The sequence below is a fragment of the Cupriavidus pauculus genome (assembly GCF_002858765.1).
GTDB lineage: Bacteria > Pseudomonadota > Gammaproteobacteria > Burkholderiales > Burkholderiaceae > Cupriavidus > Cupriavidus pauculus_B.
On sequence record NZ_PJRP01000002.1, the window covers coordinates 290269 to 403034 of the forward strand.

Annotated in this window: 106 protein-coding genes and 1 tRNA gene (2 of these 107 only partly in view); 58 read left to right on the plus strand and 49 right to left on the minus strand. The window is 65.2% G+C overall.

Features of this window, described 5'->3' with window-relative positions:
• The 7 genes from zapD to ispB all read right to left on the minus strand — a co-directional run.
• Window positions 1–91: the beginning of a cell division protein ZapD gene (gene zapD, locus CYJ10_RS06160; RefSeq protein ID WP_101680632.1), read on the minus strand. 668 nt of this gene lie to the left of the window's left edge; only the first 91 of its 759 coding nucleotides appear in the window; its start codon is at window positions 89–91; its stop codon lies off the left edge, out of view.
• 259 nt (window positions 92–350) lie between these two features.
• Window positions 351–974 (minus strand): dephospho-CoA kinase, encoded by a 624-nt coding sequence (coaE, locus tag CYJ10_RS06165; RefSeq protein ID WP_101680633.1) that lies wholly within the window; start codon window positions 972–974, stop codon window positions 351–353.
• Window positions 975–1059: 85 nt separating this feature from the next.
• Window positions 1060–1953, minus strand: coding sequence for a prepilin peptidase (locus tag CYJ10_RS06170; RefSeq protein ID WP_101680634.1), 894 nt, complete (start codon window positions 1951–1953; stop codon window positions 1060–1062).
• A 15-nt stretch (window positions 1954–1968) separates the two neighbouring features.
• Window positions 1969–3234: a type II secretion system F family protein gene (locus CYJ10_RS06175; protein WP_101680635.1), complete on the minus strand. Its 1266-nt coding sequence runs from the start codon at window positions 3232–3234 to the stop codon at window positions 1969–1971.
• A 131-nt stretch (window positions 3235–3365) separates the two neighbouring features.
• Window positions 3366–5090, minus strand: a complete 1725-nt coding sequence (gene pilB / locus CYJ10_RS06180) for a type IV-A pilus assembly ATPase PilB (protein WP_101680636.1) — start codon at window positions 5088–5090, stop codon at window positions 3366–3368.
• Between the two features lie 329 nt (window positions 5091–5419).
• Window positions 5420–5496, minus strand: a tRNA-Pro gene (locus CYJ10_RS06185).
• A gap of 106 nt (window positions 5497–5602) precedes the next feature.
• Window positions 5603–6532 carry an octaprenyl diphosphate synthase gene (gene ispB / locus CYJ10_RS06190; RefSeq protein ID WP_101680637.1) on the minus strand — a complete coding sequence of 310 codons (930 nt, stop codon included), beginning with the start codon at window positions 6530–6532 and terminating at the stop codon, window positions 5603–5605.
• A 506-nt stretch (window positions 6533–7038) separates the two neighbouring features.
• Here ispB and rplU point away from each other — a divergent pair.
• From rplU to proB, 4 genes are all read left to right on the plus strand, one after another.
• The gene (gene rplU, locus CYJ10_RS06195; RefSeq protein WP_008647259.1) at window positions 7039–7350 is read left to right on the plus strand and encodes a 50S ribosomal protein L21; all 312 of its coding nucleotides are present in this window, start codon (window positions 7039–7041) and stop codon (window positions 7348–7350) included.
• Between the two features lie 51 nt (window positions 7351–7401).
• Entirely contained in the window at window positions 7402–7662 is a 261-nt protein-coding gene (gene rpmA, locus CYJ10_RS06200) for a 50S ribosomal protein L27 (RefSeq protein WP_019449572.1), read from the plus strand.
• Between the two features lie 205 nt (window positions 7663–7867).
• On the plus strand, window positions 7868–8983 hold the full coding sequence (gene obgE, locus CYJ10_RS06205) for a GTPase ObgE (RefSeq protein WP_101680638.1): 1116 nt from the start codon (window positions 7868–7870) through the stop codon (window positions 8981–8983).
• Between the two features lie 50 nt (window positions 8984–9033).
• Window positions 9034–10152, plus strand: coding sequence for a glutamate 5-kinase (gene proB, locus CYJ10_RS06210; RefSeq protein ID WP_101680639.1), 1119 nt, complete (start codon window positions 9034–9036; stop codon window positions 10150–10152).
• Between the two features lie 99 nt (window positions 10153–10251).
• Here proB and CYJ10_RS06215 read toward each other — a convergent pair whose 3' ends face one another.
• Together CYJ10_RS06215 and CYJ10_RS06220 are read right to left on the minus strand one after the other, a co-directional pair.
• Window positions 10252–10830: a CNP1-like family protein gene (locus CYJ10_RS06215; protein ID WP_101680640.1), complete on the minus strand. Its 579-nt coding sequence runs from the start codon at window positions 10828–10830 to the stop codon at window positions 10252–10254.
• Entirely contained in the window at window positions 10827–11528 is a 702-nt protein-coding gene (locus CYJ10_RS06220; RefSeq protein WP_257993109.1) for an RNA pyrophosphohydrolase, read from the minus strand. The genes CYJ10_RS06215 and CYJ10_RS06220 overlap by 4 nt, the downstream gene beginning before the upstream one ends.
• A 196-nt stretch (window positions 11529–11724) precedes the next feature.
• Between CYJ10_RS06220 and CYJ10_RS06225 the strand changes: the two genes are divergently transcribed.
• The 6 genes from CYJ10_RS06225 (at window position 11725) to CYJ10_RS06250 (ending at window position 17530) form a co-directional block, all read left to right on the plus strand.
• A complete protein-coding gene (locus CYJ10_RS06225) occupies window positions 11725–13446 on the plus strand; it encodes a proline--tRNA ligase (protein WP_101680641.1) in 1722 nt (573 codons plus the stop codon).
• 15 nt (window positions 13447–13461) lie between these two features.
• Window positions 13462–14223 carry a transglycosylase SLT domain-containing protein gene (locus tag CYJ10_RS06230; protein WP_101680642.1) on the plus strand — a complete coding sequence of 254 codons (762 nt, stop codon included), beginning with the start codon at window positions 13462–13464 and terminating at the stop codon, window positions 14221–14223.
• On the plus strand, window positions 14220–15158 hold the full coding sequence (locus CYJ10_RS06235; RefSeq protein ID WP_101680643.1) for a 2OG-Fe(II) oxygenase: 939 nt from the start codon (window positions 14220–14222) through the stop codon (window positions 15156–15158). The genes CYJ10_RS06230 and CYJ10_RS06235 overlap by 4 nt, the downstream gene beginning before the upstream one ends.
• Window positions 15122–15970, plus strand: a complete 849-nt coding sequence (locus CYJ10_RS06240; protein ID WP_101680644.1) for a helix-turn-helix transcriptional regulator — start codon at window positions 15122–15124, stop codon at window positions 15968–15970. The genes CYJ10_RS06235 and CYJ10_RS06240 overlap by 37 nt, the downstream gene beginning before the upstream one ends.
• A 147-nt stretch (window positions 15971–16117) precedes the next feature.
• A complete protein-coding gene (locus CYJ10_RS06245; RefSeq protein ID WP_101680645.1) occupies window positions 16118–16780 on the plus strand; it encodes a LysE family translocator in 663 nt (220 codons plus the stop codon).
• Window positions 16781–16891: 111 nt separating this feature from the next.
• Window positions 16892–17530, plus strand: a complete 639-nt coding sequence (locus CYJ10_RS06250; protein WP_101680646.1) for a LysE family translocator — start codon at window positions 16892–16894, stop codon at window positions 17528–17530.
• 43 nt (window positions 17531–17573) lie between these two features.
• On the opposite strand, the gene CYJ10_RS06255 is transcribed toward CYJ10_RS06250, so the two are convergent.
• Both CYJ10_RS06255 and ffh read right to left on the minus strand, forming a co-directional pair.
• Complete coding sequence (locus CYJ10_RS06255; RefSeq protein WP_092601305.1) at window positions 17574–18116, minus strand: hypoxanthine-guanine phosphoribosyltransferase; 543 nt, start codon at window positions 18114–18116, stop codon at window positions 17574–17576.
• A 46-nt stretch (window positions 18117–18162) separates the two neighbouring features.
• Window positions 18163–19554 carry a signal recognition particle protein gene (gene ffh, locus CYJ10_RS06260; RefSeq protein ID WP_101680647.1) on the minus strand — a complete coding sequence of 464 codons (1392 nt, stop codon included), beginning with the start codon at window positions 19552–19554 and terminating at the stop codon, window positions 18163–18165.
• A 118-nt stretch (window positions 19555–19672) separates the two neighbouring features.
• Between ffh and CYJ10_RS06265 the strand changes: the two genes are divergently transcribed.
• From CYJ10_RS06265 to CYJ10_RS06295, 7 genes are all read left to right on the plus strand, one after another.
• Window positions 19673–20617, plus strand: a complete 945-nt coding sequence (locus tag CYJ10_RS06265) for a cytochrome C assembly family protein (protein ID WP_101680648.1) — start codon at window positions 19673–19675, stop codon at window positions 20615–20617.
• A 51-nt stretch (window positions 20618–20668) separates the two neighbouring features.
• Window positions 20669–20935 (plus strand): PP0621 family protein, encoded by a 267-nt coding sequence (locus CYJ10_RS06270; protein ID WP_101680649.1) that lies wholly within the window; start codon window positions 20669–20671, stop codon window positions 20933–20935.
• Complete coding sequence (locus tag CYJ10_RS06275) at window positions 20932–22953, plus strand: sensor histidine kinase (RefSeq protein WP_101680650.1); 2022 nt, start codon at window positions 20932–20934, stop codon at window positions 22951–22953. The genes CYJ10_RS06270 and CYJ10_RS06275 overlap by 4 nt, the downstream gene beginning before the upstream one ends.
• 39 nt (window positions 22954–22992) lie before the next feature.
• Window positions 22993–24669, plus strand: coding sequence for a sigma-54-dependent transcriptional regulator (locus CYJ10_RS06280; RefSeq protein WP_101680651.1), 1677 nt, complete (start codon window positions 22993–22995; stop codon window positions 24667–24669).
• Window positions 24662–25270, plus strand: coding sequence for a 1,6-anhydro-N-acetylmuramyl-L-alanine amidase AmpD (gene ampD / locus CYJ10_RS06285; protein ID WP_101680652.1), 609 nt, complete (start codon window positions 24662–24664; stop codon window positions 25268–25270). The genes CYJ10_RS06280 and ampD overlap by 8 nt, the downstream gene beginning before the upstream one ends.
• A gap of 685 nt (window positions 25271–25955) precedes the next feature.
• Window positions 25956–28904, plus strand: coding sequence for a ribonucleoside-diphosphate reductase subunit alpha (locus CYJ10_RS06290; RefSeq protein WP_101680653.1), 2949 nt, complete (start codon window positions 25956–25958; stop codon window positions 28902–28904).
• 133 nt (window positions 28905–29037) lie between these two features.
• Complete coding sequence (locus CYJ10_RS06295) at window positions 29038–30228, plus strand: ribonucleotide-diphosphate reductase subunit beta (RefSeq protein WP_101680654.1); 1191 nt, start codon at window positions 29038–29040, stop codon at window positions 30226–30228.
• A gap of 168 nt (window positions 30229–30396) precedes the next feature.
• Here CYJ10_RS06295 and CYJ10_RS06300 read toward each other — a convergent pair whose 3' ends face one another.
• Window positions 30397–31383 carry a tripartite tricarboxylate transporter substrate binding protein gene (locus CYJ10_RS06300; protein WP_374703231.1) on the minus strand — a complete coding sequence of 329 codons (987 nt, stop codon included), beginning with the start codon at window positions 31381–31383 and terminating at the stop codon, window positions 30397–30399.
• A gap of 169 nt (window positions 31384–31552) precedes the next feature.
• On the opposite strand from CYJ10_RS06300, the gene CYJ10_RS06305 reads away from it, so the two are divergent.
• Complete coding sequence (locus CYJ10_RS06305; protein ID WP_257993116.1) at window positions 31553–32326, plus strand: zinc-binding alcohol dehydrogenase family protein; 774 nt, start codon at window positions 31553–31555, stop codon at window positions 32324–32326.
• A gap of 245 nt (window positions 32327–32571) precedes the next feature.
• Here CYJ10_RS06305 and CYJ10_RS06310 read toward each other — a convergent pair whose 3' ends face one another.
• Both CYJ10_RS06310 and CYJ10_RS06315 read right to left on the minus strand, forming a co-directional pair.
• Window positions 32572–33507, minus strand: a complete 936-nt coding sequence (locus CYJ10_RS06310) for a recombination-associated protein RdgC (RefSeq protein ID WP_101680655.1) — start codon at window positions 33505–33507, stop codon at window positions 32572–32574.
• Between the two features lie 208 nt (window positions 33508–33715).
• Window positions 33716–34315, minus strand: a complete 600-nt coding sequence (locus CYJ10_RS06315; protein WP_101680656.1) for a BPSL1445 family SYLF domain-containing lipoprotein — start codon at window positions 34313–34315, stop codon at window positions 33716–33718.
• A 212-nt stretch (window positions 34316–34527) separates the two neighbouring features.
• Here CYJ10_RS06315 and CYJ10_RS06320 point away from each other — a divergent pair, with 212 nt between their 5' ends.
• Window positions 34528–35022 carry a hypothetical protein gene (locus CYJ10_RS06320; protein WP_257993119.1) on the plus strand — a complete coding sequence of 165 codons (495 nt, stop codon included), beginning with the start codon at window positions 34528–34530 and terminating at the stop codon, window positions 35020–35022.
• Between the two features lie 49 nt (window positions 35023–35071).
• On the opposite strand, the gene CYJ10_RS06325 is transcribed toward CYJ10_RS06320, so the two are convergent.
• Window positions 35072–35905, minus strand: a complete 834-nt coding sequence (locus CYJ10_RS06325) for an aldo/keto reductase (RefSeq protein WP_101680657.1) — start codon at window positions 35903–35905, stop codon at window positions 35072–35074.
• Between the two features lie 128 nt (window positions 35906–36033).
• Window positions 36034–36432, minus strand: coding sequence for a tautomerase family protein (locus CYJ10_RS06330; protein WP_101680658.1), 399 nt, complete (start codon window positions 36430–36432; stop codon window positions 36034–36036).
• A 153-nt stretch (window positions 36433–36585) separates the two neighbouring features.
• Between CYJ10_RS06330 and CYJ10_RS06335 the strand changes: the two genes are divergently transcribed.
• On the plus strand, window positions 36586–37476 hold the full coding sequence (locus CYJ10_RS06335; RefSeq protein ID WP_101680659.1) for a LysR family transcriptional regulator: 891 nt from the start codon (window positions 36586–36588) through the stop codon (window positions 37474–37476).
• Window positions 37477–37510: 34 nt separating this feature from the next.
• On the opposite strand, the gene CYJ10_RS06340 is transcribed toward CYJ10_RS06335, so the two are convergent.
• The 5 genes from CYJ10_RS06340 to CYJ10_RS34040 form a co-directional block, all read right to left on the minus strand.
• A complete protein-coding gene (locus CYJ10_RS06340) occupies window positions 37511–38197 on the minus strand; it encodes a Fe2+-dependent dioxygenase (protein ID WP_101680660.1) in 687 nt (228 codons plus the stop codon).
• Window positions 38198–38283: 86 nt separating this feature from the next.
• Window positions 38284–40569, minus strand: coding sequence for a TonB-dependent receptor (locus tag CYJ10_RS06345; RefSeq protein WP_101680661.1), 2286 nt, complete (start codon window positions 40567–40569; stop codon window positions 38284–38286).
• Window positions 40570–40960: 391 nt separating this feature from the next.
• The gene (locus CYJ10_RS06350) at window positions 40961–41932 is read right to left on the minus strand and encodes a Bug family tripartite tricarboxylate transporter substrate binding protein (protein ID WP_101680662.1); all 972 of its coding nucleotides are present in this window, start codon (window positions 41930–41932) and stop codon (window positions 40961–40963) included.
• A 190-nt stretch (window positions 41933–42122) separates the two neighbouring features.
• Complete coding sequence (locus CYJ10_RS06355) at window positions 42123–42596, minus strand: DUF2147 domain-containing protein (RefSeq protein ID WP_101680663.1); 474 nt, start codon at window positions 42594–42596, stop codon at window positions 42123–42125.
• A 1038-nt stretch (window positions 42597–43634) separates the two neighbouring features.
• Window positions 43635–43790: a hypothetical protein gene (locus CYJ10_RS34040; protein ID WP_180862851.1), complete on the minus strand. Its 156-nt coding sequence runs from the start codon at window positions 43788–43790 to the stop codon at window positions 43635–43637.
• A 732-nt stretch (window positions 43791–44522) separates the two neighbouring features.
• Here CYJ10_RS34040 and CYJ10_RS06365 point away from each other — a divergent pair.
• The gene (locus CYJ10_RS06365) at window positions 44523–45212 is read left to right on the plus strand and encodes a histone H1-like DNA-binding protein (protein ID WP_101680664.1); all 690 of its coding nucleotides are present in this window, start codon (window positions 44523–44525) and stop codon (window positions 45210–45212) included.
• A gap of 228 nt (window positions 45213–45440) precedes the next feature.
• Here CYJ10_RS06365 and CYJ10_RS06370 read toward each other — a convergent pair whose 3' ends face one another.
• The 10 genes from CYJ10_RS06370 to CYJ10_RS06415 all read right to left on the minus strand — a co-directional run bounded on the left by CYJ10_RS06370 (window position 45441) and on the right by CYJ10_RS06415 (window position 54551).
• On the minus strand, window positions 45441–45908 hold the full coding sequence (locus CYJ10_RS06370) for an outer membrane lipoprotein (RefSeq protein WP_101680665.1): 468 nt from the start codon (window positions 45906–45908) through the stop codon (window positions 45441–45443).
• Window positions 45909–45973: 65 nt separating this feature from the next.
• Entirely contained in the window at window positions 45974–46921 is a 948-nt protein-coding gene (locus CYJ10_RS06375) for a carbohydrate kinase family protein (RefSeq protein ID WP_101680666.1), read from the minus strand.
• Window positions 46922–47024: 103 nt separating this feature from the next.
• A complete protein-coding gene (tpx, locus tag CYJ10_RS06380; RefSeq protein ID WP_101680667.1) occupies window positions 47025–47525 on the minus strand; it encodes a thiol peroxidase in 501 nt (166 codons plus the stop codon).
• 76 nt (window positions 47526–47601) lie between these two features.
• A complete protein-coding gene (locus CYJ10_RS06385) occupies window positions 47602–49464 on the minus strand; it encodes a DUF3426 domain-containing protein (protein ID WP_101680668.1) in 1863 nt (620 codons plus the stop codon).
• A gap of 9 nt (window positions 49465–49473) precedes the next feature.
• Window positions 49474–50385 (minus strand): 50S ribosomal protein L11 methyltransferase, encoded by a 912-nt coding sequence (gene prmA / locus CYJ10_RS06390; RefSeq protein ID WP_101680669.1) that lies wholly within the window; start codon window positions 50383–50385, stop codon window positions 49474–49476.
• Between the two features lie 42 nt (window positions 50386–50427).
• The gene (gene accC, locus CYJ10_RS06395; RefSeq protein ID WP_101680670.1) at window positions 50428–51795 is read right to left on the minus strand and encodes an acetyl-CoA carboxylase biotin carboxylase subunit; all 1368 of its coding nucleotides are present in this window, start codon (window positions 51793–51795) and stop codon (window positions 50428–50430) included.
• Between the two features lie 115 nt (window positions 51796–51910).
• On the minus strand, window positions 51911–52384 hold the full coding sequence (gene accB / locus CYJ10_RS06400; protein WP_101680671.1) for an acetyl-CoA carboxylase biotin carboxyl carrier protein: 474 nt from the start codon (window positions 52382–52384) through the stop codon (window positions 51911–51913).
• 141 nt (window positions 52385–52525) lie between these two features.
• Complete coding sequence (aroQ, locus tag CYJ10_RS06405; RefSeq protein ID WP_101680672.1) at window positions 52526–53005, minus strand: type II 3-dehydroquinate dehydratase; 480 nt, start codon at window positions 53003–53005, stop codon at window positions 52526–52528.
• A gap of 240 nt (window positions 53006–53245) precedes the next feature.
• A complete protein-coding gene (locus tag CYJ10_RS06410; protein ID WP_101680673.1) occupies window positions 53246–53800 on the minus strand; it encodes a TlpA family protein disulfide reductase in 555 nt (184 codons plus the stop codon).
• A gap of 67 nt (window positions 53801–53867) precedes the next feature.
• Window positions 53868–54551, minus strand: coding sequence for a UDP-N-acetylmuramate--alanine ligase (locus CYJ10_RS06415; RefSeq protein WP_101681052.1), 684 nt, complete (start codon window positions 54549–54551; stop codon window positions 53868–53870).
• A gap of 149 nt (window positions 54552–54700) precedes the next feature.
• Between CYJ10_RS06415 and mpl the strand changes: the two genes are divergently transcribed.
• The 8 genes from mpl to mtgA all read left to right on the plus strand — a co-directional run bounded on the left by mpl (window position 54701) and on the right by mtgA (window position 63081).
• Window positions 54701–56080: a UDP-N-acetylmuramate:L-alanyl-gamma-D-glutamyl-meso-diaminopimelate ligase gene (gene mpl / locus CYJ10_RS06420; protein ID WP_101680674.1), complete on the plus strand. Its 1380-nt coding sequence runs from the start codon at window positions 54701–54703 to the stop codon at window positions 56078–56080.
• Window positions 56081–56097: 17 nt separating this feature from the next.
• Window positions 56098–56697, plus strand: coding sequence for a YqiA/YcfP family alpha/beta fold hydrolase (locus CYJ10_RS06425; RefSeq protein WP_101680675.1), 600 nt, complete (start codon window positions 56098–56100; stop codon window positions 56695–56697).
• The gene (locus CYJ10_RS06430; protein WP_101680676.1) at window positions 56694–57344 is read left to right on the plus strand and encodes a chorismate--pyruvate lyase family protein; all 651 of its coding nucleotides are present in this window, start codon (window positions 56694–56696) and stop codon (window positions 57342–57344) included. The genes CYJ10_RS06425 and CYJ10_RS06430 overlap by 4 nt, the downstream gene beginning before the upstream one ends.
• Window positions 57341–58081, plus strand: a complete 741-nt coding sequence (gene fabG / locus CYJ10_RS06435) for a 3-oxoacyl-ACP reductase FabG (protein WP_101680677.1) — start codon at window positions 57341–57343, stop codon at window positions 58079–58081. Before CYJ10_RS06430 ends, fabG begins: the two co-directional genes overlap by 4 nt.
• A 165-nt stretch (window positions 58082–58246) precedes the next feature.
• Window positions 58247–60364: a ribonuclease catalytic domain-containing protein gene (locus tag CYJ10_RS06440; RefSeq protein WP_101680678.1), complete on the plus strand. Its 2118-nt coding sequence runs from the start codon at window positions 58247–58249 to the stop codon at window positions 60362–60364.
• Between the two features lie 120 nt (window positions 60365–60484).
• The gene (locus tag CYJ10_RS06445; RefSeq protein WP_101680679.1) at window positions 60485–61420 is read left to right on the plus strand and encodes an energy transducer TonB family protein; all 936 of its coding nucleotides are present in this window, start codon (window positions 60485–60487) and stop codon (window positions 61418–61420) included.
• Window positions 61420–62298, plus strand: a complete 879-nt coding sequence (gene aroE / locus CYJ10_RS06450; protein WP_101680680.1) for a shikimate dehydrogenase — start codon at window positions 61420–61422, stop codon at window positions 62296–62298. The genes CYJ10_RS06445 and aroE overlap by 1 nt, the downstream gene beginning before the upstream one ends.
• Before the next feature lie 81 nt (window positions 62299–62379).
• Window positions 62380–63081 (plus strand): monofunctional biosynthetic peptidoglycan transglycosylase, encoded by a 702-nt coding sequence (mtgA, locus tag CYJ10_RS06455; protein ID WP_101681053.1) that lies wholly within the window; start codon window positions 62380–62382, stop codon window positions 63079–63081.
• Window positions 63082–63108: 27 nt separating this feature from the next.
• Here the strand turns inward: mtgA and corA are convergent, their stop codons facing one another.
• Window positions 63109–64071 carry a magnesium/cobalt transporter CorA gene (corA, locus tag CYJ10_RS06460; protein WP_066732294.1) on the minus strand — a complete coding sequence of 321 codons (963 nt, stop codon included), beginning with the start codon at window positions 64069–64071 and terminating at the stop codon, window positions 63109–63111.
• Window positions 64072–64542: 471 nt separating this feature from the next.
• On the minus strand, window positions 64543–65427 hold the full coding sequence (locus CYJ10_RS06465) for a DMT family transporter (RefSeq protein WP_101680681.1): 885 nt from the start codon (window positions 65425–65427) through the stop codon (window positions 64543–64545).
• A gap of 223 nt (window positions 65428–65650) precedes the next feature.
• Here CYJ10_RS06465 and pyrF point away from each other — a divergent pair, with 223 nt between their 5' ends.
• A complete protein-coding gene (gene pyrF / locus CYJ10_RS06470) occupies window positions 65651–66469 on the plus strand; it encodes an orotidine-5'-phosphate decarboxylase (RefSeq protein ID WP_101680682.1) in 819 nt (272 codons plus the stop codon).
• Window positions 66470–66632: 163 nt separating this feature from the next.
• On the opposite strand, the gene CYJ10_RS06475 is transcribed toward pyrF, so the two are convergent.
• The 3 genes from CYJ10_RS06475 to thiL form a co-directional block, all read right to left on the minus strand.
• Window positions 66633–67130: a CinA family protein gene (locus CYJ10_RS06475; RefSeq protein ID WP_101680683.1), complete on the minus strand. Its 498-nt coding sequence runs from the start codon at window positions 67128–67130 to the stop codon at window positions 66633–66635.
• Between the two features lie 51 nt (window positions 67131–67181).
• The gene (locus CYJ10_RS06480; protein WP_101680684.1) at window positions 67182–67763 is read right to left on the minus strand and encodes a phosphatidylglycerophosphatase A family protein; all 582 of its coding nucleotides are present in this window, start codon (window positions 67761–67763) and stop codon (window positions 67182–67184) included.
• Between the two features lie 102 nt (window positions 67764–67865).
• Window positions 67866–68846, minus strand: coding sequence for a thiamine-phosphate kinase (gene thiL, locus CYJ10_RS06485; RefSeq protein WP_101680685.1), 981 nt, complete (start codon window positions 68844–68846; stop codon window positions 67866–67868).
• Between the two features lie 235 nt (window positions 68847–69081).
• Between thiL and CYJ10_RS06490 the strand changes: the two genes are divergently transcribed.
• The 3 genes from CYJ10_RS06490 (at window position 69082) to CYJ10_RS06500 (ending at window position 72788) form a co-directional block, all read left to right on the plus strand.
• Window positions 69082–71406, plus strand: a complete 2325-nt coding sequence (locus CYJ10_RS06490; RefSeq protein WP_101680686.1) for an NADP-dependent malic enzyme — start codon at window positions 69082–69084, stop codon at window positions 71404–71406.
• Window positions 71407–71835: 429 nt separating this feature from the next.
• Window positions 71836–72183, plus strand: a complete 348-nt coding sequence (locus CYJ10_RS06495) for a ribonuclease domain-containing protein (protein WP_101680687.1) — start codon at window positions 71836–71838, stop codon at window positions 72181–72183.
• The gene (locus CYJ10_RS06500; RefSeq protein WP_101680688.1) at window positions 72180–72788 is read left to right on the plus strand and encodes a barstar family protein; all 609 of its coding nucleotides are present in this window, start codon (window positions 72180–72182) and stop codon (window positions 72786–72788) included. Before CYJ10_RS06495 ends, CYJ10_RS06500 begins: the two co-directional genes overlap by 4 nt.
• Window positions 72789–72891: 103 nt before the next feature.
• Here CYJ10_RS06500 and CYJ10_RS06505 read toward each other — a convergent pair whose 3' ends face one another.
• From CYJ10_RS06505 to CYJ10_RS06520, 4 genes are read right to left on the minus strand one after another with little or no spacing between them, the layout of a single operon-like run.
• Entirely contained in the window at window positions 72892–73509 is a 618-nt protein-coding gene (locus tag CYJ10_RS06505; RefSeq protein WP_101680689.1) for a YidB family protein, read from the minus strand.
• A gap of 15 nt (window positions 73510–73524) precedes the next feature.
• Window positions 73525–74268 (minus strand): 16S rRNA (uracil(1498)-N(3))-methyltransferase, encoded by a 744-nt coding sequence (locus tag CYJ10_RS06510; protein WP_101680690.1) that lies wholly within the window; start codon window positions 74266–74268, stop codon window positions 73525–73527.
• Window positions 74268–74702 (minus strand): VOC family protein, encoded by a 435-nt coding sequence (locus CYJ10_RS06515; protein WP_101680691.1) that lies wholly within the window; start codon window positions 74700–74702, stop codon window positions 74268–74270. Before CYJ10_RS06515 ends, CYJ10_RS06510 begins: the two co-directional genes overlap by 1 nt.
• Window positions 74703–74762: 60 nt before the next feature.
• On the minus strand, window positions 74763–75668 hold the full coding sequence (locus CYJ10_RS06520) for a spermine/spermidine synthase domain-containing protein (RefSeq protein ID WP_257993136.1): 906 nt from the start codon (window positions 75666–75668) through the stop codon (window positions 74763–74765).
• 16 nt (window positions 75669–75684) lie between these two features.
• Between CYJ10_RS06520 and tkt the strand changes: the two genes are divergently transcribed.
• Window positions 75685–77772, plus strand: a complete 2088-nt coding sequence (gene tkt, locus CYJ10_RS06525; RefSeq protein ID WP_374703232.1) for a transketolase — start codon at window positions 75685–75687, stop codon at window positions 77770–77772.
• 85 nt (window positions 77773–77857) lie between these two features.
• A complete protein-coding gene (gene gap / locus CYJ10_RS06530) occupies window positions 77858–78856 on the plus strand; it encodes a type I glyceraldehyde-3-phosphate dehydrogenase (protein ID WP_101680694.1) in 999 nt (332 codons plus the stop codon).
• 65 nt (window positions 78857–78921) lie between these two features.
• Here the strand turns inward: gap and CYJ10_RS06535 are convergent, their stop codons facing one another.
• A complete protein-coding gene (locus tag CYJ10_RS06535) occupies window positions 78922–79518 on the minus strand; it encodes a flavin reductase family protein (protein WP_101680695.1) in 597 nt (198 codons plus the stop codon).
• Between the two features lie 292 nt (window positions 79519–79810).
• On the opposite strand from CYJ10_RS06535, the gene CYJ10_RS06540 reads away from it, so the two are divergent.
• Window positions 79811–80815, plus strand: a complete 1005-nt coding sequence (locus tag CYJ10_RS06540) for a LysR family transcriptional regulator (RefSeq protein WP_101680696.1) — start codon at window positions 79811–79813, stop codon at window positions 80813–80815.
• Window positions 80816–80912: 97 nt separating this feature from the next.
• On the opposite strand, the gene fur is transcribed toward CYJ10_RS06540, so the two are convergent.
• On the minus strand, window positions 80913–81344 hold the full coding sequence (gene fur, locus CYJ10_RS06545; protein WP_066732268.1) for a ferric iron uptake transcriptional regulator: 432 nt from the start codon (window positions 81342–81344) through the stop codon (window positions 80913–80915).
• Between the two features lie 199 nt (window positions 81345–81543).
• On the opposite strand from fur, the gene CYJ10_RS06550 reads away from it, so the two are divergent.
• The 9 genes from CYJ10_RS06550 (at window position 81544) to CYJ10_RS06590 (ending at window position 91320) form a co-directional block, all read left to right on the plus strand.
• Complete coding sequence (locus CYJ10_RS06550) at window positions 81544–82158, plus strand: outer membrane protein assembly factor BamE (RefSeq protein ID WP_101680697.1); 615 nt, start codon at window positions 81544–81546, stop codon at window positions 82156–82158.
• Window positions 82159–82261: 103 nt separating this feature from the next.
• Entirely contained in the window at window positions 82262–83059 is a 798-nt protein-coding gene (dapB, locus tag CYJ10_RS06555) for a 4-hydroxy-tetrahydrodipicolinate reductase (protein WP_101680698.1), read from the plus strand.
• A gap of 174 nt (window positions 83060–83233) precedes the next feature.
• On the plus strand, window positions 83234–85855 hold the full coding sequence (gene leuS / locus CYJ10_RS06560; protein ID WP_101681054.1) for a leucine--tRNA ligase: 2622 nt from the start codon (window positions 83234–83236) through the stop codon (window positions 85853–85855).
• A 26-nt stretch (window positions 85856–85881) separates the two neighbouring features.
• A complete protein-coding gene (locus CYJ10_RS06565) occupies window positions 85882–86397 on the plus strand; it encodes an LPS-assembly lipoprotein LptE (RefSeq protein WP_101680699.1) in 516 nt (171 codons plus the stop codon).
• Between the two features lie 40 nt (window positions 86398–86437).
• Window positions 86438–87508 (plus strand): DNA polymerase III subunit delta, encoded by a 1071-nt coding sequence (holA, locus tag CYJ10_RS06570; RefSeq protein ID WP_101680700.1) that lies wholly within the window; start codon window positions 86438–86440, stop codon window positions 87506–87508.
• A 106-nt stretch (window positions 87509–87614) separates the two neighbouring features.
• A complete protein-coding gene (locus CYJ10_RS06575; RefSeq protein WP_101680701.1) occupies window positions 87615–88895 on the plus strand; it encodes a glutamate-5-semialdehyde dehydrogenase in 1281 nt (426 codons plus the stop codon).
• 18 nt (window positions 88896–88913) lie between these two features.
• Window positions 88914–89336: a CopD family protein gene (locus tag CYJ10_RS06580; RefSeq protein ID WP_101680702.1), complete on the plus strand. Its 423-nt coding sequence runs from the start codon at window positions 88914–88916 to the stop codon at window positions 89334–89336.
• Between the two features lie 35 nt (window positions 89337–89371).
• Window positions 89372–89977: a 2-hydroxychromene-2-carboxylate isomerase gene (locus tag CYJ10_RS06585; protein ID WP_101680703.1), complete on the plus strand. Its 606-nt coding sequence runs from the start codon at window positions 89372–89374 to the stop codon at window positions 89975–89977.
• Between the two features lie 68 nt (window positions 89978–90045).
• Window positions 90046–91320 carry a THUMP domain-containing class I SAM-dependent RNA methyltransferase gene (locus CYJ10_RS06590; RefSeq protein WP_101680704.1) on the plus strand — a complete coding sequence of 425 codons (1275 nt, stop codon included), beginning with the start codon at window positions 90046–90048 and terminating at the stop codon, window positions 91318–91320.
• Window positions 91321–91382: 62 nt separating this feature from the next.
• On the opposite strand, the gene CYJ10_RS06595 is transcribed toward CYJ10_RS06590, so the two are convergent.
• The 4 genes from CYJ10_RS06595 to CYJ10_RS06610 all read right to left on the minus strand — a co-directional run bounded on the left by CYJ10_RS06595 (window position 91383) and on the right by CYJ10_RS06610 (window position 95724).
• Window positions 91383–92432: a response regulator gene (locus CYJ10_RS06595; protein WP_101680705.1), complete on the minus strand. Its 1050-nt coding sequence runs from the start codon at window positions 92430–92432 to the stop codon at window positions 91383–91385.
• A gap of 221 nt (window positions 92433–92653) precedes the next feature.
• The gene (locus CYJ10_RS06600) at window positions 92654–94129 is read right to left on the minus strand and encodes an NAD(P)(+) transhydrogenase (Re/Si-specific) subunit beta (protein WP_101680706.1); all 1476 of its coding nucleotides are present in this window, start codon (window positions 94127–94129) and stop codon (window positions 92654–92656) included.
• Entirely contained in the window at window positions 94126–94458 is a 333-nt protein-coding gene (locus CYJ10_RS06605; RefSeq protein ID WP_101680707.1) for an NAD(P) transhydrogenase subunit alpha, read from the minus strand. The genes CYJ10_RS06600 and CYJ10_RS06605 overlap by 4 nt, the downstream gene beginning before the upstream one ends.
• A gap of 141 nt (window positions 94459–94599) precedes the next feature.
• A complete protein-coding gene (locus tag CYJ10_RS06610) occupies window positions 94600–95724 on the minus strand; it encodes a Re/Si-specific NAD(P)(+) transhydrogenase subunit alpha (RefSeq protein ID WP_101680708.1) in 1125 nt (374 codons plus the stop codon).
• A 342-nt stretch (window positions 95725–96066) separates the two neighbouring features.
• On the opposite strand from CYJ10_RS06610, the gene CYJ10_RS06615 reads away from it, so the two are divergent.
• From CYJ10_RS06615 to mnmA, 5 genes are all read left to right on the plus strand, one after another.
• Entirely contained in the window at window positions 96067–96861 is a 795-nt protein-coding gene (locus tag CYJ10_RS06615; protein WP_101680709.1) for a TorF family putative porin, read from the plus strand.
• Window positions 96862–97004: 143 nt separating this feature from the next.
• Window positions 97005–97325 carry a hypothetical protein gene (locus CYJ10_RS06620; RefSeq protein ID WP_101680710.1) on the plus strand — a complete coding sequence of 107 codons (321 nt, stop codon included), beginning with the start codon at window positions 97005–97007 and terminating at the stop codon, window positions 97323–97325.
• Entirely contained in the window at window positions 97312–98220 is a 909-nt protein-coding gene (dapA, locus tag CYJ10_RS06625) for a 4-hydroxy-tetrahydrodipicolinate synthase (RefSeq protein ID WP_101680711.1), read from the plus strand. The genes CYJ10_RS06620 and dapA overlap by 14 nt, the downstream gene beginning before the upstream one ends.
• Window positions 98221–98288: 68 nt before the next feature.
• Window positions 98289–98846 (plus strand): NUDIX hydrolase, encoded by a 558-nt coding sequence (locus CYJ10_RS06630; protein ID WP_374703233.1) that lies wholly within the window; start codon window positions 98289–98291, stop codon window positions 98844–98846.
• Entirely contained in the window at window positions 98843–99922 is a 1080-nt protein-coding gene (gene mnmA, locus CYJ10_RS06635; protein WP_101680713.1) for a tRNA 2-thiouridine(34) synthase MnmA, read from the plus strand. The genes CYJ10_RS06630 and mnmA overlap by 4 nt, the downstream gene beginning before the upstream one ends.
• Before the next feature lie 75 nt (window positions 99923–99997).
• On the opposite strand, the gene CYJ10_RS06640 is transcribed toward mnmA, so the two are convergent.
• A complete protein-coding gene (locus CYJ10_RS06640) occupies window positions 99998–100612 on the minus strand; it encodes a glutathione S-transferase C-terminal domain-containing protein (RefSeq protein WP_101680714.1) in 615 nt (204 codons plus the stop codon).
• 381 nt (window positions 100613–100993) lie between these two features.
• On the opposite strand from CYJ10_RS06640, the gene purB reads away from it, so the two are divergent.
• From purB to CYJ10_RS06680, 8 genes are all read left to right on the plus strand, one after another.
• The gene (gene purB / locus CYJ10_RS06645; protein ID WP_101680715.1) at window positions 100994–102370 is read left to right on the plus strand and encodes an adenylosuccinate lyase; all 1377 of its coding nucleotides are present in this window, start codon (window positions 100994–100996) and stop codon (window positions 102368–102370) included.
• A gap of 381 nt (window positions 102371–102751) precedes the next feature.
• The gene (locus CYJ10_RS06650) at window positions 102752–103315 is read left to right on the plus strand and encodes a cytochrome b (protein WP_101680716.1); all 564 of its coding nucleotides are present in this window, start codon (window positions 102752–102754) and stop codon (window positions 103313–103315) included.
• A gap of 70 nt (window positions 103316–103385) precedes the next feature.
• Window positions 103386–103961 carry a YceI family protein gene (locus CYJ10_RS06655; protein ID WP_101680717.1) on the plus strand — a complete coding sequence of 192 codons (576 nt, stop codon included), beginning with the start codon at window positions 103386–103388 and terminating at the stop codon, window positions 103959–103961.
• Window positions 103962–104040: 79 nt separating this feature from the next.
• A complete protein-coding gene (locus tag CYJ10_RS06660; protein ID WP_101680718.1) occupies window positions 104041–104631 on the plus strand; it encodes a YceI family protein in 591 nt (196 codons plus the stop codon).
• Window positions 104632–105022: 391 nt separating this feature from the next.
• Window positions 105023–106414: a class I SAM-dependent methyltransferase gene (locus CYJ10_RS06665; protein WP_101680719.1), complete on the plus strand. Its 1392-nt coding sequence runs from the start codon at window positions 105023–105025 to the stop codon at window positions 106412–106414.
• A gap of 40 nt (window positions 106415–106454) precedes the next feature.
• Window positions 106455–107786: a sensor histidine kinase gene (locus CYJ10_RS06670; RefSeq protein WP_101680720.1), complete on the plus strand. Its 1332-nt coding sequence runs from the start codon at window positions 106455–106457 to the stop codon at window positions 107784–107786.
• A 7-nt stretch (window positions 107787–107793) separates the two neighbouring features.
• Window positions 107794–108927 carry a hybrid sensor histidine kinase/response regulator gene (locus CYJ10_RS06675; protein WP_101680721.1) on the plus strand — a complete coding sequence of 378 codons (1134 nt, stop codon included), beginning with the start codon at window positions 107794–107796 and terminating at the stop codon, window positions 108925–108927.
• Entirely contained in the window at window positions 108924–109916 is a 993-nt protein-coding gene (locus CYJ10_RS06680; protein WP_101680722.1) for a response regulator, read from the plus strand. The genes CYJ10_RS06675 and CYJ10_RS06680 overlap by 4 nt, the downstream gene beginning before the upstream one ends.
• Before the next feature lie 99 nt (window positions 109917–110015).
• Here the strand turns inward: CYJ10_RS06680 and secF are convergent, their stop codons facing one another.
• Together secF and secD are read right to left on the minus strand one after the other, a co-directional pair.
• Window positions 110016–110987 carry a protein translocase subunit SecF gene (gene secF / locus CYJ10_RS06685; RefSeq protein WP_101680723.1) on the minus strand — a complete coding sequence of 324 codons (972 nt, stop codon included), beginning with the start codon at window positions 110985–110987 and terminating at the stop codon, window positions 110016–110018.
• Window positions 110988–111011: 24 nt separating this feature from the next.
• Window positions 111012–112766, minus strand: the 3' portion of a protein-coding gene (gene secD / locus CYJ10_RS06690) for a protein translocase subunit SecD (RefSeq protein WP_101680724.1). It continues 108 nt past the right edge of the window; 1755 of the gene's 1863 nt are visible here — the last part of the coding sequence; the start codon falls outside the window, past its right edge; the stop codon is at window positions 111012–111014.

Genomic DNA, 112766 nt, shown 5'->3' on the forward strand with positions numbered 1-112766 from the left:
GCCCGAGGAAATAATCCAGCCGATCGAACAGGTCTTCCAGGCGCAGGAGCGTCCTGATGCGTTCGTTGAAAGGATATTCGTACAGGATCAAGTCGGTATCCGTGCTGCGCGCCGAATGGCGGTTCGTAGGCGAGGGCGCCCGGCGGTGCTGCCGCCAGTTTCTCCGCGCACGTTGGTAGCCCAGTCGTGGCACAGAGGCCGGGAGCCGTCACTCAGCGCATTTTCCCCGGCATGTTTCAGCGCATTCTATGCGAGTCGGAGCCCAAGGACAAATCGAAAGTTCCCCGGGCTGCCCAGATCGAACGGACCCGGTGCCGCGTGACACCCGACCGGGTGACCCTTGGGTCGTCTTACGCGCCAGCCTGGCTGGCCGATAGTCCGCGATACAGCGCATCGAGCCGCGCCACCTGTGGTGCGAGTGCTTCGGGCGGGCCATCGTTATCGATCACGTCGTCGGCCACGGCCAGGCGTGCGGCGCGGGTGGCCTGCTTGTGCATGATGGCCAGCACCTGGTCGCGCGTGAACCCGTTCCGGCCAATGACGCGCGCCACCTGGGTCTCTTCCTGGCAGTCGACCACCAGCACGCGCCCCACGCGCGCGCGCCACGTGCCCGATTCCACGAGCAGCGGGACTACATAGATCAGGTAGGGATGTTGGCCGGCAGATCGGATGGCTGCCGCGCGGGCTTCGGTCAACTGGCGGATCAGCGGATGCGTGATGCCTTCCAACCGGGTCTTGGCCGAAGGGTCGGAAAACACCAGCGCGCGCATGGCGTCGCGGTCCATCGCGCCATCGGACCGCAGGCAGCGCGGGCCGAAGGCTTCCACCAGCGGGGCGATGGCTGCGCCGCCAGGCGCGGTAATCTCGTGGGCAAGCAGATCGGTATCGATCAACGCGGCACCGCGCTCGGCAAACATGTCCGCAACGCGGGTCTTGCCGGAGCCGATACCGCCCGTAAGGCCGATTTCCAGCATGGGAGCAGGCAGGGGAGTCATTGGCGATGGTGCCCACAATACCAGCTTTGGCCGCCCCGATTGCGATGGCGGCGGGCCGGCGATCCTAGTGGCCCGCGATCAGCCCCAGCGGCAGCACGTCCGGGCCCAGGAACAGTACGATCAGTCCCGCCCCGGCAATGTATGGGCCGTACGGAAACGCCGTGTTGCGGCCCTTGCGCTGAACCACCAGCATCAAGCCGCCGATGATGGCGCCGACAATCGACGACATCAGAATCAGTGCCGGCAGTGCCTGCCAGCCAAACCATGCGCCCAGGGCGCCCATGAGCTTGAAGTCGCCATGGCCCATGCCGGGCTGGCCGCGCACCAGCGAGAACACCAGATTGACGGTCCACAGCACCAGGTATCCGGTGGCGGCGCCGATCACGGCGTCGGCCAGCGGCGCGAACCATCCCTGCAGGTTCAGCAGCAGACCCAGCCATAGCAGGGGCAGTGTGATCTGGTCCGGCAGCAGCTGGGTATCGGCATCGATCAGGAACAGCGCCACCAGGGCCCAGATCATGACGATGGCCGCCAAGGCCTGGACCGTCGGCCCGAAGTGCCACATCGCCAGCGCGGTCAATGCCCCGCTCACCGCCTCCACCAGCGGATAGCGCACGCTGATCGTCGTCTTGCACGACGAGCATTTGCCGCGCAGGAACAGGTAGCTGACGATCGGCACGTTTTCCCAGGCGGCGATCTGGTGCCCGCAGTGCGGGCAGGCCGAGCGCGGCACCATGAGGTTGTAACGCTCGGGGTGCGGCAGGGGCTCGTCGCGAAGCTCGGCAATGTAGTTGGCCTCTTCGTGATCCATCATCTTCGGCAGGCGATGGATCACGACATTGAGAAAGCTGCCCACCAGCAGGCCCAGCAGGCCGGCCACGACGATGACGAAAGGCACCGGCAGCGCCGCCAGCGAATCGAGCGTGGCGGCGCCGGCCGGTCCGAAAACTGCTTGCATGCGAGATACCTGTTGTTAGACCACCTGGCCAAGCTTGAAGATCGGCAGGTACATGGCAACCACCATGCCACCGATCATCACACCGAGGATCACGATGATCAGCGGTTCGATCAGGCTCGAAATGGCGGCCACGGCGTCGTCCACCTCACGCTCGTAGAATTCCGCCACCTTCAGCAGCATGTTGTCCAGTGCGCCGGATTCCTCGCCGATCTGGGTCATCTGCAGCACCATGTTGTCAAACAGGTGCGTGCCCTGCATGGCATTGGTGAGGCTGGTACCCATGCGCACGGCCTGTTCGATTTCACGCGTGGCATCGTAATACAGCCAGTTGCCGGCCGCGCCCGCGACGGACTCCATCGATTCCACCAGCGGCGTGCCGGCCGCGAACATCGTGGCCAGCGTGCGGGTCCAGCGTGCGACCACGGCCTTGCGGAACAGGCTGCCGAAGATCGGCAGCTTCAGCAGCACCTTGTCATGCCAGCGTTGGACTTTTTCCGATTTCTTGCGGGCGCGGATGTAGCCGATGATCGACAGGACCGGGCCGCCGACAATCAGGTACCAGTACTCGACGAAGAAATCGGACATGCCGATCACCATCTGAGTGGGAGCAGGCAGCGCCGCGCCGAAGCTCGAAAACACCCCCTTGAAGGCCGGGATCACGAACAGCATCAGCACCACGGTCACGGCAAAGGCCACGGTCAGCACGGCGATCGGGTAGATCATCGCCGACTTGATCTGGCTCTTCAGCGCGATGCTCTTTTCCATGTACAGCGACAGGCGCTCGAGCAGGGCGTCGAGAATACCGCCCTGTTCACCGGCATCGATCAGGTTGCAGTACAGCGTGTCGAAGTACTTCGGATGGCGCCGGAAGGCCTGCGCCATGCTGCTGCCCGCCTCGATGTCGAAGCGGATGTCGCTCAGCAGCTGGGTGAAGTTCGGGTTGGCATGGCCGCGCGCGATGATGTCGATCGATTGCAGCAGCGGGATGCCGGCCTTGAGCATGGTCGACAGTTGGCGGGTGAAGTACGCGATGTCCTTTTCGGTGATCTTCTTGCCGCGCGCCGCCTTGCGCTTCTTCATCTTGACGACGGTCAGGCCCTGCTTGCGCAGGGTAGTGGTGACCTCCGCCTGGCTTTCGGCCCGCTGCTCGCCCTTGAAGGTCTTGCCCTTGCGGTCCTTGGCCTCCCACTCGAAGATGTATTGCGTGGGCGCCTTCCGCCCTGTCCTGGCCCGTGACGGCGCTGCCGTCCGGGCGCCCGCCGCTGGTGCGCGCGTCGCCATGATTTGACCCCCGAAATATTGCTATTGTTTTTTGGCACCCGCAACCCGATGCGGATGCCGGTTTGCGCGGCCGCTTCCGTCTGCTCGACTGTCCCCGGCCGCGCGCCTGGTCAGTACCGCTTTATCTGTTGCTAGCTGTTCGTGGTCGCCAGCACTTCTTCCAGCGACGTGATACCTTGTTTCACCTTCTGCAGGCCGGCTTCGCGCAACGATAGCACGCCCTCTTTACGGGCCTGCTCGGCGATCTGCAGGGCCGTGCCGTGCGAAAGGATGATCTGCTGCATGGCCTCTGAAATGGGCATGACCTGGTAGATGCCGCAGCGCCCCTTGTAGCCACTGCCGTTGCAGCGCTCGCAGCCAACCGGGTGGTATGGCTTCCAGCTGCCGTCGGCATCGGCCTTCGTGAAGCCAGCATCGAGCAGCACGTCCGGTGCCAGGTCGCCTTCGCGCTTGCACGAGCAGAGTCGGCGGGCCAGGCGTTGCGCGGTGATCATCAGCACCGACGACGCAATGTTGAACGGGGCCACGCCCATGTTCATCAGGCGGGTCAGCGTGGTAGGCGCATCGTTGGTGTGCAGCGTGGACAGCACCAGGTGGCCGGTCTGTGCGGCCTTGATCGAAATATCGGCGGTTTCCAGATCGCGGATTTCGCCGACCATGATGATGTCCGGATCCTGCCGTAGGAACGACTTGAGCGCGGCCGCGAAAGTCAGGCCGGCCTTGTCGTTGACGTTCACCTGGTTGATGCCGGGCAGCTGGATTTCCGCCGGGTCTTCGGCCGTGGAGATATTGATGTCGCCCTGGTTCAGCATGTTAAGGAACGTGTAGAGCGACACGGTCTTGCCGCTGCCGGTCGGGCCGGTGACCAGCACCATCCCGTACGGCCGCTTGATGACTTCGAGCAGCAGTGCCTTCTGCTGGGGCTCGTAGCCAAGCTGGTCGATATCGAGCTTGTCGGTGGACGAATCCAGAATCCGCATCACGATCTTCTCGCCGAACAGCGTCGGCAGGGTCGAGACCCGGAAGTCGATCGCCTTTTCGATGGATTCCTTGCTGTCCTTTTCCTTGGGCACGGAAATCAGCAGCTTCATCCGGCCGTCCTGCGGCACGCGCTTCTCGGAGATGTCCAGCCGCGACAGCACCTTGATGCGGGTGGCAATCTTGTCGCGGATGTCCAGCGGCGGGCGAGCAACCTCCTGCAGCACGCCGTCCACGCGGAAGCGGATGCGGTAGAAGAACTCGAACGGCTCGAAATGCAAGTCGGACGCGCCGCGGTTGAAGGCTTCGTTCAGCAGCTTCTGCAGGAAGCGCACCACCGGGGCATCGTCGATCTCGTTGCCCGGCCCCTTGCGCGCGCCGGCTGCGGCCGCGCTCGGATCGTATTCGATCATCTTCTGCGCGGTCGGCGTGACCGGCGAGATGTTCTTGAGCGTGCCCAGCGCTTCGCCCGCGGCACGCACATGCCTCATCAGCTTGTCGTGTTCGACGACGACTGTTTCCACCGGCAGGTTCATCTTCTGCCGGATAGCGTCCACGCCAGCCTGGTTGGTCGGGTCGGACGTCGCCACGATCAGCCGGTTCTCGCGCCGGCCCAGCGGCAGCAGCCGATGGGCGTGGAAGTCGCGGTTGCCGGCCAGCGCCGGCGGCACGCGGGCCAGATTGTATTGCGACAGGTCGAGCAGCGGCAGCTGGTACTTGTCGGCAGCAAAGATCGCCACGTCGTGGGCGGACATCGTGCCGGTGCCAATGATCTCGTCGATCAGCTGCGTTTTCTTTTCCCGCGCCGATTGCTCCAGCTGGGCGAGCAGCGCGGGTGCGATCCGCCGGCTCTGGGCAAGCGCTAGACCTAGTGTCATGGCGAAATTCGATACAAGGTGCGCAGTCTGCCGAAGGCTTGTCGGAAAACGGCGGGCGGCGCGGTTGACAGCGGCGGGACAGCACAGGGCGCGGGTCCCAGGATCGGGGCAGTTTGCCGCCGGGGTCACTTTTTGTAAAGCTGGCTCGCGTGCGCGTTGGCGTTTGCGCGACACGGCTGCAACCCTACTTGCGCGGGGGGCGGAAACGGGAGTCGCCCGGAGCGGCGGGGCAGTGGGAGAAGGGAAGGGGCAGAAGCAAAAAAGCCGCACATTGCTGTGCGGCTTTTTGCTGAAACCTGTGATGTCCGGCAATGCCGTGCATCGAAATCTGGTCGGGGTGAGAGGATTCGAACCTCCGGCCTCTACGTCCCGAACGTAGCGCTCTACCAGGCTAAGCTACACCCCGATTTCTGTTGCTGGCTGGCAGTGTGTCGTCAGCAGCAAAGAACAAAATTCTAGCGGCGTTTCCTGAAGTTGGCAAGCACCATCTCAAGAAAAAGTGCCGGTTGCCGTCAGCTCTGCCGCTGCAACGAGAACGCGCACAGCTCGATCAGCGTAGTTTTGAGCGGCGAGTCCGGGAATTGCATGGCGGCGCGCTCGGCGGCTTCGGCCTCATGGCGGGCGGCTGCGAACGTTACTTCAAGCGCGCCGCTGGCGTGGATGGCCGAGAAAACGGCGTCGAAGTGCTCGGTGCCGCCTTGCACGATGGCGTCACGGGCCAGTTCCCGCTGTTCGGTCGTGCCGTGCTCCAGCAGGTGCAGCAGGGGCAGGGTGGGCTTGCCTTCACGCAGGTCGTCGCCGGCGTTTTTGCCCATCTGCTCGGCGCTGGCCGTGTAGTCGAGCATGTCGTCGATCAGCTGGAACGCCGTGCCGATGCGGCGACCGTATTCGGCGGCAGCTTCTTCCATGGTCGCATCGGCGCCGGCCAGTACCGCGCCGAGTTGCGCCGAAGCCTCGAACAGCTTGGCCGTCTTGTACCGGATCACCTGCAGGTAGCGCTCCACGGTGACGTCGGGATCGTGCATGTTCAGCAGTTGCAGCACCTCGCCCTCGGCGATCACATTGGTGGCGTTGGAGAGAATCTCCATGATGCGCATGCTGCCGGCATCCACCATCATCTGAAAGGCGCGCGAGTAGAGGAAATCGCCAACCAGGACGCTGGCGGCATTGCCGAACACGGCGTTGGCGGTCTGGCGGCCGCGGCGCAGTTCGGATTCGTCCACGACGTCGTCGTGCAGCAGCGTGGCCGTGTGGATGAACTCCACCACCGCGGCCAGGTCATGATGACGATGGCCCTCGTAGCCGAATGCGCGCGCCGACAGCAGCAGGATGACCGGGCGCAGGCGCTTGCCGCCCGCGCTGATGATGTACTCGCCAATCTGCTCGACCAGAGGCACTTCGGACGACAGACGGCGGCGGATGACGGCGTCAACGGCGCGCATGTCGGCAGCGACCGGGGCAAGCAAGGCAGTGGCGGAAGACTGGGACAAGATGAGATCACCGTTTCGCAAAACGGGTGGATTATATGCGATGCAGGTGTGACTATGGCCGTCGGTGGCGTGCGATGGAAGGGAATGTCAGGCGGGGTTGCGCGCAGGCGTCCGACGTGGTTCGGCCCCACCTATAATGCCGCCATGGACAAGCCCCATGCATCCCGTCGGCATGTCCGCCGCACCGCCTGGTGGGTGGCCTTTGCTGCCCTGGCCGGGTTTCTGCTGGCCGACCTGACCTGATTCTCGCGCAAAGCGGGAAGTGCGCCGCCCGCCTCAGCAGGTGGCCGATATCCTATCCTCTTGTTTTCTTTGCGCTTTTCCGTAAACCGGTTTATAATTTGCGGTTCCTTCGGTCGCGTTTCTCGCGCGTACCGTCTGCGGCGCATGAAACGGCGCCGGCTCCGGGCCTCCCGGGGCAGCATTCATCGTTTCAATCAACATCGAGAGGTTCGACAATGTACGCGGTCGTAAAAACCGGCGGCAAGCAATACAAGGTTGCTGCTGGCGAAAAACTTAAAGTAGAACAGATACCGGCTGACATTGGCGCAGAAATCACGCTGGACCAGGTGCTCGCAGTGGGCGCTGGCGACCAAATCAAGTTTGGTACGCCGCTGGTAAGCGGGGCTTCCGTCAAGGCTACCGTTATCGCCCAAGGTCGTCACGACAAGGTGAAGATCTTCAAGATGCGCCGTCGCAAGCACTACCAGAAGCGCCAGGGCCATCGTCAGAATTACACCGAACTGCGCATCGAAGCCATCGTTGCCTGAGCCTTGGCTCGGACACTGGTTTCATCGCAATAGGTCAACAGGAGTTAAGACATGGCACAGAAAAAAGGCGGCGGCTCTACGCGGAACGGACGTGATTCGGAATCGAAGCGTCTGGGCGTGAAGGTGTACGGTGGCCAGGCTATCAACGCCGGCGGCATCATCGTTCGTCAACGCGGCACGCGCGTGCACGCTGGCGAGAACGTGGGTATCGGCAAGGACCACACCCTGTTCGCGCTGGTCGACGGTCACGTGCAGTTCGCCGTCAAGGGCGCTGCCAAGAAGCAGCAAGTCAGCGTCGTTCCGGCGGCCTGATAACAGCCTTTGCAGCACGAAAGGCCCCGCAGCACATGCGGGGCTTTTTTTATTTTCGGCGCGCCGGCAAAACGTTTCTGGCGTCGTTGCGCGGCCTTGCCGTAACATTTGTACTATCTGCGGCCACGCACCCTGGCCAGAACCGCTTGGCTTCGTTGTCTTGGCGTTTCGCGGGTGCAAGCCAGATCCTCATCGGAAGACCAACATGAAGTTCATTGACGAAGCCCGTATCGAAGCGATTGCCGGCAACGGCGGCAACGGGAGCGCTTCGTTCCGGCGCGAGAAATTTGTGCCCTTCGGTGGCCCCGATGGCGGTGACGGCGGCCGCGGCGGCAGCGTGTTTGCGCAGGCCGACCGCAATATCAATACGCTGATCGATTTCCGCTACGCCAAGAAGCACGTGGCCCGGAACGGCGAAAACGGCCGCGGCGCCGACTGCTATGGCGCCGCCGGCGAAGACGTAACGCTGCGGATGCCGGTGGGGACGCTGATCACCGACATGGATTCCGGCGAAGTCATTGCCGATCTGACCGAACACGGACAGCGCGTCTGCCTGGCCGAAGGCGGCATGGGCGGCTGGGGCAACCTGCACTTCAAGTCGAGTACCAACCGCGCGCCGCGCCAGCAGGTGGACGGCAAGCCGGGCGAGCGCCGCATGCTCAAGCTGGAACTGAAGGTGCTGGCCGACGTGGGCCTGCTGGGCATGCCCAATGCGGGCAAGTCCACGTTCATCTCGCATGTGTCGAACGCGCGCCCGAAGGTGGCCGACTATCCGTTCACCACGCTGCATCCGAACCTGGGCGTGGTCCGCGTGGATCATGAGCAGTCGTTCGTGGTGGCCGATATCCCGGGCCTGATCGAAGGCGCCGCCGAAGGTGCCGGCCTGGGCCACCAGTTCCTGCGCCACCTGCAACGCACCGGGCTGCTGCTGCATATCGTCGATATCGCGCCGTTCGACGAAAACGTCGACCCCGTTGCCGAGGCCAAGGCCATCGTCAACGAACTGAAGAAGTACGACCAGACGCTGTACGAGAAGCCGCGCTGGCTGGTGCTGAACAAGCTCGACGTGGTGCCCGACGAAGAACGCGCCACGCGGATGAAGGACTTCATCAAGCGCTACAAGTGGAAGGGCCCGGTGTTCCATATCTCGGCGCTGACCGGCGAAGGCTGCCGCGAGCTGATCTATGCGATCAAGGACCACCTGGCCGCGCTCAAGGCCGAAGAGGCCGCCGCGCTGGCCGAGCCCGACATCCGGCTGGATGACCGCCTGCACAACGTCGACCGGGGCGACCAGGCCGACCAGGGCGACAACCAGGCGTAAGCTGGCGTACCCCAACATAACAACCACGGCTCGGAGACAGGAAACTCGTCATGCAATCGGTCATCGCCCCGGCAAAGCGTATTGTCGTCAAAGTGGGTTCGAGCCTGGTTACCAACGACGGCAAGGGGCTGGACCACGACGCCATTGCGCGCTGGGCGGCCCAGATCGCCAAGCTGCGCGGTACGGGCAAGGAAGTGGTGCTGGTGAGTTCCGGGGCCATTGCCGAAGGCATGCAGCGCCTGGGCTGGACGCGCCGGCCGAAGGAAATCCACGAGCTGCAGGCCGCCGCCGCCGTGGGCCAGATGGGGCTGGCGCAGGTCTACGAGAGCCAGTTTGGCCGCTATGGCATCCGCACGGCGCAGGTGCTGCTGACGCATGCCGACCTGGCCGATCGCGAGCGCTATCTCAATGCACGCTCCACGCTGCTGACGCTGTTGAGCCTGGGCGTGGTGCCGATCATCAATGAAAACGACACCGTGGTCACCGACGAAATCAAGTTCGGCGACAACGACACGCTTGGCGCGCTGGTCACGAACCTGATCGAAGGCGATGCGCTGGTGATCCTGACCGACCAGCGTGGCCTGTACACGGCCGATCCACGCAAGGACCCGAACGCCGAATTCGTCCACGAGGCGCTGGCCGGCACGCCGGAGCTGGAAGCCATGGCGGGCGGTGCGGGTTCGTCCATAGGGCGAGGCGGCATGCTGACCAAGATCCTGGCGGCAAAACGGGCTGCCAAGTCGGGCGCCCATACCACCATCGCCTCGGGCCGCGAGCAGGACGTGCTGGGCCGCCTGGCCGCCGGCGAAGCCATTGGCACGCAGCTGCTGGCGCCCACGGGGCGGCTGACCGCGCGCAAGCAATGGATGGCCGACCACCTGCAGTTGCGCGGCCGTGTGCTGATCGATGCCGGCGCCGTCGAGAAGCTGACGGCCGGTGGCAAGTCGCTGCTGCCTATCGGCGTGACGGAGGTGCAGGGTGAGTTCGCGCGTGGCGAAGTGGTGGCCTGCGTCGACAATGCCGGCCGTGAGGTGGCACGCGGGATTACCAACTATTCAAGCGCCGAAGCCAGGCTGATCGCGCGCAAGCCGTCATCGGAAATCGAGACGGTACTGGGCCATCTGAACGAACCCGAACTGATCCATCGCGATAACCTCGTGCTGGTCTGACGCGGCCCGCCGCGTCCGGCTCCGGCCAGATCTGGCCGACCCATGAAAAAAGGCGAGTCCCACCGGGTACTCGCCTTTTTTTGTGCCGGGAAGGGCCGGTCAGCGGCTGGGCGCGTAGGCCTTCAGGTCGCGGACAAGCTGCTCCGGCTTGCCGGCCACGGTACGGCCTTCACAGAAATAGTCCGTTGCCAGCGTGGCCGCATAGGAATTGCGGGCGCGGGTCTGCATGCGGATCCACAGGTCGCGGTCCTCGCCCAGATTCGGAACCCACGCCGTGGCGCCCTTGGGCAGCGTGGCGTAGATGCGGCGCTCGAAGGCGTCGCAGCGCAGGCCTTCGTAGCTGACATTGCGGCCGCCGCCGGCGCTGGTGATGACCACCGTATAGCGCACCACGCGGTCCGGACCCACCGAAATCGACTTCGGATCGACCATGAAGCGGAAGTCCGACGAATCGGTGACCGTGAAGGGGATCAGATCCGCGTCCTGGGGCAGGGCCGGCAGCGCGGCCTGCACTTCCTTGAACGGGCGATCCTCGAACGGATTGACGAAGCCGCTGTCGGTCGCTTTCTGTTCTTCCTCGGGCATGCCCTTGCCAGTGGTCTTGCAACCGGCAAGCGCCAGGCAGGCCGCTGCCAGCAACAGGCCGGAGCGAAGGCCCCGGCCGCTGAAACTAGTCATCCATGACTCCGTTTGTTGGTCGCCGGCTGATCCGGCGAAAGCGTGGTTTCGGGCACGATGTCCGCCGCATCCATCGTAGCCGTGTCACCGGCGGCGTGGGCAGCGTGGGCCGTTGCCGCCTGCAGGCCCGCTGGCGCGGCGTCCGGCTGCGGTGGCGGGGGCACACCTTCGCCGTGCCGGCCGTGCCCCATATGGTGATGTCCATACGGGCTCAGCGGCACGCGTCCGCGGTTCAGGAAGCGCGACAACTCGGTCAGCGCCAACTGGTAGACATCGCGTTTGAACTCGATCACGGCGTCCAGCGGTACCCAGTACTCGCTCCAGCGCCAGGCATCGAACTCGGGATGGTCGCTCGCGCGCAGGTGGATGTCGCAATCGCGACACACCATGCGCAGCAGGAACCAGATTTGCTTTTGGCCCTTGTAGTGGCCGCGGATCTCGCGGCGAATGAACTTGTCCGGCACCTCATAACGCAGCCAGTCGCGCGTGCGACCGACGATCCTGACGTGCTCCGGAAGCAGGCCGACTTCTTCTTGCAGCTCGCGGAACATGGCCTGTTCCGGCGTCTCGCCGTACTTGATGCCACCTTGCGGAAACTGCCAGGAGTGTTCGCCGATTCGCTTGCCCCAGAAAACCTCGTTACGTGCGTTGATGAGGATGATGCCGACGTTCGGGCGAAAGCCTTCACGATCGAGCATGACTGCACCTCGAATCCTTTAGAATTACGTCGATTATAAGGGATGCGCGCGCATCGGCCCGACCCTGGGAATGCTGGTTTTCCCGAGCAGATGGGCAGTTTCAGGCGCGTCCCCCCGTGAACCGAAAGTCCTTTGCTGCCGTCCGGCGGTGCGGTCAATATGACCCGCCACGACCAGCCTTACGAGAATCCAACGGATGAAAGCCTCGCATTTCTTCATTTCTACCCTCAAGGAAGCCCCCGCCGACGCGGAAATCGTGTCGCACAAACTGATGATGCGGGCCGGCATGATCAAGAAGCTGGGCGCCGGCATCTACAGCTACATGCCGGTGGGTCTGCGCGTGATCCGCAAGGTGGAGAACATCGTTCGCGAGGAAATGAACCGCGCCGGTGCCGTCGAACTGCTGATGCCGGTGGTCCAGCCGGCCGAGCTGTGGCAGGAAACCGGCCGCTGGGACAAGATGGGCCCCGAGCTGCTGCGCCTGAAAGACCGCCACGAGCGCGATTTCGCCCTGCAGCCGACGTCGGAAGAGGTGGTCACCGACATCGCCCGGAGCGAAATCCGCAGCTACAAGCAGTTGCCGGTGAATTTCTATCAGATCCAGACCAAGTTCCGCGACGAGCGCCGTCCCCGCTTCGGCATCATGCGCGGCCGCGAATTCACGATGAAGGACGCCTATTCGTTCGACCGTGACGTCGAGGGCCTGAAGGTCTCGTACCAGAGCATGTACGACGCCTACCAGCGCATTTTCACGCGCTTCGGCCTGGAATTCCGCGCCGTGGCAGCCGATAACGGCGCCATCGGCGGCTCCGGCTCGCACGAATTCCACGTGATCGCCGACACCGGCGAAGACGCCATCGTCTACTGCCCCACATCGGAATACGCCGCCAACATGGAGGCCGCCGAGGCGCTGCCGCTGTCGGCCCAGCGCGCCGCGCCGGCCGAGGCCCTGACCAAGACGTCGACGCCGGGCAAGGCCAAATGCGAGCACGTAGCCGAATTCCTGGGCATGCCGCTGGACCGCACGGTGAAGTCGATCGTGCTGGCCACCGATGGCGACGCCGGCCCGCAGATCTGGCTGCTGCTGATCCGTGGCGACCACGAACTGAACGAGGTCAAGGCATCGAAGGTGTCGGGTCTGGCCGAATTCCGATTTGCCACCGAGACCGAGATTGTCGACGCCTTCGGCTCGCCTCCGGGCTACCTGGGCCCGATCGGCACGAAGAAGCCGGTCAAGGTGGTGGCTGACCGTACCGTGGCCAACATGAGCGATTTCTGCTGTGGCGCCAACGAGCGTGACTTCCACTACACCGGCGTGAACTGGGGCCGCGACCTGCCCGAGCCTGTCGTGGCGGACCTGCGCAACGTGGTGGCCGGCGATGCGTCGCCGGACGGCAAGGGCACGCTGGAAATCTGCCGCGGCATCGAGGTGGGCCACGTTTTCATGCTGGGCACCCGCTATTCGGAGTCGATGAATGCCGTGTTCCTGGACGAAAACGGCAAGAACCAGCCGATGCAGATGGGCTGCTATGGCATTGGCGTCACCCGGATCCTGGGTGCGGCCATCGAGCAGAACTACGACGAGCGCGGCATCATCTGGCCGGCGTCCATCGCCCCGTTCGCGGTGGTGGTGTGCCCGGTTGGCTACGACCGCAACGAAGCCGTCAAGGCCGAGGCGGACCGCATCCATGCCGAACTGCTGGCTGCAGGCGTGGACGTCATCCTGGACGACCGTGGCGAGCGCCCGGGCGTGATGTTTGCCGACTGGGAACTGATCGGCGTGCCGCACCGCGTGGTGGTGGGCGACCGTGGCCTCAAGGAAGGCAAGGTCGAATACCAGGGCCGCCGCGATGCACAGGCCACCCCGGTTGCCGTGGCCGATGTGGTGGCGCACGTGCGCCACCTGCTGGCCAGCTAAGCGACGGTCGAAGTCATGCGCGCCGCTGGCCTGCCGATGTCCCGCCGCTGGGCTGCCGCCCTGGCCGGCGGCGTGTTTTGTGCCGTATTGTCCACGGCCGCCCTCGCTGGCGCGCAGAAGGAAGAGGCGCTGGCCGATTCCGTGCGGGGCGCGCTGGCGGCGGCGATTGCCGATCATCGGCCGGTGCGGCCGACGTTTGCGTCCGGCGGCGAGAAGCTCGGCTACCTGAAATGGCTGGGCGAGATGTCGCGCCGGCTGGAATCGAAGCTGCCCGACCCGCAGACGCGCGTCGAGCTGATCGAAACCGTCTATTACGAAGCCAAGCGTGCCGGGCTGGAGCCGTCGCTGGTGCTGGGCCTGGTGCAGGTGGAAAGCGGCTTCCGCAAGTACGCCATCAGTTCGGCAGATGCACGCGGGCTGATGCAGGTGATGCCGTTCTGGGTGCGCTCGATTGGCGACGGTGACACGCGGAAGCTGTTCCACCTGCAGAGCAATCTGCGCTACGGCTGCACCATCCTGCGCCACTATCTGGATCGCGAAAACGGCGACCTGTTCCTGGCGCTGGGCCGCTATAACGGCAGCCGGGGGCGTCCCGAGTATCCGAATGCGGTGCTGGGCGCCTGGAAGCGCTGGCAATATTCCGAGGCCACGGTCACGATCGCCGGCGACCCCGACGGCGCGGCCCCCGCGGCCACGGCGCCGGTACGCCGCACGCTGCCGCCCGAATCGCCCGCGCGGAACCCGTTTTCGCCGCAGCGACTGGCCAATCCGTCATGACACGTGAGTCCCGCGCAGGGTATTGCGCCACGTCCCCCGAGCTCGAACTTTGGCTGGCGCGCCATATCGAGCAGGGCTTCGATGCCGAATCGCTGGTGTTGTCGATGCTGCGGTCGGGCTACGACGCCACGTTTGCCCGCGATACGGTCAATGCCGCGCTGGGCCATCGCCCGCCCGTCAGGCAGGTGCCGGCGCCCGCGCCGGTGGTGACGCGGCAGGCGGCGGAGTCGATTGCTACATCGGCAGCATCGCCGATAGCCGTTTCGCCCGTTTCGTCGTCCACGCCGTCCGCCGGCCGCAACGCGTTCCGCCACGAAGGGCGCGAGGTACCGATCCTGTTCGCGCTGGAGGCGCCGCGCATCCTGCTGCTGCAGAATCTGCTTGATGGCACCGAGTGCGACGCGCTGATCACGTTGGCGCACGACCGCCTGCAGCGCTCGCCGGTGGTGAATCCCGATACCGGCGACGAAAACCTGATCGACGCCCGGACCAGCATGGGCGCCATGTTCCAGGTGGGCGAGCATGCGCTGATCCAGCGTATCGAGGCCCGCATCGCCGCCATCACCGGCTTGCCGGTCGAGCACGGCGAGGGCCTGCAGATCCTCAACTACAAGCCCGGCGGCGAATACCAGCCCCATTTCGATTTCTTCAATCCGCAGCGCCCTGGTGAAGCCCGCCAGCTGCGCGTGGGCGGCCAGCGCGTGGCCACGCTGGTCATCTACCTGAACAGCCCGCCTGCCGGTGGCGCCACGGCGTTTCCCAAGCTCGGCCTGGAAGTGGCGCCGGTCAAGGGCAACGCGGTGTTCTTCCGCTACAAGCAGCCCGACGGCACGCTCGACGACCGTACGCTGCATGCCGGACTGCCCGTGGAATCGGGCGAGAAGTGGATCGCCACCAAATGGCTGCGCGAGCAACCGTACCGCAGCCGGGGTTGAGCCGCTTCTGGTTCGACCCGGCGCTGCCGGTGGTCGAAAGCCGGCGCGCCTGCGATAGCCAGGCCGCCTATCTACCGCACACGCATCCCACGCTGTCGGTCGGCGCCGTGGACGGCGGCGCCAGCGTCTTCAGCCATGACCAGCACAACGCACGCCACGATACCCGGCTGGCCCCGGGCGCAGTGGTGTGGGTGCCCGCTGGCTGCGTGCATGCGTGCAACCCGGTGCCGGACGGGCGCTGGAGCTACCAGATGATCCACATCGACGCGGCATGGGCCGATGCGGTGCTCGACGAAGCGGGCCGGGCCTGTGTGCGCCGGGTGCATGTCACCGACGATGCCGCGCCCTACGCGCTGGTCTGCGCGCTGAACGCCATGCTGTTTTCCGATGCCGACGTGGTGGAGAAGGATGCGGCACTGGTGGCTTTCGTGGGCGACATGCAGGCCTGGCTTGGGCAGGATCGGCTGCGCGCCGGCGTGCCGGACGATGGCCCGCCGGCGGACGGCCGGCTCGATCGCGTTACCGCGCTACTGCACGACCGCCATGGCGACGCGCTGCCGCTGGCCGACCTGGCCGAAATGGCGGGGATGAGCCGCTACCAGTTGATTCGCCATTTCCGGGCGCGGTTTGGCATGACGCCGCATGCGTTCCAGATCGACATCCGCATCCAGCATGCGCGCCGGCTGCTTCGCCGTGGCGATGCGCCGGCCGACGTGGCCCAGCAGCTCGGGTTTGCCGACCAGAGCCACTTCCATCGCGCCTTCCGCCAGCGCGTGGCACTGACGCCGCGCGCGTATCAGCGGGCCGGCTAGCCCGTTTTCAGGGCCCAAGGCCCAAGGCCCCAAGGCCGTCGGTCGCTCCGGCCGCGTCGCGCGCCCGCGCAATTTTCTTCAATCCTTGCGGCGCCCCCCAAGCCAGACTGCCCCCCTTCACAGGTGTTCAAGGCGATGGGGGTTGGGATGGCATTCGATCAGGCGTCGTGGCAGCAGTTTGCGATGGTGGCCGGTGCGCACGGGCTGGCGCTGCTGAGTCCGGGGCCGGACTTTTTCCTGGTGGTGCGTGCGTCGATGGTCGACGGCGTGCGCAGCGCCACCGGCGTGTGCGTGGGCATCGCGCTGGGCAACGGTGTCTATATTGCGTTGGCGCTCGCGGGGTTGGCTGCCACGGCTGGCATGCACGGCGTGTTCGGCGCGCTGCAATGGGCGGGCTGTGCCTATCTGGTGTGGATGGGATGGAAATTCCTGCACTCGCGCGGCGTCGTGCGGCTGCCGTCCGATCCCGCCGATGCGCCCGGCGCATCCAGCGGGTCGCCCGGCCCGGCCTATCTGGCGCAGGTGGGCACAGGTTTTCTGTCTGCTGTCCTCAATCCCAAGAACGGGCTGTTCTACGCCAGCCTGTTCGCGGTGCTGGCGGGGCGGTCTACGCCGGTTGCCATCCAGGCGGCCTATGGCGTGTGGATGTTCGGGGTGGTGCTGCTGTGGGATATCGCCGTGGCGGCTGCCGTGCGCCACCCGGCGGTGCTGGGGCGTTTCGTCCGGTGGGTGCGCACCGTGGAGCGGGCGACCGGCGTGGTGCTGTGGGGCATGGCTGTCGCGGTGGCGATCCATGCGGCAGGGCGGTAGCGCGTCCGCGTGACCGATGCCGTACCGGCAGTTTTCATTCTAACTGTATCGGTACTGTACCGAGTGGTGTCCTTAGACTGAGCGCCTGTTTCGATTTTCTGGAGCGCCGTCATGGCTCTGCACCTTCCTCCCGAATTTGCCGCCAGTACCGGCGCGTTGATGGCCTACAGCGCCTTCGTGCTGGTGTCGTCGATCACCCCGGGCCCGAACAACACGATGCTGCTGGCGTCGGGCGTCAACTTTGGCCTGCGCCGTACGGTGCCGCACCTGCTCGGCATCTGCATCGGCATGGTGATCATGATGGTCATCGTGGGCCTGGGCCTGGGCTCGGTGTTCACGGCGATTCCGTGGACGTGGAGCGTGCTGCGCGTGGCCGCTACTGCCTATCTGGTCTGGCTGGCCTGGAAGCTGGCCACGGCGGGCGGGCTGCAGGACCGCGAGGTGGCGCGGCCGATGACATTCCTGCGCGCGGCGGCGTTCCAATGGGTGAATCCGAAGGCCTGGGTGATGGCGGTGGGGGCGTGCAGCGCCTATGTGCTGCATCCCAACCTGTGGACCAATGCGGCCCTGATGGCGCTGCTGTGCGGAGTGGTGAACCTGCCGAGCATCACCACGTGGGCGGTGTTTGGCGCGGCGCTGCGCCGCTGGCTGGCAAATCCGCGCGTGCTGCGCGTGTTCAATGTGACGATGGCGCTACTGCTGCTGGCATCGTTGTGGCCCATTCTGGGGGCTCACCCCCACGGCGCATAAGGTGGGATAGCGGGAGAACGGGGCCGGACGGCCCCGCTATCGTTCAGACCAGGGCGCGGATGGCACCGAGGTTGCGCCAGTAGCCCTTGACGTCCATGCCGCAGCCAAAGACGTAGCGGTCGGGCACCTTGAAGCCGCAGAAGTCGGGGTGCATCGGCTTGAGCTTGGTCAGCGTCTTTTCGCACAGCACGGCGGCGTGGAATTCCTTGGCGCCCATGTCCATGATGCGCTGGCGGATGGCCGCCATGGTCTCGCCTTCGTCGAGGATGTCGTCGAGCACCAGCACCACGCGGTCCTTGACCGATTCGCGCGGCGCCACGCGCCATTGCATCTCGCCGCCCACCGTCTTGTTGTTGTAGCGCGACAGGTGGATGTAGTCGAATTCCAGCGGGAACTGCAGCTTGGGCAGCAGCATGCCCGTGAAGACCACGGCGCCGCCCATCACGGACAGCACCAGCGGAAAGTCGTTGCCCATCTTGTCGGTAATCTCGCTGGCCATGCGGTCCAGCGAGTCCTGCACCTCCTGGGCGCTGACGATTTCCTCGGAGCTGGCCCAGAGTTCGCGGGCCTGATCGGCGGTCATCATGATCGGTGTCCTGTTGTCTTTTGCGGGAATCAGTGTCGGCGGCGGGTCAGCGGTTGAACAGGCCCTTCATGCCGCCCTTCATGGCACCCATCTGGCGCATCATCTTCATCATGCCGCCGCCCTTGAGCTTCTTCATCATGCCTTGCATCTGGTCGAACTGGTTTAGCAGGCGGTTCACTTCCTGCACAGGCACGCCCGCGCCCGCCGCGATGCGGCGCTTGCGGCTGGCCTTAATCAGTTCCGGCTTGGCGCGTTCGGCGGCGGTCATGCTGTTGATGATGCCCTCCATGCGGCGCACCTGCTTTTCGGCCTGGTCCATGTTGGCGCCCTGCGCCTGCTGTGCGAACTGGGCCGGCAGCTTGTCAACCAGGCTGCCCAGGCCGCCCATCTTCTTCATCTGGCCAATCTGCGCCTTGAAGTCTTCCAGGTCGAAGCCGCCAGTCTTCTTGATCTTCTTGGCCAGCTTCTCGGCCGCGTCCATGTCCACGCCGCGCTGGGCTTCTTCCACCAGCGCGAGGATGTCGCCCATGCCCAGAATGCGCTGGGCCATGCGGTCGGCGTAGAAGGGCTCCAGGCCGTCGAGCTTTTCACCGACGCCGACGAACTTGATCGGGCGGCCCGTAATGTGACGTACAGACAGCGCAGCGCCGCCACGTGCATCGCCATCGAGCTTGGTCAGCACCACGCCCGTCAGCGGCAGCGCGTCGTTGAATGCCTTGGCGGTGTTCACCGCATCCTGGCCCAGCATGGCATCGACCACGAACAGGGTCTCGGCGGGCTTCAGTTCGGTGTGCAGGGCGGCGATCTCCTGCATCATCGCCTCGTCGATACCCAGACGGCCGGCCGTATCGACGATCAGTACGTCGTGATAGTGCTTGCGGGCCCAGTCCAGCGCCGCCCGGGCAATGTCCACGGGCTTCTGGTCGGGTTCCGACGGGAAGAAGTCCGCGCCCACCTGCTCGGACACGGTCTTGAGCTGGGCGATAGCGGCGGGACGATACACGTCGCACGACACCGTCAGGACCTTCTTCTTGCGGTTCTCCTTGAGCCACTTGGCAAGCTTGCCCGCCGTGGTGGTCTTGCCGGCACCCTGCAGGCCGGCCATCAGGATGACGGCGGGCGGCTGGACGTTCAGGTTCAGTTCGTTGACCTTGGTGTCGGCCAGCGCTTCGTCGCCGCCGATGACCGCGGTCAGCTCGCGCTGCACCACGCCCACCAGGGCCTGGCCCGGGGTCAGGCTGCTGACCACGTCCTCGCCAAGCGCCTTTTCCTTGACGCGGGCGATAAAGTCACGCACGACAGGCAGCGCGACGTCGGCTTCGAGCATGGCAAGGCGCACTTCGCGCAGCATCTCGGCAGTGTTGGCCTCGGTCAGTCGGGCCTCGCCGCGCATGGTCTTGACGACCCGCGCCAGGCGTTGTGTGAGGTTATCCAGCATGGCAGAAAAGGGGAGGAAATCGGCTTGAATGCGGAGCGCAGCCGGCGCAGGCAAGGGTAGTGTGGCGGGAATCCCATCGCCAGAACCACCCGTGATGGCACTAAGGTAAACTGCGCAAATGGCCATTGTACTGTATGCCTTGACGGCAATTCTCTACTGCGGCCTGGCCTTTCACGGCTGGGCGACGCGCAACCCGCAACTGGCGGCAGCCGGCGGGGCCACGGTCGGGCCATCGGGGCATCCCGGCGCGGGCGCCACGGCAATGCTGATGCCATCGCCCACGCCCAACGGCGGGCGTATGGACGGCCAGCCCGCCTGGTGGCATGCGCTGGTGCTGGCCGCGCTGGTCAGCCACGGCGTGCTGCTGCACGAGACCATCTTCCCGGCGGACCACATGATGTTCGGCTTCGCCTTCGCGCTGTCGGCCATGCTCTGGCTGGGGGTGGGCATCTACTGGATCGAGAGCTTCTTCTTCTCGCTGGCCGGGCTGGGGCTGATCGTGTTCCCGGTGGCGATGCTGGCCAGCCTGATGCCGCTGGCGTTTCCCGGGGCGCAGATCCTGGGCTACGCGGCGCGGCCGCTGTTCAAGCTGCATTTCGTGATCGCCAATGTGGCGTATGGCCTGTTCACGCTGGCCGCGTTCCATGCCTTCCTGATGCTGCTGGCCGAGCGCCGGCTGCATGGCTTCACCCGCCCGGCGGCGGGCGAGCCGGCCGCCGGGCAGTGGCTGGGCCGCTGGCTCGACCTGCTGCCGCCGCTGCTGACGCTCGAAAAACTGCTGTTCCGTCTGATCGCTGCCGGCTTCGTGCTGCTGACGCTGACCATCGTGTCGGGATTCCTGTTCTCCGAGCAGCTGTTCGGCCGGGCGTTCCGCGTGGACCACAAGACCGTTTTCGCGATCATTTCGTGGATGATGTTCGGTGGCATCCTGATCGGCCGGCACTTCCGCGGCTGGCGCGGCCGCACGGCACTGCGCTGGGTCATCGCATCGTTCGGCATCCTGCTGCTGGCCTATGTGGGCAGCCGCTTCGTGATCGAAGTGGTGCTGCACCGGATCACCTGACCCGACCCCTCACCGCTTCTCCAGGCCAACCCATTCCCGTATTTCCGATCCATGGCAAGAATCTTCATCCTGCTGGCTGTCGTGCTGGGCGTCCTCTGGTGGCTGCGCGAGCGTGCCAGTGCCCGCCAGGAAACCGGCGCGGCGCGGCGCGATGCCGCCGAGGGCCGCGAAGCCGCAAGTCCGGAGGCGACCCAGCCGATGGTGCAGTGCGCACAGTGCGGCATACACCTGCCGCGCACTGACGCCATTGCATGGCAAGGCCAGCACTACTGCCGCCGCAGCCATCTTCCGGATTCAGCCGGCGAGGGCGGCGCATGAAGCGGCGGGGGTCGGTCTGGTCCCGCCTGAGCGGCTGGCATACGCTGGTCGATCTCTGGCGCCAGCCCGAACCGCCCGACTTCCACTGGCGCCTGCTGCGCTACTTTTGCTGGACCCGCGCGTCCGTAGCCCTGCTCCTGCTGGGCTATGCCTGGCTGCCGCTGGATCGCGCCGGCGCCGGCGTGTCCGTGGTGGACCTGGCGGCCAACGCGCGTACGGCGGCTGCCATTCCGGTGGTGCTGCCGTATCTGTGCATCGCGCTGGTGACCTTGCTGGGCACGCTCTGGCGGCGCCATTTCCATGTACGCGTGCGGGTGCAGGTCATCGTCGACCTGGCGCTGCTGGCCGCCATCTATATGGTGCTGGGCCGCGGCGGCAATCATGGCGATGGGCTGGCGATGATCTTCCTGCTGCCCGCGCTGGAGGCCGGGGCGCTGACCAGCCTGATGTTCGCGCTGCTCACCGCCGCCGTGTCGGCCATCCTGGTGATGGCCAATCCGTTCCTCCAGACGCTGCTGGTGCGCCAGGCCGATGCCAACCTGCTGGGTTCCGGCCTGTTCGGGCTGGTGTTCATGATTGCCGCGCTGCTGATGTACATGCTGGCGAACCGCCAGATCGCACAGGAGCAGCTGGCGCTGGCCCGCGAGCAGGAACTGCGCATGCAGCAGCTGGTGAACCGGCTGATGGTGAACGACATGCAGGACGGCGTGATGCTGGTGCGCGCCCACGGCGCGGTCGTGGCCGCCAACCCGGCCGCGTTCGTGCTGTTGGGCGTGCAGCCGCACGAGCGGGTCAGACAGGGGCAGGTGCGGGCCGGCGAGCGCGACAACGTGCTGTTCGACCTGCGCCGCCTCCCGCGCCTGCAGCCGCTGATGGAGATGCTGCGCGACTGGATCCAGCGCAAGGACGACGTACCCCGCATCCTGCAGTTGCTGCCGCTGCCGTCGCGCCCGTCGGCCAGCCGCAGCCCGATGCTGCACACCCGCCTGCGCCTGCGCTTCGTGCTGCCTGGCCTGGCCGGGTTGCGGGCCACGCTCAACGGCGTTTCGTCGCTCGGCGGCGATACCGCGGGTCTGCACGACATGTCGGCCGAAGGCGCCGCCCGGCTGCGCCTGGCCATTGCCCAGAACGAGGCCATGGCCTGGAGCCCGGAAGACGAAACGCTGCTGCGCAGCGAAATGCGCGACACGGTGCTGGTGCATATCGAAAGCTGGGAGCGGATCGCCGAACAGGTGCAGCAGGAAAAGCTGGCGGCGATGGGCCGGCTGGTGGCCAGCGTGGCGCACCAGATCCGCAATCCGCTGGCCGCGATCAGCCAGGCCAACGAACTGCTGGCCGATTCGGGCGGAGGCGAGGGTTCGTCGATCGATGCACGGCTGCTGCGCATCATCAGCGACAACGTGCGGCGGCTGGATCAGGTGGTGTCCGACGTGCTGCAGCTGTCGCGCCGCCCCAAGACCGACCATAGCGCGGTGGATCTGGGTCAGGCGCTGCCGGAGATCGTGGATCGCTGGCGGCTGGAAATGCGCTCGCGCGCCGGCGCCCGCGCCGAGGTCAATCCCAATGCCGTGCGCGTGGCGGTGGACCTGCGGGGGCCGGTCATCTTCGACGCATCCCAGCTGCAACAGGTGCTGGGCAACCTGCTGGACAACGCCTGGCGCTACTGCAGCCGGCTGCCGGGTTCGATCCGCCTGTTGGCCCACGCGCTGGACCAGCACCACGCCGAACTGATCGTCTGGAACGATGGGGCCGAAGTCACGCGCGAGCAGCAGCGCAGCCTGTTCGAGCCGTTTTTCACCAGCAATCCGCAGGGAACGGGGCTGGGCCTGTTCATGGCGCGCGAGCTCTGCGGGGCGAACGACGCCCAGGTGCGCTATGGGGCAATCGTGCTCGATGCGTTGCTGGATCGCACCGGGATGCTGGCCGGCGGGGCTCGCGATACACTTCCGGCCAAGGCATTCGTGCTGACGATGCGTATCGAGACCCCCGATGTGGTCGACGCGGCCATCGCCGGCTAGTTCGCATCGCAAAAAACAACAACCGGACATTCCACCGTCATGCCACCCAGACCGCCCGCCCCCGCTCCGATTCTCGTCATCGACGACGAGGCCGACCTGCGCGAGCTACTGGACATTTCGCTGCGCCGGATGGGGCATGACGTGGTGATGGCCGGTTCGCTGGCCGAGGCGCGCCTGCGCCTGGCCGAACGCCGCTACAGCCTGGTGCTGACCGACATGCGCCTGGGCGACGGGCTGGGCATCGAGATCGTGCGCCAGCTGTCGGCGTCGCCCGAGCGTACCCCGGTGGCGGTGATCACGGCCTATGGCAGCGCCGACAATGCCGTGGATGCGCTGAAGGCGGGCGCGTTCGACTACATCGCCAAGCCGGTCTCGCTAGAGCAGCTTCGCACGCTGATCCTGAACGCGCTGGGCCGCCAGCATCGCGCGCCGGCCGATGGCGGCAGCCCGACGGAGTCGTCGGAACTGGCCGATCGCGCGGCGCAACTGCTGCCTGGTGTGTCTGCGGCCGTCAGCGAGGTGCGACGCTCGCTGTCGCGGTTGGCGCGCAGCATGGCGCCCGTGGTGATCAGCGGGGAGTCCGGCAGCGGCAAGGAGCGCGCCGCGCGCGCTATCCACGCGATCAGCTCCCGCTCCGCGCATCCGTTCGTGGCCGTGAACTGCGGTGCGATTCCCGAAACGCTGATGGAGTCGGAGTTCTTCGGCCATGTGAAGGGCGCCTTCACCGGCGCCGACGCCGAGCGCGGGGGCTTCTTCCAGGCCGCCCATGGCGGCACGCTGATGCTGGACGAGGTGGCAGACCTGCCGCTGGCCATGCAGGTCAAGCTGCTGCGCGCGCTGCAGGAACGCCGCGTGCGCAAGATCGGCGCCAGCAAGGAAGACAGTGTCGATGTGCGCGTGATGTGTGCCAGCCACAAGGATCTGGCCGCGATGGTGGCGGCCGGACTGTTCCGGCAGGACTTGTACTACCGGCTGAACGTGCTGGAACTGCGCATGCCCACGCTGCGTGAGCGCGGCGAGGACGTGCCCGTGCTGGCGCATGCCATCCTGGAACACCTGGCCAGTCGCTATGGCGATGCCCATCCCAAGCGGCTGTCGCGCGCCGCGCTGGAGCGCCTGGTGGCGTATCCGTTCCCGGGCAACGTGCGGGAGCTGGAAAACCTGCTGGAGCGCGCCTACGCGTTTGCGGAGACCGACGAGATCGCCGTGGCCGATCTGGGTCCGCTGGATGCCGGCATGGAGCGCGCCAGCCTGCTGCAGACGGGCATGGCGCCCGTGCCGGCCAGCGCGCCCGTACCAGCGCCGGCTGGCTATCACGCGTGGGGCAGCCCGACGAACTGGCCGGCGCCTGGCGCGGCGGCATCGATGGGCGGCCTTTCCGATCTGGCGGTCACGCCCGGCACGAATGCTGGCGAAGCCGGGCGGGGCGATGACGATGCCGCGAGCGACCCGCTGGGCGCGGCGCTGGCCGACCTCGAATTCCCGATCGACCTGCCTGCGCGGCTGGAAGCCGTGGAGCGCGAACTGATCCTGCGTGCGCTGCGCCAGACCGGCTTCAACCGCACGGCCGCCGCGCCGCTGCTGGGCCTGAACTTCCGCCAGCTGCGCTACCGCATCCAGCAACTGGGCATTCGCGACGAACGCGATGGCCGGGATGGCCGCGACGCCGTCGACGACGGCGAGCCGCTGGCCGAGGGCGAGGGGCGCGATGCCTGACGCTGTCGGCCCCCACGATTTCATGCCCGACGCTGACGGCTGGGTGCCAGCTGCCCGTCGCGTGCCGTCGCCGAATTTCGATCCACGGCCCGACGGCGCGCCGCTGGACGTGGTGGTCATCCATAACATTAGCCTGCCGCCCGGCCAGTTCGGCACGGGCGACATCGAGGCGTTCTTCCAGAACCAGCTGGATGCGTCGCGCCATCCGTTCTTCGAGACCATCCACGATGTGCGTGTATCGGCCCACTTCCTGATCGCCCGCGACGGCGAGCTGGTGCAGTTCGTGGCCTGCACCCAGCGCGCGTGGCATGCGGGACAGTCCGAATACTGCGGTCGGCAACGCTGCAACGACTTCTCGATCGGCATCGAGATCGAGGGCGCCGACGACCAGCCGTTCACGCTGGCCCAGTACGACACCGCCGCCGCGCTGGTGGCCGCGCTGCGCGCCGCGTACCCGATCCAGGGCATTGCCGGGCACAGCGACATCGCCCCCGGGCGCAAGACCGATCCGGGCCCGCATTTCGACTGGAACCGGTTTGCGACGCTGGCGGACCTGCCCCCGGCGCTGCTGCCGTATCGACCGCAAATCGGGCGACCCTGATCGGCACGGGTGCGCCAATCTGTGTAGGGATAATCACTGTGTTGCGCAAACGCCGCAAAACGCCCAGCGGCGCAAAAACGGCGGAAGTGGCGCCAACAAAACCCCATGCACCACAGGGTGTCATCGCCCTGAAAAATAGCTGTGCAGTTACGTGTACGCCGCTTCATTTCGGCGCAAGGGCGGCTACAATCGCGCCCCCGGCGGTTGCGGGCGCGCCCATCCTGGGTCACCTATCGGTGATCCATTCCCATTAAAAAATTTTAGAGATTTTGTGCGCCACCGAACGTGACGCCGCGAAGCCTTGAGGCAGCGCGCTTTGCGGGAATGTGGCGCTGCCGCACCGGGCCGTCCAGACCCTTGGCCGCGCTTGTCAAGACTGGTCATGCTGTCTCTTTTCACTATACTTAGGCCCAGTTTTGAACGGCACCACAACATCTAGTGGTGTCGCCGGGGAGCCGGCCCGCAAGTGCAGTAATCGTCGCGACAACATGCGCCAGTTACTGCATATAGGTTATCGGGCCGCAGCAGTACCGAAAGTCCCTAGCAAAATGTCCGCACGAGCAGTTTGGTTCGCATCTGGCATCGCCTGAATCAAGTGACTTATACAGCGCATTTTGCTAGGGACTTTGTCGTCTCAGTACAAGAACAGAAGTATTCATCACAGGGTTAATACCGGAGTTACCTCATGCAAACGGCCCAAAACGAACAACAAACCACCGGCGTGACTGGCGCAACTGGAATTGGTGGCGCAGCAGCCGGTAGCTTGCAACAGAGCCTTGCCGCTGCTGGTGTCTCGTACCAGGACTACAAGCTGATCCGTCGCAACGGCTCGGTGGTGGCGTTCGAGCCGAACAAGATTGCCGTGGCCGTGACCAAGGCCTTCCTGGCCGTCAACGGTGGCCAGGGCGCCGCATCGGCCCGCGTGCGCGAGCTGGTGGAACAACTGACGCAGTCCGTGGTGCGCGCGCTGGTGCGCAGCCGCCCGAATGGCGGCACCTTCCATATCGAAGACGTGCAGGATCACGTGGAACTGGCGCTGATGCGCTCGGGCGAGCATGAGGTGGCCCGTGCCTATGTGCTGTACCGCGAAAAGCGCACGCAAGAGCGTGCCCAGGCCAACGCGCAGGCCGTGGCCCGCGTGCAGGAATCCGGCGTGTCGTTCAACGTGACCGACAACGGCGCAACGCATCAGCTGGATCTGGCGGCGCTGCACGCGCTGATCGACAACGCCTGCAGCGGCCTGGGCAATGCTGTCAGCGCCGAGCCGATCCTGAAGGAAACGCTCAAGAACCTGTACGACGGCGTGCCGATGACGCAGGTCTACGATTCGGCCATCCTGGCCGCGCGTACGCTGATCGAGAAGGACCCGGCCTACAGCCAGGTAACCGCCCGTATCCTGCTGCACACGATCCGCAAGGAAATCCTGGGCGCCGAAGTAACCCAGACCGAAATGTCGACGAAGTACGCCGAGTACTTCCCGAAGTTCATCGCCCGCGGTATCCAAGCCGAACTGCTGGACGAAAAGCTGGCCACGTACGACCTGGTGCGCCTGGGCGCCGCGCTGGACGCCTCGCGCGACTTCCAGTTCAACTACCTGGGCCTGCAGACGCTGTACGACCGCTACTTCCTGCACGTTGACGAAGTGCGCATCGAAATGCCGCAGGCCTTCTTCATGCGCGTGGCCATGGGCCTGGCGCTGGAAGAAAAGGACCGCGAAGCCCGCGCCATCGAGTTCTACCAGCTGCTGTCGTCGTTCGACTTCATGTCGTCCACGCCGACGCTGTTCAACTCGGGCACGCGCCGCTCGCAGCTGTCGTCGTGCTACCTGACCACGGTGTCGGACGACCTGGAAGGCATCTACGAAGCCCTGAAGGAAAACGCGCTGCTGTCGAAGTTCGCCGGCGGCCTGGGCAACGACTGGACCAACGTCCGCGCGCTGGGCTCGCACATCAAGGGCACCAACGGCAAGTCGCAGGGTGTGGTGCCGTTCCTGAAGGTGGTGAACGACACGGCCGTGGCCGTGAACCAGGGCGGCAAGCGCAAGGGCGCGGTTTGCGCGTACCTGGAGACATGGCACCTGGACATCGAGGAATTCCTGGAACTGCGCAAGAACACCGGCGACGACCGCCGCCGCACGCACGACATGAACACGGCCAACTGGATTCCGGACCTGTTCATGAAGCGCGTGATGGAAAACGCTGAATGGACGCTGTTCTCGCCGGCCAACTGCCCGGACCTGCACGACAAGGTCGGCAAGGCATTCGAGCAGGCCTACCTGGGCTATGAAGCCCGCGCGGCCAGCGGCGAGCTGAAGCTGTTCAAGAAGGTGCCGGCCATGCAGCTGTGGCGCAAGATGCTGGGCATGCTGTTCGAGACCGGCCATCCGTGGATCACGTTCAAGGACCCGTGCAACATCCGCAGCCCGCAGCAGCACGTGGGTGTGGTGCATAGCTCGAACCTGTGCACGGAAATCACGCTGAACACGAACGAGAGCGAAATCGCCGTGTGCAACCTGGGTTCGGTGAACCTGGTGGCCCACCTGAAGCAGCAGACCGACGGCACGCACGTGCTGGACCACGCCAAGCTGCAGAAGACGATCCGCACCGCGATGCGCATGCTCGACAACGTGATCGACATCAACTACTACGCGGTGGAGAAGGCGCGCAACTCGAACCTGCGCCACCGTCCGGTGGGCATGGGCATCATGGGCTTCCAGGACTGCCTGCACGTGCTGCGCACGCCGTACGCCAGCGACGCCGCGGTGAAGTTCGCCGACACGTCGATGGAAGCGGTCTGCTACTACGCGTACCACGCATCGACCGAACTGGCCGAAGAGCGTGGCCGCTACAGCACCTACCAGGGCTCGCTGTGGGACCGTGGCATCCTGCCGCAGGACTCGCTGAAGCTGCTGGCTGAAGAGCGCGGCGGCTACCTGGAAGTGGACATGTCGTCGTCGATGGACTGGGACAGCCTGCGCGCCCGCATCAAGCAGCACGGCATGCGCAACTCGAACTGCATCGCGATCGCCCCGACCGCGACCATCTCGAACATCATCGGCGTGTCCGCCTGCATCGAGCCGACGTTCCAGAACCTGTACGTGAAGTCGAACCTGTCGGGCGAATTCACGGTGGTGAACGACTTCCTGGTGCGCGACCTGAAGGCGCGCGGCCTGTGGGACGAAGTGATGGTTGCCGACCTGAAGTACTTCGACGGTTCGCTGGCCCGCATCGACCGCATTCCGCAAGACCTGCGCGACATCTACGCCACGGCCTTCGAGGTGGAGCCGACCTGGCTGGTGGAAGCCGCAAGCCGCCGCCAGAAGTGGATCGACCAGGCCCAGTCGCTGAACATCTACATGGCCGGCGCGTCGGGCAAGAAGCTGGATGACACGTACAAGCAGGCCTGGCTGCGCGGCCTGAAGACCACGTACTACCTGCGCACGATGGCCGCCACGCACGTGGAGAAGTCCACCGTGTCGCGCGGTTCGCTGAACGCGGTGTCGTCGGGTGCCGACGGCCAATCGGGTATCGACGCGGCCGCCGCAGCAGCCCCGGCCATGCCGGAAGCCGAAGGCGCGGTCTGCACGATGCGCCCGGGCGACGCCGGATTCGACGAGTGCGAAGCCTGCCAGTAACACATTGAATCACCCTCGGTCTGTTCCCCTTTCCCGCTGTGCGGGAGGGGGTGCCGGGGGAGAGGGCGGACGCGTCGAACGCCAAGGCGCCACGCCAAAGCCGCCCCCGTAACCGAATCTTGGAGAACACAACATGCTGAGCTGGGACGACGACGTTCAAGCCACGCCGCAAGCTGCCCCGCAGCCTGCCCTGCAACCCGCCGCGCCGTCCGCCACGCTCGACCAGCAAGGCGTACTGCCGCCGGCCGCCACGGCGTCGTCGGGCATCCTTGGCAACAACCCGAACGCCGCCGCCGTCCAGAGCTCGCGCCGCGTGAACGCCGCCGACAAGCGCGTGATCAACGGCGCCACCGACGTGAACCAGCTGGTGCCGTTCAAGTACAAGTGGGCGTGGGAAAAGTACCTGGCCGGCTGCGCCAACCACTGGATGCCGCAGGAAATCAACATGTCGCGCGACATCGCCCTGTGGAAGGACCCGAACGGTCTGACCGAGGACGAGCGACGCATCATCAAGCGCAACCTGGGCTTTTTCGTGACGGCCGACTCGCTGGCCGCCAACAACATCGTGCTGGGCACCTACCGCCAGATCACGGCGCCGGAATGCCGCCAGTACCTGCTGCGCCAGGCCTTCGAGGAGGCCATCCACACGCACGCGTACCAGTACATCGTGGAGTCGCTGGGCCTGAACGAAGCCGAGATCTTCAACGCGTATCACGAAGTGCAGTCGATCCGCGACAAGGACGAGTTCCTGATCCCGTTCATCGACACGCTGACCGATCCGTCGTTCAAGACCGGCACGCCGGAGAACGACCAGAAGCTGCTGAAGAGCCTGATCGTCTTCGCCTGCATCATGGAAGGCTTGTTCTTCTACGTGGGCTTCACGCAGATCCTGGCCATGGGCCGTCAGAACAAGATGACCGGTGCCGCCGAGCAGTACCAGTACATCCTGCGCGACGAGTCGCTGCACTGCAACTTCGGCATCGACCTGATCAACCAGATCAAGCTCGAGAACCCGCACCTGTGGACGCCCGAGTTCAAGGCCGAGATCACCGAGCTGTTCAAGAAGGCCGTGGACCTGGAATACCGCTACGCCGAGGACACCATGCCGCGCGGTGTGCTGGGCCTGAACGCTCCGATGTTCAAGGGCTACCTGCGCTACATCTGCAACCGCCGCTGCCAGCAGATCGGCCTCGAGCAGCTGTTCCCGAACGAGGAAAACCCGTTCCCGTGGATGAGCGAGATGATCGACCTGAAGAAGGAACGCAACTTCTTTGAAACGCGCGTGATCGAGTACCAGACCGGCGGCGCGCTGTCGTGGGACTGACCGATTGAAGGGTCGGCTGCAAAGCGGTAACTACATGTATTGAACAGTCCACGCAGCCGGGACGGGTGAGGAACGGCCATCGGGTGAGAGCCCGGTGGCCGTTTTTCTTTTGCGGCAGGGAACGCGCCGGTGGGACAGAAACCGGGCGGGTGCCCGGTCATTGATCGCTCAATCCGCCGTCGCCCCCGACCGCTTCACCACCGTCGACCACTTCTTGATCTCGCTGTCGACGAACTTGCCGGTTTCGGCCGGCGTCATCGGCATCGGCTCCGAGCCGCGGTCGGTGATGAACTTGTGCAGTTCGGGCGATTGCAGGGCCTTCACCGTCTCCGCATTGAGCTGGGTGACGATGGTCGGCGGGGTGGCAGCCGGGGCCATCATCACGGCCCAGCCTAGCGCCTCGAAGCCCGGCACGCCCTGTTCGCGCACGGTTGGCACCGATGGCAGTTGCGGCACGCGCCTGGCCGTGGTCACGGCCAGCGGCAGCGCCTTGTTGGTCTGGATCAACGGCATGGCGGCGGTGACCGAGTCCACCATCAGCGGAATCTGGTTGCCCAGGAAGTCGGCCTGGGCCGGGCCGCTGCCCTTGTACGGGATATGGACGATGAAGGTGCCGGTCTGCGCCTTGAGCATCTCGGCCGACAGGTGCTGCGTGCCGCCGATACCCGCGCTGGCATAGCTGTACTTGCCCGGCGCGGCCTTGGCCTTGGCGATCAGGTCGCGCAGCGACGTGAAGCCCGATTGCGGCGTGGCCAGGAACACCAGCGGCACCGAAAACACGCCCGACACCGGCGCAAAGTCCTGGCGCGGGTCGTAGTTGAGCTTCTTGTACAGCGTCTGGTTGATCGCCATGGCGCTGCCGGCCATGACGATTGTGTAGCCGTCGGCCGGGGCCTTGGCGGCCACTTCCATGCCGATGTTGCCGCCGGCGCCTGCGCGGTTCTCAACGATCACCGACTGGCCAAGCTGCTTGCCGAGCTTTTCGGCCAGGGCGCGGGCGAAGATGTCGGTGGCTTGTCCGGGCGGAAACGGCACGATGAGCTTGATGGGCCGGTCGGGCCAGGCGGCGTGGGCGGTGCCGGCGGCGGCCAGCAGCAGGGCGGCCAGCGTACGGGCGGCGAGCGCGGGGCCGGCAAGGGGGCGCAACGACTTCAAGGGGGATCTCCTCAACGGGTTGGAATGGCGATGACGTCTTTGTCCGTGGCGTCTTTTTTGCTCTTTTGACCAGATTCTACGCGTGCTTCGCTTTCAGAGTCGCCTCAAAGACGCCACGCAAATGGCCGCATACGATCGTTCGCGGATCCCAACCAAAGAGAACGACACGATGCGAGCCGTTGTAGTGCAGCAGCTGGGCGAAGTCCCGCGCCATATCCCGTTCCACGACCCAGAACCGCGTCCCGGGGAAATCCTGGTGCGGATGTGCGCCGCGGTGATCCGGCTGGCGGACCTAGCCATCGCACGCGGGCACCACGCGTGCATGCCGCTGGAACTGGCTTATATCTGCGGGCGCGATGGCGTTGGCTACCTGGCCGACGGGCAGCGCGTGTACATTCGCGCGGGCCGCAGCCCATTCGGGGCGATGGCCGAGTTCGTGCCGGCCGAATGGGTGGTGCCGGTGCCCGACGAGGTGGATTCTGCCGCCGCCGCATTGGTCGGGCCGGCGCTGGCGGCATGGCTGCCGCTGGCGATGGGCGCGGACCTGCCCCCCGGCGAGACGGTGCTGATCTTGGGCGCGTCGGGGCTGGCTGGCTGGCTTGCGGTGCAGGCGGCCAGGCTTCAGGGTGCCGGGCGCATCATCGTGGCGGCGCATCGGATCGACCTGCCGACGATGCCGGAGGCCGATGCGCTGATCGACCTCGGCCAGGCGCCAAGCCTGATGCAGCATGCGTTTGCCACCCATGCCGCCGATGGCATCGACGTGGTGCTCGATTTTGTCTGGGGCGAGACGCTGGAATTGCTGATGTCCGCCCTTGTCCAGGCGGGAGGCACGCCGGCCTTGCTGGCCGACCACGGTACGCGGGTGGTGTCCGTCGCCGACCGCCGGGCGGCCAGCATGATGCTGGCGCCCACGGCTTGCGCGATTCACGTGCGATGCTGATAGGCTGCGGTCCCGCCAATCATCCTTCCGCTGAAGATCTGCGGGTTCTGGTGGAGGACGTGCTGTGCTGCATGCGCGCCGGTTACCTGTCGATCGATGCGCCACAGCCATTGCCGATGAGCGAGGTGGCGGCCGCCTGGCGGCTGGCGGGCGAACCCGGGCCGCGTGTGGTGCTGACGCTCGATTGAGCTACCGCCTGGCGCCCCGCCCGAGAGGGCCGGGCGCGCCGGGGCAGCAGGGTGGGATCAGGCGGCCTTGCGTTGGTCCGCCGGCATTGCACCTTCGGTCTTGCGCTCGCCGCCGAGCGCGTCGGTCAGATCGGTCAGCAGGCCCGCCAGTTCGCCGGCCATCAGCGCGAAATCGGCATCAAAGCGTTCGTTTTCGTCGTGGAGCGTGCCGTCGGCCTGTTCCTTGATCACGTCGAGCGGATTGACGCGCTTGACCGCGAGTGCATCGGTCAGCACGAACGACACGCGGTCGTTCCAGGTCATGGCCAGCCGCGTGCAGCGCTTGCCGGCTTCGATATGGCGACGCAGGTCCTCGGGATCGAGCGGATGGCGCACGTAGCGCACGGTCGCCTTGGTCTCGCTGCTCGATTGCAGTTCGATTTCCTGGTCGACCGTGAAGCCGGCTGGCGCGGTGTCGGTAGCCAGCCACTCGGTCATGGCCGCGACCGGCGAGAGATTGACCTGCAGGCCCACCACCGGCAGCGGGTCGATGGCCTTGAACAGCATGCCGCGCACTTCGTCGGCCTTGGCCGTGCCAGCCGCGTCGATGGCCAGCCAGCCATTGACGGGGTCGATCCACACGCGCGTGTCGCGGCGGATGCTGAAGGCGCGCGGCAGCAGTTCCTCGGTGACCTGTTCCTTCAGTTCCTTCAACTGCTTGCGGCCCGGCTTGAAGCCTTGCTGCTCTTCGATTTCGGCGGCACGGGCCTTGGTCACCTGGTTGACCACGGTGGCGGGCAGCAGCTTCTTCTCGGTGCGCAGCACCAGCAGCATCTGCTTGTTGACGCAATGCACGAGCTGGTCGTTGTCGCGCGGCGACGCCCAGCCCTGGGTCTGCATTTCAAGGCTGGTGCCCGGATAGAACGCGTGTTTGGCCAGGCAGGCCTCCACATCTTCGACACTCAGCGTCCACGGGGCGGAGAAACGATGAATCTGGAGATTCTTGAACCACATGAGAATTCGGCCTCGCGTACGGTTGGAAAATTGGCAAGGGACGAATTCTAACGGCTCGACGCGGGCCTGAAACGAAGAAAAACGGCGCCCATGTTACGGAATGCAAGAGTCCCGCAACATGGGCGCCATGTGGTAGGTGCCGGGTGGGTGCCGGATACGCGAGGGCCGTGCGCCGGCCCTGCCATCCCGGTTGGCCCGGACCCGCCTGTCAGATATCCAGCTTCGAGATCTTGGTGCCTTCCAGGCTCAGGCCGGCCATCAGGCCCGCGTTGGTCATGGCAAAGCCGATGATCGGCTGCTGGGCGGTATTGGTGTCGATCTGGCCGTTGGCGCCGATCGTGGCCAGTGCCACCGTGGCGTCCGCGCCAACCTGCCAGCCGCTGCTGCGCACAAACTTGTCGTAGGCGTCCTGCGTCATGAACATCAGGATGAACGCCTTGGACTGTGCGCCGATCTGCCAGCCGACCGATCCCGAAATGGCCCGGTAGTAGCCCCGGTCCGCACCGCCGGAGCGCAGCACGCCGTCGCCGTACTCGCCGCCGACGATAAAGCCTGCCGACAGCAGTTTCGGGAAGATCAGGATGCCCTTGGCCTTGGCGCCGAGATCCCGCGCGCCGTTGGCGGTGGAATAGAGCCGGTTCAGCGTATCGGTGGCGCCCGTGTCGATCTCACGGCGTTTGGACGCCGCGTCGCCCGAGTCCTTGGGGCCGGTAAAGCTGCATCCTGTAAGCGACAGGGCGCCCACGGACAGGCCGGTAAGGCCGACAAGCCCAGCGCTGCTGGCGGACAGGAAGGTTCGACGTTTCATTATTTCCTCCAGGAGGGTTCATGTGTTGCAACCGCCTCTAAAGCATAGGCGCGCAAGGCACATCCGCAAATGCGATTTTGTCTGACACGGAGGACAGGGGCCTCTGACATGACTTGGTCATACTTTCTTGCAAATCGGGGGAACTTGTCCCGGAACTCGACCGATAACATACCGGTCTGTCGAGCATGCATCAGCCAAATGCCCCCTTTCCCATGTCCCACCTGATTTCCACCCGCAAGGCCGATTCCCAGTCGTCGATTTCCCATGCTGCAGTGCAGCGTCCACGTGGTTGGCTGCGCGCCGCCGCACTCGCCACGCCCCTGGCGGCGCTGCTGCTGGCGGCCTGTGCATCCCAGCCTGCAGTGGAGACTGCCGAAGCCAAAGAGGAATCGGCGCAGATGAACTCCGGCTGGCAGGCCGAGCGCGCCAAATATATGGATTGCGTGCAGGACAAGGCCAGCGATGGCGCCAAGGGCAAGGGCACCTCGAAGGAGGTGGCGGCCGGGGCGATCGATTTGTGCAAGGGCCAGCTGAAGGTCATGCACGACGCCTTCCAGTCGTACCTGTCGGCGCAGATGAGCAGTGCGCACGGCCAGACCAGCGCCCGCCAGGCCGCCGAGCGCGTGACCACGGATACCCGCGAGAAGGCCCGTACCTACCTGACGCGCTACGTTGAAGTGGAGCGCTACAAGGCGGGTCAGCGCTGAGCGCGGTTCCGCCTCTTACCCCCTCCTCCTTCGCTGTCACGCTTCCGCGTTACAGCATCGCCAGCGGCTGCGCGTGACGCGGCGGCGGGAACAGCGTGTCCAGTTCGGCCAGCTGTTCCGGCGTCAGCGTGATGTCCAGCGCGCCAAGGTTCTCGCGCAGGCGGTCGCGCTGACCGGTCTTGGGAATCGCAATGATGTCGTCCGATGCGAGCAGCCAGGCCAGTGCGGCCTGCGCCGGGGTCATCCCATGCTGCGCCGCAAAGCCCTTCAGGCCGGCGTTGCGTAGCAGCCGGGCCTGCTCGATTGGCGAATAGGCCAGGACTGGCACGTTGCGTTCGCGCAACCATGGCAGCAGGTCGAACTCGATGCCGCGCCGGCTCAGGTTGTAGAGCAGCTGATTTACCGCCACGGCGTCGCCGCCTGGGGTGTCCCAGAATTCCTCCATATCAGACAGGTCGAGGTTGCTGACGCCGAAATGGCGGATCTTGCCGGCCGCCTGCAGCGCCTGGAATGCCTCGATCGTGTCCTCGAACGGCACGTCGCCCCGCCAGTGCAGCAGATACAGGTCCAGATGGTCGGTGCCCAGTCGGCGCAAGCTGCGCTCGCAGGCAGCCACGGCGCCCCTGCGGCTGGCGTTGTGCGGATAGACCTTGCTGACCAGAAAGGCGTCGTCGCGGCGGCCGGCCAGTGCTTCTCCGACCAGCGACTCCGACAGGCCTTCGCCATACATCTCGGCGGTATCGATCAGCCTCAGGCCCATGTCCAGGCCCATTTGCAGTGTGGCGATTTCCTCGGCGCGCGTGGCGCGGTGGTCGCCGATATTCCAGGTGCCCATGCCCAGCGCGGGAACGCGCTCGCCGCCGGGCAGCGTGACTTGCTTCATGCGATGCCTCCGGTATCGGGAAACTAGCCCTCCACACTAGAGAACATCGTCACGCGGCACAAGCACGCCGCCCGCACGGCACTTTTTACCTGGCTGCAGCAATCGGCGCCGCGCGGGCTCGCCAGGGATCAGCGGTGCTGGTGCCGGAATTCCTGCGTCTTGCCGCCATAGCCATAGGCGGCCGCGCGTGCATCGATCACATAGATATAGGACACCTCGTTGACGTCACCGATCAGCGCTGCCAGCGCAGCGTACGACTGGCGCAGGTACTCGGCCTTCTCGGCCTTGGTGTTGGTCTCGTCGGTCACGCTGATATCGAGCTGGAAGGCGTTGCGCCCCTTGTCGTGCTCGGACAGCGGCTTGCCACCAATGAACCACTGCTCGCGCGGGATAAACGTCACGGTCGTGGCAATGACCGGGGCTTCCTTGCCCAGCACACGCTGGGTGAGTTCGCCCACCACGGCCACTGCGCGGCGCGTCAGTTCGGTATCGGGATGACCGGAAATCTGCAGGGATACGTGGGGCATGACTGGCTCCTTTCGGGTTGGACTTCACGTTGCGGCGCGCTTGCATGTTTGCGTGGTTGCGTGCTGCGGTGATGTCATCGTAGGGGCTACCTTGAAATCGGAAAAGCGGGAATATACGATGTCATCTATCGGATTAGCCGAAACTTTAAAAGCATGCGTGGATTTGAAACGGACCAGCTCCGGACCTTTGTGGCCGTTGCCGAGAGCGGCAGCCTGTCGGCCGCCGCGCCCAGGCTGTTCCTGTCGCAATCGTCGGTCAGCGAGCAGCTGCGCAAGCTGGAAGAGCGGGCCGGCGTGCCGCTACTGACACGCGGCAAGAAGGGGGCGGCCGTGACGCCGGCCGGTGCCCGGCTGCTGGACTATGCCCGGCGCATCCTGTCGCTGAACGAACAGGCGCTGGCGGAACTGCGCGGCCAGACGCTCGATGGCGAGTTGCGGCTGGCGGTGACGGACTATTTCCGCCCGGGCGAGATTGCCGGCATGCTGCGGAGGCTGCGTGACCGCTATCCCTACCTGAAACTGCACGTCACGGTCATGAAGAGTGCCGCCATCGAGGCGGCGGCCGAGATGGATGCGTTCGATATCGGGCTGAGCATGCGGCTGATCGGCGCACGCGGCGCGGACAAGACCTCGGGCGCCACGCGCGGCGGCACGGTGCTGCGGCGCGAGGCCCTGGCATGGGTGGCCGCGCCGGAGATTTCCGAGGCGCCCCAGGTCACGCTGCCGCTGGTGCTGCTGCCCGATACCTGTTCGATGCACCAGTTCGTCGTGCAGTTGCTGATGCGGCGCCGGCGCGAATTCGAGATTGCGCACTCGGCCTCGGGCGTGGCGGGGCTGCATCTGGCGCTGGCGGCGGGGCTGGGCGTGTCGTGCCTCAACGCATCGGCCATCGGGCCCGGCGTGACGCCGCTCGATGCGGCGGGCGTGGCCGGCTGGAAGCTGCCCGCGCTGCCCGCGGCGGAGTTCTATCTATTAGGAGCGCGCCGGGGCGAGAGTGAATTCACCGGCCAGGCCCGGAAGGCGCTGGCGGAGCAATTTGGCTGAACGGCCAGGTCGTGCCAGGTCAGGTTGCCCGTGCTCAGGTCTCGCTCCACTGCCGCAGGAGGTTGTGATAGCAGCCGATTAGGCTGCGGCGCGCGCGCTCGTCGGCGTTGGTCTGGTTGAGCGTCTGGATCGCGTTGTCCATGTCGAATAGCAGCGCGCGCTGGCCGTCGTCGCGAATCAGGCTCTGGATCCAGAAGAAACTGGCCACCCGCGTGCCGCGCGTGATCGGTGTCACCTGGTGCAGGCTGGTGGCGGGGTAGATCACCATGTCGCCGGCGGCCAGCTTGACCCCGTGCACGCCGTAAGTGTCTTCCACCTGCAACTCGCCGCCGTCGTAGCTGGCGGGGTCGGACAGGAACAGCGTGGCCGACACATCGGTGCGCAGCTTGCGTCCGTTGTGCGGATGGATGCGCACGCCGCCATCGACATGGGCGCCGAACGTCATGCCCTCGCTGTATCGGTTGAACATTGGCGGATAAACGATGTTCGGCAGCACCGCACTAATAAAGAGCGGGTGACGCTCCAGCGCGGACAGGATCAGGTGCTGACACTGCGCCGCCACTTCCGACCGTTCGTCGATCTGCTGGTTGAACTTGACCGGCGCGCCGGAATAGCCGGCCGACACGCGGCCATCCACCCACGCGTCGCCGGCATGCTCCAGCTGGGCCAGCACCACGGCCACCTGCTCGGCGTTGAGAACCTTCGGAATACGAACCAGCATCGGAGAAATCCGGTTGGGGCCGCCCGGTGTCATCCGGAGCCGGCCGTGGCAAGACAGCCAGGCGCGGCGTGCGGCCCCGGCGGCGCTTACATGCGATAGGTGAACGACAGCATCGCGGTACGGCCCGTGCCCGGCACCGACCGGCCGCCGTCCGACTGGATCAGCGCATCGTAATACTTCTTGTCGAAGATGTTGAACAGATTCAGGCGCACATCGTACTTGGGCTGGTGGTAGGCGATCATGCCGTCCCAGCGCACAAAGCCGCCAACCTGCACCGTATTGGTATTGTTGGCATAGCGCTGTGACATGTAGAACGCCCCGCCGCCCACTTCCCAGCTTGGCAGGATGGAATAGCTGGTCCATGCCGTGGCCGTGTGCTTGGGCGTGTTGGTCGGCACCATGCCCTGCGTGCCGGCGGCGATGCCGCTCTTGATCTCGGCGTCCAGGTAGGTATAGCCCGCGAACACCTGCCACTTCGGCGTGATGCGGCCGGTTACGCCGGCGCGGAAGCCGTCCACCTGGATCTTGCCGGTGAGCGCATAAGTGGTGGCGTCGATCTGGCTGCGCGCGTTGTCCTTGGTGATGCGGAAGATGGCCGACGTCACCGACAGATTTCCGCTCATCAGATCCCACTTGCCGCCAGCCTCGTAGGCCTTGTTCTTCTCGGGGTCCAGCGACTGCTGGCCCACCGTGCCGACCAGCTGTTCCAGCGACGGATTGAACGACGTGCCGTAGGAAATGTAGTACGACTGCGCTTCGGTCGGCTGCCAGATGCCGCCCAGGCGCACGCTGGTGAAGTGAACGTCCTGGTTCGCGTTGGCCAACGCGGTGTTGCCGGTCGTGTTGCCGGAATTGATCGAGTTGCTGATGCTGGCGATGTACTTGTCGTAGCGCAGGCCGGCCACCGCTTTCCATTGCTTCGAGAACTCGATCGAGTCGTTGGCGTAGACGGCCACGGTGTTCGCCGAGCCGCCCTGCAGGTTGCCGGTGCGGGTGGCCACGCTGCCCGGCGAGTCCTGGTACGGCGGGTCGATGACCGGCGTGCAGGCCACGAAGCCGGACGTACCCGTTGTCGGGTTCAGCGCCGTGCTGCCGCAACTGCCGTTGCGGTAGTAGTTCTGGTTGTTGTAGCCGTCGTGGCCCAGCTCCAGGCCGGTCAGCAGCGTGTGCTTGACCGGGCCCGTATCGAACTTCGCGGTCAGCTCGGTCTGGTTGAAGATCGAGTAGTCGCGGATGTTGCGGTCATGGCTCTGCTGGCGCACGTACAGCTGAGACAGCGGCAGGTTGGTGGTCGTCAGCGCGGTAAAGGCGCCCGCTGCGTTGATCGATCCCACGGCGTTCGGCGCGGTCTCGCGCGCGTCGGTTTCCACATAGTTGAACGCGGTGACGTTGCGCAGGCGCAGGTTGGGCGAGAACTTGTGATCGATGGCGCCGTTAAGCGACACGATGTTCTGGCGCGTGCGGTCGTTGTTGAAACCGTAGAACGTATTGCGGTCGACCTTGACGGGGTGGCCATTGATCGCGGGCAGGCCGTAGTCGGGCATGTCCTCGTTGTGCTGGAGCAACGCCGACAGGGTGATCTCCGTCGAAGTTCCGATGCCAAAACGCCACGACGGCGCGATGCCGAAATCCTGCACGGTCATTTCGTCGCGCGTGCTCGGCTTGCCGTCCTGGGCCATTGCCGAGATGCGGAAGGCCGAGGTGTCGCCGGTGGGCGTGTTCACGTCCGCCGTGGCGCGCACCAGGCCATTGGTGGTGACCGATCCGGTGACTTCGGTGGCGGCCTGCAGCTTGGGCTTCTTGGTGACCTGGTTGATCACGCCGCCCGTGGAGCCACGCCCGAACAGCATCGATGACGGACCCATCAGTACTTCGACCTGGTCCAGCGCGAAGGTGTCGCGGTAGTACTGGCCGCGGTCGCGGAAGCCGTCCAGGTAGATGTCGGTGCGCGCGGAGAAGCCGTTCAGGTTGATGTTGTTGCCGATCTGGCCGCCCTCGGCGCCGCCGATGGTGATGCCGGGCACGTTGCGCAGCGCATCGGCCAGCGAACTCGCCCCCTGCGATTCCATCAGCGCCCGGTTCACGATCGTGACCGATTGCGGCACGTCGCGCAGGTCAGCCGGCAGCTTCGACAACTGGCTGCCCGCAGGGTTGAAATCGTCACGCGATGCGGCGCCCTGGACAGTCACTTCGCGCAGCGTCTGCGGCGCGGATTCAGCCTTGGCGGGCGTCGCAGGCGCGGCGTTGGGGGCGGCGGTGGCAGCGGGCGCGGCGGGCACCTGCTGCGCGGGCTGGACGGCTTGCTGCGCGAAGGCGGCGGGTGCGGCAAAGAGGGCCACCAGCGCGGTGGCCACAGGGGTGCGACGGAGCATTGTCAGTTCCAGTGCGCCCCGTACTGCCGGGCCCTTTACCGGCTTCACCACCGGGGCTAATGTTCGGGCGATCGGGAATATAAATAGGAACTATTCTCGTTGCAATCGCGTTGCGTGGCGCTCACAGACACGCTGCGGCAAGGTCAGTTGTCTGAAAGTTCAAACATCACTGGCCGCCCCCTGCGCCATACAGGGCAGTGTTGCGCACATTGCATGCGCGATATGTCGAATCTGACAAGGTTCGGACACCATGCAAGCGGCCCGCATGTCGCGGGCCGCTTGCAGACATATGACCACCCGGACGGGTGATCTCATCCAAAATAGTTTTGGGCAGGGCGCTGGCCGGCCATTGGCGTTGCCACCGGCGCGGCCATTTCGCACCGCCCCAGCATCAATCCGCTGTCATGTTGGCGTTCTTGGCGATACGGCCAAGACGCTCGCGCTCCGATTTGATGAAGGCCACGAAGCTCTCCACCGAACCACCCGCCGGCTCGATACCGTTCTGGATCAGGCGCTCGCGAATTTCGGCGTTCTGCATGCCGGCCGTCAGTTCCGCATTGAGCTTCTTGATGATCGCGGGATCGGTGCCCTTCGGCGCGAAGATGCCGGCCCAATGGCCGATGCGGACTTCAGGCAGGCCCTGCTCGGCGGTGGTGGGGATGTTCGGTGCGGCGGGCATGTGCTTGTCCCACGTCGCACCCAGCGCCTTGAGCTTGCCGGCCTTGATCTGCGGCAGCACCACGATCGATGCCTCGGACGTGGCGGCCACCTGGTTGCCGATCACGGCGGTGATGCTCTCCGAGCCGCTCTTGTAGGGCACCACGGTCAGCTGCGCGCCTTTTTCCTTAAGCATTTCTTCGACGAAATGCGGCGTGCTGCCGCTGCCGGCGGTGGCAAATGGCACGCCACCCTGCTTCTTGGAATACTCGACCAGCTCCTTCACGTTGTTCACCGGCAGCGACGGCGATGCCACGATCACCGACGGGCTGACCGCGATTAGCCCCACAGGCACCAGGTCGTCGGGCTGGTAGGGCATCTTCGTGCGGATCAGGCTGTTGGTGACGGTGCCCACGGCACCCACCAGGAACGTGTAGCCATCCGGCTTGCTCTTGGCCACGTAGTCGGCACCGACGATGCCGCCGGCACCCGGGCGGTTCTCGATCACCACGGGCTGGCCAATCCGCTTGCTGACGGCTTCGGCACCGGCGCGCGCGACGAGGTCATTGGCGCCACCGGCGGTGAACGGTACGACGAACTTGATCACGTGGTTGGGCCAGGCATCGGCGGCGTGGGCCGTGGTGGCCATCAGCGAGGTGGCGGCGAGCGCCAGGGCCAGCGTGCGGCCGCGCGGGGAGAAATGCATGCTTCGTCTCCGGTAGTTGTTGTAGAGGATCGGGGGTTCGATCTTACCGAAGGAAGCTGTCAGTTTGCTGAACGTGTGGGTGGCGTCCTTTTTGCTCTCTTTCGCTCTCTGTCTGGCTCGCCGTTTGCGGCGATCCATGGTGCCTCTCTCCCGCCCGGGGAAAGAGGCAGCCCATGATGGCATCAGGACGTCACTGCTGGCGCACCCACGTCTGCGTCCGGCCAATCAGGCTGATGCCGATGAAGCCGCGCACGTTGAGCTTCTTGCCCTCGTCGGCCATCGACATCTTGCACTTGTAAAGCTTGCCGGTCTCGGGGTCCAGGATCTCGCCGCCGGTCCACTCGTTGTCGCCGGTCTTGCGCAATCCGGTGAGCAGCGTCATGCCGATGATGGGCTGGTCCTTGCGCGCGTCGGTGCATTTGTCGCACACCTTGGGCGGGCCCTCGGCAGGCACTAGGCTCTTCACGAGCTTGCCGCTGTACACGCCGTCCTTCTCGGCAATCTCGATCACGCCGCGCGGCTTGCCGGTGGCGTCGTCGATCGTGTGCCAAGTGCCCGACGGGGTGGCTTGCGCCATGGCAAATGCACTGGTGGCAAGTGCGGCGGCGAACGCGGCGGCACGGGCGGTATTGCGAAGCAGGGCGCGAGGGTCGGTCATGCGCATGAAGATCTCCAGTTCAATGTCGCGATGGCGGATTCACCAGATCGCGGCGCGGGGGTTTGCCGGTCGGCAAGGGCTGCGGCCAGCCTGCAAGACTGACACGCAAGCCGTACACGACGTGCAGGATGTCGATGCCAGGTCCGGACGGTAACGGCGGTTCGCAATGAACCGCGTTCGTGTTGGCTGGCATCGCCATCGCGCGACGCCAATCTACTGGCGCCGGCCGTTCGCCGCAATCTCCAGCATCGGTTTGCGTACGCACCAGAGCGTACCGCACCACTGCCTGTCATCGCCCGCCGGGCGGCGCCCAGCGCGGATTTTGTCCTGCAACAAGCACCGCGCAGGAAGCGTACCCGAGACATTCCTCTAGCCGGTCGGACGTTGGCGCAATCGCGCCACACAGGCACGCGACGGCATCGGTAGGAACCCCAATGCCGACATGCGGCAACGGATCAATGATCGCGCCTGGCCGATGGTTGACATGACAGCGGGTTGCCGGCGCCAACGCGGCGCCGATGGCAGCCGATGATGGCGACCGCCAACCGCATCGCAGAGCGAATCGCAGCGCGGAGGGCGGATCGAATCGCAGCGCGAAGGATGGATGCCTGGCAGGCTGAGTCGATGGCGCGTGCAACGACGGTGACGGTGGCCGTCGTGGCGACCGGTCGAGCGACCGACACGGCGCGATGCCGGACGAGCGCGATGCCGTGACCACCAGTTCGTACGTGCGCCGACACATCATCGACCGCGCGACTGATGTCAAAACGCGGGTGTCGACACACGTCGAACAGAGAAACCGTTGCGTAGGCGCATCACTCTTTCGTCGTGCTCGCGCAACTGTCCGATCGACGCACGCGAGACCAGCGTGTGCATCCGCACGACCGTCGCGCGATCCGCTTGTCGCAGTGATCGCGCGCGTCGCGCAATCGCACCGAAGCGTGATCGTCGACACCCACCATCGCGTTGCGCGATGCTGCCCGCAGACGCGCGGGCGTATGCTTGCGCGTGCGTCGGAAAGCCAATATTCATGCGGGTTTCCAGTCAGCGCTGGACGATGCGAAGCGGCGTCGCGAAGTCATGGATGGGCGTGCCGCGCATGCCGTGCGACGAAGTGCGCGCAGGGATCGAACACACGTTGCGCGGTACCTTCGCGAGGTGTTCTTCGACCACCGAAACACACGCGTGATGGAACTTCATTCGGTGTGTGCGCGTCATGATGAGAGAGCGTATCGATGGTGTCGTGATCGGAGTGCGCGCGTGAATTAGATCGATTCGTTCTTGCGCGCAAGTTTTTTTGCACTTTTTTCTTAACATCATCGAACAAACGAATTATGATTCGCCTTGACAAGAGTCTCACTTCATTGCATCGATGTGTTTGACGAAGCGAGCGTCGCAAGAAGGTAAGCAAGAAGCAACGATGACGCGATGCTTCGTCGCAGTGAATGCGGGTAGCCGAGGAGCACCAGAACTTTGACGCAGACCGGGCCGATCAGGCTTCTTACAACGCGTGCAGTCTCCTGTAGCCCAGTAACGGGATGGGCAAGCTACCCCCGTAGAATTACCGTCTGCAGTGCGCGAGGCCAAGCCCGTGCTGCAGGCCTGCTGACCGATATCTCCTCTATTCAGGTTGCGCGCCGACACGATGGTCGGCGCGGGCCAATCGAATATTCCAGGGCACGGCATGCCCGGGAAATCCGCCTGTACGCTGGCTTTGCAGCCAGCGCGCGGATTTTGCGCTGCCGTGAAGACACCGCGCTGCGCGACACGAGTCGCGGCGGTATCCCTGCCACCGAATTCATTAGCGTGCGGTTCAAGCTGTCGTGCGCCGATGAATCGCTCGCTCGGTTGGGGCATGCATCCATGCGCCTCGGATCGGTCGGGTCGTCCATTTAGGTCATTCGATATTTCACGCTAGTGAAGGAGTTATCCATGGCAACTGCTGCAAAGAAAAAGCCGGCCGCCAAGAAGGCTGCCAAGCCGGCCGCCAAGAAGGCCGCTGTGAAGAAGGTCGCCGCCAAGAAGGCTGCACCGGCCGCCAAGAAGGCTGCTGTGAAGAAGGTTGCTACGAAGAAGGTAGCCGCCAAGAAGGTCGCCGCCAAGAAGGCTGCTCCGGCCGCCAAGAAGGCCGCAGTGAAGAAGGTTGCCGCCAAGAAGGTCGCAACCAAGAAGGTCGCCGCCAAGAAGGCAGCACCGGCCAAGAAGGCCGCAGTGAAGAAGGTTGCCGCCAAGAAGGTTGCAACCAAGAAGGTCGCCGCCAAGAAGGCAGCACCGGCCAAGAAGGCTGCAGTGAAGAAGGTTGCTGCCAAGAAGGCTGCACCGGCCAAGAAGGCTGCTGCTGCCAAGAAGGCTGCTGCGAAGCCTGCTGCCAAGAAGGCTGCCGCAAAGCCGGCTGCCAAGAAGGCCGCTGCGAAGCCTGCTGCCAAGAAGGCCGCTGCAAAGCCTGCTGCGAAGCCGGCCGCCAAGCCTGCTGCGAAGAAGGCTGTCGCCAAGAAGCCGGCTGCGAAGAAGGCTGCCAAGCCCGCTGCTGCTCCGGCCGTTGCACCTGCTGCTGCTGCACCCGCCAAGACCGCGCTGAACCCGGCAGCGGCCTGGCCGTTCCCGACGGGCAACCGTCCGTAATTGCCTCGCCTTCGTGCGAGCGATCACTACCGGGAAACGCCTGGGCACGCATTGCGTGCCACACTGACCGGATACGCCGTATCCGGTCCGCAAGACAGCGAGTCTTGCCAACCCGCCGATGGCCTTCGTGCCCGGCGGGTTTTTTATTGGCCGTGTTGGCCGCGCCAAATGAAAAACGCCGCGGCCCAAGGGCACGCGGCGTTTCTTTCTGACAGGCGTGTAATGATCTTAGTGCGAGACGCGTGTCACGCCTCCCGAAGACAGCAGGCGCACGCGGTCGCCGGGACGGAATACCTCGTCGGCTTCCTGGGTGATCGCCCGCATGTCGCCATCTTCGAGCTGCACCGTGATTTCCAGGCCGCGGCGCTGCGTGATGCGATTCTCGGCAGCGCTGCCGACAATGCCGCCAAGCACCGCGCCCAGCAGGCCGGCTGCCACGGATCCGCCGCCGCTGCCGATGGTGCTGCCCGCCGCGACGCCGCCGATCGCACCGCCGGCCAGCGTGCCGGCGCCCGTGGAGCCGCCCTGGATCATGACTTCGCGCACACCCTGGACCACGCCATAGCGCACCGTCTGTTCCCGCTGCGCCTGGCCGGGTGCGTAGACACTGCCGGAATTCGAGTAGTTGGCACACCCGCCGACCAGCGCCGCGGTGGCCAGCACCACGACACCGCCGATTCGTAGGATCTGATTCATCGCAACTCCCGTCTGAGTGTCGCGCCCTTCGTCGTCGCCCGGTGTGCGCGGTTTACCGTTTCATCTTAGGCGTATTGGTAACCGAACGCCGCCGCGAAGCGGCTGCCGATCTCCTCACGCGAAATCCAGTGATTCTGGGGGCCCTGTTGGGCAATCTTGAGCGCACCCATCAGCGATGCGAGGCGGCCGGTGGTTTCCCAGTCCATGCCTTGCTCGATACCGTAGAGCAGGCCGCCGCGGAAGGCGTCGCCACAACCGGTGGGGTCAACCACGCGTTCGGCCTGCACGGCCGGGATGGCGTATTGCTGGCCATCGGCAAAGATGCTGGCGCCACGTTCGCCGTGCGTCACGATGAACGCGCGCACCTTGGCGGCCACTTCGGCGCTGGTCCAGGCGGTGCGGGACAGCATGACCTGAGCTTCGTAGTCATTGACCGTCACGTAGCTGGCGAGTTCAATGAACGCGCGCAGGTCCTCGCCGTTGAACAGCGGCATGGCCTGGCCCAGATCGAAGATGAACGGAATGCCTGCCTCGGCGAACTGTTGTGCGTGGTGCAACATGCCTTCACGGCTGTCCGGCGCCACGATGCCCAGTGCCGGACGCTTGCCGGCGCCCAGCGCGTCCTGCACGGTGTTGACCTGCGACTGGCCCATCGCACCGGGGTGAAATGCGGTGATCTGGTTGTTGTCCAGGTCGGTCGTGATCATGGCCTGCGCCGTGAACGTGTCGGGCAGCGTACGGATATGGTCGGTGCTGATGCCCAGGTCGCGCAGGTACTGCAGGTACGGGTCGGCATCCTGGCCCACGGTGGCCATCACGATCGGATCGCCGCCCAGCATCTTGAGCGTGTAGCCGATGTTGCCGGCGCAGCCGCCGAACTCGCGCCGCATGCCCGGAACCAGAAACGAAACGTTCAGCATGTGGATCTGGTCCGGAAGAATGTGTTCACGGAACCGCCCGTCGAACGTCATGATGGTGTCGTAGGCGACGGAACCGCAGATCAGGCTGGACATCTCTTCTCCAAATGGCCCCGACGGGCCGCAACAGATACGTTAAATAATTCCGCCCGTGCATGACGGGCGGGAGCGCTTGCGCAACTGTGTTCTACCGCACAGATTATTTCAGTGCAGCCAGAGCAGCGTCGTAATTCGGTTCCTGCTTGATTTCGGGCACCAGCTCGCTGTACTTCACGGCGTCGCTTTCGTCGACCACCACCACGGCACGCGCGCACACGCCGGCCAGCGGGCCACTCTTGATATCGACGCCGTAGGCGTTCTTGAAGTCAGCGCCGCGCATCGTCGACAGCGTCACCACGTTGCTCAGGCCTTCGGCGGTGCAGAAGCGGCCCATGGCGAACGGCAGGTCGGCCGAGATGGTCAGCACCACGGTGTTGGCCAGGCTGCTGGCGGCCTCGTTGAACTTGCGTGCCGACGCCTGGCAGACGGGCGTGTCCAGGCTCGGGACGATGTTCAGCACTTTGCGCTTGCCTGCGAAGTCAGCCAGCGTCACGTCCTTCAGGTCCTTGCCGACCAGCGAGAAGGCCGGGGCCTTGTCGCCAGCCTGGGGAAACTTGCCGCCAACTTCGATGGCGTTGCCGCCAAGGGTCACATTGCTCATGGTTGCTCCTGTCAGAAAGTACGGCCCGCCGGCCTGGTGCATTGCCGGCCGGCGTGGCGAGGGGGGGCGATGGAATTCAGGGGTAGAAAATCAGCACGCGGTAATTGGCTGCCGCCTGCTGCGTCCGGAATCGTACCCGAACCGGCAACTCGCTGCCCGCGCGCAGGCCCGTGGCGGCAAAGCCGCGCTGGGCGGGCTCCAGGTACTCGCCCGGCAGCAGCACACGGCGCAACAGCAGCTGGTCCTGCAGATCGGTCATCACGAGCTCGATCGCCGGCAGCGCCGTGGTGGCGCGGCCCTGGTTTCGCAGGGCGACGGCCAGCAGATACACGTCGCTTGCCTCATCCTGCTTCTGCAGTTGCGAGCTGTCGATGCGCAGGGCATCCAGGTCGCGCCACGGCGGTACCTCGCAGCCAAACGGTGCGCAGGCCGCCTCAAGTACCGGACGCAGCACCGGCATGCTGCCCGCAATCTGGCTGCGGGTCAGATAGACACCCTGCACGAGAATGCCCAGCCCGAGTACCACGGCCGCAGCGCGCAGCCAGGTACGCCGGCCGCCCGGCACCGATACCTTGGCGCTGGGCGCGCGCGCCTGCTCGCGCTCGCGCGTATGACGTAGGAAGTCGGGCGCGAAGACGGGGCCGCTCGCGGGCGACGCGGATGTCGTGGATGCCGACGTGGCGGAAGCGCCATGCTGGTTCAGCCAATGGCGCGTGGTGGTTTCGCGCGCTACGGCGTCGGGTGTGCCATCGCGCAACGTGACGCCGAGATCGTGTTCGATGACGTCCTTGGCTTGGGCGGCCCAGGCATCCGCCTCGGGATCGGCCGGATCCGCGACGCGCAGGAAGCCGCTGGCGCTGGGCACCGGATCCGCTTGCGGAAACGGTTCGGGCGTGGGCAATTCGTTGATGGACGTGCCAGACGACAGGTCAGGCAGTTCGTCGGCAGATACCGCGTCCGCAACCTCCGCACGCGCATCATCCGGGGTGGCTTCGGACGCCTGCGACAGCCCGGTTTCCGCCGTCTCGGGTACATCGGGGACATCCGGGACAGCTGCGGCAGCTTCCGGCATGGGCCGGGTCGACGGCGCATCGGCGGGGCGCAGTGGCGGCCACGTGGCCCTGGCGCTGTACGCGCCGTACGGCGGCATGCCCGACGGGTTAGGTGGTGCAAATGCAGCGGCGGGGTCCAGCGATGAGTGCGGTGCAGGCACCGGCGGCTGCGCTGGCACCGGCTCGTCGTCGAATGCGGAATGATTCAGCATCGGCCACGGCGCAGGCGGTTCGGTCAGCGGCGTCTCCGCTGCCGCTTTCGGTGCGGTGGCGGACGGCGCGGGTGTCAGGGCTTCGGATACTGGCTCCTCGTCCGCTTCCGGCGCGTGCGTCCCGAAGGCAGTGGTTTCGGTGGTGTCAGGCGAGATGGCGCGTGCGGCGTCGGGTTCGACAGCGATTTCCGTGCTGGCGGCGCCGGCGCCGGCAACCGTCTCCGCCGCCTCGGCATGCACGGCGGGTTCGACCGCCGCTTCCGTGCGATCGTCGCCGGCAATATTTGCAGCGGTCGCCGCGGCAGTCGTGTCTTGTGCCGGCGCCGCTTCATCGGGCGACGGCTCCGACATCATCGTCGTCGGCGAATCGAGCGCGGGCACTTCGTAGCCCGGATCAAAGCCCGGGTGGAACGGGGTGTCGTCTTCGCGCGCCCGGGTGGTTGCCTGCGTCTGCTCCGCATGGGCCAGCGCGGCGGCCATCGTCACGGCCGGCGCAGTCGCCGTAGCCGATGTCGCCGCCGGGGCGGGTACTTCGATCAGGTGTTCGCGCGCATCAAAGACGGTGTCGCATTGTCCGCAGCGGACCAGGCCCTGACGCAACCGCAGCTGGTCCGCAACAAGCCGGAACGCGGTGCGGCAGGCCGGGCAGCGCGTGACGAGCTTGGCAGCGGCCATGGTGACGAATCAGGAACGGTTGGCAGTCAGCGGGCGCGTGCCGTGCAGGCAGACCCAGCCTTCCTCGCTGCGCCAGACCGACATGGCCAGCCATGGCGCGTAGGCGGCGGCCACTTCATCGGCCTGCCGTTCCAGCACGCCGGACAGCACCAGCCGGCCGCCGGGACGCACGCGTGCCGAAAGCATCGCGGCCATCAGCTTGAGCGGATTGGAAAGGATATTGGCCACCACCAGGTCGTAGCTGGCTTCGGAGACCGACTCCGGCAGCGCAAAGCTGGCCTCCACGCGATTGCGCTCGGCGTTGTAGCGCGATGCCTCGACGGCGTTCGGATCGATGTCGATGCCGATGGTCTCGCCCGCGCCGAGCTTCTTCGCCACGATGGCCAGAATGCCCGAGCCGCAGCCGTAGTCCAGCACGGTCTCGCCGGCCTGCACGTTCTGCTCCAGCCATTGCATGCACAGGCGCGTGGTCGGGTGGCTGCCGGTGCCGAAGGCCAGGCCCGGATCGAGTTCCAGGATCACGGCGTCGGGCTCCGGCGCGTCGTGCCACGACGGCACGACCCAGATCTTCTCGCCCACGCGGATCGGCTCGAATTGCGACTGGGTCAGACGCACCCAGTCCTGGTCTTCCACCGAGCGCAACGCGAATTGCGGGACGGGGTCGACCTTGAGCGCGTTCGCGGCAGCGGTCACCACCAGCGCGGGGTCGGTCTCTTCGTCGAAGAGCGCCACCACGCGCGAGCGGTTCCACGCCAGCCGCGTCGGCTCCAGCCCGGGCTCTCCAAAGAGCGGTTGCTCGTCGGGCGTATCGGCGTCGGCGTCTTCCACCGATACCGACAGCGCGCCGAGGTCGAACAATGCGTCGGACCAGGCTTCAGCCTGGTCCTGCGCAATTTCGATCACACATTCCTGGAATGCCACAGGTTTCCTTTTGACTGCAAAGCCGGCCGATCAGGCCCCGCTTCAGGGTTTCTCGCCCTGGGCGTTGGCCTTCTGGGCCAGGCGGTGTTCAAGATAATGGATGCTGGTGCCGCCTTCCACGAAGTTGGCGTCGAGCATCAGTTCGCGGTGCAGCGGCACGTTGGTCAGGATGCCATCCACCACCATCTCCGACAGCGCAATGCGCATGCGGGCGATGGCCTGATCACGCGTGGCGCCATACGTGATGATCTTGCCGATCATCGAGTCGTAGTTGGGCGGCACGAAGTAGCCATCATACGCGTGCGAGTCCACGCGGACACCGGGGCCGCCGGGCATGTGCCAGGCGGTGATGCGGCCCGGCGACGGCGTGAACTTGAACGGGTCCTCGGCGTTGATACGGCATTCCAGTGCGTGGCCGCGCAGTTCCACATCCTTCTGGCGGTAGCGCAGCTTCTCGCCGTAGGCGATGCGGATCTGTTCCTGCACGATGTCGATGCCCGTGATCATTTCGGTGACCGGGTGCTCCACCTGCACGCGCGTGTTCATCTCGATGAAGTAGAACTCGTTGTTCTCGTACAGGAATTCAAACGTGCCGGCGCCACGGTAGCCGATCTTCTTGCAGGCGTCGGCGCAGCGGTCGCCGATGCGCTCGATCAGGCGGCGCGGAATGTGCGGAGCCGGCGCTTCCTCGATCACCTTCTGGTGGCGGCGCTGCATCGAGCAGTCGCGCTCGCCCAGCCAGATGGCCTGCTTGTGCTGGTCGGCCAGGATCTGGATTTCCACATGGCGCGGGTTCTCGAGGAACTTCTCCATGTAGACCTCGGGATTGCCGAAGGCGCGGCCCGCTTCCTCGCGCGTCATGTTGACGGCGTTGATCAGTGCGGCCTCGGTATGCACTACGCGCATGCCGCGGCCACCACCGCCGCCAGCGGCCTTGATGATCACGGGGTAGCCCACGCGACGCGCGGTGGCCAGGATTTCCTTCGGGTCATCGGGCAGGGCGCCTTCCGAGCCCGGCACGCACGGCACGCCGGACTTGATCATGGCCTGCTTGGCCGACACCTTGTCGCCCATCAGGCGGATGCTGTCGGAAGTCGGGCCGATGAACACGAAGCCGGACTTTTCCACACGCTCGGCAAAGTCGGCGTTTTCCGACAGGAAGCCGTAGCCGGGGTGGATCGCCTGGGCGTCGGTGACTTCGGCAGCCGAAATGATGGCCGGCATGTTCAGGTAAGACAGCGGCGACGGGGCCGGGCCGATACAGACGGCTTCATCGGCCAGCTTGACGTACTTGGCTTCCTTGTCGGCTTCCGAGTACACCACCACGGTCTTGATGCCCAGTTCGCGGCAGGCGCGCTGGATGCGAAGGGCGATTTCGCCGCGGTTCGCGATCAGAATTTTTTCAAACATGGTCTCTCTCTGCGAGAACAGGGGCGGGCCCGCGCACGCCAGGGTGGCGCACCGGGCCAACGCATGCGGCAGGGGCCTTTCGGGGGCCCGCCTGCCGCGTCAGCCGGCTGACGGCTTAGCCGATCACGAACAGCGGCTGGCCGTATTCCACGGCCTGGCCGTTTTCGACGAGGATTTCCTTGATCACGCCAGCCTTGTCGCACTCGATCTCGTTGAGCAGCTTCATGGCTTCGATGATGCAGACGGTCTGGCCTTCCTTGACGGTATCGCCCACGTTCATGAACGGTGCGGCACCCGGCGACGGCGCGCGGTAGAACGTGCCGACCATCGGCGACGTCACCACGTGGCCGGCCGGCAGTTGCGGGGCGGCTTCGGCGGCGGCGGCGGCAGCAGGGGCGACGGGGGCGCCGGCCATGGGGAAGCCGGCAGCGGCCGGTAGGGCCTGGAACTGGGGCATGCCAACCGGCGCCAGCACCTGCGGCGGTTGCTTGACGATACGAACCTTGCCGTCACCCTCGGTCACTTCGAGTTCCGAAATGCCGGATTCGGCCACCAGGTCGATCAGCGTCTTCAGCTTGCGCAGGTCCATCTTCTTATCCTCCAGAATCGGGTTGTCCGGTCACCTTCGTGTGAAGGGACGGCGGCGGTCAGTCATTGATTTGGCCTGCCACACAAACGTGCCAGGCCGCGGTTGTCTCGCTCTAACAGAGGCGGTGCGGGTTGCTAGCTGCTAGCTGTCCTGCTCCTGCGCCAGCGCGTATTCCAGCGCCAGCAGGTATCCCTGCCAGCCCAGGCCGCAGATCACCCCAATCGCCTGATCGGAAAAATACGAGTGATGGCGGAACGGCTCACGGCGGTGCACGTTGGACAGGTGTACTTCGACAAAGGGGATTGCCACGCCGGCCAGCGCATCGCGCAGCGCCACGCTGGTATGCGTGAAGGCCGCGGGATTGATGATGACGAGATCTACCCCTTCGCCGCGCGCGGCATGAACGCGATCTACCAGAGCGCCCTCATGATTGGACTGGAACGTGTCCAGCCCGATGCCTGCGGACGCCGCGCGTTTTGCCAACGCATCGTTGATGTCGGTCAGCGTGGTATGTCCGTAAGTCTGCGGCTCGCGCGTGCCCAGCAAATTCAGGTTCGGGCCATGCAGAACCAGGACTTTGCGGTAGCGGGCGGAGCGGCTGACGGTAGGGGTAGAAGACACGGCGGCTCGACCAGTTCAACGAAATTGCGCGGAGATTACCGTAGCTTAGAGGGATTTGTCTAGCACGGGATACAAGGCGCCATGTCGGCTCTAAGACATTTCCGAGCCCGAAAGCGCCGTTTTAAGCACAAAAACCGGTGGAATGGGGGTTTGTCCGCACGTTGGCGGTGCTTTCGGTGGATTTTGGCCGGAGATCGGTGCAGATCCCAGCGATTTGGTCGTTTCAGGTTGCCGGAGGGCTCAGGTGTTCGGCAATTCCTTGCGCAGTTCGTCGGCGTGTACCCGTCCCATCTTACGGTACTTCACGCTCCCCTCGGGGGTGATGATCACCGTATAGGGCAGGCCGCCCTGTGCATTGCCGAAGCTCTTGGCCAGTTCGGTGCCGGTGAAACCAGCCACCGCCAACGGGTACTTGACCGGCACTTTCTTGAGGAATTCCTGGATGTTGCCGGCGGAATCGATGCCGATGCCGATGAATTCGACGTTGCGCTGGGCGTATTCGCCATGCAGCGCGGTCAGTTCGGGCATTTCTTCCACACAAGGCCCGCACCATGGCGCCCAGAAGTTGACGACCAGCGTCTTGCCGCGAAACTTCGACAGATCCAGCTCCGCGCCCGACGGATCAGGCATTTTTGCCTGGAACAGCGATTCTACCGCCTGGTCGGACGGCTGTTTGGGGGCCAGCGCGAAATTCGCCACCAGGACGCCGGCGGCCGCGGCCACGATGGCCACGACAATCCAGATGACCAGGGAGGAACGGGGGGCGGGTGTGGAACCGGGCGTCGATGCAGTCATGTTTGAGTGACGTTGATGGCAGTTCTATATAGATAGGGCGATTGGGCCTCGATCGGCCCAATCGGGATCAATGGCCGCCGCTGGCCTCGCCCAACAGGGCGCGGACGGCATTGGCGTCCGCGCGGGCCACGCGACCGCTGGCGTCGACACGTGCCGCACCGCGTCCGTCGTCGGCATCATACAGCGCGATATGGATGCCCACCGGCGCGCCCAGCGTGGCCCGGACCTCGCCGGCCAGCTGGCGCGCCTCGCGCAGGGCCGGCCACTGGCCGCGCCACAGGAAGCTCAGCGTCTCCACGTTGGCCCGCCCGGCAAAGTGCCGGCTCTCGCTGGTCTCGAAATCCACCCCGGCGTTGAGCAGGTGCAGCGCCACGTCCTTGGGGCTGTCGCAGAAGCACTGTATATAGACGTCGGAATGCTCGGTGGCCGTGCCGTTGAGCACGGCGCCCACCAGATACGGCCGGAACGGGGCCAGGTCGTCCATGGCCAGCAGCGCCAACTGGCGCAGCAGAGCCAGGATGCGCGGCTGGTCCTCGCCGTGGAACAGTGCCTGGTAGGCCCGCACCTCTTCCTCGATCATGTCGTTGTCGGGCAGCCATTCGCCGGCCACGCGCATGTCGCCAAGCAGCTGGCGCGCGGCCTTGCGCTTGGCGGTGGCGTAATCGGCGCCATCTTCGGCGATCATGCGCGCGGCGGCCTGGGCGATTTCCTCGCGCAGGCGGCCGGGGTCTGAGGGGGTACGTCTGGACATGGTGTCGATGATACCCGCATGGCCGGACAACGAAGTCTGTGGCACGGTGGCGCAGCCCGGGGAACCCGCCGCATGCAGGTACAATCAGAGCCTTCTTTCCAGTGCCGCGTGGCCCGGCCGCCGCGGCCTCACGCATTCCCCAAGCTCCCATGCATATTCATATCCTTGGCATCTGCGGTACGTTCATGGGCGGCCTTGCGGTCCTGGCGCGCCAGGCGGGTCACCGCGTGACCGGCTGCGACGCCAATGTCTATCCGCCGATGAGCACCCAGCTCGAAGCCCAGGGCATCGACCTGATCGAAGGATTCGATCCGGAGCAGCTGTCGCTGAACCCCGACCTGTACGTGATCGGCAACGTGGTGTCGCGCGGCAACCCGCTGATGGAAGCCATCCTGAACCGTAACCTGCCGTACGTGTCGGGCCCGCAATGGCTGGGCGAGCACGTGTTGAATGGCAAGTGGACGCTGGCCGTGGCCGGCACGCATGGCAAGACCACCACCACGTCGATGCTGTCCTGGCTGCTCGAGGATGCCGGCTACAACCCCGGCTTCCTGGTGGGCGGCGTGCCGCAGAACTTCGGCATCTCGGCCCGGCTGACGGAATCGGACTTCTTTGTCATCGAAGCCGATGAATACGACACGGCCTTCTTCGACAAGCGCAGCAAGTTCGTCCACTACCGCCCGCGCACGGCCATCCTGAATAACCTGGAATACGATCACGCCGATATCTTCCCGGATCTTGCGGCGATCGAGACTCAATTCCATCATCTGGTGCGTACGGTGCCGGGGCAGGGCCGCCTGGTCGTGAACGGCAACGAGCCGGCGCTGGCCAGCGTGCTGGAGCGTGGCTGCTGGAGCGAGGTGGAACAGTTCGGCATGGGTGACTGGCGCGAGGGCGATGCCCGGACGTCCGCGCCGGCCGGCAAGGACGCCTTCGACGTGTACTTCCGCGACGAACTGCAGGGCACCGTGGTCTGGGACCTGCAGGGCACGCACAACCGCATGAACGCGATTGCCGCGATCGCCGCCGCACGCCACGTGGGTGTGCCGCCGGCCCAGGCCATCGAGTCGCTGGGCCGCTTTGCCAACGTCAAGCGCCGCATGGAAGTGCGCGGCGTGGCCAACGGCGTGACGGTCTACGACGATTTCGCGCATCACCCCACTGCCATTCAGACCACGCTCGACGGCCTGCGCCGCCGGGTGGGCAACGCCCGCATCCTCGCCGTGCTGGAACCGCGTTCCAACACGATGAAACTGGGTGTGATGGCCGCCCAGCTGCCGGCCAGCCTGGAAGCCGCCGACCTGGTGTTCGGCTACGGCGCGCCGTCCGGCAAGGACGCGCTGGGCTGGAACTTGGGCGAAGCGCTGGCGCCGCTGGGCGACAAGGCCACGGCCTTCGACGACCTGGGCGCGCTGGTCACGGCGGTCACCGCTGCCGCGCAGCCCGGCGACCAGGTGCTGGTGATGAGCAACGGCGGCTTCGGGGGCGTGCACCAGAAGCTGCTCGACGCCATCAAGGCCCGGGCCTGACCACGGTAGGACATCACATGCTGCTGTACCTGCACGGTTTCCGGTCCTCGCCGCAGTCGATGAAGTCGCGGCTGGTGCAGGAACGGATGCGCGCCTGGGGCCTGGAGAAGTATTTCGCCTGCCCGACGCTGAATGTGTCGCCGTCCCAGGCGATTGCCCAGGCCGAGGCCGCCATCCGTGGCGCTCGCGCGGGCGGCGAGACCGACATCGCCATCGTCGGGTCGTCGCTGGGCGGCTTCTACGCGCGCTGGCTGGCCGAAAAGCACGGCTGCCGCGCCGTGCTGCTGAATCCGGCCATCCATCCGTGGACAGACCTGGAGAAATACCTGGGCGAGCAGCCGCTGTACCACGGTGGCGGGTCAGTCGTGGTCCGGCCCGAACACCTGCAGGAACTGCTGGCGCTGCGTGTGGACACCATCACGCGGCCCGAACGCTATTACCTGCTGGCCGCCACCGGCGACGAGGTGCTGGACTATCGCGAGATGGTCGAGGCCTCCCCGGGCGCCAACATCCGCATCATCGAAGGCAGCGATCACGGTATCAGCGAATTCGACGACTACGTCGACGATGTACTGGCCTTCTGCGGCTATGTACCAGGCGGAAAGCGCCAGGTATGACGGGCGCGAGCGGCCTCAAGGGCCTGCGCGCCGTCTGGCACGCCCATCTGCCGCATGACACGGCCATGCCGCTGAACCAGCGCCGCTGGATTGCCGGCGAGGGGTCGCTGACAGCCCGCTTGATGTCGGCATCGTCACGCTTCCGCGTGCAACGGCTGGCGCAGGGGCCCCAACTGCCGTTTGCCGACGAATGGCAGGCGCTCGGCCTGATCCGGCCGGTACCGGCCATCACGCGCGAAGTGCTGTTGATCTGCGACGAAGTGCCGGCGGTCTTTGCTCATACCATCGTCGATCCGTACCGGGCGCGCCGCGACTGGCCGTTCCTGCGCGGGCTGGGCAACCGTCCGCTGGGCGGTGCGCTGTTCGTGGATCCAAGGGTGCGGCGCGACCCGTTCCAGTTCGCACGACTTTCGATCAACCACCCGCTGCGCCAGGCGCTGCAGCGGGTGTTTCCGGCGTTTGCGTCGGTGCCGATGCTGCCCGCGCGGCGCTCGGTATTCCGGCGCGGCGGCGGCGCCATGCTCGTGACAGAGGTCTTTCTGCCAGACCTGCTGACGCGGGCGGCGCCTGCCAATATTGGCGCGGGCGGCACCAGACTGCCCCGCCGTATCGACACACACAGCAAGGAAGAGAGACAAGCATCATGAAATTGGAAGGACGGGTCGCCATCATCACCGGTGCAGCCGCCGGTATCGGGTTTGCCACGGCGGAGCGCTTTGCCGCCGAAGGCGCGAAGCTGGTGCTTTGCGATGTGAATGAAACACGCGTGCGCGAGGCCGCCGAACGCCTGGCCGCCACGGGCGTCAGCGTCGACGCGCACAAGGTCGACGTGACCAGCCGCGACGAAGTGGACGGCGTGGTGGCCGCCACGCTGGCGCGCCATGGCCGCATCGACATCCTGGTCAACAACGCCGGTATCACCAAGGACGCGCGGCTTGCCAAGATGACCGAAGCGCAGTTCGACGCCGTGATCGACGTCAACCTCAAGGGCGTGTTCCATTGCGCCCAGGCCGTGGCCGCCGTCATGACGGAGCAGGGCAAGGGGGTGATCCTGAACGCGTCGAGCGTGGTTGGCCTGTACGGCAACTTTGGCCAGACCAACTATGCGGCCAGCAAGTTCGGGGTGATCGGCTTCACCAAGACCTGGGCGCGCGAACTGGGCCCGAAGGGCGTGCGCGTGAACGCGGTGTGCCCGGGCTTTGTGAACACCGAGATCCTGCAGAGCGTGCCCGACAAGGTGCTCGATGGCATGAAGGAACACTGCTGGATGCGCCGCCTGGCCGAGCCGGCGGAGATCGCCGCCATCTACGCGTTCCTGGCCAGCGACGACGCCAGCTACGTGAACGGCACGACGATCGAGGCCAGCGGCGGCATGTCGCTCTGAACCTCCAGGCCCCGGCAGGCCTTTTCTGGCCCGGGAGCGCCGCCGTTGCCGCAAGGCGGGGTGCGGTATCATCCCGGGTCGTATATCCGCCCGGCCCCGTCGTGTTTTGCGCGCTATAGTGCACTCCACGCCGACGTGTCCCGGCACTTCTGAAAGTACCGATCCATGCAGTTGCTGTTTGAAGAAGGCGGTGAGATTCGCGCCGGCACCGTACTTGCCCAACAGGGCGAGGCCTACCAGGTCGAGTTGCCTGCGGGCAAGCGCACCAAGGTCAAGGCCAAGGACGTGCTGCTGCAGTTTGCCCAGCCTTCGGCAATCGAAATGGTGCGGCAAACCGGCGAACTGACCGCCGAGATCGATCTCGACTTCCTTTGGGAATGCGCGCCGGCCGAGGAATTCGGCTTCGGCGAGCTGGCCGCCGAGTACTACGGCGCCGACGCCGGCGCCGTGCAGCAGGCCGCGCTGGCCATGGCGCTGCATGGCAACCCCGTCTATTTCCGCCGCAAGGGCCGCGGCCGCTACATGCGCGCTCCGGAAGACCAGCTCAAGGCCGCGCTGGCCGCAGTGGAGCGCAAGAAGCAGCAACTGCTCCTGCAGGGCGAGTACGAGGAACAGCTCAAGGCGCGCAAGCTGCCCGAAGCGTTCCGCAGCAAGGTGCTGCAACTGCTGTTCAAGCCGGACAAGAACAGCCTCGAATTCAAGGCCATGGATGCCGCCTGCACGGCACTGGGCATGACGCCGATGCGGCTGATGGTGGCGGTGGGCGGCGTGGAAAGCCCGCGCGCCCTGCACGAGGCCAAGTTCCTGGCCGAATGCTTTCCGAAAGGCACCGGATTCCCCGACGTGGACGTGCCCGATCCCAGCGGCGACCTGCCCCTGGCCGACGTCCAGGCATTCTCGATCGACGACGTCACGACCACGGAAATCGACGATGCCCTGTCGGTGACGCGCACCCCCGACGGCAAGCTGCGGGTGGGTATCCACATCGCCGCCCCGGGGCTGGGCATCAAGCGCGGCGAGCCGCTCGACGCCATCGGGCGCCAGCGGCTGTCCACCGTGTACTTCCCGGGCGACAAGATCACGATGCTGCCCGACAGCGTTGTGGACAAATACACACTGCAGGAAGGGCGCACCTGTCCGGCCCTGTCGCTCTATGTGACGGTGGACATGGACGGCATCGACGGCGTGACCATCCTGGGCAGCGAAACGCGCGCCGAGCTGGTGCCGATTGCCGCTAACCTGCGCCACAACCTGCTTGAGAATGTGGTGACCGAGCAGGCACTGGCGGCGGGCACGGGCGACTACCCGTTCCGCGAGGCGCTGACCGAGCTGTTCCGGCTGGCCAACCACTTGCATGACGAGCGCCAGAAGGCGCGTCTGGCCAGCGGCCTGCGTCCGGAAACGCACAACCGTGCGGACTTCAACTTCTATATCGACCCTATGGCGAATGGCGGCGAGCGGGTGCGCATCGAGCAGCGCCGCCGTGGGTCGCCGCTGGACAAGATCGTGGCCGAGCTGATGATCCTGGCCAACAGCACGTGGGGCAAGCTGCTGGCCGATCACGGCGTGCCGGGCATCTATCGCACGCAGAAGGCCTGGGGCATGCACCGCACGCGCATGCAGACCTACCCGGCGCCGCACGAGGGCCTGGGCGTGGCGCAGTACGCGTGGAGCACGTCGCCGCTGCGGCGCTATGTCGATCTGGTCAACCAGTGGCAGATCCTGGCGGTGGCCCAGCATGGCGTTACGGCCAAGCTGGTGGCGCCGTTCAAGCCCAAGGACGCCGACCTGCTGGCGGCCGTGGCCGATTTCGAGGGCACCTATGCCGCCTATGCCGACCACCAGTCGACCATGGAGCGCTACTGGTGCCTGCGCTGGCTGGCCCAGGAGGGCCGCGACAAGCTGGTGGCCACCGTGCTCAAGGACGGCGCGGTGCGCTTCACCCCGATTCCGCTGGTGGCCCGCGTGCCGGAACTGATGCAGGCCACGCGCGGCACGCAGGTGCTGCTGGAGATTGCGTCAACCGACGAGATTTCGCTCGACGTGTCGTGCCGTGTGCTGGAAATCTTCGCCGGTGAGGGCGAGGTGCCCGAGGAAGAGCTCGAGGGCGACAGCGGCGAGGGCGACGACGAACTGGCCGAGGTTTCCGCCGAGGCCGCGGCCGAGGCGGCTGCCGAAGATGCGTCGGAAGCCGCCGCGGAGGGTGGCGCCAGCCCGGAGGCGGGCCAGGATGACGACGATGCGTCGGCGCAACGCGACACCGACGCCAACCCCCCCGCCTGAGTCCTTCGGTAAACGGGGCGGCTCCCGTACAATCGAAGTCCGTTCCGGCCCCCCTCCGCCGTGGGGTGGCCGGATTTCGAGCGAGCCCCCCATTCCGACCGCCCAGGTTCCTGACCCATCGTGAACGCCGTTCTCCCAGCCTCCCGCCACACGCATCCGCGCGACTGGTGGCAATCCAGCAGCACGCTGGTCAAGGCGCTAGTCGTGTCCGTGGCCATCCACGCGGTGCTGCTGATGGTGCGGATTGCCGCACCGGAGGTGTTCGAGATCAAGCGTTCCGACCCGCAGCTGGACGTGGTGCTGGTGAACTCGAAATCCGCCGAGAAGCCGCGCAACCCGACCGTGCTGGCGCAGGCCAACCTGGATGGCGGCGGCGATCACGATGCCCAGCGCGCCACCACGCCGCTGCCGGCGCAGACCGAATCGAAGGAAGGCGACCTCGTCAAGCTGACGCAGCGCCGGCTGCAGGAGCTTGAAGAAGAGCAGCGCCGCCTGATGACGCAGGCCCGCGAGGCCGCGCCGTCGGTACGCAGCCAGCCGATGAAGCCGGGCGAACAGCGCACCGATACCCCGACACGCGGGCAGGACGACCGCACCTCCACCGACGAGATGGCCAAGCTCGAAGCCGAGATCGGCCGCAACCTGGAGCAATACGCCAAGCGGCCCAAGCGCATGCAGCTGACGGCCACCAGTGCACAGGGCGTGGACTATGCCCAGTACTACGACCGCCTGCGTCGCAGGATCGAGGCGCGCGGCACGAGCGATTTTCCGCAGAAAAACGGCAAGCCTCTCTATGGCCAGTTGATCCTGGTGATCAACGTGAACCGCCTGGGCAAGCTGGGCTACAACCGCGACGGCTACAACGTCGAGTCCATCGACGTGGCCAAGAGCTCGGGTGATCCCGCGCTCGACCGCCAGGCCGTGGCCATTGTCCGCGCGGCTGCACCGTTCGGCGCCTTCACGCCCGAGATGCAGTCGAAGCAGGACATCCTCGAAGTCATTTCCACTTTCAAGTTCACGCGCAGCGGGCTCGACGTCCGCCTGCAAGGACGCTGATGACCGCAGAACAGCAATCCGCCGACCGCTACGTCGTGGTTGGCAACCCCGTATCGCACAGCCGCTCGCCGGCCATTCATGCCGCGTTCTCGCGCCAGACCGGCGAGGCCGTCCAGTACGATCGCCTGGAGGCGCCGCTCGACGCGTTTGCCGACACCGTGCGCAAGTTCCTGGCCGACGGCGGCCATGGCTTCAACGTGACCACGCCGTTCAAGCTCGAAGCCTATGACCTGGCGGACCGCCTGACGCCGCGCGCCGAAGCGGCAGGCGCGGTCAACACGATGTGGATCGAGGATGGGCTGATCCACGGCGACAATACCGACGGCGTGGGCCTCGTGCGCGACATCCAGGACAACCTCGACGTGCTGCTGGAAGACAAGCGCATCCTGGTGCTGGGCGCCGGCGGCGCGGCCATGGGCGCGCTGCTGCCGCTGATCGAGTGCCGCCCGGCGCGGATCGTGGTGGCCAACCGCACGGCGCAGAAGGCCAGCGACATGGTCGAGGCGTTCGTGGAAGCGGCCGACGAGTACGGCGTGGAACTGTGGGCCGGCGGGCTGGATGCGCTGAGCGCGCTGTCCGATGACGAGGCCTGCGACGTGGTCATCAATGCATCGGCCAGCAGCCTGCAAGGCGAACTGCCGCCGGTGCCCGACTACCTGCTGGGCGAGGGCGTGCTGGCCTACGACATGATGTATGGGGCCAAACCGACCGTGTTCCTGACCTACGCGGCCAAGTGCGGCGCTCGCACGTCGGACGGGCTGGGCATGCTGGTGGAACAGGCCGCCGAGGCGTTCTACAACTGGCGCGGCGTGCGTCCGAGCACCGCCCCGGTCCTGGCCGAGCTGCGCGCCGCGCTGCAGGCCGAAGCCGCCCGCTGATCCACGCGCGGAGCCGACTTGGCACGCCAGCGAAGCGGCGCCGCGCGCGCACCGGCCAGGGCATCCGGCGCGGCCAATCCGCTGCGCTGGATTGGCTATCTGGGCGAATGTCTGATCCTTGGCGTGCTGGCCCTGCAGCTGTACTTCTTCCTGCAGATTGCCGCCTGGCAATATCTGAATCCGTCATCCACGTCGTTCATGCGGGCCGAGCGCTGGCGCCTGTGCGGCTTCAATTTCTGGAGCTGCTCGATCGACCGCAAGTGGGTGGGCTACGACCAGATGTCGCGCAACATCAAGCGCGCGGTGATTGCCAGCGAGGACGCCGACTTCGTCAACCATCCCGGCTACGAACTCGATGCGATGCTGGACGCATGGGAGCGCAACAAGAAGCGCGGCCATATCGAACGTGGCGGATCTACGATTACCCAGCAGCTGGCCAAGAACCTGTTCCTGTCTTCGGAGCAGCACTACGTGCGCAAGGGCCAGGAGCTGGCCATCACGTGGATGCTCGAATTCTGGCTCGACAAGCAGCGGATCTTCGAGATCTATCTGAATTCGGTGGAGTGGGGCGAGGGGGTGTTCGGTATCGAGGCTGCCGCGCAGCACTACTTCCACACCTCGGCGTCGAAGCTGACCGTGGGCCAGGCCGCGCGGCTGGCGGCGGCGTTGCCCGCGCCGAAGTGCTTCGACAAGAAGGAATACTGCGCCAACGTGCGCGTGAACTTCCGCGTCAAGGCATCGATCATCGCCCGGCGCATGGGTGCGGCGACGTTGCCGGACTGAGCGCCCGGTCGTCGCCTTTCATCCCGATCAGCTGAGCCAGCCCTTCCGCTTGAAATACACCAGGGGAATCGCCGCCGACACGGCCATCAGCGCGATGGCCCACGGGTAGCCGATGGCCCAGTCCAGCTCCGGCATGAGCTTGAAGTTCATGCCGTAGATGCTGGCGATCAGCGTGGGCGGCATCAGCGCCACCGACACCACCGAGAACAGCTTGATGATCTTGTTCTGGTTGATGTTGATGAAACCGACCGTGGCGTCCATCAGGAAGTTGATCTTGTCGAACAGGAACGCGGTGTGGTTCTCGATTGAATCGATGTCGCGCAGGATCTGGCGGGCCTCGTCCTGCTGCTCGGCCGACAATAGCTGGCTGCGCATCAGGAACGACACCGCGCGGCGCGTATCCATGACGTTGCGGCGGATGCGGCCGTTCAAGTCTTCCTCGCGCGCGATGGTTTCGAGCACGTCGGCGGCGGCGGCATCGGTCACGTTCTCGGCCAGCACGCGGCGGCTGGCTTCTTCCAGCCGCTCGTAGATCTCCTCGATCGAATCGGCCGAATACTCGGCGTCGGTCGCGTAGAGATCCATCAGCACGTCCTTGGCGTTTCGCACCGATCCGGGCCGCATCCGGGCGCGCAGCCGCACCAGGCGAAACACGGGCAGGTCTTCGTCGTGGATCGAGAACAGGACGTCGCGCGTGAGCACGAACGCCACGCGCACGTTGCGCGACGCCTCGTCTTCCGCCAGCAGGAAGTCGGTGCGGATATGGATGTTCTCGTCCTCGCCCTCGAAATAGCGCGCCGATGCCTCCAGGTCACCGAGGTCTTCGAGTTCCGGCAGGACTACGCCGTAGGCTTCCTTGATCCATGCCAGCTCCTCGTCGTCGGGGCTGACCACGTCGATCCAGATGGGCTTGTGCTGCAGCAGCTCATTGCGCTCGTCGACCTGCTCCTGGGCAAGCCGACCTTTCTGCAGGACGAACAGATTGATCATCCCTTGGATTCCTTGTTACTGATTGCGCGTTGTCCGGCAACAGGCGCAGGCAAGGCATCGCCAGCAAAGCGACCATGGGCGGCCGGCAAGCGTGATCGCGCTGCGTGCGGACGGCGGATGCCTGTCCGTTGCAAGGCGATGACGTTTGCCTGTTGCCTGTATCTGGCTGGCAAGCCGGGGGAGGGAAGATCCGCAGCGCGCGGCGGCCGGCAGGCGGCCGCAGGAGGAACGGAAAGACACACTCACCCGCAGGTGTCTGCGGGCAAGTACGGCGACGAGCAGGGCAATGGCCCCGCGCGGATCGGCGTTACGCAGCCCGCAGTGACATGGCATCCGGCGATGACGCGGCCTGGCCGCAACAACCCGAACACCCGATGCTACTGCCCACGTAGTTTCTCCGGGATTCTGATGGCCGCGAGTGTAATCCAACGCGGGGGGGCTTGTTAAGCGAAATCTCTGCGCCGGTGTTGCTCACAGGCGCCGCCGCAGCAGCGGGGCCAGCATCACGGACGACAGCGCCGCGAACATCAGCGCGATGGCCGCGTAGTCCTGCCAGTGCGGCGTCTCGCCCAGCAGCCACATGCCCGAGAACACGCCCACCACGGGGATGAACATGATCGACAGGCTGGACACCACGGGCGGCAGGCTGCGCGCCAGCGCAAACCAGACCAGGTGGCAGTATGCGAAGACCACCACGGCGTTGTAGGCGATGGCGGCCCATTCGATGCCGGTGGGCATGCGCCAGCCGGTCTCGAACAGCAGCGATCCGACGGCCAGGAAAGGCAGCGTGACAGCCAGCATCCAGAAGGTCAGCGCGCCGATCGGCACATCGATCTGCGTGCGCTTCATCAACTGGGTGCCGAAGCCCCAGCCGGCGGCGGCTACAAGCATCAGCAGCGTGCCGGCCGGGCTGCCGGTCAGCGCGGCGATCTCGCCCGACAGCAGCAGCACCGTGCCGGTCAGCGCGCAGGCAATGCCGATCCACGCCGACAGCGCAATCCGTTCGCGGAAGATCAGCAGGCCCCAGACCACGGCCCAGATCGGCATGGTGTAGCCCAGGATGGCCGCGCGGCCCGACGACAGCAGCTTGACCGCGCAGATCGCGAACAGGTGCCAGATCACCATGTTCGGGATGGCCAGCTTGACCACCGTGGTCCAGGCCTGGCGCGGCACCTGCAGCGAATCACCGCGCAGCTTCAGTGCCAGGCCCAGCGCCACCAGCCCGCCGGCCATGCACAGCAGCCGGAATCCCATGGCCGGGAAGTGTGCCACGCCGAGTTTCATGATCGGCCAGTTCAGGCCCCAGGCGATGGTCAGGATGACGAGCAGGGTGAGACCGCGGCGGTCGAGTTGCATGGCGCAGGTGAGGCGGCGACCTGATGTGATGGGGCCGCTCTTTTTAAGCGGAAGCTCCAGACAATATCACGCCAGCAGGTAGAATGCCGCCCACGCCATATGCTGGGCCGCGGGATGCCTTGTTCGCCCCGCCGCGCCAACCGGCCGGCGCCGACCCGCGTTATGCTGTGAAGACTGCCGAACACAGCCGGGCCGCCGGCTTCACCCGAATACCGAGCCTTCCATGACCTTTACCGAGTTGCTGTCCAATGCCTGGCAGCGAAACGATTCCCTGCTGTGTGTCGGGCTCGATCCGGACCCGTCCAAGCTGCCGCTGTCGATGACCGGCACCGGCGGGGCGATCTTTTCGTTCTGCCGCGAAATCGTCGACGCCACGGCCGACCTGGTCTGCGCCTTCAAGCCGCAAATTGCCTATTTCCACTCGCAGCGCGCCGAGGACCAGCTCGAGCAGCTGATCGAGTACATCCACGATGCGCATCCCGGGATTCCCGTGATCCTCGACGCCAAGCGTGGAGATATCGGGTCGACGGCCGAGCACTACGCGATCGAGGCTTTCGATCGCTACAAGGCCGACGCGGTGACGGTCAGCCCGTACATGGGCTTCGATTCGATGTCGCCGTACCTGGCGCATCCGGGCCGCGGCGTGATCGTGCTGTGCCGGACGTCGAACCCGGGCGGCTCGGACGTGCAGTTCCTGCAGGTCGACGGCAAGCCGCTGTACCAGGTGGTGGCCGAAGCCGCACGCGAGCGCTGGAATACCAATGGCCAGATGGGCCTGGTGGTGGGCGCGACCTTCCCGAACGAAATCGCCAAGGTGCGCCAGATCGTGGGCGACATGCCGCTGCTGATTCCGGGCATCGGTGCCCAGGGCGGCGACATCGAGGCCACCGTCAAGGCGGGCCGCACGGCCGATGGCACCGGCATGATGATCAATTCCTCGCGCGCGATCCTGTACGCCAGCCGCGACAAGGACTTTGCCACCGCCGCCCGCAACGTGGCGCTGCAGACGCGCGAGACGATCAACCGTTATCGCCACGGTTGAATGGCTGGAAGTGTTTTCTTCCCTCTCCATGAAATGGGAGAGGGGCCGCGGGAGAGGGCGCGGCGGTTCAAATTGCGACTTGTCTGACTTGAGTCGCTGACCCGCTCCCCCCACCCCTCTTCCGCATGTACACCGCAGGCGGGAGAGGTGAGCAAAGCCCAGCTTATTCCTCGTTCCGGATCAGTTCGATCAGCCCGCGCATCGCGTGTTCGGCCGCCTGGCGGCGGATCTGGGCGCGGTCGCCCTTGAAGCGCTGGGTCTCGGTGCGGGTGGTGATGCGGTTGCTCCAGCCGAAGCAGACCATACCCACCGGTTTTTCCGGCGAGCCGCCGTTCGGCCCCGCCACGCCGGTGATCGACAGCGACACCTGGGCGCGGCTGTTCAGCAGCGCACCTTCGGCCATGGCATGGGCCACCTCCTCGCTGACCGCGCCGTGGTCGCGGATCAGCTTCGCGGGCACGCCGATCATGGTGGTCTTGGCTTCGTTCGAGTAGGTCACGAAGCCTCGCTCGAACCAGCCTGACGACCCCGATACATCGGTGATGGCCGCCGCTACCAGCCCGCCCGTGCAGGACTCGGCGGTGGCCAGCATGAGCGAGCGTTCCGCAAGGGTGACTCCGGCCTGGATGGCAAGCTGGTCAAGCAGGCGGCTGACGGACATGGCGACGGTTCCCCGAGATCCTGAAGCAGTGATGAAGAAAGGGGCGGGCGCTCAGAACGAGCGCCACAGGGCAAAGACGAGCAGCGTATAGAACGCCGCGAAGATATCGTCGAACATCACGCCGAACGCGCCGGTGAAGCCGGGCCCCTTGAGCGTGCGGTCGTAGTAGCGGATCGGCGCCGGCTTGACGATATCGAAGAATCGGAACCACACGAAGGCCGCGAACTGACCCCAGAAGCCGGTGGGCATGACAAACACCAGCACCAGCCAGAAGGCGACGATCTCGTCCCAGACCATGCTGCCGTGGTCGTACACGCCCATGTCGCGCGCGGTACGCAGGCAGGCCCAGATGCCTACCACGAACCCGCCGGCGATGATCCACAGCCACGTGTTCGGCTCGATCCACATCGAGATCACGACGTACGACAGCCAACCATACAACGTGCCGACCGTGCCCGGGCTCACCGGTGACAGGCCGGAGCCAAAGCCCAGCGCAATCAGGCGGGCGGGATGACCGAGCATGAAGCGGGCGGTCGGGCGCATGACCTTGGCGGTCTGGCCGGCTTCCAGCGTGGCGGGCTCGGCAGGATTGGCGGGGTCGCGCGGCGCGGCCCCGGGGGGGTAAGCGGACATCAAGAACCTGGCTCGACTTTCTAGTGATATATGGCGCGCAAGCTTGCACCTCTCCCTGTTGCGCGCATGGCTGGCATCATGACACGGCTTGCGGGCGATGTGTCACGGAGCGCTGAAATGATCGAACGACGCGCCCGTGAACGTGAACGGGTTGCCATCGCCGTCGACGATGCGCAGGCCGGCTTCCGATGTGATCGAGCCAGCACGGGTGAGCGGCAGGCCAAGTTGCCGGCTGATGCCAGCGATGGCTTCGCGATTGCCCGCCGGGGCGGTGAAACACAGCTCGTAGTCATCGCCGCCGGCCAGCACGCATTCGCGTTGGAGTGCCAGCGGCTGTCCACCGAGCACCTCGGATCGTGGCAGCGCGTCGACCTCCAGGATCGCACCGACCGATGAGCGCGCCAGGATATGGCCCAGGTCGCCGATCAGGCCGTCGGAAATATCAAGTGCGGCATGCGCCACGCCGCGCAGCGCCATGCCCAGCGCCACACGCGGCGTGGGCGTGTCCATGCGCGGACGGATTAACGTGAAATCGGGCTCGGGCAGCAGCCATTCGCCGCGGCAATCGCCCAGCGCCAGCCGTGCATCACCCAGCGTGCCGGAAATCCAGATATCGTCGCCGGGGCGCGCGGCATCGCGCCGCAGGGCCTGCCGCGGCGGCACGTCGCCAAATACCGTGATCGACAGCGTCAGAGGACCCTTGGTGGTATCGCCGCCAATCAGCTCGCAACCGTGGTCGTCAGCCAACGCCAGCATGCCGCCAGCAAAGGCCTCAAGCCAGGCAGGATCGGCCTCCGGCAACGCCAGCGCCAGCGTGAAGGCGCGCGGTTCGGCGCCCATCGCGGCCAGGTCCGACAGATTCACGGCCAGCGCCTTGTGCCCCAGCGAGCGCGGGGGGACATCCGGAAAAAAGTGGCGTCCACTGACCAGCATGTCGGTGCTGATGGCGAGCTGATGGCCCGGGCGGGCGTCGATCAAGGCACAGTCATCGCCCACGCCCAGCGCGGCCTTGCGGACGGGACGCGTGAAGAACCGGCGAATCAGATCGAATTCGGACAGGGAAGCGGGGGTGGGATTTGGCATCAGGTGGGGAGCATACCGGCTGGTCAAGCCCATCGGCATGCGGCATATTGTACCGAAACGCAAAGGTGCCCCGCGCAAAACGCCCATTGTGAAATAGTTTTTCACAATATAAAATGCGCCATCCTTAAGCGTGCAAATCCTTAAGCGCGTACAAGCGGAGACAACGGGTTCGTGGAGCCGGCCCGTGATCTCCCAGCGTTATTCAGTGCGGCTCCACCGATCGGAAGATGCGCAGATGACAAGCCCTCAGCAGTCCCCGTCCCAAGACGATCTGAAACAGCAGCAGCGTGAGGCGCTGCGCAAGGCCGCACTCGAATATCACGAGTTTCCGACCCCCGGCAAGATTTCCGTCACCCCGACCAAGCCGCTGTCGAACCAGCGCGACCTGGCCCTGGCCTATTCGCCGGGCGTGGCCGCTGCCTGTGAAGAAATCGTTGCCAATCCGGCCGATTCGTTCCGCTACACCGCGCGTGGCAACCTGGTGGCCGTGATCACCAACGGCACCGCCGTGCTGGGCCTGGGCAATATCGGCGCCGCGGCGTCCAAGCCGGTAATGGAAGGCAAGGCCGGCCTGTTCAAGAAGTTCGCCGGTATCGACGTCTTCGACATCGAAATCGACGAAACGGACCCCGAAAAACTGGTGGACATCATCGCGTCGCTCGAGCCGACGTTCGGTGGTATCAACCTCGAGGACATCAAGGCGCCGGAATGCTTCTACGTGGAGCGCAAGCTGCGCGAACGGATGAAGATTCCCGTCTTCCACGACGACCAGCACGGTACCGCCATCGTGGTGGGTGCCGCCGTGATCAACGGCCTGAAGGTGGTGGGCAAGGACATCTCGAAGGTCAAGCTGGTGGCCTCGGGCGCCGGCGCCGCCGCGTTGGCCTGTCTGGACCTGCTTGTCGACCTGGGCCTGCCCATCGAGAACATCTGGGTGACGGACCTGGCCGGCGTGGTCTACGAGGGCCGTACCGAGCTGATGGACCCGGAAAAGGCACGCTTCTCGCAGAAGACCGACAAGCGCCGCCTGGCCGAAGTCATCGATGACGCAGACATCTTCCTTGGCCTGTCCGCCGCCGGCGTGCTGAAGCCCGAGATGGTGCAGAAGATGGCCGAGAAGCCGCTGGTGCTGGCGCTGGCCAATCCGAATCCGGAAATCATGCCGGAGCTGGTCAAGGAAATCCGTCCGGATGCGGTGATGGCCACGGGCCGTACCGACTATCCGAACCAGGTCAACAACGTTCTCTGCTTCCCGTTCATCTTCCGCGGCGCGCTGGACTGCGGCGCCACCACGATCACGCGTGAAATGGAAATCGCCGCCGCCAATGCCGTGGCCGAACTGGCGCGCCAGGAGCAGAGCGATATCGTGGCCTCGGCCTACGGTATCCAGGACCTGTCGTTCGGCCCCGAATACCTGATTCCGAAGCCGTTCGACCCGCGCCTGATCGTCAAGATCGCGCCGGCCGTGGCCGAAGCCGCCGCCAAGGCCGGCGTGGCCGCGCGTCCGATCGAGGACATGGACGCCTACCGTCTGCAGCTGCAGCAGTTCGTCTACCACTCGGGCACGCTGATGAAGCCGATCTACGCGGCTGCGCGCAAGGTGGAGATGGAAAAGAAGCGCATCGTCTTTGCCGAGGGCGAAGAAGAGCGCGTGCTGCGTGCCGTGCAGGTGATCGTCGACGAAAAGCTGGCCAACCCGATCCTGATCGGCCGCCCGGCCGTGCTGGCGCACCGCATCGAACGTTTCGGCCTGCGCCTGCGCATGGGCGTGGACTTCACAGTCGTCAACCCCGAGCACGACGACCGCTTCCGTGATTATTCGGACGCCTACTACCGCATGATGGCCCGCGAAGGCATCACGCAGCAGTACGCCAAGCTGGAAATGCGCCGCCGCACCACGCTGATCGGCGCCATGCTGGTCAAGCGCGGCGAGGCCGACGGCATGATCTGCGGCACGGTCAGCACCACCGCGGCGCACCTGCGCTACATCGACCAGGTGCTGGGCGGTACCAACTGCGTCTACGCCGCGATGAACGGGCTGGTGCTGCCGGGCCGCCAGATCTTCCTGGTGGACACGCACGTCAACATCGATCCGACCGCCGCCGAACTGGCCGAGATCACGCTGATGGCCGCCGAGGAATTGAAGCGCTTTGGCATCGAGCCGAAGGTTGGCCTGCTGTCGCACTCGAATTTCGGTACGTCGGAAGCCCCGTCGGCCCGCAAGATGCGTGAAACGCTGGCTATCCTGCGCGAGCGCGCGCCTGACCTCGAAGTCGACGGCGAAATGCACGGCGACAGCGCGCTGGACGAAAAGCTGCGTGATTCGCTGGTGCCGGACGGCTCGCTCAAGGGCGAAGCCAACCTGCTGGTCTGCCCGAACATCGACGCGGCCAACATTTCGTACAACCTGCTCAAGGTGGCGGCCGGCAACAACGTGGCCATCGGCCCGATCCTGCTGGGCGTGAAGGCGCCGGTTCACATCCTGACGCCGTCGGCAACGGTGCGCCGTATCGTCAACATGACGGCGCTGGTGGTGGTGGACGCCGCTGCCAAGGCCTGATCGGGCTTTTTACCGGCGGTCGTTTCCGGCCGCCGGAGCCAAGTGGTGCAAGAGCCGGGTTCGCCCGGCTTTTTTCATGTCCGCGTCAAATTGCCGTCCGCACGGTTAGTATGCGCACACATATCAATAACATGTTGAAACAATTGAGGAAATTCGGACCGCCCAGGGGCGGGGATTGATTAATGATGGACTTGCGCGTAACCTTACGCCTTTGAATGCGGACGCTCGCCTGGGCGTGCCGGTAGCCGCTGGGGGTCCGAAAAGAGACCGAAGCGATGCCGGAATGACCCGCCATTAACTTTCGCCAACGATTCATTCACTATCGTGGGTTTCCGGAATTCACCCAGCCAGTCGGAGCGGCAGTCACAGAGGCAGTCCCTGAGCCTGGCGCGAAGCCTGGGCCACGTGTTGGCTGGCGCGGCGCTATCGATGGCGCTGGCCCTGTCGCCGCAAGGCGCGATGGCAAGGCAGTCGCCCGACGTGCTTGGGGTGGGAACCATCCAGGCGCAGCAGTTGCCCAACGAGGCGCGGCAAACGCTGGACCTGATACAGGCAGGTGGTCCGTTCCCGTATGACAAGGATGGTTCGCGGTTCGGCAACTACGAACGTGTCCTGCCGCAGCAGCCTCGCGGGTATTACCGCGAATACACCGTCAAGAACAGCAAAAGCCGGAATCGGGGAGCTAAGCGGATAGTTTGCGGTGGTGATCAACGCGCCGCCAACGACTGCTATTACACGGAAGACCACTACAACAGTTTCAAACGGATAACCAAATGATGACTGACATTTTCGGATTGGGCGACGCCCTTGCCGCCCGCGAGGAGCGCGGCGCCGGAGATGGGTGGCAACGGGCTCACCATCAGGCCCAGAACCTTTATGACAACGTGCTGATGATGCCGCGCCAGGATCTGACGCCCCGACTTCCGCCCACCTGTGCCCCTGTCATGGCCACATGGGCTGACGACGGCACCAACGAGGGAGCCATGAATCTGTTCAAGACGGTGCGCCCTAACATCGTCCAGTCGATCCGCGCTTTCCGCGTGGCCGAGCTGGCCCAGGCAGCCACCGCGCTGAATCAGCATTTCCTGTACGCGAACTGTGCCGACTGCGCGAGCAAGGCCGAGATTCTTGAGCGTATCGCCACTGAGTTCACGTTCCCGAAGCATTTCGGCAAGAACTTCGATGCCTTGTCCGACTGCCTGACCGACATGATCCACAAGTCCGGCCCGCAGCCCGGCTTCGTGATCGTGCTCGAAGGCCTGCCGATCGCGCAGAAGTTCGACAAGGAAGCCCGTGAAGTGCTGCTGGACGTGTTCCGCGACGCTGCCGAATTCTGGAGCGAGCGCAAGGTGCAGTTCCGGGTGTTCTACTCGTTCGCCTGAACGAGCCTGAGCGGTCCGAACGGCTCGAACGGATTCACCCAATGGAAAGCCCGCTGATGTCAGCGGGCTTTTTTGTTTTGTCCGGCCTTGTCCGGTTGACCCGTCAGGCCGCGGGCGGTACCTGGCCGTTTGGTGTCAGGCGGTCGATCAGTTCGGGCAGGCCTTCGCTGAGACTGGCTGCCACATCGTCCGACGACAAGCCGGTGGTTTCGGCCAGCGACTGCAGCGCGCCGGTGTTGCCCAGCGCCGCCGACAGGTCATTGGCACTGACAGCCTGATTGGTGCCGGTGCCGATCCAGGAGTCGACCTGCTGGCCCAGCCCGGCCTGCGCCAGGACGTCGCGCAGGGCGCCGATGCCGCCGCTGGCCGCACCCATGGCCTGGGCCGATGCGCCGGCTTCGCCTTGTCCGCCGAGCAGCCCGCCCAGCAGCGAACCCAGATCGAGCCCGCCCGGGGCCGGTGCACTGCCGCCACCCAGCATGCCGCCGAGCATGCCACCCAGCCCACCGAGCCCGCCAAGTCCGCCCAGCGGGTTGTCGCCAGCATCGGCTGGTGCCACGCTGCCGTCAGCACCCTGGCTCTTGTGCCGCATGGCCAGCATCGCCAGCAGGCCCAGGGCCATCATCAGCTTCGGATTGATGCCGCCGGACTGGCCTTGCTGCTGGTGCTGGCCGCCGAGCTGGCCCAGCACGCCACCCAGTACGCTATCGAGTAGTCCCATCTCAGACTCCTTATCTCAAAATCCGCCAAGGATGGCGTTCAGCGTTGCCAGGCAAGCCAGCCCGGCCGTTTCCGTGCGCAGGATGCGCGGTCCGAGTGACACGCCGATAAAACCGGCACGCCGCGCGGCGTCTTCTTCCTCCGGGGAAAGCCCCCCCTCGGGGCCAATCAGCAGCGTCACCCCTTCGGCGCCCCAGGCGTCGCGATGCGCATGGGCAAGCTCGGGCAGTGACCCTGCGGCACGCGGCGACAGCAGCAGCCGGGCGCCCGTGGCAGGCGTCGTCGCCAGCCACGCTTCAAAAGTAGCGACCGGCGCCAGTGTCGGCAAGCGATTGCGGCCACATTGCTCGCACGCCGCTTGCACCAGCGCCTGCCAGTGCGCCTGGCGCTTGAGCGCCCGATCGCCGGACAGGCGCACCACCGAGCGGTTGGCCTGCAGCGGCTGGATGGCGGCCACGCCCAGTTCCACTGCCTTTTCGATCAGCCAGTCCATCTTGTCGCCACCGGCCAGGCCTTGCGCCAGCGTGACCGCGCATGGCGTTTCGGTCTCGGCGGCGTCACGCGCGCCAATCTGCGCCGTGGCGTGACGCTTGCCGATCTCGGCGAGGGTGGCGGCATGGCTGCCGCCCTGGCCGTTGAACAGCGTGATGGCGTCGCCCGGGGCTAGGCGCAGCACCTGCACGTGACGGACTACGGCTTCGGGCAAATCAAGTACGGCATCGGCGGCCAGCGCCACGTCGACAAAGAATCTGGGAGGCATCAGGGGGTGGGTTTGGCGTCCGGAGCCTTGGCCAGCGGCGTGGCAAAGCCCCATCGGTATCCATCGGGATCTTCGACCATGCAGTATCTGTCGCCCCAGAACTGGTCGGCGGGCGGCGTGATGCTGGTGGCGCCGGCGCCAGTGGCCTGTGCGTACATGGCGTCGACATCCTCGCAATACAGGTAGAACGTCTGCGGCGCTTCCACGCCCATGGAGCGAGGCGTGCGAGCCGTGCTGCCCCAGGCGCCCTCGGGCGCGAACATGATGACGATCTGGCCCTGATAGTGCATTTCGGCGTGGGTGGGCACGCCGTTCTCATCGACGACATGCCCGGCTTTGAAGCCGAACGCCCGTTGATAGAAATCAAGCGCGGCGCGTCCGCTGGCGACCGTGAGATAGGGTGTCAGCCAGGGCGTGTTGGGCGGTCTGGACATGCGGGTCTCCCGGATGGCACGAAGGCCCCGCACACGATGACGGCGGGGCATTTGTGCATGTTACGCGGGACGGCCTGCGCTGTCGAAGATCGCCTGCAAATGGCGCGGATGGTTGAACAGCGCCGGGTGCAGCCCGGCGTGGTAGGCTCGTAGCGCGCCATCGAGCTTCCACTGCTGCAGTCGCGCCGCAATGCGATCCGGTGGATGGGCAGCGACGTCCAGCGCATCGCTGGCCAGCGCGATGCCCCACAGCGCACCGTACGCCGGCACGAACGTCGCCAGCGGCGCCACGTTCCTGAACACCTGGCGCAGGCGGGACAGCAACAGCCGCGCGGCCTCCGGCCGATGACAGGGCGGCCCCAGATGCAGTGACATCGCGCCGCCGGCGGTCAGACAGCGCCGTGCCGTCTGCAGGCCGTGCGGCGAGAATAGGGCGGCAGCCGGGCTGTTGTCGTCGGCTTCGGTCAGGTCGTACACGATCAGGTCGAACTGGCGACCGGCCCGTGCAAACGCTTCCATCAGGCCCAGGCCATCGCCGATGGCCAGGTGCAGGCGCGGATCTCCCGGTTCGTCGAGGGCGCCACGATGGATGCCCGGCAGCCATTCGCGCGCCAAGCGCACGACTTCGGCATCGAGCTCGGCCACTACCACTTCCCGCATGGTGGGAATTCGCAGCAATTCAAAGGCCGATCCGCCGTCGCCACCGCCCACTACCAGCGCGCTACGTGGCGAACCGTGCACTGCGGCCATCGGCACGGTCATCAGTTCATGCTGGATGTAGGCATCGGCTTCGGTACTCATCACGCGCCCATCCAGGCGGAAGATGCGACCAAAGTGCGCGTTCTCGCCGATTTCTACCTGCTGGTGCGGCGTGCGTGCCGCCGCCAGCACGGCGATATCGCCAAGCGTGGTGCCCGCGCCGGGCACCAGCCATTCGGTCCACGCCTGCGACCCCCTTCGCGCCACGTCTCCGCGCCCGGAAATGCCGCCTGCTTCTGCTAAAATTGCGGTTTTCCCGCCGTCAGGTTCTCGCATGTCTGCCCTCGCCCATCCCGCCACCAGTCCTTTTGCCAATCAACCCGTCAAGCTGATGGCCGATGCCATCCGCGTGCTTGCCATGGATGCCGTCCAGCAGGCCAACTCCGGTCACCCCGGCGCGCCGATGGGTATGGCGGACATCGCCGTGGCGTTGTGGGGCCGGCACCTGAAGCATAACCCGGTCAATCCGCACTGGGCCGACCGCGACCGCTTCGTGCTGTCTAACGGCCACGGATCGATGCTGATTTATGCCTTGCTGCATCTGACCGGCTACGACCTGCCGGTGGAAGAGCTGCGCAACTTCCGCCAACTGCACAGCAAGACCGCTGGCCACCCGGAATACGGCATCACCCCGGGCGTGGAAACGACCACCGGGCCGCTGGGCCAGGGCATTACCAACGCGGTAGGCATGGCACTGGCCGAGCGCCTGCTGGCCGAGGAATTCAACCGCCCGGGCTTCGACATCGTCAACCATCAGACCTACGTGTTCATGGGCGACGGCTGCCTGATGGAAGGCATCAGCCACGAGGCCTGCTCGCTGGCCGGCACGCTGAAGCTGAACAAGCTGATCGCGATGTGGGATGACAACGGCATCTCGATCGACGGCGACGTGGTGCACTGGTTTGCCGACGACACGCCGAAGCGCTTCGAGGCCTACGGCTGGAACGTGATCCGCGGCGTGGACGGCCACGACGTGGTGGCGGTGGACAACGCCATCGCCCAAGCCAAGGCCAGCGACAAGCCGACGCTGATCTGCTGCCGCACGATCATCGGCAAGGGTGCCCCGAACAAGGCAGGCGGCCACGACGTGCATGGCGCCCCGCTGGGCGGTGCCGAAGTGCTGGCCACGCGCGAGGCGCTGGGCTGGGCCCACGCCCCGTTTGAACTGCCGGAAGACGTGTACACGGCCTGGAACGCCAAGGCCACCGGCGGCGCACTGGAAAAGGCTTGGGACGCGCTGTTCGACGCCTACTCCGAAGTGCATCCGTATGAAGCCGGCGAATTCAAGCGCCGCATGCGCGGCGAGCTGCCGGGCGCATTCGATGCCGCCGTCGACGCCTTCATCGCCAAGTGCGAGGAAAAGGCCGAGACGATCGCCACGCGCAAGGCCAGCCAGAACACCATCGAGGCGCTCGCGCCGGTGCTGCCGGAATTCCTGGGCGGCTCGGCCGACCTGACCGGCTCGAACCTGACCAACTGGTCGGGCACCCAGGCTGTGCGCGTGGATGCGTGGGGCAACCACATCAACTATGGCGTGCGCGAGTTCGGCATGAGCGCCATCATGAACGGCATCACGCTGCACGGCGGCTACGTGCCTTACGGCGCCACGTTCCTGACGTTCTCGGACTACAGCCGCAATGCGCTGCGCATGGCCGCGCTGATGAAGATCCGCACGCTGTTCGTGTTCACGCACGATTCGATCGGCCTGGGCGAAGACGGCCCGACGCACCAGTCGATCGAGCACGTGGCCAGCCTGCGCCTGATCCCGAACCTGGACGTCTGGCGTACCGCAGACACGACCGAAACGGCCGTGGCCTGGGCCGAGTCGATCCGTCGCGAGAACGGCCCGAGCTGCCTGATCTTCAGCCGCCAGAACCTGCCATTCCAGAAGCGTGACGACGCCACGCGCGCCAATATCGCACGCGGCGGCTACGTGCTGCGCGATGCGAAGAACCCGCGCACCAAGCGTCCGGACGCCGTGATCCTGGCCACAGGCTCGGAAGTGGGTCTGGCCGTGGGCGCCGCCGATGCGCTGGCCGCCGAGGGCGTACATGTGCGCGTGGTATCGGTGCCGGCCACGACCGTGTTCGACAAGCAGGACGCCGCCTACAAGGCCAGCGTGCTGCCGGCAGGCGTGCCGCGCGTCGCCGTGGAAGCCGGCGTGACCGATTTCTGGTGGAAGTACCAGGTCCAGGCGGTCGTCGGCATCGACACGTTCGGCGAATCGGCCCCGGCTGGCGTGCTGTTCAAGCACTTCGGCTTCACGGTAGACAATGTGGCCGACACCGTTCGCGCCACGCTCGCCCAGTAATTTCCGCCCGCGCGGTCAGCCGGTGCGATGCGCCGGCGGGCGGCGCCGGCCACCGGCTTTATCGATTGCTCTCTAGGAGATAGACATGACCATCAAGATCGGCATCAACGGCTTTGGCCGTATCGGACGCATGGTGTTCCGCGCTGCCGCCGCGAACTTCAAGGACATTGAAGTCGTTGCCATCAACGACTTGCTGGAGCCGGACTACCTGGCGTACATGCTGAAGTACGACTCGGTGCATGGGCGCTTCGACGGCGAAGTGTCGGTGGACGGCAACACGCTGGTCGTCAACGGCAAGAAGATCCGCCTGACCGCGGTCAAGGATCCGTCGGAACTGAAGTGGGGCGAGGTTGGCGCGGACGTGGTCATCGAATCGACCGGCATCTTCCTGACCAAGGAAGGCGCGCAGAAGCACATCGACGCAGGCGCCAAGAAGGTGATCATGTCGGCCCCGTCGAAGGACGACACCCCGATGTTCGTGTTCGGCGTGAACCACGAAACGTACAAGGGCGAAGCGATCATCTCGAACGCCAGCTGCACCACGAACTGCCTGGCCCCGGTGGCCAAGGTGCTGAACGACAAGTGGGGCATCAAGCGCGGCCTGATGACGACCGTGCACGCCGCCACGGCCACGCAGAAGACCGTTGATGGCCCGTCGAACAAGGACTGGCGCGGTGGCCGCGGTATCCTGGAAAACATCATCCCGTCGTCGACCGGTGCCGCCAAGGCCGTGGGCGTGGTGATTCCGCAGCTGAACAAGAAGCTGACGGGTATGTCGTTCCGCGTGCCGACGTCGGACGTGTCGGTGGTCGACCTGACCGTCGAGCTGGAAAACCCGGCCAAGTACGAAGAAATCTGCGCCGAGATGAAGGCCCAGAGCCAGGGCGCGCTGAAGGGCGTGCTGGGCTACACGGAAGACAAGGTTGTTGCCACGGACTTCCGCGGCGATGCCCGTACCTCGATTTTCGACGCCGAAGCCGGTATCGCACTGGACGGCACGTTCATCAAGGTCGTGAGCTGGTACGACAATGAATGGGGTTACTCGAACAAGTGCCTGGAAATGGCACGTGTCGTGGCCAAGTAATTGGCACTCGCCTCATGAAAAACGCGCCTTCGGGCGCGTTTTTTTATGATGGGCCGACGCGTGGATCAGGGCGTCAGCGGTTTGGCATCGACGGTATCGCCGTCCACCAGGAAATGTCCGCCCGCCACATGGTGGATGGTGCGCAGGCTGTCGTGGCCGGTAAAGTGCCAGCGGCCTTCGCTGAAGACGCGGCTGTCGGCATGGGCGGCCACCACTTCGCCCAGGAACAGGTCGTAGCCGGCCTGGATGGCGGGCTCCGGCAGCAGCCGGCATTCGAGCCAGGCCGCGCAGCCTTCCAGCAAGGGCGCACCGACCACGCTGCCGGCGAACGTCTGCAGCCCGTAGGCGGCGAATTTGTCGACGCCTTGCTGTTCGCGCATCGTCAGCCCTGAACTGGAGCCAAGCGCCTGGGTAATGTCGACCTGGCCGACGGTGGGCACCTGCAGGGCAAACTCACCGCTGGCCTCGAGCAGGCGGCGCGTCCAGGTGGCCTTGTCCAGGACGACCGCCACCTTGGGCGGCGCAAAATCGAGCGGCATGGCCCAGGCCGCCGCCATGATGTTGCGCTGGCCGTCGTGGGCCGCGCTGACCAGTACCGTGGGACCGTGATTGAGCAGCCGGTAGGCTTTGGCGAGATCGACGCCAACACGAGGGGAAGTCATGATGCGAGTCCGAAAATTCCGAGATAATGTGCGCGGGCGCAAGGCAGGATCGAGCCCTTGCAGATCAATATAGCGGGCTTCGTAGGCATTAGTAGCGCGGTTTTTGACATTATCTGTCTCAAAGTTGTCAAAAATCCGCTGATTACCAATTCACGTAGTGCGAGAAATGCTGAATTTGCTTTTCCCTGCCGTTTTTTTCTCTTACACTCGGAAGAATCTGTTGATATCTGATGTGCAGCCAGTGAAAGTGGTGGGGCCATCGAAGCGCGAGACATAACAACCGGGCCTGATCATGGTGAACGTGGATACCAAGCTGCTCGTGATTTTTACCGAGCTGCTGAGCAAGCGGAACGCCACCTATGTGGCGGAAAAGATGCATATGACGGCGCCCGCCGTATCGCATTCGCTTGGCCGCCTGCGCGAAATCTTCGACGATCCTCTCTTTATTCGTGTGCCCCACGGCCTGACGCCGACGCCCCGTGCGCTGGAACTGGGTCCGAAAATTCGGGACATGCTCGATCTGTGGTCGTCCATCAACGAAGGCGACGCGGACAATTTTGATCCGGCGGTTGCCACGGGCACCCTGAGCATCGGTTTCGCAGCCGAACTGGGCGATACCGTCTTCAACCGCTTCGTGCTGCGCATCAAGCAGTCCGCGCCGGACCTGCACATCCGGCTGGTTGAATCGCATTCCTGGGAAAGTGACGTGGCGTCCATGCGCGCCAACGAGCTTGACCTGGCATTTTCTCCATTCCCGACGCGCCACCCGGAAATCGTTGAGGAAATGGTGACGTCGCTGAACCTGTGGGTGTGCGCGCGCAAGAATCATCCGCTTCTGCAGAAGGATTGCACGCTGGAGCAGTATCTGGAATGCAGCCACATCTTCATGGCGCATTCGGGCGGAGCGGGCCGTCCGGCGCCTGCACTGATTCCGCTGGACTACGCGTTGCAGCAGCGCGGCCTGAAGCGCAATGCCACGCTGACGGTGCATTCGTGGCGCGCGCAGGCTGAGCTGGCCGCGCAGACGGACATGATCTTCACGGTCAACGCCCTGACCAAGGACATGGCCTGCGAGACCTACGGCCTCAAGGCGTTCCCGTTGCCGGCCGAACTGAATACGACGCTGGGCCTGAACATGTTCTGGCACCGCAGCCGGAACACGCATCCGATGCTGGTCTGGGCCCGCCACCTTTTTCGTCAGGTGGTTGGAGAATTCGTAGGCCTTCCGCAAGTCACTGTGGCTCGCAATCTGCGCGTGGTGACGGAAGCCGAGCAGGACGACCTGCCGCAGGAATAACCGGCAGAGGGTAAGCCCAAAACAAAAAACCGGCGCCATGGCGCCGGTTTTTTGTTGCCTGCATTCTCGGCGCCAGTACATGCCGGCGCCGCGCGGCTTATCGTTTGGGTCTGTGGGGACAGTCGTTCTTGGTGCAGTTGCCGTACAGCGACAACGCATGTTCCTGCAACGCAAAGCCGCGCTCGCGCGCAATGCTCTGCTGGCGCTGCTCGATATCGCCGTCGAAGAATTCCTCGACGCGACCGCAGTCCAGGCACACCAGGTGATCGTGGTGCTTGCCTTCGTTGAGTTCGAAAATAGCCTTGCCCGACTCGAAGTTGTTGCGCGACAGCAGGCCCGCTTGCTCGAACTGGGTCAGGACACGATAGACCGTGGCGAGGCCGATATCCATGTGCTCATTGAGCAGGATCCGGTAAACATCTTCCGCGCTCAAATGGCGCTGCTCGCTGGTCTGGAAGATTTCAAGAATCTTCAGGCGGGGGACGGTCGCCTTGAGGCCGATATTTTTGAGGTCCGCCGGACTCGGCATGGGCGTGACTCCCTAGAGTACAATGTCTGGATAGTTGAATCATAAGGGTTTTGGCGACAAAAGTCGCCCCGGTGCCATGGCGCCCGGCCGCTACCCGCAAGGTGGCGTTCCCGCGATGCGCCTGGCCGTGCCGGCCGCCCCCGCTTTTTGCGGAGCGTCGGTTCCGGCACAGAACCATTCCCGTCTGGAAGCGAGATACATGCGTTCATTCCGTTCGTCCGCCATGCGCCCGGCGCTGGTGTCTTCCCTGCTGGCCGCCGCACTGCTGGCTGGCGCCTGCTCGGCCTACGACAGCACGTCGCGCAAGGTGGCAGAAGCCATCACGCCCTATCGCATCAACATCGTCCAGGGCAACTTCGTGTCCCGCGAGGCGGCTTCCCAACTGCGCGAAGGCATGACGCGCGACCAGGTGCGATTCCTGCTGGGCACGCCGCTGCTACAGGACGTGTTCCACGGCAATCGCTGGGACTACTATTTCTCGTTCCGCCGGGGCAGCACGCCGGTGGTTCAGTCACGCCAGTTCACGGTGTTCTTCGAGGACGACAAGCTGGTGAAGTGGCAAGGCGGCGATTTGCCGTCGGAATACGAGCTGATTGCCGAAATTGACGGCATGAAGGCGGCGCAGCGGAACCAGAAGATCGGCCTTGCATCGTCGACCTCCAGCGCGGCGCAGGCAGCGTCCGCGCCGGCCGCTGCTGGCGCCTCGGCGCCGGAAGCCGCACCGGCACCGGCAGCCGAATCGACACCTCCGGCCTCCGAGCCGGCAGCCCAGTCGCCGGCTCCGAATGCCACGCCGGACAAACCGGCCAGCTGATCCGTTCTCGGAACCGGCCCGCGCCGGTTCCCGCCAACTGCACCCTTGCGCCCGGCCGTCTGGCTGGGTCGCAGTCTTCCCAGTCTTCCGACACCGCCACGCCATGAAAATCGCCATCGCAGGTGCCTCCGGCCGCATGGGCCGCATGCTGATCGAAACCGTTCTGAATACCGATGGCGTCACGCTCGCGGGCGCGCTGGAGCATGCGTCGTCGCCTGCGCTGGGCCAGGATGCCGCCATGTTCCTGGGCCGTGCCACGGGCATCAAGATCTCGTCCGATATCGAAGCCGTGCTGGGCGCCGCCGATTGCCTGATCGATTTCACGCGCCCCGAAGGCACGTTGGTGCACCTGGATGTGGCAAAGCGCTTGGGCAAGAAGATCGTGGTCGGCACGACCGGGTTCGATGCTGCCGGCAAGCAGGCCCTGGCCGATGCCGCCAAGGTGATCGGCGTGGTGTTTGCCTCGAATTTCAGCGTGGGCGTCAACGCCACGTTCAAGCTGCTCGAAGTGGCCGCCAAGCTGCTGTCGACGGGTTATGACATCGAAGTGATCGAGGCGCACCATCGCCACAAGGTCGATGCCCCGTCCGGTACCGCGCTGACAATGGGTGAAGTGATTGCCGATGCCCTTGGTCGAAATCTCGATGATTGCGCCGTGTACGCCCGCGAAGGCCATACCGGCCCGCGCGACCCGAACTCGATCGGTTTTGCCACGATCCGCGGCGGCGACATCGTGGGCGATCACACGGTGATGTTCGCCGGTATCGGCGAGCGCATCGAGATCAGCCACAAGTCGTCCAGCCGCCAGTCCTACGCCGATGGCGCGGTGCGGGCTGCACGCTTCCTGGCCGACAAGCCCAGCGGCATGTTCGACATGCAGGATGTGCTGGGCCTGAAGTAACCCGCTGTTTTGCGGCTCGCCATGGCGGGCCGTTTGCGCCTTTGGGCGCCACCGTGGCGGGCCGGAATCATGGTCGGCCACGGTTATAATCGTCTCTTTCGCTTTTCCGATCCTCCCGGTCGTCCGGCGCGCCAGTCGCCGCGCGTGACCGTTGCCCTGACCGTCGTCCCGACCATGCAAGACAAATATCTTCCGTCCGCCGTTGAACAAGCCGCCCAGCAGCACTGGCAAGCGATCGATGCCTACAAGGTATCGGAGCACGCGGTCGGGCCCGACGGCAAGGAAAAGCAGAAGTTCTACGCCTGCTCGATGCTGCCGTATCCGTCGGGCAAGCTGCACATGGGCCACGTGCGCAACTACACCATCAACGACGTGATGGCGCGCTACCTGCGCATGAACGGCCGCAACGTGCTGATGCCGATGGGCTGGGATGCGTTCGGCATGCCGGCGGAAAACGCCGCGCTGAACAACAAGGTGGCGCCGGCCGCCTGGACCTACGACAACATCGCTTACATGAAGAAGCAGATGCAGTCGATGGGCCTGGCGATCGACTGGTCGCGCGAAGTGGCCACCTGCAGCCCCGACTACTACCGCTGGAACCAGTGGCTGTTCCTGAAGATGCTGGAAAAGGGCATCGCCTACCGCAAGACCGGCACCGTGAACTGGGACCCCGTGGACCAGACCGTGCTGGCCAACGAGCAGGTGATCGACGGCCGCGGCTGGCGTTCGGGCGCAGTGGTCGAAAAGCGCGAGATCCCGATGTACTACCTGCGCATTACGGACTACGCGCAGGAACTGCTGGGCGACCTGGATGGCCTGGGCTGGCCGGAGCGCGTCAAGATCATGCAGCAGAACTGGATTGGCCGCAGCGAGGGCGTGCGTTTTGCCTTCCCGCATGAGATCCAGGGCGCGGATGGCAGGCTGATCAACGACGGCAAGCTGTTCGTGTTCACCACGCGCGCCGACACCATCATGGGTGTCACGTTCTGCGCCGTGGCCGCCGAACACCCGCTGGCCACGCACGCCGCCGCCAACAATCCGCAACTGGCCGCTTTCATCGACGAATGCAAGCATGGCTCGGTCATGGAAGCCGACATGGCGACCATGGAGAAGAAGGGCATGCCCACCGGGCTGAAGGTCACGCACCCGCTGACCGGCGAGCAGGTGGACGTGTGGGTCGGCAACTACGTGCTGATGACCTACGGCGATGGCGCCGTGATGGGCGTGCCGTCGCATGACGAGCGCGACTTCGCGTTCGCGAAGAAGTACAACCTGCCGATCAAGCAGGTCATCGACGTCAAGGGCCAGCCGTATTCGACCGACGCCTGGCAGGAGTGGTACGGCGACAAGGAACACGGTACCTGTGTCCACAGCGGCAAGTACGACGGCATGGGCTACCAGGCCGCGGTCGACGCCATTTCCGCCGACCTGGCCGCCAAGGGCTTGGGCGAGAAGAAGGTGACGTGGCGCCTGCGCGACTGGGGCATCTCTCGCCAGCGCTACTGGGGCACGCCGATTCCGCTGATCCACTGCGACAGCTGCGGCGTGGTGCCGGTGCCCGAGCAAGACCTGCCGGTGGTGCTGCCGGAAGACCTGGTGCCGGACGGCACCGGCAATCCGCTGAACAAGGATCCGCGTTTCCTGGAATGCACCTGCCCGTCGTGCGGCAAGCCCGCGCGCCGCGAAACCGACACGATGGACACGTTCATCGACTCGTGCTGGTACTACATGCGCTATACGTGCCCCGACGCCGGCACGATGGTGGACGCCCGCAACGACTACTGGATGCCGATGGACCAGTACATCGGCGGCATCGAACACGCGATCCTGCACCTGCTGTACGCGCGTTTCTGGACCAAGGTCATGCGCGACATGGGCCTGGTCAAGTTCGACGAACCGTTCACGAACCTGCTCACGCAGGGCATGGTGCTGAACGAGACGTTCTACCGTGAGGACGCGTCGGGCAAGAAGACCTGGTACAACCCGGCCGACGTCGATCTGCAGACCGACGAGCGCGGCCGTCCGCTGGGCGCCACCCTGAAGGCCGATGGGCAGCCGGTGGTGATCGGCGGCATCGAAAAGATGTCGAAGTCGAAGAACAACGGTATCGACCCGCAGGCACTGATCGACCAGCACGGCGCCGATACCGCGCGCCTGTTCGTGATGTTTGCCGCGCCGCCGGAGCAGCAGCTGGAGTGGAGCGGTTCGGGCGTGGACGGCGCGTCGCGCTTCCTGCGTCGTGTCTGGAACTATGGCTACGCCAACGACCAGGCGATTCGCGACGGCGCTGGCACGCAGTTCACGGCCGCCGATGCCGACCTGCGCCGCGAGCTGTACACGGTGCTCAAGCAGGCCAACTACGATTACGAACGGATCCAGTACAACACCGTCGTGTCGGCGACGATGAAGATGCTGAACGCGCTGGAGGATGCCAAGGCAGCATCGCCGGCCGCGCGCCGCGAAGGCTTCAGCATCCTGCTGCGCGTGCTGTATCCGGTGGTGCCGCATATCGCGCACGGCCTGTGGAGCGAACTCGGTTACGCCGCCGAAGCCGGCGACATCCTAGACGCGGCCTGGCCGCAGGTGGATGAAGGCGCGCTGGTACGCACCGAGATCGAACTCGTGCTGCAGATCAACGGCAAGGTTCGTGGCAGCCTGACGGTGGCTGCCGATGCCGATCGCGCCGCCATCGAGGCCGTGGCCGCCGGCAGCGAGATCGTGGCGAAGTTTGCCAACGGCGCCGCACCCAAGAAGATCGTGGTGGTGCCGGGCCGGCTCGTCAACGTGGTGCTCTGAGCCACACAGCCAGGAAGACACAAGCAATGGATCGACCGGACATGGGACGCCGCGGATTTCTCGCCATCGGTGCGGCAATGGCGGCCGCCGGCCTGCTGGCCGGCTGCGGCTTTCACATGCGCGGCAACGCCGATTTCGCGTTCAAGCGGCTCTACATCGGCATTCCGTCCAACACGCTGATGGGCGCCGATCTGCGCCGCAATATCCGCAATGGCTCCGACACGCAGATCGTGGAGGAGAGAGAGGGGGCGGATGCGGTGCTGGATGTGCTGGCCGATTCGCGTGCCAAGTCGATCCTGTCGATCACGGCGCAGGGCGTGGTGCGCGAATACCGGCTGACGCAGCGCTTCAGCTTCCGGCTGCGCGATGCGGCGGGCAAGGAATTGATCGCCCCGTCGACGCTAATCCTGACGCGCGACCTGACCTACAACGAAGCCAATACGCTGGCCAAGGACTACGAAGAGCAGCAGCTGTATCGCGATATGCAGAAGGACATCGTGCAGCAGCTGATGCGCCGCCTGGCGGCGGTCAAGACGATCTGACGCGCCAGGCGCGGATCGCTTCGCAGTCACAGGGCAACACATGCAGCTCAAGTTCGACGGACTCGATGGACACCTGAAGCAGGCCCAGGCCAAGGGCCTGGCGCCGCTGTACGTGGTGCATGGCGACGAGCACCTGCTGGTGCTCGAGGCGGTGGACCGCCTGCGCCGCGCCGCGCGGGAATCGGGCTTTACCGAGCGCGAAGTGCTGGTGGCCGAGCGCGGTTTCCATTGGGGCCAGGTCACCGAGGCCCAGCAGTCGATGTCGCTGTTCGGCGATCGCAAGATCGTGGAACTGCGCGTGCCGTCGGGCAAGCCTGGCAAGGATGGCGGCGAGGCATTGCGCGCCGTGGCGGCCCAGCCGTCGCCGGACGTGGTGATGCTGGTCACCTTGCCGCGGCTCGACTTCGCCACTTCGAAGTCCGCCTGGTTCCAGGCGCTGGAATCGGCCGGGGTATCGATCAAGGTGGATGCCGTGGACCGCACGCGCCTGCCCGCTTGGGTGGGCGATCGGCTGGCCCTGCAGCAACAGCGCGTGGAGCCGGGCGAACCCGGCCGGCGCTCGCTGCAGTTCATCGCCGACAAGGTGGAAGGCAACCTGCTAGCCGCGCACCAGGAAATCCAGAAGCTGGGGCTGCTGTACCCGCCCGGCGTTCTGACGTTCGACCAGGTCCACGACGCGGTGCTGAACGTGGCCCGCTACGACGTATTCAAGCTGTCCGAGGCGATGCTCGGCGGCGATGTGCCCCGTCTGACGCGCATGCTCGAAGGGCTGCGCGGCGAGGGCGAGGCCACGGTGCTGGTGCTGTGGGCGTTGACCGAGGAAATTCGCGTATTATCCAAGGTCCGGCAAGGGCTGGCGGCTGGCAAGCCGGCAGGTGTGCTGATGCGCGAACTGCGCGTCTGGGGCCCGCGTGAGCGCCTGGTGCCACAGGCCGCGCAACGGCTGTCGATGCCGCAGCTGGAGGCTGCGCTGGCCATGGCCGCGCGGCTGGACCGCCAGGTCAAGGGCCTGGGCGACCTGCCAGGCGCGGGTGGCGCAGCGGGCAGCCTGCCGGCCGAGCCATGGGACGGCCTGCTGCAGCTGGCGCTGCTGATCGCCCGGCCGGCCTGACGTCCCCGAATCCAAGCAGCGAACCAAACTGAATACTGCCGGTAGCCGCGCCGGCGCCTCGACATCGCGGCACCCAAAGCAGACCGGGCTGGACCCGGACACCATCATGACCGAGTTCGATCTCCACGCTTACATGAACCGCGTTGGCCAGCAGGCCCGCGCGGCGTCGCGCGCCATGGCGCGGGCCTCCACGGCCGACAAGAACCGTGCGCTGCTGACGATTGCCGCGGCCATTCGGCGCGATGCCGACAAGCTCAAGGCCATCAACGCCCGTGACGTCGAACGCGCCCGCGCCAACGGCCAGGACGCTGCCTTCGTGGATCGCCTGACGCTGTCCGACAAGGCCATCGACACCATGGCCGCCGGCCTGGAGCAGATTGCCGCGCTGCCCGACCCGATCGGCGAGATCGGCAACATGAAGTTCCGTCCCACGGGCATCCAGGTGGGGCAGATGCGCGTACCGCTGGGCGTGATCGGCATCATCTACGAATCGCGCCCGAACGTGACGATCGACGCCGCGGCGCTGTGCCTGAAATCGGGCAACGCCACGATCCTGCGCGGCGGCTCGGAAGCCATCGAATCGAACACGGCGCTGGCCGCGCTGGTGGCCGAGGGCCTGGCTGCCGCCGGCCTGCCGGGCGAGGCGGTACAGGTCATCGAAACCACGGACCGCGCCGCCGTGGGCCGCCTGATCACGATGAACGAATACGTCGACGTGATCGTGCCGCGCGGCGGCAAGAGCCTGATCGCGCGCCTGATCGAGGAAGGCCGCGTGCCGATGATCAAGCACCTGGACGGCATCTGCCACGTCTACATCGACGACGCCGCCGATGTGGAAAAGGCCGTACGCATCTGCGACAACGCCAAGACGCAGCGTTACGCGCCGTGCAACACGATGGAAACGCTGCTGGTGTCGCGCCAGATCGCCGCCACCGTGCTGCCGCCGCTGTGCCACATCTATCAGGATAAGGGCGTGGAACTGCGCGTCTGCGCCGATACGCGCGCCACGCTGGAGGCCGCGGGTTTCAGCGGGCTGGTCGACGCCACCGAGGAAGACTGGCGCCTGGAATACCTGGCGCCGGTGCTGGCCATCCGTACCGTCGACGGCCTGGACTCCGCGATTGCGCACATCAACACCTACGGCTCGGCCCACACCGATTCGATCGTGACCGAGAACTACAGCACCGGCATGCGCTTTATCCGCGAGGTGGACTCGGCCAGCGTGATGATCAATGCGTCGACGCGCTTTGCCGATGGCTTCGAGTACGGCCTGGGCGCCGAAATCGGCATCTCGAACGACAAGCTGCACGCCCGTGGCCCGGTGGGGCTGGAAGGGCTGACATCGCTCAAGTACGTCGTGTTCGGTCACGGCGAAGTGCGCACGTAAGGGAAGGCGAGAACGCAGATGCTCTGGGTCAAGGCCTTTCATATCCTGTTCGTCATTTCGTGGTTCGCGGGCCTGTTCTACCTGCCGCGGATCTTCGTCAACCTGGCAATGGAGACCGATCCGGCCAGCGTGCAACGTCTGCTGCTGATGGCGCGCAAGCTGTTCCGGTTCATGACCATGCTGGCGGTGCCGGCCGTGGTGTTCGGCCTGTGGCTGTATCTGGGCTACGGCATCGGGCGCGGCGCGGGGCAGGGCTGGATGCATGCCAAGCTGGCGCTGGTGCTGGTGCTGGTCGGCTATCACCACGGCTGCGGCGTGCTGCTGCGCAAGTTCGAGCGCGGCGCCAATACTCGCTCGCACACGTTCTATCGCTGGTTCAACGAATTGCCAGTGCTGGTGTTGCTGGCCATCGTGATTCTGGTTGTCGTAAAGCCGTTCTAAGCTGTCGGATTTCTACTGTTTTCGATGAGGTCGTGATGAGCAAGCAGGTCGAGTACTTTCTGGCGCCGCAGTCGCCGTTCGTCTACCTGGGCCATGCCCGCTTTGTGGAAATCGCCAACCGCCACCAGGCGCAGGTGCTGCTGAAGCCGGCCGACCTGGGCAAGGTGTTCTCGGTGTCGGGCGGCCTGCCGCTGGCACAGCGTCCGCCGCAGCGCCAGGCTTACCGGCTGGTCGAGCTCGAGCGCTGGAGCCAGTTCCTGGGTATCCCGCTGAACCTGCATCCGACCTTCTTCCCGGTGTCAGGCGATGCCGCCGCCAAACTGATCATCGCGGCCCAGCTGGCGCATGGCACGGCCCGCGCGCTGGCGCTGACCGGCGCCATCACGCGAGCCGTCTGGGCCGAGCAGCGCAATATCGCCGATGGCGCCACGCTGGCGCAGATTGCCGACGAGAATGACCTCGATGGTGCCAGCCTGCTCAAGGCTAGCGAGGGCCAGGCCGTGCAGGCCGCCTATGCGCAGAACACGCAGGATGCGATTTCCGCCAATGTGTTCGGCGCGCCGTGGTTCGTCTACGACGGCCAACCGTATTGGGGCCAGGACCGGCTCGACTTCCTTGACCGCGCCTTGGCGGCAGGCTGATCGGCACACCGGACCCACGCCTTGCCCGTCCGCGATGCGGACGTTTTTGTTTTCAGGAAAGACTCGCCATGACCCAAGCCTTCTTTGCTCCTTGCCCGCGTGGCCTTGAACCGGCACTGGCCGAGGAGCTGCGCGAGATTGCGCAGTACCCGGCCGTGGTGGCTGCGGCACCGTTCGAGGTGCATCGTGAAATGCCGGGTGGCGTGACGTTCTCGGGCGAGATGGCCGCGGCCTACGCGGTCAACCTGCATTCGCGCATTGCCAGCCGCGTGCTGCTGCGCGTGGCGCAGCGCGGCTACCGGCACGAGGACGATATCTATTCGCTGACGCGCCAGCAGCGCTGGGAGCAATGGTTCTCGCCCGACGAGACGCTGCGCGTGGATATCACCGCCCACAAGTCGCAGCTGCGCAGCCTCAATTTCACGGCGCTTCGCGTCAAGGACGGGGTCTGCGATGCCATGCGCGAGCGCCTGGGCGCACGCCCCAGCGTCGACACGGTCAGTCCGGACGTCCGCGTCTACGCGCACCTGACCGAGACCGATTGCACCCTGTATCTGGACACCACGGGCGAGCCGCTGTTCAAGCGCGGCTGGCGCATGGAAAAGGGCGAGGCGCCGCTCAAGGAAAACCTTGCCGCAGGCATCCTGCGGCTGGCCGGCTGGGTGCCTGGCCAGACCAACCGTCCGTTCTTCGATCCGATGTGTGGCAGCGGCACGTTCCTGGTGGAAGCCGCGCAGGTGGCGCTGGGCATCGCGCCGGGCGTGGGTCGTACGTTTGCATTCGAGTGGCTGAAGGGCGCGGATACCAAGGCGTGGCAGGCATTGCGTGCCGACGCGCAACGTGCGCGCGAGGCCGCTGCGGACCGCGCCACGGCGTTGCAGATCGCCGGGTCCGATATTTCGACGGACATGCTGTCGATGTCGCAGGCGAACTGGCAGCGTGCCGGTCTGCCCGGTGACATATCGCTGAAGCAGGTGGACGCGCGCTTCGTGCAGCCGCCATTCGCTGAGCCCGGCCTGATGATGATGAATCCGCCGTACGGCGAGCGTATCGCGGTGCGCGGCAACCGGCGCGATGCCATGCAGGATGCGCCGCCCGACGAAGTGGAAGAGGCCGCCGCCAATCAGTTCGCCAGCGCCTTTGCCACGACGCTCAAGCAGAATTTCGCAAACTGGCAGGCCTGGGTGTTCACGGGCGACCTGAGCATTCCCAAGCGGCTGCGTCTGAAGGAATCGCGCCGCACGCCGCTGTACAACGGCAATATCGAATGCCGCCTGTTCCGGTTCGACATGGTGCGCGGCGGCAATCGGGATGGCCAGAAGGACGTGCAGAAGAAGGATTGACGCCGATGGTGCGGCTTCCCCTTTCCCGCGCCTTGGGGGGAGGGGAGTCCAGCCGCGCAGGCTTACACTTGCTTGTTGCGCCCGGTCATCGCCGCGCCGTTGCGCGAGAACTCCGACAGGAAGCTCTGCAGGCTGACCACCGGCTCCTGCAGCATGTGGCGCGGGAGGTCGAACAGCGCGTAGAAATATTCCTCGTTGCCCTCGCAACGCTCCGCCGGCAGGCAGTATTGTTCCCAGTCCGCGCAGGCCGGCGTGTACATGCCGTTGCCGGGCCAGAAGAACGGCACGATGCGGCCCTCGCGCAGCCCCTCGATCAATGCCGCAGGCGCCTCGTAGGCTTCCGCCGATTCCACCTGGTTCATCAGCCCCGCGCGGGTTTCGATCACCATCAGCGTGGCATGGCCCTGTGCGGTCAGCAACAGCATGCCGACGGGGTTCGGAAACAGGTAGTACTCGATAAAGCCATAGCGCGCGGCGGTCTGCCGTACGCGGTCGGCCATGATCGGATCGGACAGGAACGAGTACGAATGGCGCGTCAGCAGGTCACGCAGCGTGCGCGAGATCGTGGCGAAGTACTGCTGCTGCAGCGCATCGATTTCGTCGTTCAGGCGCGCCACCATGTTCGGATCGTGCTTCTTCACGTAGCGGTCGATCAGCCCATGGTTGAAACCCTGCACGGCGATGCTTTCATCGGCGGTGCCAGTCAGCAGGATGGTCTTGCACGGCAGGTCTTCCAGCGCCTGGCAGAATTCGAGCCCGTCCATCTGCGGCATGGAGTAGTCAACGACCACCACACCGGGCTGCAGGAAGCGATGCACGTCGTGGATCTGGCGGTGGATGCGGTCGACATCGAGCTGCACCGTGCGGCGTTCGGACAGGAAGGTCAGGTCGTCGTGCGTGACGCGCACCGGCAGGAAAGCGGGATGCCGCGTGCCATACGCTTCGCGAATCCATGTCAGCGCGTCGCGCGGATCGGTGAAGCTGACCACCGCGCGCGATGCATCCATCTGGAAAGCCAGGCTGTCGATAAACGACTTGCTGTCGTCGACCAATACCGTCAGGACGGGGTGATGGAAAACCGACAGGTTCCGGTCGTGCGCGGGGAATGTCATGGTGCGATCAAATCTGGCCGCCGGCCGCAAAGGGGAAAAAGAACGGGGCAAGCCAGTATAGCGCCTGCATCTGCATGCGCAACCAGACCACGCAAAAGGAAACGGCCAGCGTTGGTTGCTGGCCGCACTACTTCGATTTTATTGATTTCAGGTCTGCGCGTTGCTTTATTCACTTGGCAGAACTGCGGGCCTGACGGCCACTTCCTGGCATTAACGGCAGCTTATTCCACAGCCTTGAACATTTCCTCCACCACCTTCTTGGCGTCGCCGAACACCATCATGGTCTTGTCCATGTAGAACAGCTCGTTGTCCAGGCCCGCGTAGCCAGACGCCATTGAACGCTTGTTCACGATGATGGTCTTGGCCTTGTAGGCTTCCAGGATCGGCATACCGGCGATGGGCGATTGCGGATCGGTCTTGGCGGCAGGGTTGACCACGTCGTTGGCGCCCAGCACCAGCACCACGTCGGCCTGTCCGAACTCGCTGTTGATGTCTTCCATCTCGTAGACCTGGTCGTACGGCACCTCGGCTTCGGCCAGCAGCACGTTCATATGGCCCGGCATGCGGCCCGCCACGGGGTGGATGGCGTACTTCACCGTCACGCCGTGCTCGGTTAGCTTCTCGGTCAATTCTTTAAGCGCATGCTGCGCACGGGCCACCGCCAGGCCGTAGCCGGGCACGATGATCACGGTCTCGGCGTTGCTCATCACGAACGCGGCGTCGTCGGCGGAACCCGACTTCACGTTGCGTTGCGCCTGCGCGCCAGCCGGGCCGGCCGCCGATGCCTCGGCACCGAAGCCGCCCAGGATCACGTTGAAGAACGAACGGTTCATCGCCTTGCACATGATGTACGAGAGGATTGCACCCGAGGAGCCCACCAGCGAGCCGGCGATGATCAGCATCGGGTTGTTCAGCGAGAAGCCGATGCCCGCCGCCGCCCAGCCCGAGTACGAGTTCAGCATCGACACCACCACCGGCATGTCGGCGCCGCCGATCGGGATGATGATCAGCACGCCCAGCACGAAGGCGATGGCCAGCATGATCAGGAACGGCAGCCACGACTGCGACATGAAGAAAATCACGCCGAAGCCGATCATGGCGATGGCCAGCAGCAGGTTCAGCCAGTGCTGGCCCGGGAACACCACCGGCGCGCCCTGGAACAGGCGGAACTTGTAGCGGCCCGACAGCTTGCCGAACGCGATGACCGAGCCCGAGAACGTGATCGCTCCGACGAAGCAGCCGATGAACAGTTCGATACGGTTGCCCAGCGGAATCAGGTGCGTGCCGGCCGGCGTGATGCCGAACGCGGCAGGCTCCGCCACCGCAGCTACGGCGATGAACACCGCGGCCAGACCGATCAGCGAGTGCATCGCCGCCACCAGTTCGGGCATCTTGGTCATTTCGACCTTGCGTGCCACATAGGCGCCGATACCGCCGCCCACCACCAGCGCGCCGAAGATCAGCGCCAGGCCAGTACCGACCGACGACTGCGCGGCGCCCGCGGCCAGGAACTCGTTCTTCAGCTTGACGATCAGCGCCAGCGTGGTCACCACGGCAATCGCCATGCCGATCATGCCGAACGCGTTACCCTTGCGGGCCGATGCGGGGTGCGACAACCCCTTCAGGGCCTGGATGAAGCAGACCGACGCCACCAGGTACAGCAGCGTCACAAGGTTCATGCTGACGGCCTCCATCATGCACCTCCCTTGGCGGATTCAGCCCCGGCCTTGGCGCGCGGCTCCTTCCTCTTGAACATCTCCAGCATGCGCTGGGTCACCAGGAAGCCACCGAACACGTTCACCGCGGCCAGTGCCACGGCCAGCGTGCCCATGATGCGGCCCACGCCGCCTTCGGTCAGGCCGGCTGCCAGCATGGCACCGACGATGATGATGGCCGAGATCGCATTGGTCACGGCCATCAGCGGGGTGTGCAGCGCGGGCGTGACCGTCCACACCACGTGGTACCCCACGTAGATTGCCAGCACGAAGATGATCAGGTTGATCACCGTGTGGTTCACCATCTCCATCGACTTCTCCTCCGTTGCTTTTGAATACTGCCGAGCGTCGCGTCCGCGCAGGCGGGCTGGAATGCAGGATCAAGCGTGCCGGGGACGCGGCGGGCCGTGGCGCAGGGCTCTTTCAGCGCCGCGGCATCTTCAGACGGAAACTCAGGCGGCCTGCTGCCTGACTACCTGGCCGTCCTTGCACATCAGGCAGGCGGCGACGATGTCGTCTTCCAGGTTCAGCGTGTAGCGGCCATCCTTGTCGATGATCAGCTTCAGGAAGTCGAGCACGTTGCGCGCGTAGAGCGCGGACGCGTCGGCCCCCACCATGCTGGCAAGGTTGGTATGGCCGATCAGGACCACGCCGTGGCGTTCCACCACTTCGTCGGCCACGGTCAGCGGGCAGTTGCCGCCTTGCGCGGCAGCCAGGTCGACCACGACCGAGCCCGGCTTCATCTGCTTGACGGTGTCTTCGGCCAGCAGCACCGGGGCGCGGCGGCCGGGGATCAGTGCCGTGGTGATGATGATGTCGGCCTGCGTGGCGCGCTGGTGCACGAGTTCGGCCTGGCGGCGCATCCAGTCGGCCGGCATCGGGCGCGCATAGCCACCCACGCCTTGCGCAATCTCGCGCTCCTCGTCGGTCACGAACGGCACGTCCAGGAACTTGGCACCCAGCGATTCGATCTGCTCCTTCACGGCGGGGCGCACGTCGGAGGCCTCGATCACGGCGCCCAGGCGCTTGGCGGTGGCGATGGCCTGCAGGCCCGCCACGCCGGCGCCCAGGATCAGCACGCGGGCGGCTTTGACGGTGCCGGCAGCGGTCATCAACATCGGCATGAAGCGCTGGTAGTGGTGCGCGGCCACCAGCACGGCCTTGTAGCCGGCGATGTTGGCCTGCGACGACAGTACGTCCATGCTTTGGGCGCGGGTGGTACGCGGCGCGGCTTCGAGCGCGAACGCCGTGACGGCGGCGCTGGCCATGCGGGCGTTGTTCTCCACGTCGAACGGATTGAGCATGCCGACCAGTACGGAGCCGGGCTTCATCTGCCCCCGCTCGGCGTCGTCGGGCGCGCGTACCTTGAGCACAAGCTCGGCGCCCAGCGCATCGGCAGCGGAGCCCACGCGGGCCCCCGCCGCCTCGAATGCGGCATCGGGAATACTGGCACGCACACCGGCGCCGGTTTGCACCGTCACCTGATGGCCCTGCGCTACGTACTTCTTGACGGTCTCCGGGGTGGCGGCGACACGCGTCTCACCTGCCCGCGTCTCAAGCGGGATACCGATATGCATCGTCAATTTCTCCTGTCTGGCGTCGTTCGTAATCTGGTCGGGCCAACGTCCTCGCCCGTTGATGCATTGCAAAAGAATGCGTCAATTTTTGCGCAGCTTACCCGAAACTTACGTTCGGTGGTGACTCGCCGGTCGGGTATATGTGCTTTCATCGAGACTCATCTTTTCTGCTCATGAAATGACTCGTTTGATGCACATCCGATTCCCTTGAATATCCGTCATTGATGAAATGACATCGGCGTCACCTGCAATCTTGACGCCGATTTAATGCGTGGCTGCGTATCGTGGCGTTCACGTCTCTTTCGAGGCGTTTCTCCAAACACGCCCACGGCTTTTTCATTGATGATTGCAACCCGCCTGATGACTTCAGCGCCGGCCACCCTGGCCGCCGCCATCCTGCTTGCCGCCCCGTTTTCCAACGCATTCGCGCAGCAGGCGACCCCCGACACCGCCCAGCCGGCATCGCCGCACACATTCACGGCCAACGTGTCCGTGGTGTCCGATTACCGCTACCGCGGGATCAGCCAGACCGACCGGCGCCCGGCCATTCAGGGCGGCTTCGACTATGCCCATGAGAGCGGCTTCTACGTCGGCAACTGGAACTCGAGTATCAGCTGGCTTGGCGATGCCGACGCGTCGGTGTCCGCGCCGGTCGAGATGGATTTCTACGGCGGCTTCAAGAACACGTTCAAGCTGGCCGAGCAGGAATTCAACTACGACCTGGGCGTGCTCGAGTACTACTATCCGGGCGGCTACACGGCCACGCGTCCGTACACCACCGAGCTGTACGCCGGCATCGGCTGGGGCCCGGTGTTCCTGAAGTACTCGCACGCGGTGACCAACCTGTTCGGGTTTGCCGACAGCAAGAACAGCTACTACGTCGACCTGACGGCCAACGTGCCGCTGAACGTGTGGGGCCTGACGCTGAACGCGCATGTCGGCTACCAGGGCGTGCAGCATTTCAGCGACGCGTCGTACACGGACTGGAAGATCGGGCTGACGAAGGACCTTGGCAGCGGCTTTTCGCTGGCCGTTGCCTACATCGACACGAACGCCAGCAAGGCCGCCTACACGAACACGCGCGGGCGCTACCTGGGCAAGTCGACGGCGTTCGCGTCGATCACGAAGACGTTCTGAGCGCGCCAGGCACCCGCCAGCGGCCTGCTTTCTTTACGCGTTCTTGATGGCGGGCCGCCCAAACGCTGCATCAAATTGAGACCGGTCTCCCTAGCATGGAGTCATGTTCAACAGACGATCCGCCCCGCGCGGATCCTCGCTTCATGCGACAGTCATCGAGTCTCGCCGTGGCGTTTGCATCGGTTCCGCGACGCCGTGTCATTGCCCAGGATCCATGGATTCGTCTGCGGCTGGCCGTCTCGTCGTCACAGGTATTTGCGCTGCGCCAGACGCTGCATCGCGCGATTGGCAACATGGCCCGCATCTACGTGGTGGAAGTGGACCATCGCAACGGCGAGACCACGCTGCACGTGGAGGTGGAGCGCGGTGAGCGCGACGCCGCCATGCACGCGATCATGGCGGCCTTGCCCGCGGCAGAGTTCGGCGTGGCGACGGTGCTCGGAGGCGACCATGGCACGCATTGACCCACAGCGCGGCGCGATTGCCGACGGCCTGTGGCTGCCGATGGTTACGCCGCTGCGCAATGACCAGGTGGATCTCGATGCCGCCCAGCGCCTGGCGTCGCACTACGCGGCGGCCGGCGTCGATGGCCTGATCGTGCTGGGCACGACCGGCGAGGGTGGCCTGCTGACCGACGCCGAGCGATTCATGCTGACGGCGGCGGTGCTCGAAGCCGTCGACGGCATGCTGCCGGTGATGGCGGGTGTGGGCGGCGTGGCCACCCACACCGTATGCGAGCAGGTGCGCCGGCTCGACCGCCTGCCGCTGGCCGGCTACCTGGTGCCGCCGCCGTACTACCTGCGCGTGTCCGACGAAGGCATCGCCTGGCATATGCGCAGCGTGGCCGCGCAGACCGGCAAACCGCTGATGCTCTACAACGTGCCCCGGCGCACCGGCTGCACGATTTCGCCCGAACTGGCGTGGCGCCTGGCCGCCCATCCGCAGATCGTGGCCGTCAAGGACTGCGATGCCGCCGGCATGCGCACGCTGGCCATGCAGGACCTGATCGGCGTGTACTGCGGCGACGATGCGTCGATGCTCGACCACCTGCTGCGCGGCGGCCAGGGCATCGTGCCGGCGGCGGCGCACGTGCGACCCGACCTGTTCGTACGGTTGCTGCATCTGACACGCACCGGCCGCGACGAAGCTGCCCGGGCGCTGTTCCGGCAGCTCTCGCCGCTGATCGGGCTGATGTTCGCCGAGCCCAATCCGGCGCCCGTGAAAGCGGCGCTGGCGCTGGCCGGCATGACCACGGTCGAGGTGCGCCGCCCGCTGATACCGGCGTCGAAGTCACTTGTGGCCCGTATCGAGGCGGCCATCGCCTTGCTGCCCCCGATGCTGACGGCCGAGGCGGCCTGAAACTCCGCGCGCGATGCACGTTCCAACGGCAACCGGTAAAATGCCGGATTGCTTAAAAAATGTGCATCATGTCACGTGAATGGATTGCCAGCGTCACGGTTGCCGCCGTCATTGAACGCGGTGGCCGCTTTCTGCTGGTGGAAGAGGAAACGGCCGATGGCCTGCGCCTGAACCAGCCGGCGGGCCACCTGGAGCCCGGCGAGAGCCTGATTCGCGCCGTTGTCCGCGAAACGCTGGAAGAAACCGCCCACACGTTCGAGCCGCGCGCGCTGCTTGGCTGCTACATGAGCCGTGGCCGCTCGTCGCGCGACGGTGGCGATACCACCTATATTCGCTTCGGCTTCACGGGCGACCTGGGCTCGCTCGACGCCGGCCGCCAGCTCGATACCGGCATCGTCCGTACCGTCTGGATGACCGCCGAAGAACTGCGCGCCTGCGCCGATCGCCATCGCTCGCCGCTGGTCATGGCCTGCGTCGACGATTACCTGGCCGGCAAGCGCTTTGCGCTGGACCTGCTGCATACCCATCCCACCGCTATCGCCGGCGCCACCGACGCGGCCGTGGCCGCAGTGACGGGGCAGGCATCCGGTGCGGCGCCGGGTCCGACGTCGGGAGCGGCATTGTGAGTGGCAAGCGAGTGGTAGTGGGCATGTCGGGCGGCGTGGATTCGTCGGTCACGGCATGGCTGCTCAAGCAGCAGGGGTATGAGGTCATCGGCCTGTTCATGAAGAACTGGGAAGACGATGACGACAGCGAGTATTGCTCCACGCGCCAGGACTGGCTCGACGTGGCGTCCGTGGCCGACGTGATCGGCGTGGACGTGGAGGCCGTCAACTTCGCCGCCGAATACAAGGACCGCGTGTTCGCCGATTTTCTGCGCGAATACTCGGCCGGCCGCACGCCGAACCCCGACGTGCTCTGCAACGCGGAAATCAAGTTCAAGGCCTTTCTGGACCACGCGATGTCCCTGGGCGCCGAACTGATCGCCACGGGCCACTACGCCCGCGTGCGCCAGGCACCGGGCGGCAACTTCGAGCTGCTCAAGGCGTTCGACCATACCAAGGACCAGAGCTATTTTCTGCACCGCCTGAACCAGGCGCAGCTGTCGCGCACGATGTTCCCGCTGGGCGAAATCCCGAAGACCCGTGTGCGCGAGATCGCCGCCGAAATCGGCTTGCCCAATGCGAAGAAGAAGGACTCCACGGGCATCTGCTTTATCGGCGAACGCCCGTTCCGCGACTTCCTGAACCGCTACCTGCCGACCAAGCCGGGCCCGATGGTGACCGACGAAGGCAAGGTCGTCGGCCAACACATCGGCTTGGCGTTCTACACCCTGGGCCAGCGCAAGGGCATTGGCCTGGGCGGCAGCAAGGACGGCAGCGGCGACGCCTGGTACGTGGCGCGCAAGGACATGGCATCGAACACGCTCTACGTGGTGCAAGGCCACGACCACCCGTGGCTGCTGAAGCCCGAACTCGACGCAGCAGATTTGTCCTGGGTAGCCGGCGGACCCCCGGCCACCGGCGCAACGATGGCCGCCAAGACCCGGTACCGGCAGAGCGACGCCCCCTGCACGGTCGTCAAGGCCGAAGGCGATGCACTGCGGCTGTCGTTTGCCGAGGCACAGTGGGCGGTGACCCCTGGACAGTCGGCCGTGCTGTATGACGGGGAAGTTTGTTTGGGTGGCGGGATTATTCGGTAGGGACCATCGACAAACAAAAAGCGAGATAAGAAAAACGGCCGCATCAGCGGCCGTTTTCTCGTTCCTGTCTGGCGATCACGCCGCCGGCGGTGCCGTGTCGATGAACGACTGGCGTTTCTCGATCTTTTCCTGGAAGCCCACCAGGTTGGGGTACTGGTCGCGCCAGGCGATGTCCGGGAAGCGGAAGTCCAGGTACGCCAGCGCGCAGCCCACGGCCACGTCGGCCAGGGTGTAGTGGATGCCGGTGCACCACGGCTTGTCGGCCAGGCCCTTCGACATGGCGGCCAATGCGGCGTCGATCTTGCCGCGCTGGCGTGCCACCCAGCTTTCGCTGCGTTCGGCGGGCTGGCGCTGGGTGCTTTCCAGGCGAACCAGCAGGGCGGCGTCCAGCAGGCCATCGGCCAGTGCTTCCCAGCAGCGCACTTCCAGGCGCTCGCGGCTGCCCTGCGGAATCAGGCGGCTGACGGGCGACAGCGTGTCGGCGTACTCGGCAATCACGCGCGAATCGAAGACCGCGCCACCGTCTTCCATGATCAGGCACGGCACCTTGCCGAGCGGGTTGAACTGGCCAATCATGGTGTCGGGCGACCAGACGTTCTCCTCGATCATCTGATAGTCGATCTTCTTCTCCGCCAGCACCACGCGCACCTTGCGCGCATACGGGCTGGTCTGGGACGCATACAGCTTCATGTTCTCCCCTTGAGCTTGTTATGAAGTGCATCGGCGCTCGGTGGCACGTGGTGCGCTGGCAGGCGCGGCGGCGTGCCCGATGGACTTCATAACAGGCTATCGGATGGGCGAGCGCGAGTATACATGCGGAGTACCGGGAATGCGGCATCAATGCGGCCTTGCGCACGCTTTGGCTGTCGCTTCCACGGCGACCCGCACAAGCGCCATGGGGCGATGGTAAAATCCCGTGTTGCGCGTTTGGCGGCGCGGCAGCGTCCGCCGCCAAACCGGCCCTTGCATCGGCATGGCGATGCGGCGGATTCGTCGCATCTGGGCCTTGTCGCGTGGTTCCTTGCGCCCCCGCACGAACCTCCACATTCCTCTTTTCTCCCGGTTGCCAGCATGTCCACGTCTTCCCTTTCGCCGCTCACCGCCCTGTCTCCCATCGATGGCCGCTACGCCGCAAAGGCCGACGCGCTGCGCGAATGGCTGTCCGAGGCGGCCTTCATGCGCAACCGCGTGAAGGTAGAAGTCAACTGGCTGATTGCACTGGCCCAGGCCGGCCTGCCCGACGTGCCGAAGTTCTCGGCCGCTTCGGAAGCGAAGCTGCAGTCGCTGGTGGACAACTTCACCGAGGCCCACGCCGCCCGCATCAAGGAAATCGAAGCGGTCACCAACCACGACGTGAAGGCCGTCGAGTACTGGCTCAAGGAGCAGGTCAAGGGCAACGCCGAGCTGGAAGCCGCCAGCGAGTTCATCCACTTTGCCTGCACGTCGGAAGACATCAACAACACGTCGCACGGCATGATGCTCAAGGGCGCCCGTGACGGAGTGATCGTACCGACGCTCAAGCGCGTGCAGGCCCGCCTGGTGGAACTGGCCAAGCTCAACGCCACGCAGCCGATGCTGTCGCGCACGCACGGCCAGCCGGCTAGCCCGACCACGCTGGGCAAGGAACTGGCCAACGTGGCCGCCCGCCTGGCCCGCGCCATCGAGCGCGTGGAGCGCGTGGAACTGCTGGGCAAGATGAACGGCGCCGTCGGCAACTACAACGCGCACCTGTCGGCCTATCCGTCGTTCGACTGGGAATCGTTCTCGAAGCAGGTAATCGAGCAGCGCCTGGGCCTGACGTTCAACCCGTACACCATCCAGATCGAGCCGCACGACTACATGGCCGAGCTGTTCGACGCCGTGGCGCGCGCCAACACGATCCTGCTGGACCTGAACCGCGACGTGTGGGGCTACATCGCGCTGGGCTACTTCAAGCAGAAGACGAAGGCCGGTGAAATTGGCTCTTCGACGATGCCGCACAAGGTCAACCCGATCGATTTCGAGAATTCGGAAGGCAACGTCGGCCTGGCCAACGCCGTGCTGCGTCACCTGTCGGAAAAGCTGCCAGTTTCGCGCTGGCAGCGTGACCTGACCGATTCCACCGTGCTGCGCAACATGGGCGTGGCCTTTGGCTACAGCCTGCTGGCCTACGAGGCCTGCCTGCGCGGTCTGGGCAAGCTGGAAACCAACCCCGAGCGCCTGAACGAAGACCTGGACAACTGCTGGGAAGTGCTGGCCGAGCCGGTGCAGACCGTGATGCGCCGCTTTGGCGTGCCCAACCCGTACGAGCAACTGAAGGAACTGACGCGCGGTAAGGGCATTTCGCGCGAGGCGCTGCAGACGTTCGTGCAGGGCTTGGCGATTCCCGACGACGCCAAGAAGCTGCTGCTGGAAATGACCCCGGCGAGCTATATCGGCAAGGCCGTGGAACTGGCCAACCGCATCTGATTGCCGCCATGGGCGCCGCGATCGACGTCGGCGTCGGCGTCGCAAGGTAACAGAGGTAATAGAGGTAACAGCAAAGGGCTGACCCCGTGGGGTCGGCCCTTTTTGTTTGCCTCGCAAGTTGCGAAAGAAATTACCTGGCTGATACCAGCGGTCAGTGCCACGTGGCGCCCGGCGGCGGTACGATCAGTTCCCGGGAGCCGGGTGCGACATCTCGACACATCAAATGATTTGAATAACTTCATGAAGTTCAGCGCTTCCAACGCACAGCTGGTCACCTAATAATGCGAGAATTGGCAGCGAATGACCGGGCCGCTAGTGCAACAGACTGTCTTGGCGCCGACATAGCAGAATAAGTAATAAAGATCGAAGGGATTGACTGACATGGGTTTCAAAGCATCCGGGCCGGGGGGGCAGGCGACGTACACTGCCACCGCCATCGGCCTGCACTGGCTGATCGCCTTCGGCATCTTTGCCGCGTTCGGGCTGGGCCTGTACATGACGGGCATTCCGGGCCTGACGCCGACCAAGCTCAAGCTGTTCTCGTGGCACAAGTGGCTGGGCGTGACGATTTTCGTGGTGGCCGTGCTGCGGGTGCTCTGGCGCGCCACCCATGCCGCCCCGCCCGTGGCACCCGGCACGCCGGCCTGGCAGGCCAAGGCCGCCGCCGCCGCGCACCATCTGCTGTACCTGCTGATCCTGATCGTGCCGATCACCGGCTATCTCTACAGTTCGGCCGCCGGCGTGCCCGTGGTGTACCTGGGCCTGTGGAAGCTGCCGCCGCTGATCGAGGCCAGCGACACGCTGAAGCCGATCCTGAAGTTCGCCCATATCTGGCTGAACTACTTCATGGCCACGATCGTGGTGGTGCATGCCGCCGCCGCCATCAAGCACCAGGTGGTGGATCGCGACGGCACGCTGGGTCGCATGATCCCGTTCCTGCGCTGATTCGCCAACGTACCGCAACCGCTTTGCCTGACCAACCGGCCGTGATGGCCAGTCACCACTGGAGTCTCAGATGAAACGCATGTCCCGTCCCGGCACGATCTTCGTGGCGGCTGCCCTGGCAACGGCTGGCCTGGCCGCAAACCTGGCGTGGGCCCAGATCGACGCTGCAAAGAGCGCGGTCACGGCCACCGCCAAGCAGATTGGCGTGCCGATGGAAGGCAAATTCAAGAAGTTCGACGCCACCCTCGACTTCGATCCGGCCAAACTGGCCACGTCGTCGGCCAAGGTCGAGATCGACGTGTCCACCTTCGAGATCGGCGATGCCGAGACCACGAAGGAAGTGAAGGGCAAGGACTGGTTCGACGCCGGCAAGTATCCGAAGGCCGTGTTCCAGTCGACCAGCATCAAGGCCGGCGCCGCCGGCAAGTACGACGTGGCCGGCAAGCTGACCATCAAGGGCAAGACCGTCGACGTGACCGTGCCCGCCACGTACAAGCAGGAAAACGGCAGCCAGGTGTTCGACGGCGTGCTGCCGATCAAGCGCACCACGTTCAACATCGGTGACGGCGAGTGGAAGGACACTTCCGTCGTGGCCGATGAAGTCCAGATCAAGTTCCATCTTGTGACCCCGGCAAAGAAGGGCTGAGGCGGGTTTGTCCCGCTCACAGCTCCTTGGCCGTTTTTTTACCGACCTTCCTCTCCAACTTCTTGACGGGAGACTCAACATGAAAATTCGTACCCTGATCGCCGCCGTTGCGGCAGCCTCCGCCGCCCTCGCTGCCGGCACCGCCATGGCCAACGCGTCGACGTACAACATCGATCCGACTCACACGTACCCGAGCTTCGAGGCCGACCACCTGGGCGGCCTGTCGAAGTGGCGCGGCAAGTTCGACAAGTCCAGCGGCGTGGTGACGCTGGACCGCGCGGCCAAGGCCGGCACCGTCGACATTAAGATCGACGCCGCTTCGATCGACTTCGGCAACAACAAGCTGAACGAGCATGCCAAGAGCCCGGAAATGTTCGACGTGCAGGCCTTCCCGGATGCCACGTACAAGGGCAAGTTCTCGAAGTTCAAGGGCGACGTGCCGACCGAAGTGGATGGCGTGCTGACGCTGCGCGGCGTGTCGAAGCCGGTCAAGCTGGAGATCAAGGAATTCAAGTGCATCCAGCACCCGATGCTCAAGCGTGAGGCTTGCGGCGCCGACGCCGTGGCCCAGTTCAATCGTGCCGACTTCGGCATCGACTACGGCGCCAAGTACGGCTTCAAGCAGGACGTGACCCTGGCCATCCAGGTGGAAGCGGTCAAGGCCGACTGATCACGGTACGACACACTTCTGGCGGAAGTTGCGCCAGTGGGGAAATTGTCATTTCTCCAATACATGGTGGAAGAATGAGCCAGCAGCGTTGCTGGCTCATTTTTTTTGTGGTTTGCATACCCCCCTTCATTCAGCAGGTGGACTGTTGTACGGTTCAGAATTGCCACAGTACAATGGTTCGCCGCAGTCCCACCCTCAGGGGCGGCGTTCGCCCCGGTCTCCGCCGGCTGGCGCGCTCGTCCCGCAAACAGGTCACGCGCATCGATATGAGCATTGGCTGCATTCCCTGATTGGTAGCTTCGCCGCAAGACCCTTGCCTTGAGCTGTACCCGGCCGACGCCCGCGGGCGCCGTGGCCCGCAGCGTTTCTCGGATTTCCCTGGCGCGATACCGTGTACTCCAAAACGCAAATCGATCCGGTAGTTAGCTTCCGCAACTCGCAGGGCGAGCAGGTGCGGGGCACGATCATCAATCTCCAGCGCAAGTCGCTGGTGATGGAAATCTACAATCCCTACTCGATTGTCCAGGTCAGCGAAGTATTGAGCGAGCTGAGCGTGCGCATGGGCGCGAAGAACGCGTACCTGGGCAAGGCCGTGGTCATGAGCCTGGTGAACACCGGCCTGACGGCTGTGGTGTCGCTGACGCTGATCGACGAGTGGCGCGAACTCACCGACGTGAACGATGCACCGAAATCGGTCGCACGCGAAGCCGAGACGTTCGTGCAGGATTGGGACACGCGCTTCAACATCCGCCGCGACTACCAGATCGTGGTCAACGAGATGCGCGCGTATCTGTCGGAAGTGTCGCGCTGGGTCGAGCAGGTGGACCTGACCGAATCGCTGCCCAAGAAGGAAGGGCGATTGCGCGAGGACGTGTTCTACGAACTGGCCACGCCGCTGATGGGCAAGGTGAAGACTTACCTCGACTGGCTCGAGGACGAGGCCCAGCGCGTGGACCAGGAGCTGGCGCCGGTGCATCGCACCTATGCCCAGGCGGCACTGCATCCGTTGCTGCTGCGTGCGCCGTTCGTATATCGCACCTTCACGAAGCCGCTCGGCTACGCGGGCGACTACGAGATGGTGAACCAGATCCTGAGCGATCCGCAGCAGGGCCCCACCACCTACTTCCAGATCGTCAACACGGCCTTTCTGAAGGCGGCGGTGGCCACGGCGCACCGCAACCGGATCGACCTGCTGGTGGACTACCTGACCCGCCAGGCCGAACGGGCGCGCGCCGAAGGCCGCCAGTTCCGCGTGCTCAACGTGGGCTGCGGGCCGGCGTTCGAGATCCAGCGGTTCGTGCGCGAGTACCCGAATCCCGAGTTGCTGTCGTTCCAACTGGTCGATTTCAGCGAGGAAACGCTGGGCTACACGCGGGCGTCTGTCGAGCGTGCGGCCGCCGGGGCGGGCCACAAGGTATCGGTCGAGATGGTGCACCAGTCGGTGCACGACCTGCTCAAGCGCCGCATTGCCGCGGACGACCCGAGCGTGCGCGAGTTCGATGCCGTCTATTGCGCCGGGCTGTTCGACTATTTGTCCGACAAGGTCTGTGCGCGCCTGCTCCAGTATTTCGCCTCGCGCTCGAAGCCGGACGGGCAGCTGCTGGTCACCAATGTCCACTCGGACAATCCCGAGAAATTCGGGATGGAACACCTGCTCGAGTGGTATCTGATTTATCGCGACGAGGCCGGGATGTCCTCGCTTTTGCCGGAGAACTCGCATGCCCACCGACTCTATGTCGATGAAACCGGCGTCAATGTCTTCGCCGAAGCCACTATCCGCTGAGCTTTTGGACGCCGAGGACGCGGCCCCCCCCGCCAAGGTCATGAGCTCGAATCAACTTTACGCCGGATACCAGTCCGAGCTGGCCGATTTCCGCCTGGCGTTCAGCCGCGGGGGTGCCTACACGGCCATCGCGCTCGTGCTGCTGGGCGTGGGGCTGGACTACGGCCAATATCCGCACTTCCAGTTGCCGTTTGCGATTGCGCGCGTGGTGGTCTCGCTGATGATCGCGGGCGTCATCGTGGCGCTGTACAGCCAGGCCGGCCGGCGCTTTGCGCCTTGGCTGACCATGACGTGGCTGCTACTGCCGCAGATCATGATTGCCTGGATGATCTCGCGTACCGAAGGCGTCGAGTCGCCGTACTACGTGGGCCTGAACCTGGCGATCTTTGCGTCGGGCATCGCGTTGCCGTTCGGGCTCTGGCAAAACCTGGTGTTCGGCATCCTGTCGTACGTGCTCTACGCAGCCGCGTGCCTGTTGCACTCCGGTGGCGTCGAACCGATGGGCACATTTATCGTCAATTCGCTATTTCTGCTGTTTGCCGCGGCGGCCAGCGGCGTGTACACGTTCTTCAATGAACGTGCGCGCTTCATGCTGTTCCGCCTGAAGGCCGAGGTGGCCGACAAGAACACGGAGCTGGAAGTCATCAATCGCAAGCTGGTCGACATAAAGGGCCAGATGCTGCAACAGGAAAAGATGGCGGCCATCGGTACGCTGGCGGCTGGCCTGCTGCACGAGGTCAACAATCCGGTGAACTTCTGCTTGATGGCCATCGAGGTAGCGATGGAGGAGCCGGCGGCCAAGTCGGAGCCGATGCTGGAGGAATGCCTGGTCGACGCCAAGCAGGGCATGCAGCGTATCCAGCATATCGTGTCCGACCTGAAGACATTTGCCTACCGCAAGCCTGGCGCCGAAGTGGAAGGCACGCCGTTCCTGTTCGAGAAAGCCCTCGATTCGTCGCAGCGGCTGACCGCGCACGAACTGCGCGGCGTCAAGATGACGCGGGAAATGCCCGACGATACGCTTGTGATGGGCGATGAAGCAGCCATCATTGGCGTTCTGATCAATCTGTTCTCGAACGCTGCGCTGGCCATGCGCAAGGTGAGCACCAAGGACCCGGCCATCCATACGACCGTGCGCTGGCAGGACAAGCGCCTGCACGTGACCGTCAAGGACAACGGCCCGGGCATTGCCGCCGAGCACCTGGCGCGCGTGTTTGAACCGTTTTTTACCACGCGCGAGGTGGGGCAGGGGTTGGGTCTCGGGTTGTCGATCAGCTATGCGGTGATCGAGCGACACGAAGGCGTGCTGTTTGCCGAGAGCGAAGTGGGCCACTGGGCTGCTTTCAGCTTCGACCTGCCGCGTGCGGAGTAATGCTGTCATGACTGATACCACGCAGACGCGCCCCACCATTCTCTACGTCGATGACGAGGAGATGGCCTGCAAGTATTTCGCGCGCGCCGTGGGTAGCGAATACGAAGTGCTGTCGGCCAACGGGGCCGACCAGGCGGTTGGCATCCTGCGCGCGCACCATGCGCGGATTTCGGTACTGGTGACCGACTTCCGCATGCCCGGCCGCGACGGCGGCGACCTGCTGCGCCAGGTGGCTCAGGAATATCCGCAGATCGTGCGCATCCTGGTCACGGCCTATGCCGACAAGGACATGCTGCTGGAGACCGTCAATTCCGGCGAGGTGTTCCGCATCCTGGAAAAGCCGATTGGCGTGGCCGATGTACGCGAGATCCTGCGGCTGGCGGGCGACCGCTTCCGCGAGCGCGCGGTACGCCAGCAGCGGCTCATGGCCATCGACGAGACGCTGGCCTTCCTGGCGCACGAACTGAACACGCCGCTGGCGGCCATCGCCAATTTCGCGCTCGGGATCGGGTCGCGGGTCGACGGCGAGTACAGCGAGCAGCGCCAGCAGGAAATTGGCCGGGCGGCCAGTGCGATGCACGACAACGCCCAGTATTGCCTGGCGGTGCTGTCGTCGTTTCTCCAGTCGGTGCGCAACAGTGCGGGCGGCGCGGCGCCGAAGCCGGGCGCCGGGCAGGAAGTCAGCGCGGGTGCGTTGGTGGCGTCGCTGCTGGATGCCTATCCTTTTGCCGATAACCAGCGTAGCTGGGTGCAGGTGGAACTGGAGGGCGATTTTCCGGTGCCCACGCTGCCCAACTGCGTGGCGCTGGTGTTGTCGTCGGTCATGAGCAATGCGTTGCGCGCGCTGGTCGATGTGGATGCCCCGTCGCTGCGCTTCGTGGTGGTGGCGGGCGAGCGCCCGGAGATCCGCATTGCCGACAACGGCCCGGGCATCCCGCCCGAGATCATGGGACGCCTGCTGGTGGACCCGGTGACCACGCACGCGTCGGCGGGCGGCAGCGGGATGGGCATGATCTTCTGCAATCGCGTGATGCAGTCGTTTGGCGGCGGCATCCGGATTGCGTCGGCGTCCGGCGCGGGCACCACCGTAACCCTCGATTTCCCCAATTTCAAGAATCGTATGCACAGGAGTGATCGATGACCGAACCGAATACCACGCAGGCACCCCCGGCGATTCTGTTCGTCGACGACGAAGCGACTGCGGTCAAGTATTTCCAGCGAGCCATTGGCCAGCTGGCGCCGGTGGTGACCGGCCAGTCCGTGGAAGAAGGCAAGGCCATGCTGGACGCCCATGCCGACAGCCTAGCCGTGCTGGTTTCAGACCAGCGCATGCCAGGCGAGTACGGCAATGAACTGCTGCGCTATGCGCGCGAGCGCTATCCGCATATCGTGCGCATCCTGACCACGGCCTATTCCGAGCTCGACCAGACCGTCGAGGCGGTAAATCAGGGTCAGATCCATCGCTATATCAAGAAGCCATGGGACATTACCGCGCTGCGCATGGAACTGAAGCAGGCGCTGGAACTGTCCGGGCTGCGCAGGGAACGCGACCAGCTGGTGCGCGAAAAGCTGATGGTGCTGCAGAAGCAGACCGTGGCTTCGCGCGTGGGCATGATCCATGCGCTGTGCGCCAGCCTGATTGGCCCGGGCCGCTTCCAGCCTGTGGAGACCTATCTGTCCGGTACCCATCTGGCCGGGGCGCAGAACGCCGAGCCCGACTGGCAACGCCTGGACTACGCGGATCTGGTGGGGGCGGAAAGCCAGCGCAGCGGGTCGTTTGGCCATGCCGTGAGCATCAGGCTCGCGCAATTGCGCGCGTCGGGCCGTGGCGCGGGCGATGCCCCGACGGTATTGACCGAAGCGCTGGGCGCGTCGGTGCGGCGCGACGGCGAAGTGGTGACGTGGATCACGCTTGCAACGCTGAACGAGTTTGTTTCCAAGCCGGTTGGCGAGGCCGTGTCCGACGAGCATGCGGGCTGGCTGGCCACGCTGCTGTGGCTGGAAGAAGCCGGCGGCGCGCTGCAACTGGTGCGCGAGGGCGACGCCATCACGGCGCGTGCCGGTGTGCGTGCCGAATCGTTCGCGTCGGACCGGCTCGCGGTGTGGATCGAGGAACTGACGGAAGCATAGGCGTGGCTTGCTCCGCTTTCCCATTGCATGGGAGAGCAAAGCGAGTCGGACCAATGAAAAAGGCACCCGAAGGTGCCTTTTTCTTTTGCCGCGTGGCCGTCAGGCCTGCGCCCCGAAGTTGGGGTCGTTGCGGTCGGTGGCGTCGCCTTTCTTGTCGCCCTTGACCAGGTCTTCGCGCTTCACGCCCAGCCACATGGCCAGCGCCGCGGCCACGAACACCGACGAGTAGATACCGAACAGGATACCCACGGTCAGGGCCAGCGCGAAGTAGTGCAGCGTGGGGCCGCCGAAGAAGAACATCGACAGCACCATCATTTCGGTCGAGCCGTGGGTGATGATGGTCCGCGACATCGTGCTGGTAATCGCGTGGTCGATCACCTCGTGCGTGCTCATCTTGCGGTACTTGCGGAAGGCCTCGCGGATCCGGTCGAAAATCACCACCGACTCGTTCACGGAGTAGCCCAGCACCGCCAGGATGGCCGCCAGCACCGACAGCGAGAATTCCCACTGGAAGAACGCGAAAAAGCCCAGGATGATGACCACGTCGTGCAGGTTGGCGATGATGCCGGCCACCGCAAACTTCCACTCGAAGCGGAACGACAGGTAGATCACGATACCGGCCACCACGCACAGCAGCGCCAGCAGGCCGTCTGTAGCCAGCTCCTTGCCCACCTGCGGGCCCACGAACTCCACGCGCTGCAGTTTCACGTCAGGCGTGGCTGCCGTCAGGGCACCCATCACCTGTTCGCTTTGCTGCGCCGAGGTCACGGGCTTGCCGTCCGGACCCTTCTGCAGCGGCAGGCGGATCATCACGTCGCGCGAGGTGCCGAAGTTCTGCACTTGCACGTCGGTGTAGCCGAGCTTGCTGACCTGGCCGCGGATCTTCTCCAGATCGGCGGTCTGCTGGTAGTTGACCTCCATCACCGTGCCGCCCGTGAATTCGATCGACAGGTGCAGGCCCTTGTGCCAGAGGAAGAAAACAGCGGCGGCAAACGTCAGGAAGGACACCACGTTGAAGATCAACGCGTGCTTCATGAACGGAATGTCGCGCTTGATGCGGAAAAATTCCATGATGTGTTCCTGGTGTGTCCTGGCTTACTTGACGGCCGGGGTGTCGGCGTCCGGCTTCCAGACCTGGCCGATGGCCAGGCTCTGCAGTTTCTTCTTGCGGCCATACCAGAGGTTGACCAGACCGCGGTTGAAGAACACCGCCGAGAACATCGACGTCAGAATACCCAGGCAGTGAACCACGGCGAAGCCGCGGACCGGGCCCGAGCCAAAGGCCAGCAGCGCCAGGCCGGCGATCAGCGTGGTCACGTTCGAGTCCAGGATGGTGGCCCAGGCGCGGTCGAAGCCAATGGCGATGGCCATCTGCGGCGACGCGCCGGCGCGCAGTTCCTCGCGGATCCGCTCGTTGATCAGCACGTTCGCGTCGATGGCCATGCCGAGCACCAGCGCGATAGCGGCAATGCCGGGCAGCGTCAGCGTGGCCTGCAGCATCGACAGCACCGCGATCAGCAGCAGCAGGTTGATGCCGAGTGCGAACACCGAAAACACGCCGAACAGCATGTAGTACAGGACCATGAACGCCGCGATGGCGGCAAAGCCGTAGGCCACCGAATCGAAGCCCTTCTGGATGTTGTCGGCACCCAGCGACGGGCCGATCGTGCGTTCCTCGATGATTTCCATCGGGGCGGCCAGCGAACCGGCGCGCAGCAGCAGGGCCAGGTCATTGGCCGCCTCGGTCGAGTACGAGCCGGTGATCTGGAAGCTGGAACCGAGTTCCGACTGGATCGTGGCCACGGTCAGCACTTCGCCCTTGCCCTTCTCGAACAGCACGATGCCCATCGGCTTGCCGATGTTCTCGCGCGACACATCGCGCAGCACGCGGCCGCCCTGGGCGTCGAGCTTGATGTTCACGGACGGGCGCTGGTTCTGGTCGAAGCCGGCCGACGCGCTTTCAATGCGGTCGCCGGTGAAGATCACCTGCTTGCGCAGCATGACCGGAGCGCCGTTGCCTTGCGTGAACAGCTCGTCGCCAAACGGCACGGGGTCGCCCGGACGCGGGTTGCGCACGGCCGGATCGGCCAGGCGGGCTTCCAGCGTGGCGGTGCGGCCGATGATGTCCTTGGCCTTGGCGGTGTCCTGCACGCCCGGCAGCTGCACGACGATACGGTCGGAGCCCTGCTGCTGGATGACGGGCTCGGCCACGCCGAGTTCGTTCACGCGATTGTGCAGCGTGGTGATGTTCTGCTTGACCGCGGCGTCCTGAACCGCCTTGCGGGCGGCATCGGTGAACACGCCCACGACGTTGGTGCCGTCGATCGAGAAGGCCAGTTCGCGCAGGTTGTCGGCCAGGATGCTGCGTGCACGGTTGGCGTCGTCGGCGGTGCTGAAGCGCACGGTCAGGCGGTCGCCGTCGCGCTCGATGCCGCCGTGGCGCACGTTCTTGTCGCGCAGCAGCGTGCGGGCGTCGCCAGACAGGCTGTCGAGCTTCTTGTCGACGGCGCCCTTCATGTCTACCTGCAGCAGGAAGTGCACGCCACCGCGCAAGTCCAGGCCCAGGTACATCGGCAGCGCGTGCAGCGCGGTCAGCCAGCGCGGCGAGCCCGACAGCAGGTTCAGCGCCACCACGTACGTGGGGTCGTTGGCGTCGGGGTTGAGCGAGCGGGACAGCACGTCCTTGGCCTTGAGCTGCTCGTCGGTGGTGCGGAAGCGCGCCTTGACCGAGCCCGATTGCCCTGCCACGTCATAGAAGATGCCGTCCGGCTGCAGCTGGTTCTGCGCCAGGATTTCCTCCACATGCTTCTGCATGGACAGGTCGACCTTGACAGTGGCCTTGGCCGACGA

Coding starts and splice junctions, on each gene's coding strand:
- gap (WP_101680694.1), top strand. CDS start 77,858: ATGACCATCAAGATCGGCATCAACGGCTTTGGCCGTATCGGACGCATG.
- purB (WP_101680715.1), top strand. CDS start 100,994: ATGTCCACGTCTTCCCTTTCGCCGCTCACCGCCCTGTCTCCCATCGAT.
- CYJ10_RS06310 (WP_101680655.1), bottom strand. CDS start 33,507: ATGTGGTTCAAGAATCTCCAGATTCATCGTTTCTCCGCCCCGTGGACG.
- CYJ10_RS06375 (WP_101680666.1), bottom strand. CDS start 46,921: ATGTCCAGCCTGATCTGCGGTTCCGTCGCCTACGACACCATCATGACG.
- CYJ10_RS34040 (WP_180862851.1), bottom strand. CDS start 43,790: ATGAAGTTCCATCACGCGTGTGTTTCGGTGGTCGAAGAACACCTCGCG.
- CYJ10_RS06290 (WP_101680653.1), top strand. CDS start 25,956: ATGCAAACGGCCCAAAACGAACAACAAACCACCGGCGTGACTGGCGCA.
- CYJ10_RS06680 (WP_101680722.1), top strand. CDS start 108,924: ATGACCGAACCGAATACCACGCAGGCACCCCCGGCGATTCTGTTCGTC.
- CYJ10_RS06170 (WP_101680634.1), bottom strand. CDS start 1,953: ATGCAAGCAGTTTTCGGACCGGCCGGCGCCGCCACGCTCGATTCGCTG.
- CYJ10_RS06265 (WP_101680648.1), top strand. CDS start 19,673: ATGGCCATTGTACTGTATGCCTTGACGGCAATTCTCTACTGCGGCCTG.
- CYJ10_RS06245 (WP_101680645.1), top strand. CDS start 16,118: ATGGCATTCGATCAGGCGTCGTGGCAGCAGTTTGCGATGGTGGCCGGT.
- ampD (WP_101680652.1), top strand. CDS start 24,662: ATGCCTGACGCTGTCGGCCCCCACGATTTCATGCCCGACGCTGACGGC.
- CYJ10_RS06320 (WP_257993119.1), top strand. CDS start 34,528: ATGTCCCACCTGATTTCCACCCGCAAGGCCGATTCCCAGTCGTCGATT.
- CYJ10_RS06235 (WP_101680643.1), top strand. CDS start 14,220: ATGACACGTGAGTCCCGCGCAGGGTATTGCGCCACGTCCCCCGAGCTC.
- CYJ10_RS06215 (WP_101680640.1), bottom strand. CDS start 10,830: ATGACTAGTTTCAGCGGCCGGGGCCTTCGCTCCGGCCTGTTGCTGGCA.
- accC (WP_101680670.1), bottom strand. CDS start 51,795: ATGTTTGAAAAAATTCTGATCGCGAACCGCGGCGAAATCGCCCTTCGC.
- CYJ10_RS06440 (WP_101680678.1), top strand. CDS start 58,247: ATGCAGTTGCTGTTTGAAGAAGGCGGTGAGATTCGCGCCGGCACCGTA.
- CYJ10_RS06330 (WP_101680658.1), bottom strand. CDS start 36,432: ATGCCCCACGTATCCCTGCAGATTTCCGGTCATCCCGATACCGAACTG.
- CYJ10_RS06620 (WP_101680710.1), top strand. CDS start 97,005: ATGCGACAGTCATCGAGTCTCGCCGTGGCGTTTGCATCGGTTCCGCGA.
- CYJ10_RS06630 (WP_374703233.1), top strand. CDS start 98,289: ATGTCACGTGAATGGATTGCCAGCGTCACGGTTGCCGCCGTCATTGAA.
- CYJ10_RS06655 (WP_101680717.1), top strand. CDS start 103,386: ATGAAACGCATGTCCCGTCCCGGCACGATCTTCGTGGCGGCTGCCCTG.
- CYJ10_RS06225 (WP_101680641.1), top strand. CDS start 11,725: ATGAAAGCCTCGCATTTCTTCATTTCTACCCTCAAGGAAGCCCCCGCC.
- CYJ10_RS06580 (WP_101680702.1), top strand. CDS start 88,914: ATGCTCTGGGTCAAGGCCTTTCATATCCTGTTCGTCATTTCGTGGTTC.
- tkt (WP_374703232.1), top strand. CDS start 75,685: ATGCCGCCTGCTTCTGCTAAAATTGCGGTTTTCCCGCCGTCAGGTTCT.
- CYJ10_RS06490 (WP_101680686.1), top strand. CDS start 69,082: ATGACAAGCCCTCAGCAGTCCCCGTCCCAAGACGATCTGAAACAGCAG.
- CYJ10_RS06600 (WP_101680706.1), bottom strand. CDS start 94,129: ATGATGGAGGCCGTCAGCATGAACCTTGTGACGCTGCTGTACCTGGTG.
- CYJ10_RS06410 (WP_101680673.1), bottom strand. CDS start 53,800: ATGACTGCATCGACGCCCGGTTCCACACCCGCCCCCCGTTCCTCCCTG.
- holA (WP_101680700.1), top strand. CDS start 86,438: ATGCAGCTCAAGTTCGACGGACTCGATGGACACCTGAAGCAGGCCCAG.
- CYJ10_RS06615 (WP_101680709.1), top strand. CDS start 96,067: ATGATTGCAACCCGCCTGATGACTTCAGCGCCGGCCACCCTGGCCGCC.
- thiL (WP_101680685.1), bottom strand. CDS start 68,846: ATGCCAAATCCCACCCCCGCTTCCCTGTCCGAATTCGATCTGATTCGC.
- CYJ10_RS06385 (WP_101680668.1), bottom strand. CDS start 49,464: ATGGCCGCTGCCAAGCTCGTCACGCGCTGCCCGGCCTGCCGCACCGCG.
- CYJ10_RS06565 (WP_101680699.1), top strand. CDS start 85,882: ATGGATCGACCGGACATGGGACGCCGCGGATTTCTCGCCATCGGTGCG.
- CYJ10_RS06590 (WP_101680704.1), top strand. CDS start 90,046: ATGACCCAAGCCTTCTTTGCTCCTTGCCCGCGTGGCCTTGAACCGGCA.
- rplU (WP_008647259.1), top strand. CDS start 7,039: ATGTACGCGGTCGTAAAAACCGGCGGCAAGCAATACAAGGTTGCTGCT.
- CYJ10_RS06500 (WP_101680688.1), top strand. CDS start 72,180: ATGATGACTGACATTTTCGGATTGGGCGACGCCCTTGCCGCCCGCGAG.
- CYJ10_RS06575 (WP_101680701.1), top strand. CDS start 87,615: ATGACCGAGTTCGATCTCCACGCTTACATGAACCGCGTTGGCCAGCAG.
- CYJ10_RS06250 (WP_101680646.1), top strand. CDS start 16,892: ATGGCTCTGCACCTTCCTCCCGAATTTGCCGCCAGTACCGGCGCGTTG.
- CYJ10_RS06240 (WP_101680644.1), top strand. CDS start 15,122: ATGGCTGCGCGAGCAACCGTACCGCAGCCGGGGTTGAGCCGCTTCTGG.
- CYJ10_RS06510 (WP_101680690.1), bottom strand. CDS start 74,268: ATGCCTCCCAGATTCTTTGTCGACGTGGCGCTGGCCGCCGATGCCGTA.
- leuS (WP_101681054.1), top strand. CDS start 83,234: ATGCAAGACAAATATCTTCCGTCCGCCGTTGAACAAGCCGCCCAGCAG.
- CYJ10_RS06275 (WP_101680650.1), top strand. CDS start 20,932: ATGAAGCGGCGGGGGTCGGTCTGGTCCCGCCTGAGCGGCTGGCATACG.
- CYJ10_RS06505 (WP_101680689.1), bottom strand. CDS start 73,509: ATGGGACTACTCGATAGCGTACTGGGTGGCGTGCTGGGCCAGCTCGGC.
- CYJ10_RS06345 (WP_101680661.1), bottom strand. CDS start 40,569: ATGCTCCGTCGCACCCCTGTGGCCACCGCGCTGGTGGCCCTCTTTGCC.
- CYJ10_RS06515 (WP_101680691.1), bottom strand. CDS start 74,702: ATGTCCAGACCGCCCAACACGCCCTGGCTGACACCCTATCTCACGGTC.
- CYJ10_RS06540 (WP_101680696.1), top strand. CDS start 79,811: ATGGTGAACGTGGATACCAAGCTGCTCGTGATTTTTACCGAGCTGCTG.
- mpl (WP_101680674.1), top strand. CDS start 54,701: ATGCATATTCATATCCTTGGCATCTGCGGTACGTTCATGGGCGGCCTT.
- aroE (WP_101680680.1), top strand. CDS start 61,420: ATGACCGCAGAACAGCAATCCGCCGACCGCTACGTCGTGGTTGGCAAC.
- CYJ10_RS06175 (WP_101680635.1), bottom strand. CDS start 3,234: ATGGCGACGCGCGCACCAGCGGCGGGCGCCCGGACGGCAGCGCCGTCA.
- CYJ10_RS06415 (WP_101681052.1), bottom strand. CDS start 54,551: ATGTCCAGACGTACCCCCTCAGACCCCGGCCGCCTGCGCGAGGAAATC.
- corA (WP_066732294.1), bottom strand. CDS start 64,071: ATGATCAATCTGTTCGTCCTGCAGAAAGGTCGGCTTGCCCAGGAGCAG.
- ffh (WP_101680647.1), bottom strand. CDS start 19,554: ATGCTGGATAACCTCACACAACGCCTGGCGCGGGTCGTCAAGACCATG.
- CYJ10_RS06350 (WP_101680662.1), bottom strand. CDS start 41,932: ATGCATTTCTCCCCGCGCGGCCGCACGCTGGCCCTGGCGCTCGCCGCC.
- CYJ10_RS06480 (WP_101680684.1), bottom strand. CDS start 67,763: ATGTCCGCTTACCCCCCCGGGGCCGCGCCGCGCGACCCCGCCAATCCT.
- CYJ10_RS06605 (WP_101680707.1), bottom strand. CDS start 94,458: ATGGAGATGGTGAACCACACGGTGATCAACCTGATCATCTTCGTGCTG.
- CYJ10_RS06340 (WP_101680660.1), bottom strand. CDS start 38,197: ATGCTGGTTCGTATTCCGAAGGTTCTCAACGCCGAGCAGGTGGCCGTG.
- CYJ10_RS06355 (WP_101680663.1), bottom strand. CDS start 42,596: ATGCGCATGACCGACCCTCGCGCCCTGCTTCGCAATACCGCCCGTGCC.
- obgE (WP_101680638.1), top strand. CDS start 7,868: ATGAAGTTCATTGACGAAGCCCGTATCGAAGCGATTGCCGGCAACGGC.
- CYJ10_RS06670 (WP_101680720.1), top strand. CDS start 106,455: ATGAGCTCGAATCAACTTTACGCCGGATACCAGTCCGAGCTGGCCGAT.
- fabG (WP_101680677.1), top strand. CDS start 57,341: ATGAAATTGGAAGGACGGGTCGCCATCATCACCGGTGCAGCCGCCGGT.
- CYJ10_RS06255 (WP_092601305.1), bottom strand. CDS start 18,116: ATGATGACCGCCGATCAGGCCCGCGAACTCTGGGCCAGCTCCGAGGAA.
- CYJ10_RS06270 (WP_101680649.1), top strand. CDS start 20,669: ATGGCAAGAATCTTCATCCTGCTGGCTGTCGTGCTGGGCGTCCTCTGG.
- secF (WP_101680723.1), bottom strand. CDS start 110,987: ATGGAATTTTTCCGCATCAAGCGCGACATTCCGTTCATGAAGCACGCG.
- CYJ10_RS06535 (WP_101680695.1), bottom strand. CDS start 79,518: ATGACTTCCCCTCGTGTTGGCGTCGATCTCGCCAAAGCCTACCGGCTG.
- ispB (WP_101680637.1), bottom strand. CDS start 6,532: ATGCGCGCCGTTGACGCCGTCATCCGCCGCCGTCTGTCGTCCGAAGTG.
- pyrF (WP_101680682.1), top strand. CDS start 65,651: ATGACCTTTACCGAGTTGCTGTCCAATGCCTGGCAGCGAAACGATTCC.
- CYJ10_RS06335 (WP_101680659.1), top strand. CDS start 36,586: ATGCGTGGATTTGAAACGGACCAGCTCCGGACCTTTGTGGCCGTTGCC.
- fur (WP_066732268.1), bottom strand. CDS start 81,344: ATGCCGAGTCCGGCGGACCTCAAAAATATCGGCCTCAAGGCGACCGTC.
- accB (WP_101680671.1), bottom strand. CDS start 52,384: ATGGACCTGCGCAAGCTGAAGACGCTGATCGACCTGGTGGCCGAATCC.
- CYJ10_RS06650 (WP_101680716.1), top strand. CDS start 102,752: ATGGGTTTCAAAGCATCCGGGCCGGGGGGGCAGGCGACGTACACTGCC.
- dapB (WP_101680698.1), top strand. CDS start 82,262: ATGAAAATCGCCATCGCAGGTGCCTCCGGCCGCATGGGCCGCATGCTG.
- CYJ10_RS06660 (WP_101680718.1), top strand. CDS start 104,041: ATGAAAATTCGTACCCTGATCGCCGCCGTTGCGGCAGCCTCCGCCGCC.
- proB (WP_101680639.1), top strand. CDS start 9,034: ATGCAATCGGTCATCGCCCCGGCAAAGCGTATTGTCGTCAAAGTGGGT.
- CYJ10_RS06550 (WP_101680697.1), top strand. CDS start 81,544: ATGCGTTCATTCCGTTCGTCCGCCATGCGCCCGGCGCTGGTGTCTTCC.
- CYJ10_RS06295 (WP_101680654.1), top strand. CDS start 29,038: ATGCTGAGCTGGGACGACGACGTTCAAGCCACGCCGCAAGCTGCCCCG.
- coaE (WP_101680633.1), bottom strand. CDS start 974: ATGCTGGAAATCGGCCTTACGGGCGGTATCGGCTCCGGCAAGACCCGC.
- CYJ10_RS06230 (WP_101680642.1), top strand. CDS start 13,462: ATGCGCGCCGCTGGCCTGCCGATGTCCCGCCGCTGGGCTGCCGCCCTG.
- CYJ10_RS06610 (WP_101680708.1), bottom strand. CDS start 95,724: ATGCATATCGGTATCCCGCTTGAGACGCGGGCAGGTGAGACGCGTGTC.
- CYJ10_RS06220 (WP_257993109.1), bottom strand. CDS start 11,528: ATGCTCGATCGTGAAGGCTTTCGCCCGAACGTCGGCATCATCCTCATC.
- CYJ10_RS06585 (WP_101680703.1), top strand. CDS start 89,372: ATGAGCAAGCAGGTCGAGTACTTTCTGGCGCCGCAGTCGCCGTTCGTC.
- CYJ10_RS06675 (WP_101680721.1), top strand. CDS start 107,794: ATGACTGATACCACGCAGACGCGCCCCACCATTCTCTACGTCGATGAC.
- pilB (WP_101680636.1), bottom strand. CDS start 5,090: ATGACACTAGGTCTAGCGCTTGCCCAGAGCCGGCGGATCGCACCCGCG.
- CYJ10_RS06475 (WP_101680683.1), bottom strand. CDS start 67,130: ATGTCCGTCAGCCGCCTGCTTGACCAGCTTGCCATCCAGGCCGGAGTC.
- CYJ10_RS06430 (WP_101680676.1), top strand. CDS start 56,694: ATGACGGGCGCGAGCGGCCTCAAGGGCCTGCGCGCCGTCTGGCACGCC.
- CYJ10_RS06370 (WP_101680665.1), bottom strand. CDS start 45,908: ATGAATCAGATCCTACGAATCGGCGGTGTCGTGGTGCTGGCCACCGCG.
- dapA (WP_101680711.1), top strand. CDS start 97,312: ATGGCACGCATTGACCCACAGCGCGGCGCGATTGCCGACGGCCTGTGG.
- CYJ10_RS06495 (WP_101680687.1), top strand. CDS start 71,836: ATGGCGCTGGCCCTGTCGCCGCAAGGCGCGATGGCAAGGCAGTCGCCC.
- CYJ10_RS06305 (WP_257993116.1), top strand. CDS start 31,553: ATGCGAGCCGTTGTAGTGCAGCAGCTGGGCGAAGTCCCGCGCCATATC.
- rpmA (WP_019449572.1), top strand. CDS start 7,402: ATGGCACAGAAAAAAGGCGGCGGCTCTACGCGGAACGGACGTGATTCG.
- CYJ10_RS06425 (WP_101680675.1), top strand. CDS start 56,098: ATGCTGCTGTACCTGCACGGTTTCCGGTCCTCGCCGCAGTCGATGAAG.
- CYJ10_RS06325 (WP_101680657.1), bottom strand. CDS start 35,905: ATGAAGCAAGTCACGCTGCCCGGCGGCGAGCGCGTTCCCGCGCTGGGC.
- CYJ10_RS06640 (WP_101680714.1), bottom strand. CDS start 100,612: ATGAAGCTGTATGCGTCCCAGACCAGCCCGTATGCGCGCAAGGTGCGC.
- CYJ10_RS06280 (WP_101680651.1), top strand. CDS start 22,993: ATGCCACCCAGACCGCCCGCCCCCGCTCCGATTCTCGTCATCGACGAC.
- CYJ10_RS06315 (WP_101680656.1), bottom strand. CDS start 34,315: ATGAAACGTCGAACCTTCCTGTCCGCCAGCAGCGCTGGGCTTGTCGGC.
- CYJ10_RS06365 (WP_101680664.1), top strand. CDS start 44,523: ATGGCAACTGCTGCAAAGAAAAAGCCGGCCGCCAAGAAGGCTGCCAAG.
- CYJ10_RS06465 (WP_101680681.1), bottom strand. CDS start 65,427: ATGCAACTCGACCGCCGCGGTCTCACCCTGCTCGTCATCCTGACCATC.
- tpx (WP_101680667.1), bottom strand. CDS start 47,525: ATGAGCAATGTGACCCTTGGCGGCAACGCCATCGAAGTTGGCGGCAAG.
- CYJ10_RS06595 (WP_101680705.1), bottom strand. CDS start 92,432: ATGACATTCCCCGCGCACGACCGGAACCTGTCGGTTTTCCATCACCCC.